Origin of the sequence: Sphingomonas adhaesiva (assembly GCF_036946305.1) — a bacterium.
In the GTDB taxonomy this organism is placed as follows: Bacteria; Pseudomonadota; Alphaproteobacteria; order Sphingomonadales; family Sphingomonadaceae; genus Sphingomonas; species Sphingomonas adhaesiva_B.
On sequence record NZ_JAQIJJ010000006.1, the window covers coordinates 169373 to 284715 of the forward strand.

The 115343-nt window shown below is 69.8% G+C and carries 102 protein-coding genes and 1 pseudogene (2 of these 103 running past the window's edge); 43 read left to right on the top strand and 60 right to left on the bottom strand.

All coding sequences use genetic code 11. The features are described 5' to 3' along the window. Positions 1–29: the 3' portion of a hypothetical protein gene (locus tag PGN14_RS11445; protein ID WP_335299641.1), read on the top strand. Its footprint begins 568 nt before the window's first position; only the last 29 of its 597 coding nucleotides appear in the window; its start codon lies off the left edge, out of view; the stop codon is at positions 27–29. Then, a complete protein-coding gene (locus PGN14_RS11450) occupies positions 17–808 on the top strand; it encodes a hydrolase 1, exosortase A system-associated (RefSeq protein WP_335299642.1) in 792 nt (263 codons plus the stop codon). Before PGN14_RS11445 ends, PGN14_RS11450 begins: the two co-directional genes overlap by 13 nt. Positions 809–829: 21 nt before the next feature. On the opposite strand, the gene trxB is transcribed toward PGN14_RS11450, so the two are convergent. Further along, a complete protein-coding gene (trxB, locus tag PGN14_RS11455) occupies positions 830–1798 on the bottom strand; it encodes a thioredoxin-disulfide reductase (protein ID WP_335299643.1) in 969 nt (322 codons plus the stop codon). Positions 1799–1876: 78 nt separating this feature from the next. Between trxB and PGN14_RS11460 the strand changes: the two genes are divergently transcribed. Continuing rightward, entirely contained in the window at positions 1877–3262 is a 1386-nt protein-coding gene (locus tag PGN14_RS11460) for a leucyl aminopeptidase family protein (RefSeq protein WP_335299644.1), read from the top strand. A 177-nt stretch (positions 3263–3439) separates the two neighbouring features. Here the strand turns inward: PGN14_RS11460 and tpiA are convergent, their stop codons facing one another. Beyond that, positions 3440–4180: a triose-phosphate isomerase gene (gene tpiA / locus PGN14_RS11465; protein WP_335299645.1), complete on the bottom strand. Its 741-nt coding sequence runs from the start codon at positions 4178–4180 to the stop codon at positions 3440–3442. Positions 4181–4288: 108 nt separating this feature from the next. Between tpiA and PGN14_RS11470 the strand changes: the two genes are divergently transcribed. Both PGN14_RS11470 and trpE read left to right on the top strand, forming a co-directional pair. Further along, positions 4289–6226: a peptidylprolyl isomerase gene (locus tag PGN14_RS11470; protein WP_335299646.1), complete on the top strand. Its 1938-nt coding sequence runs from the start codon at positions 4289–4291 to the stop codon at positions 6224–6226. After that, the gene (trpE, locus tag PGN14_RS11475; RefSeq protein ID WP_335299647.1) at positions 6210–7718 is read left to right on the top strand and encodes an anthranilate synthase component I; all 1509 of its coding nucleotides are present in this window, start codon (positions 6210–6212) and stop codon (positions 7716–7718) included. Before PGN14_RS11470 ends, trpE begins: the two co-directional genes overlap by 17 nt. A 110-nt stretch (positions 7719–7828) precedes the next feature. Here the strand turns inward: trpE and PGN14_RS11480 are convergent, their stop codons facing one another. From PGN14_RS11480 to gltX, 3 genes are read right to left on the bottom strand one after another with little or no spacing between them, the layout of a single operon-like run. Continuing rightward, positions 7829–8029 (bottom strand): hypothetical protein, encoded by a 201-nt coding sequence (locus PGN14_RS11480; protein ID WP_335299648.1) that lies wholly within the window; start codon positions 8027–8029, stop codon positions 7829–7831. A 3-nt stretch (positions 8030–8032) separates the two neighbouring features. Further along, a complete protein-coding gene (gene gltA / locus PGN14_RS11485) occupies positions 8033–9316 on the bottom strand; it encodes a citrate synthase (RefSeq protein ID WP_335299649.1) in 1284 nt (427 codons plus the stop codon). An 11-nt stretch (positions 9317–9327) separates the two neighbouring features. Continuing rightward, entirely contained in the window at positions 9328–10758 is a 1431-nt protein-coding gene (gltX, locus tag PGN14_RS11490) for a glutamate--tRNA ligase (RefSeq protein WP_335299650.1), read from the bottom strand. 30 nt (positions 10759–10788) lie between these two features. Here gltX and PGN14_RS11495 point away from each other — a divergent pair, with 30 nt between their 5' ends. Further along, positions 10789–12972: a ComEC/Rec2 family competence protein gene (locus PGN14_RS11495; RefSeq protein ID WP_335299651.1), complete on the top strand. Its 2184-nt coding sequence runs from the start codon at positions 10789–10791 to the stop codon at positions 12970–12972. 486 nt (positions 12973–13458) lie between these two features. On the opposite strand, the gene lexA is transcribed toward PGN14_RS11495, so the two are convergent. Beyond that, complete coding sequence (gene lexA / locus PGN14_RS11500) at positions 13459–14118, bottom strand: transcriptional repressor LexA (protein ID WP_335299652.1); 660 nt, start codon at positions 14116–14118, stop codon at positions 13459–13461. Between the two features lie 61 nt (positions 14119–14179). Then, on the bottom strand, positions 14180–15361 hold the full coding sequence (locus PGN14_RS11505; protein WP_335299653.1) for a molybdopterin molybdotransferase MoeA: 1182 nt from the start codon (positions 15359–15361) through the stop codon (positions 14180–14182). Positions 15362–15447: 86 nt separating this feature from the next. Between PGN14_RS11505 and PGN14_RS11510 the strand changes: the two genes are divergently transcribed. After that, positions 15448–15921, top strand: a complete 474-nt coding sequence (locus tag PGN14_RS11510) for a hypothetical protein (protein ID WP_335299654.1) — start codon at positions 15448–15450, stop codon at positions 15919–15921. Here the strand turns inward: PGN14_RS11510 and moaC are convergent. The 4 genes from moaC to PGN14_RS11530 are packed head-to-tail and all read right to left on the bottom strand — an operon-like array spanning position 15857 to position 18706. Further along, positions 15857–16330, bottom strand: a complete 474-nt coding sequence (gene moaC, locus PGN14_RS11515; protein ID WP_335299789.1) for a cyclic pyranopterin monophosphate synthase MoaC — start codon at positions 16328–16330, stop codon at positions 15857–15859. The genes PGN14_RS11510 and moaC overlap by 65 nt on opposite strands. A 17-nt stretch (positions 16331–16347) precedes the next feature. Further along, positions 16348–17133 carry an indole-3-glycerol phosphate synthase TrpC gene (gene trpC, locus PGN14_RS11520; protein ID WP_335299655.1) on the bottom strand — a complete coding sequence of 262 codons (786 nt, stop codon included), beginning with the start codon at positions 17131–17133 and terminating at the stop codon, positions 16348–16350. Beyond that, positions 17130–18125 carry an anthranilate phosphoribosyltransferase gene (gene trpD, locus PGN14_RS11525; RefSeq protein ID WP_335299656.1) on the bottom strand — a complete coding sequence of 332 codons (996 nt, stop codon included), beginning with the start codon at positions 18123–18125 and terminating at the stop codon, positions 17130–17132. Before trpD ends, trpC begins: the two co-directional genes overlap by 4 nt. Continuing rightward, positions 18122–18706 carry an anthranilate synthase component II gene (locus PGN14_RS11530; protein ID WP_335299790.1) on the bottom strand — a complete coding sequence of 195 codons (585 nt, stop codon included), beginning with the start codon at positions 18704–18706 and terminating at the stop codon, positions 18122–18124. Before PGN14_RS11530 ends, trpD begins: the two co-directional genes overlap by 4 nt. A 126-nt stretch (positions 18707–18832) precedes the next feature. Between PGN14_RS11530 and PGN14_RS11535 the strand changes: the two genes are divergently transcribed. Then, positions 18833–19270, top strand: coding sequence for a hypothetical protein (locus tag PGN14_RS11535; RefSeq protein WP_335299657.1), 438 nt, complete (start codon positions 18833–18835; stop codon positions 19268–19270). A 276-nt stretch (positions 19271–19546) separates the two neighbouring features. Here the strand turns inward: PGN14_RS11535 and PGN14_RS11540 are convergent, their stop codons facing one another. After that, a complete protein-coding gene (locus PGN14_RS11540) occupies positions 19547–20164 on the bottom strand; it encodes a YbhB/YbcL family Raf kinase inhibitor-like protein (RefSeq protein ID WP_335299658.1) in 618 nt (205 codons plus the stop codon). Between the two features lie 185 nt (positions 20165–20349). Between PGN14_RS11540 and PGN14_RS11545 the strand changes: the two genes are divergently transcribed. The 11 genes from PGN14_RS11545 (at position 20350) to PGN14_RS11595 (ending at position 30578) form a co-directional block, all read left to right on the top strand. Then, positions 20350–20544, top strand: coding sequence for a hypothetical protein (locus PGN14_RS11545; protein WP_335299659.1), 195 nt, complete (start codon positions 20350–20352; stop codon positions 20542–20544). A 57-nt stretch (positions 20545–20601) separates the two neighbouring features. Continuing rightward, on the top strand, positions 20602–21300 hold the full coding sequence (locus tag PGN14_RS11550) for an endonuclease/exonuclease/phosphatase family protein (protein WP_335299660.1): 699 nt from the start codon (positions 20602–20604) through the stop codon (positions 21298–21300). Next, a complete protein-coding gene (locus PGN14_RS11555) occupies positions 21297–23609 on the top strand; it encodes a patatin-like protein (RefSeq protein ID WP_335299661.1) in 2313 nt (770 codons plus the stop codon). Before PGN14_RS11550 ends, PGN14_RS11555 begins: the two co-directional genes overlap by 4 nt. Before the next feature lie 64 nt (positions 23610–23673). Further along, on the top strand, positions 23674–23988 hold the full coding sequence (locus PGN14_RS11560) for a hypothetical protein (RefSeq protein ID WP_335299662.1): 315 nt from the start codon (positions 23674–23676) through the stop codon (positions 23986–23988). Beyond that, positions 23989–24663 carry an orotidine-5'-phosphate decarboxylase gene (gene pyrF, locus PGN14_RS11565; protein ID WP_335299663.1) on the top strand — a complete coding sequence of 225 codons (675 nt, stop codon included), beginning with the start codon at positions 23989–23991 and terminating at the stop codon, positions 24661–24663. A 198-nt stretch (positions 24664–24861) separates the two neighbouring features. Further along, a complete protein-coding gene (locus PGN14_RS11570) occupies positions 24862–25494 on the top strand; it encodes a phosphoribosylanthranilate isomerase (protein WP_335299664.1) in 633 nt (210 codons plus the stop codon). Then, positions 25491–26735 (top strand): tryptophan synthase subunit beta, encoded by a 1245-nt coding sequence (gene trpB, locus PGN14_RS11575; RefSeq protein ID WP_335299665.1) that lies wholly within the window; start codon positions 25491–25493, stop codon positions 26733–26735. Before PGN14_RS11570 ends, trpB begins: the two co-directional genes overlap by 4 nt. 130 nt (positions 26736–26865) lie before the next feature. Further along, positions 26866–27666, top strand: coding sequence for a tryptophan synthase subunit alpha (gene trpA / locus PGN14_RS11580; protein WP_335299666.1), 801 nt, complete (start codon positions 26866–26868; stop codon positions 27664–27666). After that, positions 27663–28529: an acetyl-CoA carboxylase, carboxyltransferase subunit beta gene (gene accD / locus PGN14_RS11585; RefSeq protein WP_335299667.1), complete on the top strand. Its 867-nt coding sequence runs from the start codon at positions 27663–27665 to the stop codon at positions 28527–28529. The genes trpA and accD overlap by 4 nt, the downstream gene beginning before the upstream one ends. 193 nt (positions 28530–28722) lie before the next feature. Next, entirely contained in the window at positions 28723–30039 is a 1317-nt protein-coding gene (locus tag PGN14_RS11590; protein ID WP_335299668.1) for a bifunctional folylpolyglutamate synthase/dihydrofolate synthase, read from the top strand. A 71-nt stretch (positions 30040–30110) separates the two neighbouring features. After that, entirely contained in the window at positions 30111–30578 is a 468-nt protein-coding gene (locus PGN14_RS11595; RefSeq protein ID WP_335299669.1) for a DUF6628 family protein, read from the top strand. Between the two features lie 2 nt (positions 30579–30580). On the opposite strand, the gene PGN14_RS11600 is transcribed toward PGN14_RS11595, so the two are convergent. Both PGN14_RS11600 and PGN14_RS11605 read right to left on the bottom strand, forming a co-directional pair. Further along, a complete protein-coding gene (locus PGN14_RS11600; protein WP_443019502.1) occupies positions 30581–31885 on the bottom strand; it encodes an AmpG family muropeptide MFS transporter in 1305 nt (434 codons plus the stop codon). Positions 31886–32160: 275 nt separating this feature from the next. After that, entirely contained in the window at positions 32161–32619 is a 459-nt protein-coding gene (locus PGN14_RS11605) for a response regulator (protein ID WP_335299671.1), read from the bottom strand. Between the two features lie 99 nt (positions 32620–32718). Between PGN14_RS11605 and PGN14_RS11610 the strand changes: the two genes are divergently transcribed. After that, positions 32719–33759 carry a pseudouridine synthase gene (locus PGN14_RS11610; protein ID WP_335299672.1) on the top strand — a complete coding sequence of 347 codons (1041 nt, stop codon included), beginning with the start codon at positions 32719–32721 and terminating at the stop codon, positions 33757–33759. Next, complete coding sequence (gene rsmD, locus PGN14_RS11615) at positions 33756–34298, top strand: 16S rRNA (guanine(966)-N(2))-methyltransferase RsmD (RefSeq protein ID WP_335299673.1); 543 nt, start codon at positions 33756–33758, stop codon at positions 34296–34298. The genes PGN14_RS11610 and rsmD overlap by 4 nt, the downstream gene beginning before the upstream one ends. Before the next feature lie 118 nt (positions 34299–34416). On the opposite strand, the gene PGN14_RS11620 is transcribed toward rsmD, so the two are convergent. The 4 genes from PGN14_RS11620 to PGN14_RS11635 all read right to left on the bottom strand — a co-directional run bounded on the left by PGN14_RS11620 (position 34417) and on the right by PGN14_RS11635 (position 38605). After that, positions 34417–35715, bottom strand: a complete 1299-nt coding sequence (locus tag PGN14_RS11620; RefSeq protein ID WP_335299674.1) for an MFS transporter — start codon at positions 35713–35715, stop codon at positions 34417–34419. Positions 35716–36094: 379 nt separating this feature from the next. Further along, entirely contained in the window at positions 36095–37729 is a 1635-nt protein-coding gene (locus PGN14_RS11625) for an inorganic phosphate transporter (RefSeq protein ID WP_335299675.1), read from the bottom strand. Between the two features lie 91 nt (positions 37730–37820). Continuing rightward, complete coding sequence (locus PGN14_RS11630) at positions 37821–38204, bottom strand: nuclear transport factor 2 family protein (RefSeq protein WP_335299676.1); 384 nt, start codon at positions 38202–38204, stop codon at positions 37821–37823. Continuing rightward, complete coding sequence (locus PGN14_RS11635; RefSeq protein ID WP_335299677.1) at positions 38204–38605, bottom strand: GFA family protein; 402 nt, start codon at positions 38603–38605, stop codon at positions 38204–38206. The genes PGN14_RS11630 and PGN14_RS11635 overlap by 1 nt, the downstream gene beginning before the upstream one ends. 113 nt (positions 38606–38718) lie before the next feature. Here PGN14_RS11635 and PGN14_RS11640 point away from each other — a divergent pair, with 113 nt between their 5' ends. Both PGN14_RS11640 and PGN14_RS11645 read left to right on the top strand, forming a co-directional pair. After that, positions 38719–41028, top strand: coding sequence for an ATP-dependent helicase (locus PGN14_RS11640; RefSeq protein ID WP_335299678.1), 2310 nt, complete (start codon positions 38719–38721; stop codon positions 41026–41028). Positions 41029–41059: 31 nt separating this feature from the next. Further along, positions 41060–41551, top strand: a complete 492-nt coding sequence (locus tag PGN14_RS11645) for a DUF5872 domain-containing protein (RefSeq protein WP_335299679.1) — start codon at positions 41060–41062, stop codon at positions 41549–41551. 403 nt (positions 41552–41954) lie between these two features. Here PGN14_RS11645 and PGN14_RS11650 read toward each other — a convergent pair whose 3' ends face one another. From PGN14_RS11650 to PGN14_RS11660, 3 genes are read right to left on the bottom strand one after another with little or no spacing between them, the layout of a single operon-like run. Further along, the gene (locus PGN14_RS11650; protein ID WP_335299791.1) at positions 41955–42383 is read right to left on the bottom strand and encodes a DoxX family protein; all 429 of its coding nucleotides are present in this window, start codon (positions 42381–42383) and stop codon (positions 41955–41957) included. Continuing rightward, the gene (locus PGN14_RS11655; RefSeq protein ID WP_335299680.1) at positions 42347–42685 is read right to left on the bottom strand and encodes a hypothetical protein; all 339 of its coding nucleotides are present in this window, start codon (positions 42683–42685) and stop codon (positions 42347–42349) included. The genes PGN14_RS11650 and PGN14_RS11655 overlap by 37 nt, the downstream gene beginning before the upstream one ends. Positions 42686–42737: 52 nt before the next feature. Beyond that, positions 42738–44837, bottom strand: a complete 2100-nt coding sequence (locus PGN14_RS11660; RefSeq protein ID WP_335299681.1) for a prolyl oligopeptidase family serine peptidase — start codon at positions 44835–44837, stop codon at positions 42738–42740. Positions 44838–44918: 81 nt separating this feature from the next. Between PGN14_RS11660 and PGN14_RS11665 the strand changes: the two genes are divergently transcribed. After that, a complete protein-coding gene (locus PGN14_RS11665; protein ID WP_335299682.1) occupies positions 44919–46346 on the top strand; it encodes an MFS transporter in 1428 nt (475 codons plus the stop codon). Positions 46347–46445: 99 nt separating this feature from the next. Here PGN14_RS11665 and PGN14_RS11670 read toward each other — a convergent pair whose 3' ends face one another. The 5 genes and pseudogenes from PGN14_RS11670 to radA all read right to left on the bottom strand — a co-directional run bounded on the left by PGN14_RS11670 (position 46446) and on the right by radA (position 51275). Beyond that, positions 46446–46778 (bottom strand): DUF423 domain-containing protein, encoded by a 333-nt coding sequence (locus tag PGN14_RS11670; RefSeq protein WP_335299683.1) that lies wholly within the window; start codon positions 46776–46778, stop codon positions 46446–46448. Beyond that, positions 46775–48544 carry a cation:proton antiporter domain-containing protein gene (locus PGN14_RS11675; RefSeq protein WP_335299684.1) on the bottom strand — a complete coding sequence of 590 codons (1770 nt, stop codon included), beginning with the start codon at positions 48542–48544 and terminating at the stop codon, positions 46775–46777. Before PGN14_RS11675 ends, PGN14_RS11670 begins: the two co-directional genes overlap by 4 nt. Further along, positions 48544–48978 carry an iron-sulfur cluster assembly scaffold protein gene (locus PGN14_RS11680; protein WP_335299685.1) on the bottom strand — a complete coding sequence of 145 codons (435 nt, stop codon included), beginning with the start codon at positions 48976–48978 and terminating at the stop codon, positions 48544–48546. Before PGN14_RS11680 ends, PGN14_RS11675 begins: the two co-directional genes overlap by 1 nt. Then, positions 48975–49541 (bottom strand): CvpA family protein, encoded by a 567-nt coding sequence (locus PGN14_RS11685; RefSeq protein WP_335299686.1) that lies wholly within the window; start codon positions 49539–49541, stop codon positions 48975–48977. The genes PGN14_RS11680 and PGN14_RS11685 overlap by 4 nt, the downstream gene beginning before the upstream one ends. A gap of 359 nt (positions 49542–49900) precedes the next feature. Further along, positions 49901–51275, bottom strand: a pseudogene (radA, locus tag PGN14_RS11690) (DNA repair protein RadA). A gap of 160 nt (positions 51276–51435) precedes the next feature. On the opposite strand from radA, the gene PGN14_RS11695 reads away from it, so the two are divergent. Further along, positions 51436–52062, top strand: coding sequence for a hypothetical protein (locus PGN14_RS11695; RefSeq protein WP_335299687.1), 627 nt, complete (start codon positions 51436–51438; stop codon positions 52060–52062). Between the two features lie 188 nt (positions 52063–52250). Here the strand turns inward: PGN14_RS11695 and alaS are convergent, their stop codons facing one another. The 9 genes from alaS to PGN14_RS11740 form a co-directional block, all read right to left on the bottom strand. After that, positions 52251–54923, bottom strand: a complete 2673-nt coding sequence (gene alaS / locus PGN14_RS11700; protein WP_335299688.1) for an alanine--tRNA ligase — start codon at positions 54921–54923, stop codon at positions 52251–52253. Positions 54924–54994: 71 nt separating this feature from the next. Continuing rightward, on the bottom strand, positions 54995–55642 hold the full coding sequence (locus tag PGN14_RS11705; RefSeq protein ID WP_335299689.1) for a glutathione S-transferase family protein: 648 nt from the start codon (positions 55640–55642) through the stop codon (positions 54995–54997). Further along, positions 55639–56451, bottom strand: coding sequence for a class I SAM-dependent methyltransferase (locus PGN14_RS11710; protein ID WP_335299690.1), 813 nt, complete (start codon positions 56449–56451; stop codon positions 55639–55641). The genes PGN14_RS11705 and PGN14_RS11710 overlap by 4 nt, the downstream gene beginning before the upstream one ends. A gap of 551 nt (positions 56452–57002) precedes the next feature. Then, complete coding sequence (gene recA, locus PGN14_RS11715; protein WP_335299691.1) at positions 57003–58076, bottom strand: recombinase RecA; 1074 nt, start codon at positions 58074–58076, stop codon at positions 57003–57005. 104 nt (positions 58077–58180) lie between these two features. After that, positions 58181–58891 (bottom strand): enoyl-CoA hydratase/isomerase family protein, encoded by a 711-nt coding sequence (locus PGN14_RS11720; RefSeq protein ID WP_335299692.1) that lies wholly within the window; start codon positions 58889–58891, stop codon positions 58181–58183. Then, a complete protein-coding gene (locus tag PGN14_RS11725) occupies positions 58888–59718 on the bottom strand; it encodes a 4-(cytidine 5'-diphospho)-2-C-methyl-D-erythritol kinase (protein WP_335299693.1) in 831 nt (276 codons plus the stop codon). Before PGN14_RS11725 ends, PGN14_RS11720 begins: the two co-directional genes overlap by 4 nt. 2 nt (positions 59719–59720) lie before the next feature. Continuing rightward, positions 59721–61310 (bottom strand): tetratricopeptide repeat protein, encoded by a 1590-nt coding sequence (locus tag PGN14_RS11730; protein ID WP_335299694.1) that lies wholly within the window; start codon positions 61308–61310, stop codon positions 59721–59723. Between the two features lie 537 nt (positions 61311–61847). Continuing rightward, positions 61848–63638 carry a lytic transglycosylase domain-containing protein gene (locus PGN14_RS11735; RefSeq protein WP_335299695.1) on the bottom strand — a complete coding sequence of 597 codons (1791 nt, stop codon included), beginning with the start codon at positions 63636–63638 and terminating at the stop codon, positions 61848–61850. Beyond that, positions 63635–64366, bottom strand: coding sequence for a uracil-DNA glycosylase family protein (locus tag PGN14_RS11740; RefSeq protein ID WP_335299696.1), 732 nt, complete (start codon positions 64364–64366; stop codon positions 63635–63637). Before PGN14_RS11740 ends, PGN14_RS11735 begins: the two co-directional genes overlap by 4 nt. Before the next feature lie 116 nt (positions 64367–64482). Between PGN14_RS11740 and PGN14_RS11745 the strand changes: the two genes are divergently transcribed. Both PGN14_RS11745 and PGN14_RS11750 read left to right on the top strand, forming a co-directional pair. Continuing rightward, the gene (locus PGN14_RS11745; RefSeq protein WP_335299697.1) at positions 64483–66144 is read left to right on the top strand and encodes an electron transfer flavoprotein-ubiquinone oxidoreductase; all 1662 of its coding nucleotides are present in this window, start codon (positions 64483–64485) and stop codon (positions 66142–66144) included. A gap of 161 nt (positions 66145–66305) precedes the next feature. Further along, positions 66306–66701 (top strand): IS110 family transposase, encoded by a 396-nt coding sequence (locus PGN14_RS11750; protein ID WP_335299698.1) that lies wholly within the window; start codon positions 66306–66308, stop codon positions 66699–66701. A gap of 27 nt (positions 66702–66728) precedes the next feature. Here PGN14_RS11750 and PGN14_RS11755 read toward each other — a convergent pair whose 3' ends face one another. From PGN14_RS11755 to PGN14_RS11765, 3 genes are read right to left on the bottom strand one after another with little or no spacing between them, the layout of a single operon-like run. Beyond that, positions 66729–68087 (bottom strand): sensor histidine kinase, encoded by a 1359-nt coding sequence (locus PGN14_RS11755; protein WP_335299699.1) that lies wholly within the window; start codon positions 68085–68087, stop codon positions 66729–66731. Then, positions 68084–69169 (bottom strand): DUF2336 domain-containing protein, encoded by a 1086-nt coding sequence (locus PGN14_RS11760; RefSeq protein ID WP_335299700.1) that lies wholly within the window; start codon positions 69167–69169, stop codon positions 68084–68086. Before PGN14_RS11760 ends, PGN14_RS11755 begins: the two co-directional genes overlap by 4 nt. Positions 69170–69205: 36 nt before the next feature. Then, positions 69206–70387 (bottom strand): hypothetical protein, encoded by a 1182-nt coding sequence (locus tag PGN14_RS11765; RefSeq protein ID WP_335299701.1) that lies wholly within the window; start codon positions 70385–70387, stop codon positions 69206–69208. Between the two features lie 292 nt (positions 70388–70679). Here PGN14_RS11765 and PGN14_RS11770 point away from each other — a divergent pair, with 292 nt between their 5' ends. Beyond that, complete coding sequence (locus tag PGN14_RS11770; protein WP_335299702.1) at positions 70680–72836, top strand: hypothetical protein; 2157 nt, start codon at positions 70680–70682, stop codon at positions 72834–72836. A gap of 42 nt (positions 72837–72878) precedes the next feature. On the opposite strand, the gene PGN14_RS11775 is transcribed toward PGN14_RS11770, so the two are convergent. The 6 genes from PGN14_RS11775 to PGN14_RS11800 form a co-directional block, all read right to left on the bottom strand. Then, positions 72879–73541, bottom strand: coding sequence for a methyl-accepting chemotaxis protein (locus PGN14_RS11775; RefSeq protein WP_335299703.1), 663 nt, complete (start codon positions 73539–73541; stop codon positions 72879–72881). A 63-nt stretch (positions 73542–73604) separates the two neighbouring features. After that, a complete protein-coding gene (locus PGN14_RS11780) occupies positions 73605–74402 on the bottom strand; it encodes an SDR family NAD(P)-dependent oxidoreductase (RefSeq protein ID WP_335299704.1) in 798 nt (265 codons plus the stop codon). A gap of 144 nt (positions 74403–74546) precedes the next feature. Then, positions 74547–75311: an SDR family NAD(P)-dependent oxidoreductase gene (locus PGN14_RS11785; RefSeq protein ID WP_335299705.1), complete on the bottom strand. Its 765-nt coding sequence runs from the start codon at positions 75309–75311 to the stop codon at positions 74547–74549. A gap of 98 nt (positions 75312–75409) precedes the next feature. Next, entirely contained in the window at positions 75410–76465 is a 1056-nt protein-coding gene (locus tag PGN14_RS11790) for a phosphotransferase family protein (protein WP_335299706.1), read from the bottom strand. After that, positions 76462–77553: a Zn-dependent alcohol dehydrogenase gene (locus PGN14_RS11795; protein WP_335299792.1), complete on the bottom strand. Its 1092-nt coding sequence runs from the start codon at positions 77551–77553 to the stop codon at positions 76462–76464. The genes PGN14_RS11790 and PGN14_RS11795 overlap by 4 nt, the downstream gene beginning before the upstream one ends. A gap of 109 nt (positions 77554–77662) precedes the next feature. Next, complete coding sequence (locus PGN14_RS11800; RefSeq protein WP_335299707.1) at positions 77663–78976, bottom strand: acyl-CoA dehydrogenase family protein; 1314 nt, start codon at positions 78974–78976, stop codon at positions 77663–77665. A 155-nt stretch (positions 78977–79131) separates the two neighbouring features. Here PGN14_RS11800 and PGN14_RS11805 point away from each other — a divergent pair, with 155 nt between their 5' ends. Then, a complete protein-coding gene (locus PGN14_RS11805) occupies positions 79132–80367 on the top strand; it encodes a TetR/AcrR family transcriptional regulator (RefSeq protein ID WP_335299708.1) in 1236 nt (411 codons plus the stop codon). 4 nt (positions 80368–80371) lie between these two features. Here PGN14_RS11805 and PGN14_RS11810 read toward each other — a convergent pair whose 3' ends face one another. From PGN14_RS11810 to PGN14_RS11830, 5 genes are all read right to left on the bottom strand, one after another. Beyond that, entirely contained in the window at positions 80372–81199 is an 828-nt protein-coding gene (locus tag PGN14_RS11810) for an AraC family transcriptional regulator (protein WP_335299709.1), read from the bottom strand. A gap of 97 nt (positions 81200–81296) precedes the next feature. Next, complete coding sequence (locus tag PGN14_RS11815; RefSeq protein WP_335299710.1) at positions 81297–82604, bottom strand: spinster family MFS transporter; 1308 nt, start codon at positions 82602–82604, stop codon at positions 81297–81299. A 167-nt stretch (positions 82605–82771) separates the two neighbouring features. After that, on the bottom strand, positions 82772–85612 hold the full coding sequence (locus PGN14_RS11820; protein WP_335299711.1) for a TonB-dependent receptor: 2841 nt from the start codon (positions 85610–85612) through the stop codon (positions 82772–82774). A 609-nt stretch (positions 85613–86221) separates the two neighbouring features. Further along, on the bottom strand, positions 86222–87289 hold the full coding sequence (locus tag PGN14_RS11825; protein WP_335299712.1) for an acyl-CoA dehydrogenase family protein: 1068 nt from the start codon (positions 87287–87289) through the stop codon (positions 86222–86224). 114 nt (positions 87290–87403) lie between these two features. Then, complete coding sequence (locus PGN14_RS11830) at positions 87404–88609, bottom strand: acyl-CoA dehydrogenase family protein (RefSeq protein WP_335299713.1); 1206 nt, start codon at positions 88607–88609, stop codon at positions 87404–87406. A 126-nt stretch (positions 88610–88735) separates the two neighbouring features. Here PGN14_RS11830 and PGN14_RS11835 point away from each other — a divergent pair, with 126 nt between their 5' ends. After that, positions 88736–89959: an MFS transporter gene (locus PGN14_RS11835; RefSeq protein WP_335299714.1), complete on the top strand. Its 1224-nt coding sequence runs from the start codon at positions 88736–88738 to the stop codon at positions 89957–89959. A 187-nt stretch (positions 89960–90146) separates the two neighbouring features. Here PGN14_RS11835 and PGN14_RS11840 read toward each other — a convergent pair whose 3' ends face one another. Further along, on the bottom strand, positions 90147–90977 hold the full coding sequence (locus PGN14_RS11840; protein ID WP_335299715.1) for an SDR family NAD(P)-dependent oxidoreductase: 831 nt from the start codon (positions 90975–90977) through the stop codon (positions 90147–90149). Positions 90978–91008: 31 nt separating this feature from the next. Between PGN14_RS11840 and PGN14_RS11845 the strand changes: the two genes are divergently transcribed. The 5 genes from PGN14_RS11845 to PGN14_RS11865 all read left to right on the top strand — a co-directional run bounded on the left by PGN14_RS11845 (position 91009) and on the right by PGN14_RS11865 (position 96245). Beyond that, complete coding sequence (locus PGN14_RS11845; RefSeq protein ID WP_335299716.1) at positions 91009–92544, top strand: class I adenylate-forming enzyme family protein; 1536 nt, start codon at positions 91009–91011, stop codon at positions 92542–92544. A 106-nt stretch (positions 92545–92650) separates the two neighbouring features. Next, positions 92651–93439, top strand: a complete 789-nt coding sequence (locus PGN14_RS11850; protein ID WP_335299717.1) for a thioesterase family protein — start codon at positions 92651–92653, stop codon at positions 93437–93439. A gap of 117 nt (positions 93440–93556) precedes the next feature. Beyond that, the gene (locus PGN14_RS11855; RefSeq protein ID WP_335299718.1) at positions 93557–94009 is read left to right on the top strand and encodes a ca2+ sensor protein; all 453 of its coding nucleotides are present in this window, start codon (positions 93557–93559) and stop codon (positions 94007–94009) included. Positions 94010–94194: 185 nt separating this feature from the next. Continuing rightward, positions 94195–94917 carry a response regulator gene (locus PGN14_RS11860; protein WP_335299719.1) on the top strand — a complete coding sequence of 241 codons (723 nt, stop codon included), beginning with the start codon at positions 94195–94197 and terminating at the stop codon, positions 94915–94917. A 41-nt stretch (positions 94918–94958) separates the two neighbouring features. After that, complete coding sequence (locus tag PGN14_RS11865; protein WP_335299793.1) at positions 94959–96245, top strand: sensor histidine kinase; 1287 nt, start codon at positions 94959–94961, stop codon at positions 96243–96245. Positions 96246–96514: 269 nt separating this feature from the next. On the opposite strand, the gene PGN14_RS11870 is transcribed toward PGN14_RS11865, so the two are convergent. Beyond that, a complete protein-coding gene (locus tag PGN14_RS11870) occupies positions 96515–96985 on the bottom strand; it encodes an NUDIX domain-containing protein (protein ID WP_335299720.1) in 471 nt (156 codons plus the stop codon). Between the two features lie 71 nt (positions 96986–97056). Here PGN14_RS11870 and dcd point away from each other — a divergent pair, with 71 nt between their 5' ends. Next, positions 97057–97611, top strand: coding sequence for a dCTP deaminase (gene dcd, locus PGN14_RS11875; RefSeq protein WP_335299721.1), 555 nt, complete (start codon positions 97057–97059; stop codon positions 97609–97611). Between the two features lie 335 nt (positions 97612–97946). Here the strand turns inward: dcd and PGN14_RS11880 are convergent, their stop codons facing one another. The 5 genes from PGN14_RS11880 to PGN14_RS11900 form a co-directional block, all read right to left on the bottom strand. After that, positions 97947–98297, bottom strand: a complete 351-nt coding sequence (locus PGN14_RS11880; protein WP_335299722.1) for a tetratricopeptide repeat protein — start codon at positions 98295–98297, stop codon at positions 97947–97949. 212 nt (positions 98298–98509) lie between these two features. Beyond that, a complete protein-coding gene (locus tag PGN14_RS11885) occupies positions 98510–98938 on the bottom strand; it encodes an ExbD/TolR family protein (RefSeq protein WP_335299723.1) in 429 nt (142 codons plus the stop codon). A gap of 23 nt (positions 98939–98961) precedes the next feature. Further along, the gene (locus PGN14_RS11890) at positions 98962–99447 is read right to left on the bottom strand and encodes an ExbD/TolR family protein (RefSeq protein WP_335299724.1); all 486 of its coding nucleotides are present in this window, start codon (positions 99445–99447) and stop codon (positions 98962–98964) included. A 111-nt stretch (positions 99448–99558) separates the two neighbouring features. Beyond that, positions 99559–100359 carry a MotA/TolQ/ExbB proton channel family protein gene (locus tag PGN14_RS11895; RefSeq protein ID WP_335299725.1) on the bottom strand — a complete coding sequence of 267 codons (801 nt, stop codon included), beginning with the start codon at positions 100357–100359 and terminating at the stop codon, positions 99559–99561. Between the two features lie 61 nt (positions 100360–100420). Further along, positions 100421–101089, bottom strand: coding sequence for an energy transducer TonB (locus PGN14_RS11900; protein WP_335299726.1), 669 nt, complete (start codon positions 101087–101089; stop codon positions 100421–100423). A 225-nt stretch (positions 101090–101314) separates the two neighbouring features. Between PGN14_RS11900 and PGN14_RS11905 the strand changes: the two genes are divergently transcribed. After that, a complete protein-coding gene (locus tag PGN14_RS11905; protein ID WP_335299727.1) occupies positions 101315–102271 on the top strand; it encodes a hypothetical protein in 957 nt (318 codons plus the stop codon). On the opposite strand, the gene PGN14_RS11910 is transcribed toward PGN14_RS11905, so the two are convergent. Beyond that, entirely contained in the window at positions 102246–102620 is a 375-nt protein-coding gene (locus PGN14_RS11910; RefSeq protein ID WP_335299728.1) for a dihydroneopterin aldolase, read from the bottom strand. The genes PGN14_RS11905 and PGN14_RS11910 overlap by 26 nt on opposite strands. Continuing rightward, a complete protein-coding gene (locus PGN14_RS11915; protein ID WP_335299729.1) occupies positions 102617–103249 on the bottom strand; it encodes a glutathione S-transferase family protein in 633 nt (210 codons plus the stop codon). Before PGN14_RS11915 ends, PGN14_RS11910 begins: the two co-directional genes overlap by 4 nt. Positions 103250–103398: 149 nt before the next feature. On the opposite strand from PGN14_RS11915, the gene PGN14_RS11920 reads away from it, so the two are divergent. The 4 genes from PGN14_RS11920 to PGN14_RS11935 are packed head-to-tail and all read left to right on the top strand — an operon-like array spanning position 103399 to position 106310. Then, positions 103399–103905, top strand: coding sequence for a GNAT family N-acetyltransferase (locus PGN14_RS11920; protein WP_335299730.1), 507 nt, complete (start codon positions 103399–103401; stop codon positions 103903–103905). A gap of 52 nt (positions 103906–103957) precedes the next feature. Next, a complete protein-coding gene (locus PGN14_RS11925) occupies positions 103958–104539 on the top strand; it encodes a DUF1285 domain-containing protein (protein ID WP_335299731.1) in 582 nt (193 codons plus the stop codon). Continuing rightward, a complete protein-coding gene (locus PGN14_RS11930) occupies positions 104536–105123 on the top strand; it encodes a CoA pyrophosphatase (RefSeq protein ID WP_335299732.1) in 588 nt (195 codons plus the stop codon). Before PGN14_RS11925 ends, PGN14_RS11930 begins: the two co-directional genes overlap by 4 nt. Then, positions 105111–106310, top strand: a complete 1200-nt coding sequence (locus PGN14_RS11935; RefSeq protein ID WP_335299733.1) for a CCA tRNA nucleotidyltransferase — start codon at positions 105111–105113, stop codon at positions 106308–106310. Before PGN14_RS11930 ends, PGN14_RS11935 begins: the two co-directional genes overlap by 13 nt. Here PGN14_RS11935 and PGN14_RS11940 read toward each other — a convergent pair. Together PGN14_RS11940 and parC are read right to left on the bottom strand one after the other, a co-directional pair. Next, positions 106280–107917, bottom strand: a complete 1638-nt coding sequence (locus PGN14_RS11940) for a putative bifunctional diguanylate cyclase/phosphodiesterase (RefSeq protein ID WP_335299734.1) — start codon at positions 107915–107917, stop codon at positions 106280–106282. The two genes, PGN14_RS11935 and PGN14_RS11940, sit on opposite strands and share 31 nt — an antisense overlap. Before the next feature lie 134 nt (positions 107918–108051). After that, positions 108052–110301 (bottom strand): DNA topoisomerase IV subunit A, encoded by a 2250-nt coding sequence (parC, locus tag PGN14_RS11945; RefSeq protein WP_335299735.1) that lies wholly within the window; start codon positions 110299–110301, stop codon positions 108052–108054. Between the two features lie 81 nt (positions 110302–110382). Here parC and PGN14_RS11950 point away from each other — a divergent pair, with 81 nt between their 5' ends. Then, entirely contained in the window at positions 110383–111291 is a 909-nt protein-coding gene (locus PGN14_RS11950) for an alpha/beta hydrolase (RefSeq protein WP_335299736.1), read from the top strand. Between the two features lie 106 nt (positions 111292–111397). Beyond that, a protein-coding gene (locus PGN14_RS11955) for a hypothetical protein (protein WP_335299737.1) crosses the window boundary here: on the top strand, positions 111398–115343 show its 5' portion. It continues 1223 nt past the right edge of the window; 3946 of the gene's 5169 nt are visible here — the first part of the coding sequence; it begins with the start codon at positions 111398–111400; its stop codon lies beyond the right edge, outside the window.

The following is a 115343-nucleotide window of genomic DNA, read 5'->3' on the forward strand; positions in this document are numbered from 1 at the left end:
CGGATGATATCGCGGCATGGATCGCGTGACCCGCCGCACGATCCTGTTCCGCTGTGGCGACGCGACGCTGGTCGGTACGCTCGACGCGGCGCCGGGCACCTGCGGCGTGCTGATCGTCTCCGGCGGCAACGAGCTTCGCACCGGTGCGCACCGCGGCATGGCGATGCTCGCGGCCCGGCTGGCGGCGGCAGGCACGCCGGTGTTCCGCTACGATCGGCGCGGGATCGGCGATTCGGAGGGGGTCGACCCGGGATATGCCGGTGCCGCGCCGGACCTCGCCGCCGCGCTGGCGACCTTCCGCGCCGAGGCCGCGATCACCCGCGTCGTCGCCTTCGGCAATTGCGATGCCGCGACCCTGCTCGCGCTGGAGGGATCGGCGCTGGGCATCGACGCACTGGTGCTCGCCAACCCCTGGACCGGCGACGAACCCGATGCCCTCCCCGCACCCGCCGCGATCCGCGCCACCTATGCCGCACGGTTGCGCGATCCGGCGCAATGGTGGCGGCTGGCCCGCGGCGGCGTCGACCTGCGCAAGCTGGCGCGCGGGGTGACGAAGCTGCTGCGCCGACGCGTGCCGGTTTCCGCCCTCGCCAAACGGGTCGTGCGCGCGGTCGAGGCGAGTGGCGCGACGGTGGTGCTGGCGACAGGGGACGCCACCGCGCTGGCGTTCGAGGAGGCGGCGCGGAGATTGCAGGCGCGGATCGACCCGATCCGGCTGGACACCGACTCGCACAGCTTCGCACGGACGGGCGATCTGGACGCGGTAGAGGCAGCCATCCGCACCGCGCTGTCGTCACCCCGGGCTTGACCCGAGGCGGCGTGCGAACGGCTATTCCGCCGCCTCGCGCACCTCGTCGAACTCCGCCGCCGCGAGGAAGCGTTCCGCATCCAGCGCCGCCATGCAGCCGGTCCCGGCCGCGGTCACCGCTTGGCGATAGACCTTGTCCATCACGTCGCCACACGCGAACACGCCCGGCACGCTGGTGCGCGTCGAACCCGGCTGCACCGCGATATAACCATCCGCGTCCAGCTCCAGATGCCCGCGCAGCAGCTCGGTCGCGGGATGATGCCCGATCGCGACGAACCCGCCCGCCACGTCCAGCCGCGACCGCTGGCCGGTGACCGTATCCTCCAGCTCCAGCGCGACCAGCCCGGCGGTGCCGCCGCCGTCGACGAACTCGCGCACTTCCTTGTTCCACAGCACGGTGACGTTCGGGTGCGCGAACAGCCGCTCCTGCAGGATACGCTCGGCGCGAAGCGAATCGCGGCGATGGATCAGCGTCACGTCGTCGCTGTGGTTGGTCAGGTACAAGGCCTCCTCGACCGCGGTATTGCCGCCGCCGATCACCGCCACCTTCTTGCCGCGATAGAAGAAGCCGTCGCAGGTCGCGCAGGCGCTGACGCCCTTGCCCTTCATCGCCTCCTCGCTGTCCAGCCCCAGCCACTTGGCCTGCGCGCCGGTCGCGATCACCAGCACGTCGCCCTCGTACACGTCGCCGCCGTCGCCGGTCAGGCGGAACGGCCGCTGCGTCAGGTCGATGTCGACGATCGTGTCCCACATCAACCGCGTGCCGACATGCTCGGCCTGCTTCTGCATCTGCTCCATCAGCCACGGACCCTGGATCACCTCGGCGAAGCCGGGATAATTCTCCACGTCGGTGGTGGTGGTCAGTTGGCCACCGGGCTGGATGCCCTGGACGACGATCGGGTTCATGCCGGCGCGCGCGCCGTAGATGGCGGCGGACAGCCCGGCCGGGCCGGAGCCCAGGATCAACATGCGAGTCGAATGCGTGGTCATGCGCGCGGATGTAGGATGCGCGCGGCGACAAGGGAACCGCACGTTGCGCGTCCGCCCAAGTCCTGCTTTGGTCCGGGCATGACGGACTTCGCTACCCTGCTCCAGCCCGACCGCGGCCAGACCGCGCGCGACATCCATGTCGTCCGGCCCGAGGCCTATGACACATGGCTCGCCGCCCAGCCCGCGCGCGTCCGCACCGCGACCACCGCCAGCAAGGTGACCGGCAAGCCCGGCAATCGCGCGATCCTGCCGGGCGAGACGCCGGACGACTGGTCGATGCTGCTGGTCTGCGACGAGGCGCTGGAATCGCCCTGGCGCATCGCGTCGCTGGGCGAGGGATTGCCGGAGGGCCTGTACCGCCTCGCCGGCGGGGCGCCGCTGGGTGCCGCCGGGCTCGGCTGGTGCCTCGCGCAGCATCGCTTCGCGCGCTATCGCAAGCCCGAGGTGACGGGGCCGCGCGTGCTGCTGACCGGCGATGTCGCGGGGATCGACGAGACGGTGCGCATCGCTGCCGCCACGGCGCATCTGCGCGACCTGGTCGACACCGGCGCGTCGGATCTCGGCCCCGCAGAGCTGGAGGCGGAGGTCGATGCGCTCGCCCGTCTGCATGACGCGACCGTCACCGTCACGCGCGGCGATGCGCTGGCGACCGGCTATCCGATGATCCACGCGGTCGGCCAGGCCGCGCCCAAGGATCGCGCCCCGCGGCTGATCGAGCTGGAATGGGGCGATCCCGCGGATCCGCGCGTCGCGATCGTGGGCAAGGGCGTGTGCTTCGATTCGGGCGGGCTGGATATCAAGCCCGCCGCCGGGATGCGGCTGATGAAGAAGGATATGGGCGGTGCCGCGCATGCGCTCGCGCTCGCCACGCTGGTGATGCAGGCGCGGCTGAAGCTGCGGCTTCACCTGCTGATCCCGGCGGTGGAGAATGCGATCGCGGGCAACGCCTTTCGGCCCGGCGACGTACTGGCGACGCGCAAGGGGCTGACCGTCGAGAACACCAATACCGATGCCGAGGGGCGGCTGATCCTGGGCGATGCGTTGGCCAAGGCGGTCGAGGGCGCGCCCGACCTGATCCTGGATTTCGCGACGCTGACCGGTGCGGCGCGCGTCGCGCTCGGCCCGGACCTGCCCGCCACCTTCGTGCAGGACGAGACGCTGGCGGGCGACCTGCTCGCCGCGGCGGACGCGGTGCGCGATCCGTTGTGGCGGATGCCGCTTTGGGATGCCTATGACGACATGCTGAAATCCGACATCGCCGATATGGTCAACGCGCCCGATGGGGGCTTCGCGGGCGCGATCACCGCGGCGCTGTTCCTGCGCCGCTTCGTTCCGGCGGGTACGCCCTGGGCGCACCTCGACACCTTCGCCTGGTGCCCGACCGCCAGGCCGGGTCGACCGCGCGGTGGCGACGCCTATGGCCTGCGCGCGGCCTATGCGTTGTTGAAGGCACGGTTCGGGTAAGAGACAATGCACGTCACCCCGGCCTTGAGCCGGGGTCCCGCTTCTTCTTCAACGTTGCGGGGGAAGCGGGACCCCGGATCAAGTCCGGGGTGACGATCGAGGGCGGACATCGACGCTTCCCACACCCGTTTCTCCCCACACGACACCCCTGCCTGCGCAGGGGCGACGATGTCAGGCTTAGCCCGCCGCCTCCACGATCGGCACGAACTTCGCCGCGGTCAGGCTCGCGCCGCCCACCAGCGCGCCATCGACATCGCCCGCGTGCAGCAGCGCGCCGGCATTCTCCGCGGTCACCGACCCGCCGTACAGCAGCCGGATCGCGTCGCCGCCCTCGCCCACCAGATCGCGCAGCTTCGCGCGGATCGCGCCGTGCATCGCCGCCACGTCCTCGATCGTCGGGGTGCGCCCGGTGCCGATCGCCCACACCGGCTCATAGGCGATCGCGCACCAGTCCGCCGCAGCGCCATCGGGCAGCGATCCTTCCAGCTGCTGGGTCACCACCCGCTCCGCCTCGCCCGCGTCGCGCTGCTCCAGCGTCTCGCCGACGCACACGATCGCTTGCATCCCGGCGCGGTGCAGCGCCTCCGCCTTGGCCTTCACCAGTACGTCGCTTTCCTTCTGGTCGGCACGGCGCTCCGAATGGCCGACGATCGAGAAGCGTGCGCCCGCCTCCTTCGCCATCGCCGCCGAGATGCAGCCGGTGAACGCCCCCTTGTCGGCGGCATGGACGTCCTGCGCCCCGATGCTGAGCGCCGGCACCCGCTCCGCGGCGGGTGCGATCAGCGTCGCGGCCACCGCGATCGCCACGTCCACCCCCGGATGCGCGGCCGCCGCGGCGGCGATGCCGTCCAGCTCCGCCAGCGCGGCGCGATCGCCGTTCATCTTCCAATTGCCGGCCACCAGCTTGCGTCGCGTCATCACCATCTCCCTTTATCTCTCGCTGCGATAGCCATCGCCGCCGCTTGATGCCACCGCGCACGCGCCGTAAAGCACCGGCCTTCTCATTAGCGACGGTCTCCCGCCTCCATGCTCAGCTTCTTCCGTCGGATCATCTATTCGCGTGTCGGCGTGATCGTCACGTTCGGCATCCTGATCGTCATCGCGCTCGCCTTCGCGGCGGGGGACGTGACCGGGCTGGCGTCGTCGGGCGGCGGCCTGTTCGGCAAGCCGATCGCCAGCGTGGACGGGCAGAGCATCTCCGCCGACGACCTGCGCAAGCGCGCGCAGGACGAACTGCGCGCCGCGCGCCAGCAGCAGCCCGATCTCGACATGGCGCAGTTCGTGGCACAGGGCGGGGTGGAATCGCTGGTCACTCGCGCGCTGACCGGCCTGTCGCTCGACACGTTCGGGCACGATCAGGGCATGCGCGTCAGCCGGGCGCTGGTGGGGAGCGAGCTGCGCAACATCCCCGCCTTCGCCGGCCCCACCGGCCAGTTCGACCAGCGTGCCTATGAGCAGTTGCTGGCGCAGCGCGGGCTGACCGATGCACAGGTGCAGTCGGATATCGCGCGCGAGACGATGGCGCAGTTCCTGATGGTGCCGACCGTCGGCGCCAGCCAGGTGCCGCAGCAGGTCGCGCTGCCCTATGCCTCGCTGCTGCTGGAGCGGCGCGCGGGCCAGGTCGCGCTGATCCCCTATGCCGCGACGGCCGGCAATACCGCGCCGAGCGATGCCGAGATCCAGCAATTCTACCAGAAGAACGTCGCGCGCTATACCACGCCCGAACGGCGCGTGATGCGCTACGCGCTCGTCGGGCCGCAGCAGGTCGCGGCGGGTGCCGCGCCGTCCGATGCCGACATCGCGCAGGCCTATAACGCCGACAAGGCCACCTATGCCGCGCGCGCGCAGCGCGACGTCGCGGTCGTCACCGTGCTGGACCAGAAAGCGGCGCAGGCGCTGGCGGACAAGGTGAAGGCGGGAACGCCGATCGCTGCCGCCGCACGCGCCGCCGGGCTGGAGCCGCGCACGATCGCCAAGGCGGAGAAGGCCGCGCTGGCGACGCAGACCTCGCCCACCGTCGCCGACGCGCTGTTCGCCGCGCCGAACGGCGGCGTCGTCGGGCCGGTCCGCGGTGCGATCGGCTTCGTCGTCGCGAAGGTGGAGGGCGTGACGCAGGTGCCCGGCAAGACGCTGGCGCAGGCGCGCGAGGAGATCGCCGCGAAGCTGCGCACGCAGAAGGCGACCGACGCGATCGGGCGCATCCGCGACAAGGTCGAGGATTCGCTCGCCGACAACGCCAATATCAACGAAGTCGTCGCCGACCAGAAGCTGGCCGCGCAGACCACCGCCCCGCTGCTCTCGACCGGCGTCGACCCGGCGAAACCCGGCGTGCAGCCGGATGCGGCGCTCGCCCCGATCGTCCAGGCCGGCTTCGCCGCGGAGGAAGGCGACACCCCCACCACGGTGCCGCTCGGCAACGACGGCAGCTTCGCGATCGTCGCGCTGGACCGCATCGTGCGCGCCGCGCCGGTGCCGCTGGCGCAGGTCCGCGACAAGGTGACCGCCGATTGGCGCACCGATCGCGCGCGCATCGCGGCCCGCGCCGCCGCGCGCGCCATCGTCGCCAAGGTGAACGCGGGCACCCCGCTCGCCGCCGCGCTGGCGCAGGCGGGGATCAAGACGCCGCCGATCCAGCCGGTCGACGCCACGCGCGCGCAGATGGACCCGCGGCGCCCCAATCCGGTGCTGGCGCTGATGTTCGCGATGAAGCCGGGCACCGCGCGCACGCTCGAATCGCCCGAGGCGCAGGGCATGCTGATCGCCCGGCTGGAGCGCGTCATCCCCGGCGATGCCGCGAAACAGCCCGCCGCGGTCGCCGCCACCCGCACCGATCTGGGCCGGGTGATCGGGCGCGAGTATGCCGAACAGTTCGCGCGCGCGATCACCGCCGCGCAGGGCGGCAAGCGCAACCAGGCCGCGATCGACCAGCTGAAGAAGGATCTGGTGGGTGGCGGAGAGCAATAACGCCGGGGCGCTCGCGGCACTCGCCACCGGGCGCCCTGCGCTCGTCTGGCGGCGGCGGATCGCGGACACCGAGACGCCGGTCGCCGCCGCGCTGAAGCTGATCGAGCCCGGCCGCGGCGACTTCCTGCTCGAATCGGTCGAGGGCGGCGCGGTGCGCGGTCGCCACAGCCTGATCGGGCTGGCCCCCGATCTGGTGCTGCGCGCGCACGGCAATCGCGCCGAGATCAACGCGCGCTGGCTGGAGGATCGCGACGCCTTCGTCGCCAGCGACCTCCCCACGCTGGAGGCGCTGCGCGACCTCGTCGCCTCGTGCCGGATGGAGGTCGCGCCGGAACTGCCGCGTGCGCTCGCCTGCCTCGTCGGCTATTTCGGCTATGAGACGATCGGACTGGTCGAGGCGCTGCCGGCGCCGAAGCACGATGCGCTGGGGCTGCCCGACATGATGTTCGTGCGCCCCACCGTCATCCTCGTCTTCGACCGGCTGGCGGATGCGCTGTTCCTCGTCGCGCCGGTCTGGCCCGACGCGGCGCGCACCCCCGATGCGATCGTCGCCGCGGCGGAGGAGCGGCTCGATCTGGTCGAGGCACGGCTGGCATCGGCCGCGCTGCCGCCGCGGGCGCGCAGCGAGGCGACCGACCTGTCGCTGACCCCCGTCCTGCCGGCGGGCCGCTATGGCGAGATGGTCGCCGCGGCGAAGGAATATATCGCGGCGGGCGACATCTTTCAGGTGGTGCTGGCGCAGCGCTTCACCGCGCCCTTCCCGCTTCCGGCGTTCGAGCTGTACCGCGCGCTGCGGCGGATCAACCCGTCGCCGTTCCTCTACCATCTCGACCTGCCGGGCTTTGCGCTGACCGGGTCCAGCCCGGAGATCCTGGTGCGCGCGCGCGATGGCGAGGTGACGATCCGCCCGATCGCCGGGACGCGTCCGCGCGGGCGCAATGCGGTGGAGGATGCCGCCAACCGCGACTCGCTGCTTGCCGACCCCAAGGAGCGTGCGGAGCATCTGATGCTGCTCGATCTGGGCCGCAACGATGTCGGCCGGGTCGCGTCGCCGGGCACGGTGCAGGTCACCGACAGCTATACGATCGAATTCTACAGCCATGTCATGCACATCGTATCGAACGTCGTGGGCCGGCTGGACCCCGCGCACGATGCGATCGACGCGCTGTTCGCGGGCTTTCCCGCGGGCACCGTCAGCGGCGCGCCCAAGGTGCGCGCGTGCCAGATCATCGCCGAACTGGAGGGGGAGAAGCGCGGCGCCTATGCCGGCGGCGTCGGCTATTTCTCGCCCGACGGGTCGATGGACTCGTGCATCGTCCTGCGCACCGCGGTGGTGAAGGACGGGCATATCCATGTCCAGGCCGGCGCCGGCATCGTCGCCGACAGCGACCCCGCCTCGGAACAGCGCGAGTGCGAGGCGAAATCCGGTGCCCTCCAGGCCGCCGCGCGCGAAGCGATCGCGCAGGCGAGCGCCGCGGGGTTCGGGCAGTAAGGCAGCTTCTAACCGTCACCCCGGGCTTGACCCGGGGTCCCGCTTCTCTCCCGCGTTCGTGAGAAAGCGGGACCCCGGATCAAGTCCGGGGTGACGAAGGCCTTGGGCTGCTACCGCATCCGCCGCCCCAGCAGCACCATCAGCAACCCGGCCACCGCCAGCGCGGCGCCGTAATCCGCCCACACCCGCTGATCCAGCATGAAGCTGGACTCCGGCCAGTGGACATAGCCCAGCCCCTGCCCGATCCACAGCAGTCCGGTGAGCGCCAGCATGACGCCTACCGCGATCAGGATCGGGCGGAGCCGCCGCATCGCTTAGCGCTGCGCGACCGGCACGTAGGGGCGCTGCGTCGGGCCGGTGTACAGCTGCCGCGGGCGGCCGATCTTCTGGTCGGGATCGGTGATCATCTCGTTCCATTGCGCCACCCAGCCGACGGTGCGGGCGAGTGCGAACAGCACGGTGAACATGCTGGTCGGGAAGCCGATCGCCGACAGGATCACGCCCGAATAGAAATCGACGTTCGGGAACAGCTTCTTCTCGACGAAATACTCGTCGTTGAGCGCGATCTCCTCCAGCCGCAGCGCGGTCTCGAACAGCGGGTCGCTGACGTTCAGCGCCTCGAACACCTCGCGCACCGTCTTCTGCATCACGGTCGCGCGCGGATCGTAGTTCTTGTACACGCGATGGCCGAAGCCCATCAGGCGGAACGGATCGTTCTTGTCCTTGGCGCGCGCGATATATTCCGGGATCTTGTCGGGCGTGCCGATCTCGCGCAGCATGTTGAGCGCCGCCTCGTTGGCGCCGCCATGCGCCGGCCCCCACAGGCAGGCGATGCCCGCCGCGATGCACGCGAACGGATTGGCGCCCGACGAACCGGCGAGGCGCACGGTCGAGGTCGACGCATTCTGCTCGTGATCGGCATGCAGGATGAAGATGCGGTCCATCGCCCGCTCGACCGCCGGGTTCACCTCATATTGCTCGGCCGGGACGCCGAACGTCATGCGCAGGAAGTTGCCGGTGTAGGACAGCGAATTGTCCGGATACAGGAACGGCTGCCCGACCGAATACTTGTACGCCATCGCCGCGATCGTCGGCATCTTCGCGATCAGCCGGTGCGACGCGATCATGCGCTGCTGCGGATCGTGGATGTCGGTCGAATCGTGGTAGAAGGCGCTGAGTGCGCCGACGACGCCGCACATGATCGCCATCGGGTGCGCATCGCGGCGGAACCCGCGGAAGAACTGCGCCAGCTGCTCGTGCACCATCGTGTGGCGGCTGATCGTCCAGCTGAACTTCTCCAGCTCGTCCTTGTTCGGCAGCTCGCCGTTCAGCAGCAGGTAGCATACCTCCATGAAGCTGGACTGTTCGGCCAGCTCGCCGATCGGATAGCCGCGGTGGAGCAGCACGCCCTCGTCGCCGTCGATATAGGTCAGCGTCGACTGGCACGATGCGGTCGAGGTGAAGCCCGGATCGTAGGTGAAGGCACCCGTCTGCGCATACAGCTTGCGGATGTCGACCACGTCGGGGCCGACCGAGCCGGAGAGCACCGGATAGTCGTGCTCGTTGCCCGAAAGCGTGAACTTGGCGGCTTCGGTCATGTCGTCTCCTGTCATTCCCCGTGCGGGGGCATATGGTCGGCGATCCGTGCCAGGCTTTCCTCGCGCCCTAGAAGGACGAGTACGTCGAAGATGCCCGGCGACGTCTTGCGTCCGGTGAGCGCCACGCGGAGCGGCTGGGCGACCTGACCGAGCTTCACGCTCGCATCCTCCGCCACCTGCCGCACCGCAGCTTCGGTGTTCTCCGTATCCCAGTTGTGCACCGCGTCAAGCGCGCTGTGCAGGCGTGCGAGCAGCGCGGGGGCCTCGCCGGCCAGCAGGGGCGCGGCGGCCTCGTCCACCGCCAGCGGGCGCGTCGCGAACAGGAACGCGCTGCCATCGGCCAGTTCGTTGAGATTGGCCGCCCGCGGCTTCAGCGCGGGCATCGCCTCGCCCAGGATCGAACGCCGGGTATCGTCATGGTCGAACTCCAGCCGCGCCGCGACCAGATCGGCCAGCCGCGCATCGTCGCTGGCGCGGATATAATGGCCGTTGAGATTCTCCAGCTTCTTCAGATCGAACCGGCTCGGCGACTTGCCGACCGCGTCGAGATCGAACCAGCGAATCGCATCCTCGCGCGCGATGATCTCGTCATCGCCATGGCCCCAGCCCAGCCGCAGCAGGTAATTGCCCAGCGCCTCGGGCAGGATCCCCATCTCGTCGCGATAGGCCTCGATCCCGACCGCGCCATGCCGCTTCGACAGCTTCGCGCCGTCCGGCCCGTGGATCAGCGGGATGTGCGCATAGACCGGCTCGGGCCAGCCGTTCGCGCGATAGATCGGCAGCTGGCGGAAGGCGTTGTTGAGATGATCGTCGCCGCGGATGACATGCGTCACCCCCATGTCGTGGTCGTCGACCACCACCGCCAGCATATAGGTGGGCGTACCGTCGGAGCGCAGCAGGACCAGGTCGTCCAGCTCCGCATTCTGCACCGTCACCTCGCCCTGGACGCGATCGTGGATCGTCGTCGCGCCCTCGGTCGGCGCGCGCAGTCGGACGACATAGGGCTTGTCCGCGGGCCAGTCGGCCCGCTCTCTCCACGGCGAGCGGATACGCAGCGGCTTCTTCGCCGCCTGCGCCTCAGCCCGCATCGCCTCCAACTCCTCCTGCGTCAGGTAGCAGCGATAGGCATGCCCGCTCTCCACCATCGCGCGGGCGACCTCGGCATGGCGCTCCGCGCGCGCGAACTGATAGACTTCCTCGCCATCCCAATCGAGGCCGAGCCAGCGCATGCCGTCCAGGATCGCGTCGATCGCGGGCTGGGTCGAGCGCGCGCGATCGGTGTCCTCGATCCGCAGCAGGAACGTGCCGCCGTGGTGACGCGCGAACAGCAGGTTGAACAGCGCGGTGCGCGCGCCGCCGATGTGCAGGAAGCCAGTGGGCGACGGCGCGAAGCGCGTCACGACAGGGGCAGAAGGGGTCGAAGGATTATCGGTTGCGCTCACGCGCGCATGCTCCCAGTCTGAAGAAACGCCATGGCCAGTATCGCCGCGCCCGCCCCTAGCAAAGCCGCGCGCGTGCGACAAACGGTGTGCGGGCTGGTAACCCGCGGTCGTGACGCGATCGAACGCCGGCTGGAGGCGGAACGCGACCAGCTGGTGCTGTGGCTGCCGATCGCGGTCGCGGCGGGCGCGGCGGCGTGGTTCGTGCTTCCCGATGCGCGCCACTGGCTGGTGGCGCTGCTGCTGGCGGGCGCGACCGGCGTCGCCGCACTGGCGATCGCACGCGGCGGACGCGCCGGGGTGGCGACAGCCATGGCGGCCGCCGCCTTCGTGATCGGGCTGGCCCTGGCCTGGACCCGCGCCGAGCATGTCGCCGCGCCGGTCCTGACTCGCCCGGTCATCGTGACGCTGACGGGCCGCATCGTCCGCGTGGAGCCGCTGCCCGCGCGCGAGCTGGTGCGCGTGACGCTGGACCGATTGCGCTGGGCCGAGCCCGTCGACCCCGCGCCGGTACGCGTGCGCGTCAACCTGCCGGTGCGCGACGCCCCCGCCGGGTTGGCCGCGGAGGCGACGCTGCGGGTCCGCACGCGCCTGATGCCGCCGCCACCCCCGGCGGTACCGGGCGCCTACGACTTTGCGCGCGTCGCCTGGTTCGACCGCATCGGCGCGACCGGGCGCGGCTTCGCACCCATCGCATTGCTGTCACCCGGCACGGGCGATGACGGCATTCGCCAGCGCCTGACCGCGCATATCCAGTCGCGGCTGGCGGGCAGCGCAGGCGGTATCGCGGCCGCGCTCGCCACCGGCGACACCGGCGCGATCGCGGAGGACGATGCCGAGGCGATGCGCCGCGCCGGGCTGGCGCATCTGCTCTCGGTCAGCGGGCTGCACATCACCGCGGCGGTGGGGATCGTCATGTGGCTGGCGATGCGCCTCCTGGCATTGTCGCCGGGCCTCGCGCTCACCGGGCGGGTGCCGCTGCTCGCGGCCGGGGTCGGCGCGCTGGCCGCGATTGGCTATACCTGGCTGACCGGCGCGCAGGTGCCGACGATCCGCAGCTGCGTCGCGGCGCTGATGGTGTTCGCCGCGCTGGCACTAGGGCGCGAGGCGGTGACGCTGCGGCTGGTCGCGGTCGGCGCGCTGGTGGTGCTGCTCGCCTGGCCGGAAGCGATCGTCAGCCCCAGCTTCCAGCTGTCGTTCGCCGCGGTCACCGCGATCGTCGCGCTGCACGAACATCCGCACGTCCGCGCCGCCCTGCTGGCACGCGACGAGGCGATGACACGCAAGCTGGCGCGCGAACTGGCCTCGCTGCTGCTGACCGGCGTGGTGGTGGAGCTGGCGCTGATGCCGATCGCCGCCTTCCACTTCCACAAGGCGGGCGTGTATGGCGCGCTCGCCAATATCGTCGCGATCCCGCTCACCACCTTCGTCGTCATGCCGGCGGAGGCGAGCGCGCTGCTGCTCGACGCGCTCGGCGCGGGATGGCCGGCGTGGGTCGTCGCGGGCGCCGCGACCGACGTCCTGCTGTGGATCGCGCGCACCGTCGCCGCGCTGCCGGGCGCGGTGGCGGCGGTGCCGCAGATGGCCGCCGGCGCGTTCGCGGCGATGCTCGCCGGGGGCCTGTGGATCGCGCTGTGGCGGACGCGCTGGCGACGCCTGGGCGCGATACCGCTCGCGATCGGCGCCACCTGGGCGCTGACCACGTCCGCGCCGGACCTGATCGTGACCGGCGACGGCCGCCACCTCGCGGTGCGCGACGAGCGCGGCGGGCTCGCCATGCTGCGCGACCGGACCGGCGATTATATGCGCGACACGCTGGCGCAGGGGGGCGGCGTGGATGGCGAGCCGGCGCTGCTGTCGGAGGCGCCGGACGCGCGCTGCAACCGCGACCTGTGCTGGATCGAGCGGCGGACGGGCGGGCGGATATGGCGTGTGCTGGCGACGCGCAGCCCCTATCTGGTGCCGACGGCGCAGTTGGTCCCCTTGTGCCGCGCCGCGGATGTCGTGGTCAGCGACCGGCGCCTGCCGCGCCGCTGCCGCGCCCGCTGGCTGACGCTCGACCGCGCGATGCTGGCGCGGACCGGCGGAGTGACGGTAACGTTCGACGATGCGCGGGTGGCGACGGTGGCGATGCCGGGGGATGCGCATCCGTGGCGGGTCGCGGCACGGGGGGTGGATCGGGCGGGAGCGCGGTCGCGTCGGGCGGCCGGTCGGTGATGGGCGGCTCGGTCGGATGGGGCCGTTTCAGGTGTTGTTCTCGGTGAGACACCGGCCCCTCACCCAACCCTCTCCCCGCAGGGGAGAGGGCTAGGCCGGCTGCACCACTTCCGCCATGGCCGGCCCCGCCTTTCCCCACCGGGGAAAGGACCAGACTGGATCGCCCTCCTGCGCTCAAAGGGCGACCCCGCTGCCCCCTCCGAATTCCTGCAGAGACAAGACCTTTGTAAATCCCTTGTTCCCGGCGAAGGCGAGCCCTTTGCAAAACCCTTTACCGTCATGCCGGACTTGTTCCGGCATCCACTGTGCCGCATATTCACAGGCCGTTGATTTCCCGGAAAAGTGGACCCCGGAACAAGGCTCTCCTGAGCTTGTCGAAGGGTCCGGGGTGACGGCCTCTTTGAGGCGGACGAAGCGCCATCCGCCCCGGCGCATCATTCCTGCGGTGACGATCCCCTACACACTTCTTCCGCCACACCCTGCGTCCTAATCGTAACGGCGCAGCAATCCCGCCAGCTTGCCCTGCACCCGCACCTGCGCAGGCGCGTAGCGTTGCGGGTCGTAGGCGCGGTTGGCGGGGTCGAGGCGCACCATCGCGCCTTCGCGACGGAAATACTTGAGCGTCGCCTCGCTCTCCTCGATCAGCGCGACCACGATCTCGCCGTCGCGTGCCACGTCCTGGCGGCGAATCAGCGCATAATCGCCGTCGAAGATGCCGGCCTCGACCATCGAATCGCCCGCGACCTCCAGTGCGAAATGCTCGCCGCTGCCCAGCAGCGCGGCCGGCACCGGCAGCGTCGTCGATCCCTCGAACGCCTCGATCGGCACACCCGCCGCGATGCGGCCATGGAGCGGAATCTCGATCACGTCGTTCGCGGGCTCCGGCACCGCGCGGCGGGCCGCGGGCGGCGCGGCGCGCTTCGCCTCCGCCCGCTCGGGCGACTTCAGCACCTCCAGCGCGCGCGCGCGATTGGGCAGGCGACGCAGATAGCCGCGCTCCTCCAGTGCGCTGATGAGACGGTGGACGCCGGACTTGCTCTTCAGTTCGAGCGCATCCTTCATCTCTTCGAACGACGGCGACACGCCGCTTTCGCTCAAGCGGTCCTGAATGAAGCAGATCAGTTCGTGCTGCTTGCGTGTCAGCATGTGACTGTTCCCCTGAAGGTGCGAACGGATTGCGAACCTTTAAGGAACGATTGTGGTTGCGTCAAGCAACCATCAGGATCTCCGCCGAGTCGCCCGCGCGCGCCGCCGGGGCGCCGGCGGGACGCACGATCAGGCACGATGCGCGCGACAGCGTGCGCAGCATCGAACTGTCCTGAATGTCAGAAGCATAGGCCCGCCCGTCGCGCAAACCCGCGCGCAGATAGTCGGTGCGGTCGTTGTTGGCCGGCAGGTCCTCGCCCAGCACGGCGTGCGTCGTAACAGGGAACGGATCGCGCGCACCGGCGAGATGCGCCACCAACGGCCGAACGAACAGCAGCGCGGTGACGAAGGCGGACACCGGATTGCCCGGCAGCCCCACCACCGCCATGCCGTCGCCGCGCCGCCCCGCCAGCATCGGCTTGCCCGGTCGCAGCGCGATGCGCCAGAAGTCGAGCGTCACCCCCGCCGCCGCCAGCGCCGGGCGGACGAGGTCGTGATCCCCCACCGATGCGCCGCCGGTCGTCACCAGCACGTCGGCCGCGACATCGGCGAAAGCGCGGGTCAGCACGTCGAGTCGGTCGGGCAGGATGCCCAGGTCGACGATCTCGACGGGCAGGTCGGCCAGCATCGCGCGCAGCAGCAGGCGGTTCGATTCGGGCAGCGCCTCCCCCACCGCGCCGCCCGGCTCGACCAGTTCGTCGCCGGTAGCGGCCAGCGCCACGCGGACCGGGCGCGCAACGCTCACCTGCCCCGCGCCGCCAGTCGCCGCCACCGCCAGCCGCGCCGGGGTCAGCCGCTCGCCCGCCGCGACCAGCACGTCGCCCGTGGAGAAATCCAGCCCGCGCCGCCGCACGTTGCGCCCGACATGCGCCGGCCCCTCGCCGTCGAGCGTCACCGTATCGCCCGCGCGGCGCGCCTCCTCCTGCACCAGCACGGTGTCGGTGCCCGCGGGCAAGGCCGCGCCGGTGAAGATCCGCACCGCCTCGCCCGCCCCCACCTGCGCGGCGAACGGCGCCCCCGCCGCGCTCTCGCCGATGACGCGCAAGGGGCCGGGCAGATCGGCGAAGCGCAGCGCATAGCCATCCATCGCCGACAGGTCGCGCGCCGGCTGCGTCCGTGCCGCCACCACCGGTTCGACGACCCAGCGCCCGATCGCCGCGACCAGCGGGACCGTTTCGCACGCAACGCGGGTGCCCAGCGCGAGAACGCGGGCCTGGGCCTCGGCGACGGGAAGAAGGGACATGACGGCTCGTTCGCCTCCGGATGACGGGCACCCGCCTTGCGGCGGCAGCACGGGTGGATCAAGGGGGCGGGCACACGAGGGGCAGGATGGCAGCGGACGAGACGACCACGGCATTACCGAACGCGCGCGGCGATCGCGGCGCCGCCGTGCTTCGCGCAATCTACGCGCTCTGTTTGGCCGGGGCGACCTACAATCACTGGTCCGCGATCTATCGGCACGGCTGGCTGTGGGACTATGGCGGCTATCCGCGGGTCAGCACCACCTTCTGGACGATGCTGGGCGTCGTCGATCCGCTCGCCGTGCTGCTGCTCGTGCGTCCCAGGATCGGGGTGGTGGCGACGGTCGCGATCATCGTCACCGACGTGGTGCACAATATCGCGGTGATCGGGCATTATTTCCCGCCGCTGCTCACGGCGCTGGCGACCGTACCCTCGCTGATCGCGCAGATCGTCTTCATGGTCTTCGTACTGGCGACCTGCCGCCGCGCAGCGATGATCAGGCGGGTGCGCGCCAGTCGCCCGAGCGTCCGCCGCGCTTTTCCAGCAGGCGAACGGCGGTGATCGTCATCGCCTTGTCGATCGCCTTGGCCATGTCGTAGATGGTGAGCAGCGCCACCGACACCGCGGTCAGCGCCTCCATCTCCACCCCGGTCTTGCCATCGGTCGCCGCCAGCGCGGTGACGGTGACGCCATCGTCCTCGATCGACAGGTCCAGCGACACGCGCGTCAGTGGCAGCGGATGGCACAAGGGGATCAGGTCGCTGGTCCGCTTCGCCCCCATGATCCCGGCGATCCGCGCCACTGCGATCACATCGCCCTTCTTCACCGCACCGTCACGGATCGCGGCGATCGCGTCGCCCGACATCAGGATGCGCCCGGTCGCGACCCCCTCGCGCCGCGTCACCGCCTTGTCGCCGACGTCGACCATATGCGCCGCGCCATCGGCATCGAGATGGGTCAGCCCGGCCAACGTCATCCCACCCCCTCTCATCCCACCATCGCGCGCGTGGCGGCGGCAACATCGGCCTGCCGCATCAGCGCCTCGCCGATCAGGAAGCAGTGGACGCCATGCGCCGCCAGCTCGTCCAGGTCGGCGCGGGTCGACAGTCCGCTCTCCGCAACGAAGGTGCATCCCGCGGGCGCATGGCGCATCAGGTCGTAGGTGCGGCGGAAATCGACCTCGAACGTCTTGAGATCGCGATTGTTGACCCCGATCAGCCGCGACGACAGCCGTGCCGCGCGCGCCATCTCCGCTTCGTCGTGCACCTCGACCAGCACGTCGAGACCCTGTTCGATCGCCGCCGCCTCGCATTCGGCGAGGCAGGTGTCGTCCAGCGCGGCAACGATCAGCAGGATCGCGTCCGCCCCGATGCTGCGCGCCTCCAGCGCCTGCCACGGGTCAACGGTGAAGTCCTTGCGCAGCACGGGCAGGTCGCAGGCACCACGCGCCGCGACCAGATAGGCCTCGTCGCCCTGGAAATAGGGCGCATCGGTCAGCACCGACAGGCACGTCGCCCCCCCCTCGGCATAGGCGCGGGCGTGCGCTGGCGGATCGAAATCGGCGCGGATCAGCCCCTTGGACGGGCTGGCCTTCTTGATCTCGGCGATCAGCGCGTGGCGTCCCGCCGCTATGGTCCGGTCCAGCGCAGAGCGAAACCCCCGCGGCGGCGTCTGCGCCGCGGCGCGCGCGGCCAGATCGGCGGTGGGAACGGCGGCGCGGCGCGCGCGCACCTCGTCGCGCTTGGTGGCGCAGATCGTGTCGAGGATGGTCATGAATAAGCGATCCAGCGGTCGAGCAGACGGTCTGCCGCGCCGCTGTCCAGCGCCTCGCCGGCGCGCGCGGCGGCGTCGGTCAGCGCGGCATCGGTGCCGGCAAGCACCAGCGCCGCGGCGGCGTTGAGCACCACCGCATCGCGATAGGCGCCGCGCTCGCCGCGCAGCAGGCGGCGCAGCGCCGCGGCGTTATAGGCGGGGTCGCCGCCGCGGATCGCGATCGTCGGATGCCGCGCGACGCCCGCATCCTCCGGCACGATCCGCTCCGCCATCGCCACCGCGCCGATCGCGACCACCCGCGTCGGCCCGGCGCCGGAGATTTCGTCCAGCCCCTCCTCGCCCGCCACCACCAGCGCCGCCTCGCTGCCCAGTTGCGCCAGCGCATCGGCATAGACAGGCGCATAGTCCGGCCGCGCGATCCCGATCAGCTGACGCGTGACATGCGCCGGATTGGCGAGCGGCCCCATCAGGTTGAAGATCGTCCGCCGCCCGATATGGCGGCGGATCGGGGTGATCCGCTTCATCGCCGGATGATGATTGGCCGCGAAGAGGAAGCCGATCCCCAAGTCACGCAGCGTCGCCTCCGCCAGCGCGCCGGCCCGATCCATGTCGAGCCCCAGCGCCTCCAGCGTGTCCGCCGCGCCCGCCTTGGACGAAGCGGCGCGGTTGCCGTGCTTGGCCACCGGCACGCCGCAGGCGGCGACCACCAGGCTGACCGCGGTGGAGACGTTGAGCGTGTGTTGCCCGTCCCCGCCGGTGCCACAGACGTCGATCGCCCCGGGCGGCGCGGTCACGGAAATCACCCTCTCGCGCATCGCGCGCGCCGCCTCGGCGATCTCCACGCTGGTTTCGCCGCGTTCGGACAATGCGATCAGGAAGTCGGCGACCGCCTGTTCGCTGGTGCGCGCGTCCAGCAGGTCGGCGAACGCCTGCGCCGCCGCCTCGCGCGACAACGGCGCGCTTGCATCAGGCAGCGCGACATGCACCGTCATGTCAGGGCCTTACGCGCGATACCTGCGATCGAGAGGAAGTTGGCGATCAGGTCATGACCATGTTCGGTGGCGATGCTTTCCGGGTGGAATTGCACGCCATGGATCGGCAATTCGCGATGCCGCAGCCCCATCACCGACGCGTCGGCCGCGGTCGCATTCACCGCCAGCATGTCCGGCACGTCGGTGACGATCAGCGAATGGTAGCGCGTCGCGGTGAATGGCGACGGCAGCCCGGCGAAGACGCCGCTGCCGTCATGTTCGACGGGGCAGGTCTTGCCGTGCATCAACCCGCCGCGCACCACCTTGCCACCGAAATGCTGCCCGATCGCCTGATGCCCCAGACAGACGCCCAGCAATGGGCGGCGCGCCTCCGCGCAGGCCGCGACCAGATCCAGGCTGATCCCCGCCTCGGTCGGGGTACATGGGCCGGGCGAGATCAGGATCGCCTCCGCCCCGCTCGCCAGCGCGTCCGCCGCGGTCAGCGCATCGTTGCGTTCCACGCGCACCTCGACACCCAGCTCCATCACGTAATGGACCAGGTTCCAGGTGAAGCTGTCGTAATTGTCGACCACCAGGATCATGGCGCTGCCATAGCCGATGCGCTGCGCATCGCAACCATTGCGATTCGGCAATGAATCGTCATCTGCGGGCGACATCATGGCGGGATAAAAGCCGGAGCGTGCGCGTTCGCGCAGTTGAGGAGAAAAATGATGTTGCGTTCGGCGCTTACGGTCGTCCTTCTGCTGGCCCCGGCGGTCGCATCGGCGCAAAGCGCGCCGGCGGGCGAGACCGGGCGCACGCCGCAGCGGGTGCGCAACGTCATGCTTCAGGGCGCGGAAACCTGCCCCAAGGCGCAGGGCGACGAGATCGTCGTGTGCAGCCGGATCAACCCGGACGAACAGTTCCGCATCCCCAAGGAATTGCGCAACACCGCCGAACCGGCGGCAAAGAATCAGGCGTGGACCAACCGCGTCACGGTCGCCGATCGCGCCGGCCGCGTCGCGGCGGGTATCCCCGATACCTGCTCGCCGGTCGGCAGCGGCGGCCAGACCGGCTGCGCGCTGGCGATCAACCAGGCCTTCGCTGCCGAGAAGCGCGCCGCCGAGAAGAACGATTCGATGATCCCGGGCGGCCGCGAGCCGTAAGCTCTCTTTGTCTTCGTCATCTACTCAGTTGCGCCGCGCCTTCGTGACGTAATCTGGCGTTGGCGATTGAGCGTGCCGGGTTCGGCGAGGAGCGCGAGGAGCGCGGCGGCAGTGATGCCGATGCCGGGGATGCGGCGCAGGATGACGACGGGCGCGACGCCCTATTGCGAGACGGCCTGACTGTCCGCGCCCGGCGCCGGGCATCCCGATCATGCGGGACACACCCCTCTAACGCCATCGCCAATAGACAATTGCTCCGCTCGCAATGACGACGACCTAGGCCGGCTGCGCCGCGCCCACCGGCACGTCGGCGCCCTCGCCGCGCGAATAGGTGCCGGTCAGCAGGCCGACCGCCAGCACGCGCCCGGTGATCGCCTCCACCAGCTCGCGCCGGCCGGGATCGGGGCCGAGGTCCGGGAGTTCGCTGAGCGCGAACAGCTGGAAGACGTAATCGTGCGTGCCGTGCCCGGTCGGCGGGTCGGGCGGCAGCCAGCCTTCGCGGCGATAGCTGTTGAGGCCGACGTCGCGCCCGTCCCCCTCCCCGCCGCCGTCCGGCGACAGCGCGCCTTCCGCCAGCATCGTCTCGGTCGCGGGCAGGCCCCACAGGATCGCATGGACCAGCGGGCTGGGCGCGGGTGCGTCCGGATCCTCGACGATCAGCGCCAGCCCCGCCGCCCCCTCCGGCACGCCGCGCCAGTGGAGCGGGGGCGACACGCCCTCGCCATCGGCGGTGAAGCGCACCGGCAGCCGGTCGCCGTCGCCGAACGCCATGCTGGACAGGTCGATCTGCGCTTGCGTGGTGGTCACGCCGTCCTGCACCGCGACCAGTCGCGAGTGACCCGCACGCACGTTGCGCAACAGCCCGCCGAGCCAATGGGGGACATGTTCCAGCATGGTCGATCCTTTCCGTTCCTTCCTGTGGCAACGGGGGCGGCCCGGGTTCGGTTGCATCGCCCGCCAGGCACGGTTCGCCGCGCCGCTGCATCGCAGCAAAAACATGTCACACAGCGTTGATGGACGCGCAGGATGCGATCCCTAGCTGTGCGGCTCACGATTTCGCAGAAGAAGGACATCACGCCATGCAGCCCTCCGACAACGATCGCGGTCAGGCCGGCGGCATCCCGCAGTCGCTGCGCGCGTCGCTGATGATGCTGACGTTCGGGCTGGTGATCCTGGCCTATCTGGTGGCGATCGATCACCCCGAATGGTTCCATATCCGCCCGGTCAGCGGCGCCGCCGCGGCGATGTTCGACGCCTCCACCAACCGGGTCTGACGCCACCGTTCCACGCCGGTGCAACCCGCGGCCGGTGACGGTCGTTACGCCTCCTCCATGAGGCTCAAGGTCGCCAGCTACAACATGCGCAAGGCGATCGGCACCGATCGCCGCCGCAACCCGGAGCGCGTGCTGCAGGTATTGCGCGAGATCGATGCCGATATCGTCGCGCTGCAGGAGGCGGACCGCCGCTTCGGCACGCGCGCGGCGGTGCTGACCCCGCATCTGCTGGACGAACATAGCGACTGGCAGGCGGTCGCGGTCGCCACGCGCGCGACCAGCATGGGATGGCACGGCAACGCCATCCTGATCCGCAAATCGGCCGAGCTGGTCGCCTGCGCCCCGCTGCACCTGCCCGCGCTGGAACCGCGCGGCGCGGTGATGGCGGACGTAGCGATCGATGGTATTGTCGTGCGCGTCGTGGGGATGCACCTGGACCTGTCGGGATTGTGGCGGCGCCGACAGGCGGCGGCGGTGATGGCGCAGGCGGCGGATGGCGCGGACGGGCGACCGACCGTGATGATGGGCGACCTGAACGAATGGAGCCGGCAGTCCGGCTGCCTGCGCGATTTCGCGCACAGTTTCCACTTCGCGCCGACCGGCCCCAGCTTCCACGCGCGCCGTCCGATCGCGCGGCTCGACCGAATCATGGTGTCGCCCGGACTGGAGGTGGTGCGCTGCGGCGTCCATGCCAGCGCGGCGGCGCGGGTCGCGTCGGACCATCTGCCGATCTGGGCGGAGATCGCGCACGCATGAGCGAGGACGCCGCGCCACGGCTGCGCGAGCGCGAGCTGCGGCTGGCGCTGGTCTGCTACGGCGGGATCAGCCTGGCGGTGTATATGCACGGCATCACCAAGGAGGTGTGGCATCTGGCCCGCGCCAGCCGCGCGATGCACGATGGCGCGGAATGCGTCGGCGCGAGCGCGCGCGTCTATCGCGACCTGCTGGAGGAGATCGAGACGCACAGCCGTTGGCGGCTGCGCATCCTGCCTGACATCGTCGCGGGCGCCAGCGCAGGCGGGATCAACGGCGTGTTCCTGGCGCAGGCGATCGCCAGCGGCCAGTCGCTCGATCCCCTGACCGACCTGTGGCTGGAGGGGGCGGACGTCGAGCGGCTGATCGATCGCGACGCCGCGCCCGCGACGCGCTTTTCCAAGGTATGGGCGTTGCCGCTCGCCTGGATGGCGGCGGGGCGTAGCGCGGAGCAGCTCGATTCGCTGGACGATGACACCCGCGACGAGGTGAAGGCGAAACTGTCGCATTTCATCCGCTCGCGCTGGTTCGAACCGCCCTTCTCCGGCCGCGGCTTCACCGCGATGCTGCTCGACGCGTTCGATGCGATGGCGGCCGCGCCCCGCGGGCCGCGGCTGCTGCCCGATGGCCAGCCGCTCGACCTGTTCGTCACCGTGACCGATTTCGGCGGCCATCCCGAACGACTCCAGCTCCACTCCCCGCCCGAGGTGATGGAGACCGAACACCGGCTGGTGGTGCCGTTCAGCGACCATGGCCATATGGTGGAGACGCTGGCGGCGCCCGCCGAGCTGGCCTTCGCCGCGCGCGCCACCTCCAGCTTTCCGGGCGCCTTCCCGCCGTTCACGGTGGGCGAGCTGGATGGCGTGCTGCGCGAGCGCCGGCGCGGGTGGCCGGGACGGCGCGCGTTCCTGTCGCGTGTCCTGCCGCGCCATTTCGCCGCCCGCGCCGCCGACAAGGCGGTGCTGATCGACGGATCGGTGCTGGCCAATGCGCCGTTCCGTCCCGCGATCGACGCGCTCAACGAGCGGCCCGCACGGCGCCAGATCGACCGGCGCTTCGTCTATGTCGACCCCTCGCCCGGGCACAAGTTCGGGATCGGCGGGCATGTCGACGGCGTGCCCGGCTTCTTCCAGACGATCCTGGGCGCGATCAGCGAGCTGCCGCGTCAGCAGCCGATCCGCGACAATCTGGAGGCGCTGGCGGGCCGATCGCGCCGGATCGAGCGCATGGCGGCGATCATCGAGGCGGTGCGCGCACAGGTGGAAGGCGAGATCGAGGGGCTGTTCGGGCGCACCTTGTTCCTCGATCGCCCCACGCCCGCGCGGCTGGTGGCGTGGCGCCGCCGCGCGCAGGAAGCGGCGGCGGACCGGGCCGGATACAGCTATGCCGGCTATGGCCAGTTGAAGGCGGCGGGCGTGGCGGAGTTCGTCACCGCGCTGCTCCAGGCGATCGGCGGCGAGCCGGGCGGACAGCGCGGCAACCGCATCCGCCAGCGCATCGACGCCGCGCTCGCCGCGCGCGGGCTGGGGCCGGATGCGGTCTTCTCGGGCGGGGCGAGCGCGGCGATGATCGACTTCCTGCGCACCTTCGACCTGCCGTTCCGGGTGCGCCGGTTGCGGCTGCTCGCGCGGCGGCTGAGCGATGTGGAGGGCGACGCGGACGAGGCGACGCTGGCCCCGCTGCGCGACGCGATCTACGATTCGCTCGACGGCTATCTCGACGTGCGCCAGCCGCGTCGCCACGCCGCGCTGCATCGCGACGTGCGCGGATTGCGCGACGATGCCGGCGCGCTGCTCGATTCGCTCGGCGCCGCGCTTGACCTGCCCGCGCTGGACGCCGCGACGGACGAGCGGATGGCGGCGGCGCTGGCCGAATTGCCGCGCGAGATCCGCCGGCCGATGCTGCTCAACTATCTGGGCTTTCCCTATTTCGACGTCGCCACCATGCCGCTGCTGCAGGGCGAGGGGGTGGACGAATACGATCCGATCAAGGTCGATCGCGTCTCCCCCGACGATGCCCGCTCGATCCGCGAGGGTGGTGCGGAGGCGACGCTGAAGGGCATACAGTTCAACAGCTTCGGCGCCTTCTTCAGCCGCGCCTATCGCGAGAACGACTATCTCTGGGGGCGGCTGCACGGGGCCGAGCGGATGATCGACATCACCGTCTCCGCGCTGCCTGCGGGCGCCCGGTTGCGCGCCGGCCGGATCGCGGCGGTGAAGCGCGCCGCCTTCCTCGCCATCCTCGACGAGGAGGAGGAGAAACTGCCCACCGCCGCGGCGCTGATTTCCTCGCTGCGCGGCGAGATCGGGTAGGCGCGACAGCCGCTTGCCCGCGCGGACTGGAAAAATCCGCAGCACTTCCCTAGCCTGTCCGGCGATGCAGTTCCTGAAGATCCTGTTCTGGTGCCTGCTGGCGTTCGTCGCCGCGGTCTTCACCTTCGGCAATTGGACGACGGTGTCGATCCAGCTCTTCGGCGGATTGGTGGCGGAGGTGAACCTGCCGCTGCTGCTGCTCACCACCTTCCTGCTGGGGCTGGTGCCCACGTTCGTCTATCAGCGCTGGGTCCGCTTCCGCCTGCGCCAGCGGCTGCTGTCCGCCGAGCGCGCGCTGGAAACGGAGCGCGCGCTGGCCGCCGCCCCGCCCGTCACAACTGCCCCCGCTCCCCCCGTCATCGCGCCCGAGGTCGCGTAAATGCCCAATCGTATCTTCGTCGCGCTCGACACCCCCGATCTGGACCGTGCCCGCACCGTGGCCGAGCGCGTGCGACACCATGTCGGCGGCATCAAGCTGGGGCTGGAGTTCTTCTGCGCCAACGGCCCCGCGGGGGTGCGCGCGATGGAGGAGATCGGCCTGCCCGTCTTCCTCGACCTCAAGCTGCACGACATCCCCAATACCGTCGCCAAGGCGGTGCAGTCGCTGGCGCCGCTCGCGCCCGCGGTGCTGACCGTCCATGCCGCGGGCGGGCGCGCGATGCTGGAGGATGCCAAGGCCGCGGCGCATCCCGATACGAAGGTGGTGGCGGTGACGATGCTGACCAGCCTGGACGAGGCGGACCTGCGCGCGACCGGCGTGGGCGGCAGCGCGCACGACCATGTCCTGCGGCTGGCCGATCTGGCGCGCGAGGCAGGGCTGGACGGGATCGTCTGCTCCGGCGCGGAGGTGAAGCAAGCGCATGCGGCGTGGCGCGACGGTTTTTTCGTGGTGCCCGGCGTGCGACCGGCGGACGGCCATGCCGGCGACCAGAAGCGCGTGGTGACGCCGCGGCAGGCGCTGGACGATGGCGCATCGATCCTGGTGATCGGGCGGCCGATCACGCAGGCGCCGGACCCGGACGCCGCGGCGCGCGCGATCGAGGCGACGCTCTGACCCTCTCGTCACCCCCGGCTAAAGGCCGGAGTGACGAAGAACCGCCCACCCCGTCATCCCGGGCTTGACCCGGGATCCATCGTGCCGCCTGCGCTGACCCCGCGATGACGCGCTTCTCGGGCCGAAGCGCCAGCCGCGACATGGATGCCGGATCAAGTCCGGCATGACGGGGGGGATAATCCGCCCTATATCCCCCCCATGCCCGCCACCGCCAAGATCTGCGGTCTCTCCACCGCCCCGACGCTCGACGCCGCCATCGCAGGCGGGGCGAGCCATGTCGGGTTCAACTTCTTCGCCCCCTCGCCGCGCTATGTGACGCCGGAACGTGCGCGCGCGCTGGCGCAGCGGATGCCGGCGCATGTCCGGCGCGTGGGCGTCTATGTCGATCCCGACGACGCGCTGCTCGACGCCACCGCCGCCACGCTCGACGCGATCCAGCTCCACAAGACGCCGGTCGAACGCATCGCCGCGATCCGCGCGCGGTTAGGGCGCGAGACATGGGGCGTCGTCGCGGTGAAGACGCGCGCGGACCTGGACGGCGTGGCGCGGCTCGCGGGCGCGGCGGACCGCATCCTGTACGATGCCAAGACGCCCGATGGCGCGAAGCTGCCCGGCGGGATGGGGGTACGCTTCGACTGGTCGCTGCTCGACGCGTTCCGGCACCCGCTGCCCTGGGCGCTGTCGGGCGGGCTGGACGCGGGCAATGTCGGCGAGGCGATCGCCCGCACCCGCGCCCCGATCGTCGATGTCTCCTCCGGCGTGGAGAGCGCGCCGGGCATCAAGGATGTGGACAGGATCGCTACCTTCCTGCAACGGGTCGCCGCATCATGAACGCTCCCAATTCCTTCCGCGCGCAGCCTGATGAGCGCGGCCACTTCGGCGATTACGGCGGCCGCTACGTTGCCGAGACGCTGATGCCGCTGATCCTCGACCTGGAGCGCGAATATCGCGCCGCGAAGGAGGATCCGGCGTTCGCGGCACAGTTCGACGATCTGCTCGAACACTATGTCGGGCGCCCCAGCCCGCTCTATTATGCCGAGCGGCTGACCGAGGCGCTGCGCGACAGCGCGGCCGATGGCGCGAGTGGAGAGAAGCGCGGTGCGCAGGTGTGGTTCAAGCGCGACGAATTGAACCATACCGGCGCGCACAAGATCAACAATTGCATCGGCCAGATCCTGCTCGCGATCCGCATGGGCAAGACACGGATCATCGCGGAGACGGGCGCGGGCCAGCATGGCGTGGCGACCGCCACCGTCTGCGCGCGCTTCGGCCTGCCGTGCGTGATCTACATGGGCGCCAAGGACGTCGAGCGGCAGCAGCCCAACGTGTTCCGCATGAAGCTGCTGGGCGCGGAGGTGCGCGCGGTGGAAAGCGGCGCGCGCACGCTGAAGGATGCGATGAACGAGGCGCTGCGCGACTGGGTCGCGAACGTCCACGACACCTTCTACATCATCGGCACCGCGGCGGGGCCGCACCCCTATCCGGAGCTGGTGCGCGATTTCCAGAGCGTGATCGGGCGCGAGGCGCGCGCGCAGCTGATGGCGCGCACCGGCCGCCTGCCCAACCTGCTGGTTGCCGCGATCGGCGGCGGATCGAACGCCATCGGGCTGTTCCACCCGTTCCTGGACGACACGAGCGTCAGGATGCTGGGCGTCGAGGCGGCGGGCGAAGGGCTGGAGGGCAAGCATGCCGCCAGCCTCGCGGGCGGCTTCCCCGGCGTGCTCCACGGCAACAAGACCTATCTGTTGCAGGACGACGACGGGCAGATCGCGGAGGCGCATTCGATCTCCGCGGGCCTCGACTATCCCGGCATCGGGCCGGAACATGCGTGGCTGAAGGATGTCGGCCGCGTCGACTATACGTCGGTGACCGATACCGAGGCGCTGGACGCGTTCCAGCTGCTGTGCCGGACCGAGGGGATCATCCCCGCGCTGGAGCCGAGCCACGCCATCGCCGCGGTGGCGAAGGTGGCAAAGGAGATGCCGCGCGACGCGATCATCCTGGCCAATCTGTGCGGGCGCGGGGACAAGGACATCTTCACCGTCGCCGAGGCGCTGGGGGTGGCGATATGATGATGAAGCGACGTCGTGTTCCGGCGAACGCCGGAACCCAGAGCCAAGCAGATCAACATCCGTCGCGATCCGTCATCCTGGGCTCCTGCGTTCGCAGGAGCGCGGCAGCGTCCGTGACGGAGATCGACGCATGACCCGCCTCTCCGACGCCTTCCGCAAGGACCGCCCCGCGCTGGTCTGCTTCGTCACCGCGGGCGACCCCTCGCCCGCCGCGACGTCCGCGATCCTCGACGCGCTGGTCGCCGGTGGCGCCGACGTGATCGAGCTGGGGATGCCCTTCACCGATCCGATGGCGGACGGCCCCGCGATCCAGGCGGCCAACATCCGCTCGCTGACCATCGGCACCACCACCGCCGACATCCTGTCGATCGCCAAGGGCTTTCGCGCGCGGCACCCGGACGTGCCGCTGGTGCTGATGGGCTATGCCAATCCGATGCTGCGCCGCGGACCCGAATGGTTCGCCGCCGCGGCGCAGAACGCCGGGGTCGATGGCGTGATCTGCGTCGACGTGCCGCCGGAAGAGGACGATGCGCTCGGCCCGGCGCTGCGCGGTGCGGGGATCGCGTCGATCCGGCTCGCCACGCCGACCACCAATGCTGCGCGACTGACGGACGTGCTGTCGGGCGCGGACGGCTTCCTCTATTACGTGTCCGTCGCGGGAATCACCGGCAAGCAGCAGGCGCTCCAGACCTCGATCGAGGAGGCGGTGGCGCGGCTGAAGGCGGCGACCGATCTGCCGGTCGCGGTCGGCTTCGGCGTGCGCACCCCCGATCAGGCGCGCGCGATCGGCGCGGTCGCGGACGGCGTCGTCGTCGGCTCCGCGATCGTCGAGATCGTGGCAGAGCACGGCACCGCCGCCGCGGCGCCCGTCACCGCCTATGTCCAGTCCCTGTCGGCCGCGCTCGCCGACGCACGAAAGCAGATCGCATGAGCTGGCTCAGCAACGTCCGCAACGCGCTGTCGGGGATCGTTCCCGGCGCCAAGCAGCAGACCCCCGACAACCTGTGGCACAAGTGCAAGGGCTGCGGGACGATGGTGTTCACGCGCGAGCTGGAGGAGAACCTCTACGTCTGCCCGACATGTGAGCATCACGAGCGCATCGGGCCGAAGGAACGCTTCGCGCACCTGCTCGACGAAGGAACCGCGGAGGTGCTCGCCGCGCCCAAGGCGGCGGAAGACCCGCTGAAGTTCCGCGATTCGAAGCGCTATGCCGATCGCCTCAAGGCCGCGCGCACCGGCACCGGCGAGCAGGACGCGTTCGTCAATGCGCGTGGGACGATCCATGGCAAGCGCGTCGTGATCGGGGTGCAGGACTTCGCCTTCATGGGCGGGTCGATGGGCCAGGCGGTGGGCGAGGCGTTCATCCAGGGCGTCGAGGCCGCGATCAAGGACCGCGCGCCCTATGTCGTCTTCACCGCGTCCGGCGGGGCGCGCATGCAGGAGGGCATCCTGAGCCTGATGCAGATGCCGCGCAGCACCGTCGCGATCCAGATGCTCCACGATGCCGGGCTGCCCTATATCGTCGTGCTGACCGATCCCACCTCCGGCGGGGTGATGGCGGCCTATGCGATGCTGGGCGACGTGCAGATCGCCGAGCCGAAGGCGACGCTGGCCTTCACTGGGCGCCGCGTGATCGAGAATACGATCCGCGAGAAGCTGCCCGAGGATTTCCAGACCAGCGAATATTATCTGGAGCACGGAATGATCGACATGGTGGTCGATCGCCGCGAACTGCGCGACCGGCTGGCGACGGTGATCGGCTATCTGACCGCGGGTGAGCGCCGGGCGGCGTGAACGTGGTGGTAAAGCCCTCTCCCCTGCGGGGAGAGGGTTTGGGTGAGGGGCCGCCGCAGAAGCTGCGCTCGATGAGACACCTACCCCTCTCCCAACCAGCATCGGGTCGTCCATGCCCCCGGCATGGACTGAACAGCGCGGGGCGCTGTCCACCCGATGCTCCCCGCAGGGGAGAGGGCTTAAAGGCAGTATGATGCCCGACCACGCCACCTCTTCCGACACCGCGGTACAGGCGCAGCTCGACCGGCTGTGGGCGCTCTCCCCCGGTGCCGATATCCTCGGCCTCGACCGCATCTCCCGGCTGCTCGCGCGCCTTGGCGACCCGCACCTCGACCTGCCCCCCGTGTTCCACGTCGCCGGCACCAACGGCAAGGGATCGACCTGCGCCTATCTGCGCGCCGCGCTGGAGGCGGCGGGGTGCCGCGTCCATGCCTATACCAGCCCGCATCTGGTGCGGTTCAACGAGCGTATTCGCGTGGCCGGGCGGCTGATCGACGACGCCGCGCTCGCGCCGCTGCTGGCGGAGGTGCTCGACGCAGGCGGCGATATCGGCGCCAGCTTCTTCGAGGTGACGACCGCCGCCGCCTTCCTCGCCTTCGCGCGCACCCCCGCTGATGCCTGCGTGATCGAGGTCGGGCTGGGCGGTCGGCTGGACGCGACCAACGTCCTCGCTGCGCCGGCCGCCTGCGGGATCGCCGCGCTGGGAATCGATCATCAGGCGTTCCTGGGCGACACGCTGGAACAGATCGCGGCGGAGAAAGCGGGCATCGCCAAGCCGCACACGCCGCTGGTGACGATGCGCTACGCCGCGCCGATCGCGGCGCTGGTGGCGGACCGCGCCGCGCGCGCCGGTGCGCCCGTCCTGCCCGAAGGCAGCGCGTGGCAGGTGGCGGAGGACGCCGACGCCATCCGCTATCGCGACGCGAACGGCACGCTCGACCTGCCCCGACCCGCGCTGCCCGGCGCGCATCAGGCGGAGAATCTGGGGCTTGCGGTCGCGATGCTGCGTCACCAGCACGCGGTCGCGGTACCGGACGCCGCGCTGCGGGCGGCGGCGGTCGCGGCACGCTGGCCGGCGCGGCTGCAACGCCTGCGCCCCGGCCCGCTGGTCGCGCCGCTGGGCGACGTGCCGGTCTGGCTCGACGGCGGGCACAATGTCTCCGCGGGCGAGGCGATCGCGCGGTCGCTCGACCGGCTGCTGCCCGACGCGACGCGGCTGGCGGTCGTGATCGGGATGCTCGCCAACAAGGATCCCGCCGGGTTCCTCGCGCCCTTCGCGGATCGCATCGCGACGCTGGTGGCGATCCCCGTTCCCGGGCACGAGCATCACGCGCCGGACGATCTCGTCGCGCTGGCGGCACGGCTGGGGGTGCCGCGTACCGCCACCGCCGCCGATCCCGCCGGGGCGGTAGCGCATCTCGCCGCCGAGCCGCGCCACCCGCTGCTCATCCTCGGTTCGCTCTACCTCGCCGGACGCGTGCTGGAGGCGAACGACGAACTGCCCGACTGACGCTATAATCTGCGATTGACTTGCAATAGCGTGTCGGCAATCTTCGCGGCTCCACGAGGAGTCGCCGTTTCATGACGCACACACCCGCCCCGGCCCCCGCGCCCAACCCCGCCGGTTCGGCGTCCGCCACGCTGACCGCGCTGCCCTATGCGGTGCCGGACTGCGCCAATGCGCGCGTCGCGCTGTTCGCGATGCGCCGGATGGGCGCCCACGGGCTGAGCGATGCGCGCGCGTCGCATGCGATGTTCACCGCCTTTGGCGAGGCGTTCCGCCGCCCGCTGACGCTGCTGCGCGCGTTGATGGCGGACATGGCGGCGAATGCGGCACAGCCGATCGCGATCGCGCCGTGCTGCTGCGCGCGCATGACGCCCTCCGAACGCGCGCTGCTGTGCGTGCTGTCGCGGGTCGAAACCCGCAGCGAGAATGCGCGCCTGCTGATGCAGGATCTGCTGGGCCAGCGCCGGATCGACGGCGTGCTGGCCAGCGCCGCCGCGGTCGCGACCGCCTTCGCCGACGAAGGCCGTCCGATCACGCTATAGGTTCAGGCGGGGGCGCCGTCGCGCGCGTCCCCCGGCCCCTCGATGCCGGCGCTGCCGACCGAGCGATCGACCAGCCCGGAGCGCCCCATCCACCAGAACAGCGCGACGCCGGGGAGCGCGACCGCGGTGGTCATCAGATAATAGTTCACGAACCCCATCGCCTCCACCATCGCCCCCGCGGTCGTGCCGGTCAGCACGCGCCCGACGACGCTGGTGGAGGCGGAGATCAGCGCATATTGCGCCGCGGTGAAGCGCAGGTCGCACAGCGCCGACAGATAGGCGACGATCGTCACCCCGCCGATCCCCGAGGCGATGTTCTCGAACAGGATCGCACCCGCCAGCCCCGCGTTGCTGTGCCCCGCGGCGGCGAGCAGCGCGAAGCTGGCGTTGGACACCGCCATCAGCACCAGGCTGGCGAGCACCGACCGCTTCAGCCCCATACGCGCATACATCACGCCGCCGACGAACACGCCGACCAGATACGCCCAGAAACCGACGCCGACGTCCCACAACGCGATCTCGTCGTTGCTGAAGCGCAGGTCGTCGAGCAGCAGCCGCAGCACCAGCTGCCCCAGCGTGTCGCCGATCTTGTGGATCAGGATGAACAGCAGGATGACCACGGCGCCCGGCCGCGCAAAGAATTCGACGAAGGGACGCCAGATCGCCCCCACCGCCTGCGCCACCCCGCGCCGCTCGGTCGGCGGGCGATAGCGCGCAGGCTCGCCCAGCCATAGCGCGACCAGAATCGCGGGCAGCGCCAGCGTCGCGCAGGCGAGATAGGCCGCCTCCCACCCGACCCGCGCCGCGATCACCAGCGCCAGCGCGCCCGCACCCGCGGAGCCGATCCGCCAGCCGTACTGGTTCATCCCGGTGCCGATACCCAATTGGCGCGGCTCCAGAATTTCGATGCGATAGGCGTCGATGACGATGTCGAACGTGGCACCCGCCGCACCCACCAGGATCGCGGCGGTCGCGGTGGCGCCGATGCTCGCGACCGGATCGACCAATGCGAGGTTGGCGACCGCGGCGATCACCAGCACGCCCGCCAGCAGCATCCACGACACCCGCTGTCCCAGCCGCGACAGCAGCGGCAGGCGGATGCCGTCGACCATCCACGCCCACAGGAACTTGAGGTTGTAAACCAGGAAGGCGAGGCTGAATGCCGTCACCGTCTTCTTGTCGATCCCGCTCTGCGCCAGCCGCGTGGTCAGCGTCGCGGCGATCATCGAATAGGGAAAGCCCGACGACACCCCCAGCGCCAGTGCCGCGAGCGGCGCGCGCTCCACATACGGCCTGATGCCGTCCACCCACGTCCGGTCCCGCGCTACGCCGTCACCCAATTACCTGCTCCCGCCCTTCGATCGGGGCATCCTAGAGCGGAATGGAGGGGAACGGAACGGGATTGCGACGACGCGTCGGACGCCGGGAGAGGTCAGCCGGACGGGTTGCGATCATCCCTTTCGTCATGCCGGACTTGTTCCGGCATCCAGGGCGCCGCGCGCCTCGCCGATGCTGGGTGCGCGGAACCCTGGACCCCGGAACAAGTCCGGGGTGACGTACACATGCGGCGGCGATCGGACCGTCAACCCCGCTCCACGGCAGCACCACGATCTGGCGCCGCCGCGAACAGCTTGAACCCGTTGGGCATCCGCCGTGGCGGCTTGCCCGCGATCGCCTGTTCCACCGCCACGATCGCGTTGAGCAGGTCGCGCTGCGCATAGGGCTTGGCGAGGCAGCCGACCGCCAGCGCCTGCGCCTCCGCCGGGCAGGCGCTGGTCACGAACATCACCGGCGTGCCGCGGTCGCGCGCGGCGCGGGCGACGTCGATCCCGCTGCCGTCCGCCAGATTGACGTCGACCAGCACCAGATCGAGCGCGGCACCGTCGGACAATACCGCCACCGCATCCGCGACGCGATCGACGGTGGCGACGACCTGATATCCCTGGTCGGTCAGCAGATGCTCGGTGTCGAACGCCACCAGCGGCTCGTCCTCCACCACCAGCAGCCGCTCGATCGTCCGTTCCCTGCGCCCGAAGACCATGTCCGCCCGTCCACTTCGTTACGCGCTCATAACGCGAACAAGGGGGTTCGGTCGCAAATAATTCCTCACCAGCGCGAAGCGATCGGCTAAGTGGCGCGGATGGCCGACCAACCACCCAGATCCACGCCCGAACATCGTATCGCCAAGCTGCTCGCCCGCGCCGGTGTCGCCTCGCGCCGCGAGGTGGAGCGGATGATCGCGGAGGGGCGCGTGGCGAAGGACGGCGTGGTGCTGGACACGCCCGCGACGCTGCTCACCTCGCTCGATGGCGTCACCGTCGACGGCAATCCGGTGGCCGAGGCGGAGCCGACGCGGCTGTTCCTGTTCCACAAGCCGGTCGGCGTGCTGACCGCGGAGCGCGACCATAGCGGACGCCCGACGATCTACGATCGATTGCCCAAGGACCTGCCGCGGCTGGTCCCGGTCGGGCGGCTCGACCTGAATACCGAGGGGCTGCTGCTGCTGACCACCGACGGCGCGTTCAAGCGCCAGCTGGAGCTGCCGTCGACCGGCGTCGAGCGCAGCTATCGCGCGCGCGCTTATGGCCAGGTGACGCAGGCGCAGCTGGAGGAGTTGATCCACGGCGTGGAGATCGAGGGCGTGCGCTATGGCCAGATCGACGCCAATCTGGAGCGGCGCACCGGCGCCAACGTCTGGGTCGAGATGACCTTGCGCGAGGGCAAGAACCGCGAGGTGCGGCGCGTGCTGGAGCATCTGGGGCTGCGCGTCAGCCGGCTGATCCGCACCCGCTACGGTCCGTTCGTGCTCGGCGACCTGCCGGTGGGCGGCGTGGGGGAGGTGCGCGTCGCCGATCTGGTCGCGTTCCGCCACACGCTGAAGACCGCGCCCGCGGTGCGCGAGCGGACGCCGGACGTGGCGGTGGGGCGGCGGGTCCGCCCCGCGGCGCCGCGTCCGGCCTCCGCGCGCCCGGCGACGCCGCGTCCCCGCCCCGCCCCGCTCGACCGGCCGCGGCGCACCCCGGAGCCGGTAGCGAAGAAGCCCGTCGTCGCGAAGCAGCCGGTGGCGGCGCCGCCCGAACCGCCCGCCCCGACGCGCCCCGCGAAGATCAAGCGCCTCGCCGGCTGGGCCAAGCCGAAGCCGCGTACCGGCCCGGCGTCGCGCGGGGGCAAACGCAAGTGAGGATCATCGCCGGGCAATGGCGCGGGCGCCCGCTCGCCGCCCCCAAAGGCGACACCACGCGCCCGACCGCCGACCGCACGCGCGAGGCGTTGTTCTCGATGCTGGCGAGCCGGCTGGGCTCGTTCGACGAACTGGCGGTGGCGGACCTGTTCGCGGGATCGGGCGCGCTGGGGCTGGAGGCGCTGTCGCGCGGGGCGGCGACCTGCCTGTTCGTGGAGCAGGACAAGGCCGCGCTCGACGTGCTGCGCGCCAATATCGCGAAGCTGGGCGCGGGCGGGTGCGATGTCCGCGCCGCGTCGGCCTTGTCGCTGGGGCCGGCGCGCGCCCCGCTCGACCTCGTCATGATGGACCCGCCCTATGGCACCGGGGCGGGCGCGGTGGCGGCGGACAAGCTGGCCCGGCTCGGCTGGATCGGCCCGGCGACCTGGGTGTCGATCGAAACCGCGCGCGACGAGGCGGTCGAGGTGGCGGGGTTCGTGGTGGATGCCGACCGCGTGCATGGCCGCGCGCGGATCACATTGTTGCGGAAGGAAGATTGATTCACGCGAAGACGCAAAGAGGTCGTGCGCTGAGGCATCAGTCGGGAGACCTCTCACCGTCGATTATGTCTACCGATCAATGCCGGCTTCCAACCTCTTGGCGTCTTCGCGTGAACCATCAAGGCCCCTCCACCGGCACCACGTCGGCGACCGGCCGCACCTTCATCACCAGCAATGCGGCGAGGCTGGTGAGCGACATCGCCGCGAGATAGCCACCCACCAACGTCAGCCCGCCACGCTCCGCCAGCGCCTGCGCGGCGACGGGGGTCAGGCCGCCGCCGATGATCCCGGCCATGTTGAACGCCAGGCTCACCCCCGTATAACGCACCCGCGCCGGGAACAGCCCGGGCAGCCACGCGCCGAGCGGGCCATAGACGAACCCCATCACGAACAGCGCGAACGCCAGCGCCGCGAAGATCACCGGGATCGATCCCGACCCCAGCCCCGGCGCCAGCGCGAAGCCGGCGACCACCGCACCGACGCAGCCCCATTTCAGCACATGCGCCGCGCTGGTCCGGTCGGCCCATTCGCCCGACAGCGCGATGCCGACCGCCATGAACAGGATCGCGCCCAGTTGCAGCCCCAGCATCGTCTGGCGCCCGATCCCCAGGTTGGTGACCGCATAGCCCAGCGCGAACGCGGTCGCGAGATAATAGACCGCGAAGCACGCCACCGCGCCCAGCGTCCCGCCGATCGCGGTGCGCCAGTGATCGCGCAGCAGCTCGCCCATCGGCACCGCGGGCGGCGGGCCTTCCTCCAGCACCTGCGCGAAGGCGGGCGTCTCCGCGATCTTCAGGCGCACCCACAGGCCCAGACCGACCAGCACCACCGACAGCAGAAACGGAATGCGCCAGCCCCAGGCCATGAAGTCCGCCGGCGTCATCACGCTGCCCAATACCAGGAACAGCCCGTTGGCGGCGATGAACCCGACCGGTGCGCCCAGTTGCGGCACCATGCCATAGCGGCCGCGGCGGCCCGGTGGCGCATTCTCCACCGCCAGCAGCGCCGCCCCACCCCATTCGCCGCCCAGCCCGAATCCCTGCCCGAAGCGCAGCAGGCACAGCAGCAGCGGCGCGAGATAGCCGGCATCGGCATAGGTCGGCAGGAACGCGATCGCCAGCGTCGACCCGCCCATCAGCATCAGGCTGGCAACCAGCGTCGACTTGCGCCCGATGCGATCGCCGTAATGGCCGAACGCCCACGCCCCCACCGGCCGCGCGAAGAAGGCCACCGCCAGGCTGGCATAGGACGCGAGCAGCTGTGCCGAGGGGTTGGTGGCGGGGAAGAACAGCGGCCCGAACACAAGCGACGCCGCGGTCGCGTAGATGTAGAAATCGTAGAATTCCACCGACGTACCCACCAGGCTGGCGAGCAGGATGCGGCGATGGGATGCGGGCAGCGACGATGCGGACGACATGCCCCGGGTCATCGGCGCGCGGGGGCGATGCGGTCAAGTCGCGATCGAATGTCCGCGCGGTTACGAAAGTGTCGCCACGCGACATAATGCAGCAATGTTGCGCCGCTAACCGAGTGTCACGGCGCCCTCCCCCCTGTCGGGCGTCGTTGGTGATCGGGCGCCCCCTGCCCGGTCCTTCCCTGAACTACGGGGCGGTTCGTTTTACGGGCCGCCCCGTCTTTTCGCGGGGATCTGGATGGCGTCGCTCCTGCGCAGGCAGGTGGCCATGCCGGCTTCGTCGGTCGAGCGGAGGACATGGAGACGACAGCCCGACGTATCGGGCGACCATCAGGACGAGATAGCCATCAGCCCCTGCCTGCGCAGGGGCGACCCGCGCCGGTCAGAACCCGCCGGCGCGCACCAGCGTGAGCAGCAGCCAGTAGAGCGTGCCCGACAGCGCCATCGCCACCGGCAGCGTCATGATCCACGCCGCCGCGAGCTGGACGATGGTGCGGCGCTGGAGCCCATGCCCGCTCGCGACCGAGGCGCCCGCCACCCCCGACGACAGGATGTGCGTCGTCGACACCGGCAGGCCGAAGCGGTCCGCGGCCAGGATCGTGCCCGCCGCGACCAGTTCGGCGGAGGCGCCCATGCCATAGGTCATGTGCTGCTTGCCGATCTTCTCGCCCACGGTCACGACGATCCGTTTCCACCCGACCATCGTGCCCAGCCCCAGCGCCAGCGCCACCGCCACCTTGACCCACAAGGGAATGTAGCGCGTGCCGCGTTCCAGCCGGCCGCGATAGGCCTGCAAGGTCGCCAGTTCGGCGTCGTCGAGATGCGCCGATGGCTCCTTGGCGATCGCGCGCGTTGCCTCCAGCACCAGGTACATGTCGTTGCGGATATTGGGCGCGGCCGCCGCCGGCACGCGGCTGAACGCGCCATAGGCCGCGACCTGTCGCGCCACCTCGCCCGATACCGACACCATCGCGCCATAAGCGGCTGGCGTCGTCGTCGCACGCCGTTCCAACGCGCGCGTCAGCGTCCCGCGCGCGGTGTCGACCGGCATCGCGACCGCGCCGTGGCGGCGCAGCACGCCCGCCGCCGCATCGGCGCTGGCGACGAAGGCGGGCGTCTCGCTCGCGGGCAGCGTGCGGTTGAGCGCATAGGCGGTGGGGGCGCAGCCGATCAGGATCAGCATGATCAGGCCCATGCCCTTCTGCCCGTCGTTCGACCCGTGGCTGAACGACACCGCGGTGCAGGTGAAGATCAGCAGCGCACGGATGCCGCGCGGCGGCGGCGCATCACCCTCGGGCGAGCGCATCAATCTGGGATTGCGGGTAACGAGGCGCAGCACGACCAGCAGCAGCGCGGCGGCGCAGAAGCCGATCACGGGCGCCATCAGCAGCCCCGACAGCACCTTGGTCGCCTGACTCCAGTCGACCCCGGCGGCCCCGCCGCTGGCGCTGTTGATCAACTGGTTGGCCAACCCCACGCCCAGTACCGAACCGATCAGCGTGTGGCTGGAGCTATTGGGCAGGCCGACGTACCAGGTGGCGAGATTCCACAGCACCGCGGCCAGCAACAGCGCGAAGATCATCGCGAACCCGGCGCCCGATCCGACGTTCAGGATCAGGTTCACCGGCAGCAGCGTGACGATCGAATAGGCGACCGCGCCGGACGACAGCATGACGCCCAGGAAATTGAAGAACCCCGACCACACGACCGCGAAATGGGCGGGCATCGAATTGGTGTAGATCACGGTCGCCACCGCATTGGCGGTGTCGTGGAAGCCATTCACGAATTCGAAGCCCAGCGCGATCACCAGCGCCAGCGCGAGGAACAGGAACACCCCGCTCGCCATCTGCTCGCCGACCTGCTGGACATCGAGGATGACGCTGCCCACGGCATAGCCGAAGCCCAGCGCCACCACGAGGATGAACAGCCAGCGCGCGAGCGGATGCACCGGCGTGTCGAACCGGCGGGCGGCGGCGGACGGTTCCGAAGGGATCGCCGCAAGGACATCAGCTGTCATGATCACCGCCCATCGGCGCTGCGCATGACATTTTCATGACGCAGGTTACCGTATCGCAGCGTTCCGCGTGTCGATACGGGAAGCCGCACGATCAGCGCGCCAGCATCGCCCCCATCCGCGCGACGACGGCATTCAGCGCCTTCAGCGGGCGGATCATGACCTTGAACCGGACGATGCGACCGTCATCGTCCCAGTGGATGATGTCGACGCCCTCCACCGCCACGCCATCGTCCAGCGTACACGCGAATTCCAGCACCGCGGAGCGCTCCGCGCGCCATTCGCCGACATAACGGAACGATTCTCCGCCGAGCACCTCGGCCGCCGCGGCCAGATATTTGATCGTGATCGCCTTGCCCCGCTGCGGCGTGTGCACGGCCGGGCTCTGGAACACCACGTCGTCGGCGAGCAGCGCATCGAGCGCCGCCGTGGTGGGGGCCTGCATATAGGCATGCCACCCCGCGATCGGATCGCGCATCATTCCATCCCCGGATAGGCTGCGGATTCCGGCAGCGCCATCATCTCGCGCGCCCAGGGCAGCCGCTCCTTGACCATGATCTGCGCAGCCGGAGCATGATCCTGCGCCGCGTCGAGCGTCCCCGACTGGATGTCGACGATCCCCGGCAGCACCTGTTCGTTGCGATAGAACAGCCCGGTGCCGCACGCGCCGCAGAAATGCCGCGTCGCGCCGGGCGACGATTCGTAGGTCGCGGGCTGCCCCTCGATCGTCACGTCCGCCTCGCGGAACGCGATCCATCCCGCCAGCGGCGCGCCCGACCAGCGCCGGCAGTCGGTGCAATGGCACAGGGCATGATGTTCCGCCTCGCCCTGCGCGGTGTAGCGGATCGCCCCGCAATGGCATCGCCCGGTGATCGCCATCCCTCATCCTCCCGTTCGTTTCCGCAATGTTCTCATGAACCAATGCGCGTGGCAACCCGCCCTGCGCCATCGCGGGGTTGCCGGCGGCGCGCGCGTTCCCTACCTGTTCGGCGGTGACCGATCGTAGCGACCCGCCGTATCTCGCCAGCCTCAACTCGCCACAGCGTCAGGCGGTGGAGACCACCGATGGCCCCGTGCTGGTGCTGGCGGGCGCGGGCACCGGCAAGACCGCGGCGCTGACCGCGCGGCTGGCGCACCTGCTCTACACGCGCAAGGCGTATCCGTCGGAGATCCTGAGCGTCACCTTCACCAACAAGGCCGCGCGCGAGATGCGCGAGCGAGTCGCGCGGCTGGTCGGCGACATGGTGGAGGGGATGCCGTGGCTGGGCACCTTCCACGCGATCGGCGCCAAGATGCTGCGGCGCCATGCCGAGCTGGTCGGGCTGCAATCGAACTTCACGATCCTCGACACCGACGACCAGCTGCGGCTGCTCAAGCAATTGGTGATCGCCGCCGATATCGACGAGAAGCGCTTTCCCGCGCGCAGCCTCGCCGGGCTGATCGACGAGTGGAAGAACAAGGGGCTGACCCCGCGCGAGATCGATGCGGGCGAGAGCGAGCGCTACGCCAACGGCCGCGGCGGCGAATTGTACCAGCAATATCAGGACCGCCTCCGGTCAGTGAACGCCTGCGACTTTGGCGACCTGCTGCTCCACATGCTCACCATCCTGAAGAGCGAGCGATCGGTGCTGGAGCACTATCAGCAGCGCTTTCGCTACATCATGGTGGACGAATATCAGGATACCAATTCGGTCCAGTACCTGTGGCTGCGGTTGCTGGCGCAGGAGCGGCGCAACATCTGCTGCGTGGGCGACGACGATCAGTCGATCTATTCCTGGCGCGGTGCGCAGGTGGAGAATATCCTGAAGTTCGAGAAGGACTTCCCCGGCGCCGTGGTGATCCGGCTGGAGCAGAATTACCGTTCCACCCCGCACATCCTCGCCGCCGCCTCGGGCGTGATCGCCAACAATGGCGGGCGGCTGGGCAAGGAATTGTGGACCGAGCTGGACGCGGGCGAGAAGGTGCGCGTGCTGGGCGTGTGGGACGGCCCGGAAGAGGCGCGCCGGGTCGGCGACGAGATCGAGGCGGCGCAGCGCAGCGGCACCTCGCTCGACGACGTCGCCATCCTGGTGCGCGCGCAGCACCAGACGCGCGAGTTCGAGGACCGCTTCATCGCGATCGGGCTGCCGTACAAGATCGTCGGCGGCTTCCGCTTCTACGAACGCGCCGAGATCCGCGACGCGCTCGCCTATCTGCGCGTCGTCAATCAGCCGGCGGACGACCTCGCGTTCGAACGGATCGTCAACACCCCCAAGCGCGGGCTGGGCGACAAGGCGATCGCGCGGCTGCACCAGCTGGCGCGTGGCGAAGGGCTGCCGCTGTCGATCGCGGCGGCGCGCATCCTCGACACCGACGAACTGACCCCGCAGGCGCGCAAGTCGCTCGGCCGCTTCGTCGGCGATATCGCGCGCTGGCGCGACATGGCGCGCGACCTGCCGCATGCGGAGCTGGCGCGGCAGATCCTCGACGAGAGCGGCTATACCGCGATGTGGCAGGCCGAGAAGTCGGCCGAGGCCGCGGGGCGACTGGAGAACCTGTCCGAACTCGTCCGCGCGATGGAGGAATATGAGAGCCTCGGCGCGTTCCTGGAGCATGTCAGCCTGGTCATGGACAATGAGGCGACGCGCGAGGATCCCAAGGTGACGATCATGACGATCCACGCCGCCAAGGGGCTGGAATTCGACACCGTCTTCCTCGCCGGCTGGGAGGAAGGGCTGTTCCCGTCGCAGCGCGCGATCGACGAGGGCGGCACGCGCTCGCTGGAGGAGGAACGCCGCCTCGCCTATGTCGCGATCACGCGCGCGCGGCAGCGCGCGACGATCCTCCACGCTGCCAATCGCCGCATCTATGGCCAGTGGACCTCCTCGATCCCGTCGCGCTTCGTCGGCGAACTGCCGCCCGCGCATGTCGAGAGCGAAACCAGCATGTCGGGCGGCGAAAGCCTGTGGCGCGCCAATTGGTCCGAACATGCCGACCCCTTCGCCAATGTCGCGCGCGGCACCGGGCGCGGGCCGGGCTGGCAGCGCGCGGCGGGGACGCTGGCCGGTCTCGGGGGGGCGAAACCCGGCGGCGACTGGACCAGCCGCACCTTCACGCGGGAGCCGGCCCGCGTGGTCGAAAGCCGCGCATCGGCGGTCAGCCTGGGCAACAAGGGGCGCAGCGACCTGTCGCTGGGCCAGCGCGTGTTCCACCAGAAGTTCGGCTATGGCACGATCGCGGAGATCGAGGGCAACAAGCTGGAGATCGATTTCGAACAGGCCGGTCGCAAGCGCGTGATGGACAGTTTCGTCACCACGCCGTGAGGCGATTGGGCGAACGGCGCGTTGGCGGCGCATGTCCGAGACAGCCGAAAAGACCGATCCCGAGCTTTGGGAGACGGTGAAGGAAGAGGTCACCGCCGGCGCCAAGGGCGGGAAGAAGGGCCAATGGTCCGCGCGCAAGGCGCAGCTGGCGGTCGCCGAATACAAGAAGCGCGGCGGCGATTACGTCGGCGCGAAGGACGACGACAATTCGCTCCACCAATGGACCGAGGAGGAATGGGGCACCAAGTCCGGCAAGCAGAGCGGCAAGACCGGCGAACGCTATCTCCCGAAGAAGGCGCGCGAGGCGTTGTCCGACGACGAATATCGCCGCACCACCGCGAAGAAGCGCGCCGATACGAAGAATGGCCGGCAGTTCAGCGCGCAACCGGATGACGTCGCGAAGAAGACGCGTCCCTATCGCGACCATCGCACGAAGGCGGACCTGTATGCCGAGGCGAAGAAGCGCGACATTCCGGGGCGATCGAGGATGACGAAGGACGAATTGCTCGACGCGCTGGGGTGACGGCGGGCCTTCAGAGCGGAGAAGGCATCGCCGCACACATCGCGTCACCCCGGCCTTGTTCCAGACCTCTTCTGTTCCCCGGCGAAGGCCGGGGTCCAGTAACGATCGGCTCTTAAGATGCGGAAACCGCTCGCGACTGGACCCCGGCCTTCGCCGGGGAACAGAAGAGATGTGGACACCCAGCCGGCGTCAGGCGCGCGGAGCCATGGATGCCGGAACAAGTCCGGCGTGACGATGCGATCGGACGTCTGGCGGAGGATCAGCAACCCTGGGCTCCTGCCTGCGCAGGAACGCGGCAGTTGTGTCGACAAACCCGTCGTGTTCCGGCGAACCCGGGAACTCAGGGTCAAGCAGGGCGACGTGATGTGTAAGTCGTCATTCCGGCCTTGAGCCGGGGTCCCGTTTACCTTGCGACGTTGACCGCCCCGCTCGCCCACAGCGCCCACCAGATGATCGCCGGCTGCAACGCGAGCCGCGGTGCGTGATACCAGATCGGCAGCCCGGTGCCGTGCGTCAGGTCGATGATCGCGTGCTGCACGTTCGCGGGCCACACGCACAGCGCATAGGCGGCCAGCCCCCAACCGGCCGCGCGCCGCCAGCGCGGCAGCATCAACCCCATGGCACCCGCAAGCTCGCACGCGCCGGTCGCGATCACCACCGCATGCGGCGCGGGCACCCAGCGCGGCACGATCCGCACCACCGCGTCGACGAACACCCAATGCCCGGCCCCTGCGACGGCGTAGAATGCCGCGAGCAGCCCGCGCGCGATGCGCCTGGCGGCGGGTTCGGGCTCGATCAGGCGTCGACCGCCAGCAACGTCACGCCGGCATATTTCTCGTCGCCGGCGTCGAACAGCTCGCTCGGCTTGAACCGGCGCGGGGTGATGCGCAGCGAGGCCAGCCCCGACAGCTTGAACGCGCCGATCTTCGGCTCGCGCGGGGGTTGTCCGTCGCGCTCGATCGTCAGCGCGTCGAGATAGATCTCCCCGTGCTTCGTGTAGAGGATGTGCGGCGCCAGCGTCACCGCGCCACGATTGTACGTGGCGGCGATCGCCTGCTGCTTGACGATCGCCTCGAAGACGATCGGCACGGTGTCGGGCACGGGGGACGGCTGGCTCACAATATCATCGCTCATCGCGCGCTCCTTACTCCATCGCGCTGCGATGCAGCAAGAACGCGCGACATGCTCATTCGTCCATCAGCCGCTGCGCGAAATAGGTCATCTGCAGCGCCTGCAACCGCGCGCCCTGCGCGACGTCGGCATCGCCCGAATGGCCCCCGGCGGTATCCTCGAAGAACAGATAGGGCAGCCCATATTCCTTCATGCGCGCCGCGAACTTGCGCGCGTGCTGCGGGCCGACGCGATCGTCCTTGGTCGTGGTCCAGATGTACGTCTCCGGATAGGCCACCCCGCGCCGCAAATTGTGATAGGGCGAGATGCGCGCCAGGAACGCGCGCTCGTCGGGCACCGTCACCGACCCATATTCGTCGACCCAGGACGCGCCCGCCGCAATCCCCTCATAACGCAGCATGTCGAGCAGCGGCACCTGGATCGTCACCGCGCGCCACATATCGGGATGCTGGTTCAGCTCGACCCCCATCAGCAGCCCGCCGTTGGAGCCGCCGTAGATCCCTAGCTTCGCCGGGCTGGTCAGCCGCCGCGCGAACAGGTCCTTCGCCACCGCGGCGAAATCGTCGTAGATCACCTGCCGCTTCGTCTTGCGCCCGGCATCGTGCCACGCCGGGCCGAACTCGCCCCCGCCGCGGATATTGGCGAGCACATAGGCACCGCCGCGCTCCAGCCACAATTTGCCGGTGGTCGCGGCATAGCCGGGCAGCATCGGCACCTCGAACCCGCCATAGGCGGTCATCAGCGTGGGGGTGCGCCCGTCACGCGGCGCATCGGCGCGATGGACGACGAAATAGGGCACCTTCGTCCCATCGGTGGAGGTCGCCTCGAACTGCTCCGCAACCAGTCCCTTCGCATCGAAGCGCGCCGGCAACGCCTTCAGCGGGCGCGGCGCGGCGGTGCTGCCGGCGTCGAATTCCGCCAGCGTCGTCGGCGTCAGGAAGGCGTTGGCGACCAGATAGGCGCGGTTGTTCGCGTCCGACGTGCCGGTCACCGTGAAGATCGCATTGTCCGGCAATGCCAGCGTGCGCGTCGTCCAGCCGGCCGATCCGGGCGTCAGCACCGCGACCCGGCCGCGGACATTGTCGGTATAATCGACGATCAGGTGATCGCGCGTCGCGTCGACTCCCGACACCGCCTGCCGCGCGGTCGGCACGAACACCGCCTCCGGCTCCGGCGCGCGCGCGTCCAGCGCAGCGAGCGGCAGCGCGGCGACCGCGCCCGCGGGCACCGTGCCCCACGCCTCGCTCGTCTCGAACACCAGCCGGCCGTCGACCAGCGCGGCGGCGCGCACCCGCGCCGGGATCGCCAGCGGACGCGCCCCGGCCGGCGTCCACAGCGACTTCTCGCTGCCGAAGAAGGTCCGCTGCCGCTCGATCACCACCGCGCGATGACCCTTGGCGTCGGTGAAGCTGGTGGCATAGCTGCCCAGCTGGTCGTCCGCCGCGCCGCGGAACACCTCGGTCGCGGCGGACAGCGGCTGCCCGCGCTTCACCATCTTCACCACGAAGGGATAGCTCGACACCGTCATCGTGCCCTGCCCCCAGTCGCGGCTGACCAGCAATGTATCCTTGTCGATCCAGGTCGCGCCCTGTTTCGAGGTCGGCAGCACGAAGCCGCCGTCGACGAACCGCCCCGCGGCGACATCGAACTCGCGATAGGTGATCGCATCCTCGCCGCCCTCGGACAGCGCGACCAGGCACAGCCGCTCCTCGGGCGACAGGCAGGTGGCGCCCTTCCACACCCATTTCTTCCCCTCAGCGCGACTCAGCGCATCGAGGTCGAGCAGCGTGCGCCATTGCGGGGTGGCGGCGGCATAGTCATCGGGCGTGGTCCAGCGCCACAGGCCCTGCGCATGATCGGCATCGCGCCAGAAATTGACGATCCGCCCCATCAACTGCCCGGGCATCGGAATGCGGTCGGTCGCCGATGCGATCGCCAGCGCCTCGCGGTTGAACGCCGCATAGCGCGGATCGCTCTCCAGCCGGGCCAGCGTGCGCTTGTTCTCCGCCTCGACCCAGGCGAGCGCCTTCGCGCCGTCCTTGTCCTCCAGCCAGATATAGGGATCGTCGGCGGTCGTGTTCATCGCCGCCGTCTGCGCCCCCGCGGCCGATCCCGCAAGAAGCAGCGCCAGCGCCGCCGTCGTACCGAAACGCATTCACATCCTCCTGCTATCGGGGCATCGGTCCGGCAGAAGTCGTGCGGGAACAAGCCCGTGCGTGCCGAGTCCCTACCGTAGATGCCCCGAACCCGTCCGCTCGCCCTTCCCGCCTCCACCGATGGCCTGCCCACGCCGCGCCGCTATGCCGCGGTCGCCGCCTTATGCTTCGGCACCGCGCTGGTCATCATCGACGGCGGCGTCGCCAATGTCGCGCTGCCGACGATCGCGCGCGACCTGGGGGTCGATTCGGCCTCCGTCGTCGCGATCGTCACCGTCTATCAGTTGATGCTGGTGATGCTGATGCTGCCGTTCGCGGGGCTGGGCGAGCGCATCGGCCTGAAGCGGATGTATCAGGTCGGGCAGCTGATCTTCACCATCGCGACCCTGTTGTGCTTCTTCGCGAAGAGCCTGCCCTTCCTGCTGGTGGTGCGCGCGGCGCAGGCGGTGGGGGCGGCGGGCGCGCTGGCGGTCGCCTCCGCGCTGATCCGCCAGACCTATCCGGCGCAGCAGCTGGGACGCGGGCTGGGGATCAATTCGGTCATCGTCTCCAGTTCCGCCGCCGCCGCGCCGACGATCGGCGGGCTGGTGCTGTCGATCGCGCCTTGGCCATGGGTATTCGCCAGCGCGATTCCGTTCGCGATCGCCTCGCTGCTGCTGGGGCGCGCGCTGCCCGACACGCCGCGGCGCGACCGCCGCTTCGACGTGCTGGGTGCGGTGATGTGCGCGGCGATGTTCGGCCTCATCATCGGCGGGGCGGAAAGCGCGGTGCACGGCGACAGCCCGGTCGTCTCCGCCGCGATCGTCGCGATCGGCGTGGCGATCGGCATCGTATATGTCCGGCGCGAGCGCACCACGCCCAGCCCGATCCTGCCGGTCGACCTGCTCGGCCGACCAGTCATCGCCTTGTCGACGCTGGGCGGGTTCACCGCCTTCGTCGCGTCGATGACGCTGCTCTTGTCGACGCCGTTCCGGCTGACGCATGAGTTCGGCTTCACCGCCGCCGCGGTGGGCGCCGCGATCGCGCCATGGCCGCTGACCAACATGATCGTCGCCCCGCTGACCGGCTGGCTGTCCGATCGCATTCCGGCGGGGCTGCTGGGCGGGATCGGCATGGCGATCTCGATCACCGCACTGCTGCTGATCGCGTTCATGCCGGCGGATCCCGGCTATTTCGATATCGCGTGGCGGATGGCGCTGTGCGGCTCCGGGTTCGGCACCTTCCTGCCGCCCAATGCACGGCTCATCATCGGCTCCGCACCGCGTACCCGCGCGGCGGCGGCGGGAGGGCTGGTCAGCACGGTGCGGCTGGTGGGACAGACCACCGGCGCGACGCTGGTCGCGGCGCTGCTCGCGCTCGGCGTCGGCTCGGGCATGGCGCCGCCGCTGGTCGCCGCGGGGCTCGCGCTGGTGGCGGGATTGTGCAGCCTCGCCCGCCTGCGCCCCTCGATCCGCGAGCCCCGGGCGCGCGAGACCGACGATGCGCAACCGGCCGCATCGGTGCGGTGACACGCCCGTCACCCCGGGCTTGACCCGGGGTCCCGCTTTCTCACCACCCTGCGCAAAAAGCGGGACCCCGGGGTCAAGCCCGGGGTGACGAGGTCAAGTTCACCCACGCCACCCTAGGAACGCCCACCACAGCCACCCCACGATCAGCAGCGTCCCGCCGATCGGCGTGATCGCGCCCAGCCAGCGCGGCAGCCCCAGCGCCATCAGGTACAGCGTCCCCGCGAACACCCCGGCGCCGATCACGAACAGCCATGCCGGTCCGCGCGCCTCCATCCGCAGCGCCACCAGCGCGGCCAACACATGGATCAGCTGGTATTGCGCGCCCGTCTTCAGCCATTCGACCGCCGCGCCGCTGGCACCGTGCGCACCGAACGCACCCGCCGCGACCGCGAGCGCGCCGGACAGTGCCGCCACGATCAGGATGAGGTTCACGGCCGCTCTCCCCCGCCCCACGGCGCCTGTGCCGCGACCATCTCCCGCGCGGCGCGCAGGTCGCCCGCCTCCAGCTGGATGCGCAGCCGCTCCTTGTCACGCGCGCGGTACATGTCCTCCGCGCGGTCGATGTCGGCGCGCGATATGCCCAGGTCCGCCATCGCCAGCCGCGCCATCCGGACCGCCGATTCCAGCACCTCGCGCACGACGTAGCGCGCCGGCCCGCTCTTCAGCTTGACCAGCGCGCGGCGGTCATAGGCGCGCACGTACAGCGCGGCATTGGGGAAGGCGTCCTGGATGCTCTCGACCGTGGCGGGTTCCAGCTGGTCGCCGTCCATGCAGAACAGGATCATCTCCGCCTCCGCCGCGCCCGCCTGACGCAGCAGGTCCAGCCGCGTGCCGTCGCCGTAATACACCTTCGACCCGAACTCCCCGGCGATGTCGATCATCTCGATATCGGTGTCGATCAGTGTGACCGGAATGTCCTGCGTCATCAGCATCTGGCCGACCGTCTGCCCGAACCGGCCATAGCCGACGATGATCGCATTGGCGCCGTCCGCGGTCGGGCCGTCGCGCTCCTGCTCCGGCGTCAGCGGCTCCTCGCGAAAGGCGCGCGTGGCGGCCATCAGGAACGGCGTGGTCGCCATCGACAGCGTGATGATCGCGCCGAACAGGCTCGCCGCCTCGGGCGCGATCAGATAGGCGTTCTGCGCCTGCGCCAGCAGCACGAAGCCGAACTCGCCGCCCTGGCTCAGCAACAGCCCCAGCGCGATCGCGGGCCGCCATTCCATCCGGAACGCGCGCCCGATCAGCGCGATGACCCCCGCCTTCGTCACCACCAGCGCCGCCGCGATCGCGACCACGAACAGCGGCCGGTCGGCGATCGCCTGCAGGTTCAGCATCATGCCGACCGCGAGGAAGAACAGACCGAGCAGGATCGAGCGGAACGGTTCGACATCCGTCTCCAGCTCGTGCCGATACGGGCTGTCCGCCAGCATCACGCCCGCGACGAACGCGCCCAGCGCCGGCGACAGCCCCAGCGCCTGCATCAGCGCCGCCGCCGCGATAACGGTGAACAGCGCGGCGAACACGAACATCTCGCGCTCGCCCAGCCGCCCGATCAGCCGGAACAGCGGGCGCAGCACGAACCGCCCCGCCGCGATCAGCCCGCTGATCGCCAGCACGGTATAGATCACCAGCACCCACCCCGGCGGACCGCCCATGTCGGCCGGATTGCGGCTCATCGCGGCGATGATCGTGATCATCGGGATGATCGACAGGTCCTGAAACAGCAGGATCGAGAAGGCGCGCTCGCCGAACGGCGTGCGCAGCCGCCCGGAGGATTGCAGCATCGGCAGCACCTGCGCCGTCGACGACAGCGCCAGCGGCATCCCCACTGCCAGCGCGGCGGCGAGCGAGAAATGCGCCAGCCCGAGCAGGATCACCGAAATGGCGGCACCGCACGCCACCACCTGCACCAGCCCCAGCCCCAATATGTCCTGCTTCAGCCGCCACAATCGCGTCGGGCTCAGTTCCAGCCCGACGATAAACAGCAGCAGCGTGATGCCCAGCTCGGCAAAGCCCAGCTTGGTCTCCGCATCGCCGACCAGCCCCAGCAGGTGCGGACCGACCAGCGCGCCCGCAACGAGGAAGCCCAGCGTCGCGCCCAGCCCCAGCCGCCGGAACACCAGCACGAAGACCAGTCCCGCGCCCAGCAGGATCGTTCCGTCGCGGACCAGCGACGCCCCCTCCGCCACATGTTCCATCAGGCCGGCGCCTTCTCACGCGCACGCTCGGCCGCCTCCGCCGCCGCCTCGAACGCGAGGCGGATCGAGGGGTGACGCGCGGTCAGCTTCAGCCCCGGCGTGAAGATGTCGATCCCCGGCCACGCCGGCACCGCGCCGTTGCCCGCCAGCCATGCGGTCAGGTCGTCGCGCGCCGCCGCGATTTCCTCCGGCGAGCGTCCGACGACGTGGCGCGCCATCAGCGTCGACGATGCCTGTCCCAGCAGGCAGGCGCGCACCAGCGTCCCGACGCGCGCGACGCGCCCGTCCTCGCCCAGGTCGATGTCCACCGTCACCCGGCTGCCGCAGATTGGCGAGCGCTTCTCCGCGCTGCCCGCCGCCTCCGCCAGTCGCTCGGGAAAGGGATTGCCGGTTGCCAGCGCGCTGATCTCGGGGGTGTAGAGGTCCATGCTCATGTGTCGTGTCCATTGTCCGCCGTCGCCGACGGACGCGTGTAGCGGGGCGCGAAGACGGGTTCGCCCTTGCGGCGGCGATCGACGAAGTCCGCGATGCCCGCGCTGGTGGCGCTCAGCAGCGGATAGCTGCGCGCCTGCACCAGCCATCCCGGGCGTCGCGTCGGTCCGCCTCCCATCACATCCAGCACCAGCACGACGAAGAGATAGGCAAGGCTGGCCAGGATGACACCCTTCAGCGCGCCGAATCCGAACCCGAGCGCGCGATCGATCGGCCCCAGCACCGACGTCCGCGTGCGTCGGGAGATCGCGCCGACGACCAGCTTCCCCGCCACATAGCTGCCCCCCGCCAGCAGCACGAACGCCAGCACCGCCGCGCCCGACGCGGTGCCGACGATCCCGGCGAGCGCGCGCGCCAGCGGCAGGTGGAAGAGCTTGAGCGCGAACACCATCGCCACCCAGGCGAACAGCGCCAGCACCTCACCGACGAACCCGCGCCGCGCGCCGAACAGCGCGGTCAGCGCGACCAGCGCGAGGACGATGATGTCGAGACCGTGGAGACCCATGAGCGCATCCTTATGGCGCGCGAGCGGCGGCGGCTAGGCGGGATGTGCGCGCGGCTCGACACCTGCCCCGCACGCACTGTCACCCCGGGCTCGTTCTATGTTTATCCCCTTCGAACAAGGATTCTTTCTGCCACCCCCGGCGAAGGCCGGGGTCCAGTCGGGAAGGTCGTCGTGACGATGTACAGCGCTCGCCAACCTCTGTCCTCCGACTGGACCCCGGCCTTCGCCGGGGAGGCGTACTTGTATGAATAGGCAAGCACCGATAGAGTCCGGAGGCGACGGTGCGGCGAACCGCATAGCCGTTGGGCGCGCGGCACGGTGGACGCGGGACCAAGCCCGGCATGACGTTGCCCCCCCACTCACCCCCGGCCCAGCACATGGTCGACGAACTGCCCCAGCGTGCGGAACCCCGACACGCGCATCGCGTCGCCCTCCGCCTTGGCCGCGGCGGGCAGCAGCGCGCGCTCGAACCCCAGTTTCGACGCCTCCTTCAGTCGCAGCGGGGCATGCGCCACCGGGCGCAACTCGCCCGACAGCGCGATCTCGCCGAAGGCGACCGCATCGGCGGGGACGGGCCGTTCGCTCAGTGCCGAGACCAGCGCCGCCGCCACCGCCAGATCCGCCGCCGGGTCCTGCACGCGATATCCACCCGCCACGTTCAGATAGACCTCGCAGGTCGAGAAGCTCAGCCCACAGCGCGCCTCCAGCACCGCCAGGATCATCGCCAGCCGCGCCGAATCCCACCCGACCACCGATCGCCGCGGGGTCGCCCCGCTGGCGACGCGCACCACCAGCGCCTGAATTTCGACCAGCACCGGCCGCGTCCCCTCCAGCGCCGGGAATACGGTCGCGCCCGTCACGCCCTCGTCGCGCTGGGTCAGGAACAGCGCCGAGGGATTGGTCACCTCCACCAGCCCCTCCGCCGCCATCGAGAAGACCCCGATCTCGTCCGTCCCGCCGAAGCGGTTCTTGATCGCGCGCAGGATGCGATACTGGTGGCTGCGCTCGCCCTCGAAGCTCAGCACCGTGTCGACCATATGCTCCAGCACGCGCGGCCCCCGCGATCGTGCCGTCCTTGGTGACATGCCCCACCAGCACCACCGACGTGCCGCGCTCCTTGGCGAAGCGGATCAGTTCCTGCGCACTGGCGCGCACCTGACTGACCGTGCCCGGCGCACCCTCGATCAGGTCGGAATGCATCGTCTGGATCGAATCGATCACCAGCAGCCGAGGTGGTGTCCCCATGCTCATCGTCGTCAGGATGTCGCGCGTCGATGTCGCCGAGGCGAGCCGGACCGGCGCATCGCCCAGCCCCAGCCGCCGCGCGCGCAGCCGCACCTGATCCGCCGCCTCCTCGCCGGAGACATAGGCGACGTCATGCCCCTGCCGCGCCAGCGCCGCCGCCGCCTGCAGCAGCAAGGTCGACTTGCCGATCCCCGGATCGCCGCCGATCAGCGTCGCCGATCCGCTCACCAGCCCGCCGCCCAGCGCGCGGTCCAGCTCCGCGATCCCGAACGGCGTGCGCGGCGGCAGCGCCACCTCCGCGTCCAGCCCGATCATCGCGATCGCGCGTCCCCCGCCCTGCAGGTTGTGGCGCGCCTGAAACGGCGTCGCCGCCGCGCTCGCCTCCTCCACCAGCGTGTTCCATTCCGAACAATCGGCGCATTGCCCCTGCCAGCGATGGCTGACCGAGCCGCACGACTGGCACACGAAACGCTTCTGGATCTTCGCCATATCGCCCCCTAGCAGGACAAGAACGATAAGGGAACACGAAGCTGATGAACAGCCGGTTCATGCCTCGTGCAGATTGCAAACCGCAGTATCGGGGAACCGTGATCGTTTCTGATCCGTTGGCCAGTCCATCAGATCAACGAACGACAAAAGGAGATCCTCTGTGAAGAGTTTTGCCGTTTTCGCCCTTGCTTCCACCATTGCCTTTCCGGCGATCGCATCCGCGCAAGCCGCGGCGCCCGCACCGGCGGCACAGGCCGGCGCCGCGGTATCGACCGGCGCGACCGTCTATGACACGTCGGGCGGCGTCGTGGGCACGGTCGACACCACCGACGGCACCAATGCGGTCGTCAACACCGGCACCGTCAAGGCCGCCATCCCTTTGTCGTCGCTCGGCAAGGGTGAGAAAGGCCCGGTCCTGGCGATGACCAAGGCGCAGCTGGAGGCCGCCGCCGGCCAGCAGCAGGCGCAGGCCAGCGCCGACTTCAAGGCGAAGCTGGCGCCGGGCGCCACGGTCTATGGCACCGGTGGTACGCAGCTGGGCACGATCAAGTCGGCCGATGCCAGCTTCGTGACCGTGACGACACCGTCGGGCGACGCCAAGCTGCCGATCGCCGGGTTCGGCCCCGGACCGCAGGGGGTGACGCTGGGCATGACCGCGGCGCAGCTGCAAGCCGCAATGGGCGGTGCTGCGGCGACCGCGCCGACGGCGTCGGCCACGACAGCGACCGATGCCACGGCTACCGCGGCCACCACCGCGACGCCGCCGGCCAAGCCGAAGAAGAAGTAAGGCAACGGGGCGGGCCAGGCGGCTCGCCCCATTTTCTATTGTGCCGCAGCGGGTCAGCCATGACCGATGCCGTGCTCCTGCGGAGGCAGGAGACTAGGGTTACGGAGCGCAGCAGCCGCCACGCTCCCTCCGAGAATAGCCGATCCGTCCGACAACCTTGGGCTTCTGCCTTCGCAGGAGCACAAGGATCACGCGCTGGCCGCTACCTCTTCCAGCCCGGCACGCACCGCGTCCACCGCCGCACTAGCCTTCGTGCCGTCCGGTCCGCCGCCCTGTGCCATGTCCGGGCGACCGCCGCCGCCCTGCCCGCCCAGCGCCGCCACCGCGCGCTTGAGCAGGTCGACCGCATTGAACCGCCCGACCAGATCATCCGTCACGCCGACCGCGACCGATGCGCGCCCGTCGTTGACCGCGACCAGCATCGCCACGCCGGAACCGATCCGCGCCTTGCTATCGTCCACCGCACCGCGCAGCCCCTTGGCATCGAAGCCGTCCAGCACCTGCGCCGCGAAGGCGACCCCGGCGACCGTCTCCGGCCCCGGTGCGGCAGCGCCGCCCGCACCGCCGCCGCCGAGCGCCAGCGCCTTCCTGGCCTCGGCCAGTTCGCGCTCCAGCCGCCGACGCTCCTCGACCAGCGCCGCGACGCGCGCCGGCACGTCGTCCGGCGCGGTCTTCAGCGTCGCCGCCGCCTCGCGCAATTTCTCGTCGCGCGCGTTCAGATAGGCACGCGCCGCCTCGCCGGTCAGCGCCTCGACGCGGCGCACCCCGCTCGACACCGCACTCTCGCCGACGATCTTGAACACGCCGATATCGCCCAGCGCGGTCACATGTGTGCCGCCGCACAGCTCGATCGAATAGGTCTTGCCGTCATCTTCGCTGCCCATCGACACGACGCGCACCTCGTCGCCGTATTTCTCGCCGAACAGCGCCATCGCGCCCATCTGGATCGCATCGTCGGGGGTCATCAGCCGCGTCTCGACCGCGCCGTTGCGGCGGATCTGCGCGTTGACCGCGGCCTCGGCGACGGCCAGCTCCTCCGCCGACATCGCATTGGGATGCGACACGTCGAAGCGCAGCCGCTCCGGCGCCACCAGCGATCCCTTCTGCGCCACATGCGTTCCCAGTCGCTGGCGCAGCGCCTCGTGCAGCAGGTGCGTCGCGGAATGGTTGGCGCGGATCGCGGCACGCCGCGCGACGTCGATCGCCAGCGTCACCGTGTCGCCGACCTTGATCTCGCCCGCGGTGAGGCGCGCATGATGCACCCACAATTTGCCGAGTTGCTTGGAGGTGTCGCTCACCTCTGCCGCCAGCCCCGCCTCGCTCGCGATCGTGCCGGCATCGCCGACCTGCCCGCCGCTCTCGCCATAGAAGGGCGTCTGGTTGACGATCACGTCGACCTGCTCGCCTGCCGTGGCGGACGTCACCCGCGCGCCATCCTTGACCAGCGCCAGCACCACGCCCTGTCCGGTGTCGCTGGCATAGCCGGTGAACTCGGTCGCACCGACTTCCTCGGCCAGATCGAACCACAATTCGTCGGACGCCTTCGCCCCCGATCCCTTCCACGCCGCACGCGCCGCACGCTTCTGCTCCGTCATCGCGGCATCGAAGCCGGCGCGGTCGACGCGGAAGCCCTGCACACGCAGCGCATCCTCGGTCAGGTCATAGGGGAAGCCATAGGTGTCGTAGAGCTTGAACGCGGTTTCCCCCGCCAGCACGTCGCCGGACGTCATGCCGGTGGTCGCATCGTCGAGCAGCCGTAGCCCCTTGTCGAGCGTCTGGCGGAAGCGCGTCTCCTCCTGTTGCAGCGTCGCCTCGATCAGCGGCTGCGCACGCAGCAACTCGGGGTATGCCGCGCCCATCTCCGTCACCAGCGCGGGCACCAGCCGGTGCATCAACGGCTCTTTCGCGCCCAGGATATGCGCATGGCGCATCGCGCGCCGCATGATCCGGCGCAGCACATAGCCGCGTCCTTCGTTGGCCGGCAGCACGCCGTCCGCCACCAGAAAGCCGGCGCAGCGCAGATGGTCCGCGATCACGCGGTGGCTCGCCTGATTGGCGCCATCGGTCGCGGTATGGGTCAGCGCGCCCGACGCGGCGATCAGCGCCTTGAACGTATCCGTATCGTAATTGTCATGCACGCCCTGAAGCACCGCGGCGACGCGCTCCAGCCCCATGCCGGTGTCGATCGACGGGCGCGGCAGGTCGCCGACGATCGCATCCGCCTCCTGCACATGCTGCATGAAGACGAGGTTCCAGATCTCGACGAAGCGGTCGCCATCCTCGTCCGGGCTGCCGGGAGGGCCACCGGGGATATGGTCGCCATGGTCGTAGAAGATCTCCGAGCACGGCCCGCACGGCCCGTCCGCGCCCATCGCCCAGAAATTGTCCTTGGTCGGGATGCGGATGATGCGGTGATCGGGCAGGCCAGCGATCTTCTTCCACAAGTCGAACGCCTGATCGTCGGTGTGGAAGACGGTGGCGGTCAGCTTGTCGGCCGGCAGCCCCCATTCCTTCGTCAGCAGCGTCCACGCATGCGTGATCGCCTGCTCCTTGAAATAATCGCCGAAGCTGAAATTCCCCAGCATCTCGAAGAAGGTATGGTGCCGCGCGGTATAGCCGACATTGTCGAGATCATTGTGCTTGCCGCCCGCGCGCACGCACTTCTGCGACGAGGTCGCGGTCGAATAGGGCCGCGTCTCCAGCCCGGTGAAGACGTTCTTGAACGGCACCATGCCGGCGTTGACGAACATCAGCGTCGGGTCGTTCTGCGGCACCAGCGGGGCACTGGGCACGATGCGATGCCCGTTGCTGCCGAAGTAATCGAGGAACGAGCGCCGGATGTCGTTGGTCGAGATGGTCATGCGCTGCGACTTAGGCAAAGTCGCGGCGCGCCACAATCCGTGACGTTTCGTGTCCGCCCGCCCGACCCGTCCTACGCGTAAGCGTAGGGGCCGCCCTTCTCCAGCGCACGCTGATAGGCGGGGCGCGCATGGATCCGCTCCATCCAGCCGATCGTATTCGGGCGCGACGCGCCCAGCCCGGCGCGATGACGCGCCGCCTCCAGCGGGAAGCTCATCATCACATCCGCCGCGGAAAAGGTGTCGCCCGCAAACCACGGCCGTTCCGCCAGCGATTGTTCGACGACGTCCAGATGGCGGTCGATCATCGGCTGGATGCGCTTCGTCGCACTCCGGCCCAGCAAGGGGATGCGCCCCAGCACCAGCTTCAGCAGCAGCGGCGGCATCAGCGAACCCTCGGCATAGTGGAGCCAGAAGCGCCAGGCGAGCGCCTCCTCGCGCCGCGGCGGCGCGCCCAGCCGCCCGTCCGCCTTGTCGACCAGATATTCGACGATCGCGCCCGTCTCCGCGATGATGCGCGGGCCGGATGCGCCCTGCTCCTCATCGTCCTCGATCACCGGGGACTTGCCGAGCGGATGGACCGCGCGCAGTTCGGGCGGGGCCAGCATCGTCCTCGGATCGCGTTCGTAGCGGGTCACGCGATAGGGCAGCCCCAGTTCCTCCAGCATCCACAACACGCGCTGCGATCGCGAATTTTCCAGGTGATGGACGGTAATGGTCATGCGGGCTCCCCTGCGCGTGCGGTCCAGATCCAGATCGCAGCAGTGAACGTCACCGCGCCGCCCTGTATCCGCGTCGCCAGCATATCGGCCAGCGTGCGCTCCATCGCCGCGCGTTCCGCGGGCGCGGCGGCCGCCAGGAGCGACGCCGCCGATCCGATGCGGCGGTAGAAGCCGATCGCGTCCGCGACCGGATCCTCGCCCGCCCCGACGACATAGGGCACCGCGTGCGCCGTCGCGGTTACGTCGCGCCAGCCGGCGTCGCGCAGGATCGCGGCGGTCCGCGCCTCGTCCGCCAGCGCATAGGGGCCGGGGGCATAGCCGCTCGCCATGGGCACGACCCCGAGCGCGCGATCGACCGCATGCGACCAGTCGTTGCGGGCGCGATCCCGGAAGCAGGAGAAGACCAGCGGCGCGCCGACGCGGGTGGCGCCACGCAGCGCCGCGAACCCGGCGACCGGATCGTCGAAGAACATCACGCCATGACGCGACACCAGCAGGTCGAGCGGCGCGCGCTCTGCCGCGAGCGTCAGCGCATCCTGCACCACGAACGCGGGGCGCACTGCCGTCGGCACGGTCGCCGCCCGCTCCCGCGCCACCGCGATCAACGGCGCGGCGAGGTCCGTCCCGGTCACCTCCAGCGCCGGTCGCGCGCCCGCCAGCGCCAACGTGGTGCTGCCGACGCCACAGCCGATGTCGAGCGCGCGGCCGGTCTGCGGCGCGACCGCGGCGATCGCGGCGTCGAGGACCGCGGCGATGCCGGCGAAGGCGCGTTCGGTGCGGCGCCATTCGTCCGCCCACACCTGCCCCACCCCGCCCGGCCCAGTCCGCCGCTCCCGTCATCGCCGTCTCCCTGTCGTGCCGGACGAGCGGAACGCGCAGGGTGGCGGCGTGGTCGTCGCCTCTGCCAGCCCGCTCGGCTGCCGGCGCGGCATTGTCGCATAAGTGCCGTGGCACCACCATGCCGCTGCGTCGGCGGAGTGCGGGAGCACGGCCGACCAATCCCGCCACCCTGCCAGCATCGACGCATGGCCTGCGGCCGGTCGCCGGTCGTCATTCCCGCGACGGCTAGGTCTCCGCGAATGCCCTATTCTGTTCTCCGGCGATGGCCAGGGTCCAGTCGCGAGCGGCTTCAGCATTTTACGAGCCGATCGGTGTCGAATCCCGGTCTTCGCCGGACCTTTGCGGAAGTCACCCCTGCGCCTCGACGAGACCGTCACCCCGGGCTTCTCCCGGAATCCCCTGTTCCGCAAAATTGATAGCTTGTGAGTATGCGGGACCCCGCCTCATCCGGCTTGGAAACGAATCGACCCGCCGTCACCGGCGGGTCGCTCGTCTCCCACGTCGTGGCAGGTCTGCGGGATCAGAGATCGTCTTCCTCGCTGGGGCCGGTCATCATGCCGTCCGCAACCTGCGCGGTGCGGGCGCGGATCGCCTTCTCCAGCCGCTCGGCCATTTCCAGATTCTCGCGCAGGAACGTCTTGGCATTCTCGCGTCCCTGCCCGATCCGCACCGAGTCATAGGAGAACCACGCGCCCGACTTCTCGACCAGCCCGGCCTTCACGCCCAGATCGAGGATCTCGCCGATCTTCGAGATACCCTCGCCGTACATGATGTCGAACTCGACCTGCTTGAACGGCGGCGCGACCTTGTTCTTCACCACCTTCACGCGCGTGGCGTTGCCGGTCACCTCGTCGCGGTCCTTGATCGCGCCGGTGCGGCGGATGTCGAGGCGGACCGAGGCGTAGAATTTCAGCGCGTTGCCGCCCGTCGTCGTCTCCGGGTTGCCGTACATCACGCCGATCTTCATGCGCAGCTGGTTGATGAAGATCACCATGCAGCGCGAGCGGCTGATCGAACCGGTCAGCTTGCGCAGCGACTGCGACATCAGCCGCGCCTGCAGGCCGACATGGCTGTCGCCCATCTCGCCCTCGATCTCCGCGCGCGGCACCAGCGCGGCGACCGAGTCGACCACCAGCACGTCAATCGCGTTGGAGCGCACCAGCGTGTCGGTGATCTCCAGCGCCTGTTCGCCGGTATCGGGCTGCGACACGATCAGTTCGTCGATGTTGACGCCCAGCTTGCGCGCATAGACCGGATCGAGCGCATGCTCGGCATCGACGAACGCCGCAGTGCCGCCGTTCTTCTGCGCCTCCGCGATGACGTGGAGCGCGAGCGTCGTCTTGCCCGAGGATTCAGGGCCATAGACCTCGATCACGCGGCCGCGCGGCAGACCGCCCACGCCCAAAGCGATGTCGAGGCCGAGCGACCCGGTGGAGATCGCCTCCACCTGCATCGTCTCCTTCTGCCCCAGCCTCATCGCCGAGCCCTTGCCGAAGGCGCGGTCGATCTGCGCGAGGGCGGCGTCGAGCGCCTTCTGACGGTCTGTAGTCGCGGTTGCCATGCCGGTATCGATCACCTGAAGTTTGGCGGCCATTGCCGTGAAACCTTTCGCTAGAGCACCCGCGCGGACCAATCAACGCGTAGGCCATGTGTATTCCATTTGTTCCTTAAGAACAAGTGGGCAACATTGCGCGCGAATCAAGGGGTTTGGCGATAGCGGGCGACGCCCTGCGCAAAGGCGGGGGACGAAAACGATGCCTCGAACGCGGAATCGAGGCCGGGCGCGGCGGGGTCGCGCAGCGTTCGCTTGAGCAATCGCAGCGCATCGGCGTCGTTGCGGGCGATCCCGCGCGCCGTTTCCGCGCCATCCGCGATCAGATCGGCGAGGCCGATGCGCGCCGCTTCGTCCGCGTCGATCGGCGCGGCGGTGAACAGCAGCCGCGCCGCCTGTCCCTGCCCCACCCGCGCCGCCAGCCGCGCGACATCAGGCGCGGGATAGCCGATGCCGAGCCGCGCGGGCGGGATCGCGAAGCGCGCCGCCGGGGACGCCACGATCAGGTCGCACGCCAGCACCAGCGCGACCCCCGCGCCGAAGCAGCCGCCGTCGACCCAGGCGACCACCGGCATCGCGCGCGCGCGGATCGCCTCCATCGCGTCCGCCATCGCGAGCCGGAAGGCCGCGCGCGCGGGCACGTCGTCGACCAGCCGCGCGAGATCGGCGAGGTCCGCACCGGCGCTGAACACGCCGGGCACCGCGGAAGCGATCACCACCACGCGCGCCGCATCGGGCACGCCCGCGACCACCTCCGCCAGCTGGCGCCAGCCCGCCGTGGGCAGCGCGTTGCGCGCGGCGGGACGATCGAGCGTGACCGTCGCCACGCCGTCATCGTCGAGCGACAGCGCGATCATGCGATCGTGGTGGCGAGGCGCCACCAGTCGGGCCGGGCCGTGGCGACCGCGGCGTCGGCCGCGTCGCGGGCCACCGCATCGTCGAACAGCGCGAAGCAGGTCGCGCCCGATCCCGACATGCGCGCGCACACCACGCCGGGCTGCGCCGCGAGCAGCGCGATCAGCCCACGCACCTCGGGCGCGATCGCCTCCGCCGCGGGTTGCAGGTCGTTGCGCCCGGCCAGCCCGCGCGCCAGCGTGTCGCCGGCGCCGATGCCGCCGCGATCCACCCCGTCCCACCGCGCGAACACCGCCGCGGTCGACACCGCCACCATCGGATTCACCAGCAGCGCGGGCATGTCACCCAGCCCGTCGAGCGGCGCCAGCGCGTCACCACGACCCCGCCCGAATGCCGCACGCCCCAGCAGGCAGGCCGGCACATCGGCGCCCAGCGCCGCGGCGAGCGCGAAAAGCCGTGCATCGTCCGGCGCCACGCCGTGCAGCCGCGCCAGCGCACGCAGCGTCGCCGCCGCATCCGCCGAACCGCCGCCGATCCCCGATGCGATCGGCAACCTCTTGTCGAGCGTGATCGCGTGATGCGCCTCGACACCGAATGCGGTCGCGAAGCCGGCCGCCGCGCGCAGCACCAGATTGTCGCTCTCCGCCGCCAGACCGGCGCCGAACGGCCCGGTGATCGCGAACGACGGCGCATCGGCACGCGCCAGCGTCACCACATCGCCGTCGCGTGCGAAGACGAACAGCGTCTCCAGCTCGTGATAGCCGTCGGCGCGGCGCGCGCGGACGTGCAGCGCCAGGTTCAGCTTGGCGGGGGCGGGTTCCACCAGCATCGTCACAATCCGTCCGCGATCTTGCGGTCGAGCCGCTCCGCGAGCGCCCCCTGCGCGGCGACGCGCGCCGCGCTCCAGGCGTAGCGCGCCTCGTAGCGACGGCCGCTCCACCAATAGAGGTCGCCCAGATGCTCGCCGATCTCGGCATCGCCGGGGCTGGCGGCGGCGGCGCGCTCGATCAGCGGCAGCGCGCGCGCAGGCTGGCCACGCAGGTACAGCGACCAGCCGAGCGAATCGGTGATCGCGGCGTCATCGGGGCGCAGCGCCGCGGCGCGCTCCAGCATCGCCTGCGCCTGCGGCATCCGCTCGCGATGCTCGATCAGCGAATAGCCGAGATAGTTGAGCACCAGCGGATCCTGCGGCGCCAGCGCATAGGCACGGTCGAGCGCATCGCGCGCGTCCGGCCAGCGTCCGGCCCGGTCGAGCGCCGCGCCCAGTTGCAGCCAGTCGGTCGCGTCCGCGGCGTCGCCGGCGCGATCGATCAGCGCGCGGTACAGCGGCGCCGCGGCGGCGCCGTCCCCGGCGGAAAGATACAGATCGGCCAGCCGCCGCGCGTCCGCCGCGGTCGCGCCGGGCGCCTGCGCGACCGCGCGCGCCGCCGCCAGCGCCTCCTGCGCGCGGTCCGCCTCGGCCAGCAACTGCACCCGGCCCGCGGCCGCGGCACGCGCGTGGATACTGTCGGCGGGGATCGCCGCCAGCGTCGCGAGCGCGGCATCGGTCGCGCCGTCCTTCGCCAGCGCACCGGCCAGCAGCAAGCGCGCACGGTCGTTCGCCAGATCGGCGCGCAACGCCGCCTGCGTCAGCGCGAACGACAGCGGGCCGGGCTCGCCCAGCGCCAGATCGGACGCGACGCGCGCGAACAGATGCGATGCCCCGAATGCGAGCGAGGGCGCCGCGCCGCGTCCCTCCGGCCGGTCACGCACCGCGACGATCGCGGGCGCGTCGCCGGTCAGCAGCGTGCGCGCGGTCGCGCCGTCACCGCGCGCGATCAGCAGCCGCGCCGCGGCGAGGCGATTGTCCTGCGCCGCCTGATCATTGCCCAGCACGGCGCGCAACGCCGTCAGCCCCGCCGCGGTCCGGCCGGTCGCCAGCAGGATGAGCGCACGCGTTTCCTCCGTCAGCCGCCGTGCGACGGCATCCCCGCTGCGCACGGGCAGCGCGGCGAGCGGATCACCCTGCCCCGCCTCTACCGCGATCCAGGCGGCAAGCGGCGCGGCGAAGATCCGCAGATGCCCCTGCGCCAGCCGTGCGACGGCGGCGCGGGCGGCGGGCAGGTCGTGCGCGCGCGCCGCCCGCGCCACCGCCAGCAAGGCGGCGTCGGGCGGCGGCGTGCCGTGCACCGCCAGCGTCGCGGCGGCCCGGTCGGCCAGCACCATGTCCCCGCCGCGCACCGCCTCGCGATAGGCACGCAGCGCGATCGCACGATCGTCCGGCGCGCCGGCGAGCGCCTCGGCATAGGCATGGGTCGCCGCCGCGGCATCGCCGTCCGCCTCCGCGATGCGGGCGCGGGCATAGGCGGAGAAGGGGTCGGAGGTGCCAGCGGTCGCGGGGGTTGCGATGGCGAGCGCTAGCAACGCGAGGACGCACTTCATGCCATGAGGATCCGGCGGGAGGTCGCCGTGTCACAGTTCGTCATGCCGGACCTGTTCCGGCATCCAGGGTTCCGCACACCGATCACCAATTGGGTGCGCGATGCCCCGGGACCACGGAGCAGGCCGAGATCCCTGCGGGACCTTCTTCCGTTTCCCGGCCAAAGCGGGACCGTCGCGAAAATTTCCACCGTGCTCCTGCGCAGGCAGGAGCCCAGGGTTGTTGTTTGCATCAGACGTCGTTCTGCCCGACCCTGGGCTCCGGCCTGCGCCGGAGCACGAGGTGCTCGATGCAACGTCTCGCTACCTTTGCAAGGGTCCGGCGCAGGCCAAGGTCCGGTAACAACCGGCTCATGACATGCGGAAACCGCTCGCCACTGGTCCCCGGCCGGTGCCGGGGAACGGGAGAGGCCGGGACGTTCGCAGCGGTGTCGAGCATGCCCGGCCTGTCGGGGCGACGTGGCCGTGTCGGCGCGGGACGTCGTGGCGGGGGCGGTCATCGCCGGACCTATGCGGCAGCCTCCTGCCAGCGGCAAGACGTCAGTCGGCGGTGGCGCGGACCGGGACGGTCGCATTGGAGGCGAGCGCGGTATTGGTCGACTGGCCGGTCATCCGCACCGCACTCGCGCCCGGCAGGCCGGGGAAGCGCGGCCACATACCCTGCGCCAGCGCGACGCGGCTGGGGCTCTGCACCTTGCCGCCTTGCGCCTCGTACATCCAATAGTTGCGCAGCACCGTCACCACGTAACCGCGCGTCTCCCAATACGGGATGCTCTCGATATAGAGCAACGGGTCGCCGCCGTCGCGGACGATGCCGTTCCATTCGCCCACCGGCTTCGGCCCGGCATTGTAGGCCGCGATGACCTTGGGCAGCAGCCCGCCGGTCAGCCCCATGTCGCGCAATTTCTCGATATGCCGCTGGCCGATGTCGATGTTGGTCGACGGGCGCGTCAGCGCGGCCTGATCGACCGTCACCCCGCGCTCGCGCATGTAATCGGTCGCTGCGGCCGGCATGATCTGCATCAGGCCATAGGCACCCGCGGGGCTGCGCACCCTGGAGCGAAAGCCCGATTCCTGGAGCGTGTGCGCATAGACGAGCGCGCGATCGATCCGCCACCCGGTGTCGGGGGTCCAATTGGGCATCGGATAGCGCGTGTCGGGCGTCGCGCTGACCCCCTGCGGCATGTTGTGCGCCATCCAGACGCAGGTGGCGGGCAGGTCCAGCGTCTCGGTCAGGCGAATCAGGCTGGCATAATCGCCGGGGTCGCCGATCCGCGCCTGCTGACGCAGCACGCCATCGGCGGCGTCGTTCTCGCCGATTTCCGCCAGCGCGGCGGCGACGCGGACGTTGGGGCGGCGCTCCAGCCGCGCCCAGTCGCTGGTCACCCGCTGCGGCCGCAGCCGGTCGATCGGCAAGCCCAGCGCCTGCCGCGCGAGCAGGCCGTAGAAGGTTTCCTTATATTGCGCCGCATTCTTCAACCGCGCCTCGACGCGATCGGGCCGCCCGCACATCATGTCCGCGCGTGCCGCCCAGTATAGCGCGGTGGCGCGCAGGTCGGTGTCGGTGGCGCGCGCGGCGACATTCTCGAACCCGGGCTGCATCGCGGCGCAATCATGCTGCCGCCAGGCGGACAGCGCCGTGGTCCAGCGCGCCTGCACCGTCCAGTCGCCCGCGCCCGCCGCGGCCTTCCCCGCCATGTCGCGCGCCTGCTGGTCCAGCCCCTGCAGGAAATAGATCCAGGCGATCCGCGCCTGCCATTCGGTCTGCGCCTCCGGCGTCAGCCCCGCCGTCGCCTCCAGCAGCGCCTGCGCCTCCGCGCCCAGGTCCGCCTTGACCAGCGGCTGCATCTTGGTCGCGAGATCGGCGGCGATCAGGTCGCTCTTCGTCGCCTTCGCGCGCGCGCGCACCGGCGCCCCGTCGTTCCAGATCAATCGCTGCTGCACCGGCAGCAACGGCACGTCGGCGACGCCGCGCGCCTTCGCGACGCGGACCAGCGCCTCACCCTGCGGCAGCTCGGGTGCCTCGGCCAGCAGCTTCATCACCGCCTCGGCCTCGACCTTCGGGCTGCCCTTGGCGGTGTACAGCTCGGCACGGGCATAGGCGTGGAGCGGGCCGGGCGCCATCGTGTCGAGCCCGATCTGCGAATCCGCCCAGCGCCCGTCGCGCAACGCGGCGAAGACGGCGCGATAGCCGGTGCGCTGCTCGGGCGACAATTGCGACGGGATGCCGGAACTGGCGGCCGGCGGCGCGGGCGGTGCGGCCGGCTCGGCGAGCGCCGGCGTCGCGGTGGCGGCCAGCAACAGCGCGGCGATCGTCCAGCCCTTCGTCACGATCGATCGGTCCCCGTCAGCAACAACAAATCCTTCCACGCTTCCGCCTTGGCGGCCGGGCGATCCAGCAGGAAGCGTGGATGGTGGGTCGCCACGACCTGCGCGATTGTCGCGTTTTTATGGTTAAGTCCGTGCAAACGGCCACGCGCTTCCGCGACGTTCGTCGCCAGCAGCGCACGGGTCGCCGCATCGCCCATCGCCAGCACGCGCGTCGGCCCGGCCAGCGCGACGTGGTGCCGCGCGATCTCGCCCAGCCGCGCCTCGACCTCGCGGGGGACGCGACCCGTGGTCGGGCGCCGCGTGCAGACCGCGGCGAGCGCGACATCGGCGCGGGTCCGCCCGATCGCGGCGAGCATGCGGTCGAACAGCCGCCCGACCTCGCCCTCCATCAACGCCTCGCGATCGCCGCGCTCGGGGCAGTCGACCAGGAACAGCAGGTCCGCACCCGGCGCACCGCTCGCCGCGACCGTCACCCCGCCCCAGCGCGCCTCCGGCGCGGCGTCGCCGATGCGCCATGCGGCGAACGCCTCCCAGGTATCGGGCAGCACCTCCGGCACCGCGACCGGCGCGGCCGCCGGTGCCGCCGCCGGCCGCGCGGCGGGCACCGCGAGCCAGTCGAAGCGTTCGTCCTCCACGAGCACGTCGACCCCGGCATCCTGCCACCAGTCGAGCGCGCTTGCCGCCGCCGCGGCCCAATCGAGATTCTGGTCGGCCCCCATCGCCGGCATAGGATGCGCAGTTGACGCGCGGGTCAACTTGCTGGCACCGCGGCAAGGACAAGACGTTGCACCGACGCGACGAGCGCCCCGCCAGATGCGCTGCGCGTTCGAGAGGAGAAGACGAAGTGAGCGATCGCGAATCCATGCCCTATGACGTGGTGATCGTCGGCGCCGGCCCCGCCGGCCTGTCGGCGGCGATCCGCATCAAACAATTGGCCGCCGAGCGCGAGGCGGACATTGCCGTCTGCGTGCTGGAAAAGGGGTCGGAGGTCGGCGCCCACATCCTGTCGGGCGCGACGATCGATCCGCAGGCGCTCGACGAGCTGCTGCCGACGTGGCGCGATGACGGCTGCCCGCTGGCCGAGGTGCCGGTGACGACCAACCTCCACTGGGTGCTGACGAAGAAGGGCAAGTTCAATCTGCCGCACCTGTGGACCCCGCCGTTCCTGCACAACAAGGGCACCTATACCGGGTCGCTCGGCAACCTGTGCCGCTGGCTCGCCGGTAAGGCGGAGGAGCTGGGGGTCGAGATCTTCCCGGGCTTCGCTGCCGCCGAGATCCTCTACAACGAGGATGGCAGCGTGAAGGGCGTCGCGACCGGCGACATGGGCGTGGCGCGCGACGGCGAGCGCAAGCCCGATTACCAGCCGGGGCTGGAGCTGCACGCCAAATACACTTTCTTCTCCGAGGGCTGCCGCGGCCATCTGTCGAAGCAGATCATCCGCCAGTTCGCGCTCGACGCGGACAGCGACCCGCAGGTCTATGGCCTGGGCATCAAGGAATTGTGGGACATCGATCCCGAGTTGCATCAGCCGGGCACGGTGATCCACACCCAGGGCTGGCCGCTGAGCGAGACCGACGGCTCCAACGGCGGCGGCTGGATCTATCACCAGGCCAACGGGCAGGTGTCGATCGGATTCGTCACCTGGCTCAACTACACCAACCCCTATCTCTCCCCGTTCCAGGAGATGCAGCGGTGGAAGACGCATCCCGAGGTCGCCGCGCTGCTGAAGGGCGGCAAGCGCGTCAGCTATGGCGCGCGCGCGATCAGCGACGGCGGGTTGCAGTCGATCCCGAAGCTGGTGTTCCCCGGCGGCGCGCTGATCGGCGACAGCGCGGGCTTCCTCAACGTGCCGCGCATCAAGGGCACGCATACCGCGATGAAGAGCGGGATGATGGCCGCCGAGGCCGCGGTCGACGCGATCGTGTCGCAGCGCAGCCATGACGAGCTGGCTGCCTATCCGGCGGCGTTCGACGCATCCTGGGTGAAGAAGGAGCTGTCGATCGTCCGCAATGTCGTGCCGCTGGTGAAGAAGTTCGGCGACTTCATGGGTTCGGGCCTTGCCGGCATCACGATGTGGGCGGAATATCTCGGGCTGAAGATGCCGTTCACGCTGAAGCACCACCCGGACAATGAATCGCTGTGGCGCAAGGATCTGGTGAAGCCGATCGCCTATCCCAAGCCGGACGGCGTGCTGACCTTCGACCGCCTGTCGTCGGTGTTCCTGTCGAACACCAACCACGAGGAGGACCAGCCGGTCCACCTGACGCTGAAGGATCCCGCCGTGCCGGTCGAATACGACCTGCCGATGTACGACGAACCCGCGCAGCGCTATTGCCCCGCGGGCGTGTACGAGATCGTCGGCGAGGACACCGGCGAGCCGAAATTCGTCATCAACGCGCAGAATTGCGTCCACTGCAAGACCTGCGACATCAAGGATCCAACCCAGAACATCAACTGGGTGGTGCCGGAAGGCGGCGGCGGCCCGAACTATCCGAACATGTGAGGCGGATGCGAACACGTCTGCTGCCCCCACGTCGTCACTGCGAGCGAAACTGCACCCATCGCCTGAAGGCGCCCGGCGCCGGTCCCGTCGCCGCCGAACTGCGCGCGCTGGCCTAGGCGCACGAACGCGCCATCGCCGGCCTCGACGCGCGCATCGCCGCCTTGCTCGATGCAGCGACACCGCTGGCCCGCGCCGCCGCCACCTTGCGCCGCATCCCCGGCATCGGCACCACCACCGCCGCCGCGCTCCTCGCGCTCCTCCCCGAACTCGGCACACTCGATCGCCGCCGCATCGCCAGTCTCGCCGGCCTCGCACCCCACCCCCGCCAGAGTGGCGACACCGACGCCTATCGCCGAACCCGCGGCGGACGCCCCGAGGCCAAGCGCGCCCTCTTCATGGCCGCCCTCAGCGCCACGCGCTTCGATCCCGCCCTCAAGGCCTTCTACAAACGCCTGCGCGACAACGGCAAAAACCCATCGTCGCCCTCACCGCCGCCATGCGGAAACTCCTCACCATCGCCAATGCCATATTACGTCACGAAGGCGCGGCGCAACTGAGTCGATGACGTGTCGAGCAACGTCGTCCTATTCCCCCGCCGGCAGCGACAGGACGAACCGCGCGCCCATGCCCAGCGCGCTGTCGACGGTGAGGTCGCCGCCCATCGCGCGTGCCAGCCGGCGCGCGATATAGAGCCCCAGCCCGCTGCCGCCCTGTTCGCTGGTGTCGACGCGTTCGAACTTTTCGAAGATGCGCGCCTGATCCTCGGGCGCGATGCCCTTGCCCTGATCGGCCACGATCGCCACCGCGCGATCGCCCTCGCGCTGGAGGTGGAGCCACACGGTCGCGCCGCGCGGCGAATAGCGCAGCGCATTGCCGATCAGATTGACCAGGATCTGCAGCGTGCGGCGGAATTCGCCGATCGCAGGCAGCGGCGTATCGCATTCCGACCGGTCGATCGTCACCTTGTTGTCCGCCGCGCGCACCGCCAGCAGCCCGGCAGCGCGGCGCATCAGGTCGGCAAGATCGATCGCCTCGCGCTCGGTGACGAAATCGTCGCGCTCGATCGCCTCCAGATCGACCAGATCGTCGACCAGCCCGATCAAATGGCGCCCCGCGCTCGCGATATCGGCGGCATAATCGGTATAATGCGGGTCCAGCGGCCCGTCCGATCCCGCATTGATGCTGTCGGCATTGGCGACGATTCGCCCCAACGGCCCGCGCAGCATCCGGTCCAGCCGCGCATGGAACGCGGCGGTCATCCCCTGCTCGCGCGTCGGCGCGTCCTCCTCCGCCGGCGGCGCCGCGGCGAAGGTGCCGCCGACGAAGCCCGCGAACCCACCCGCGGCATCGACGCGCACCGTCCCGGCCAGCGTCACCCGCTCCCCACTGGTACGGATCGTGGCGGGCTGGGCGTGGAAGTCGCGCCGTTCCGCCATCGCATCCAGCAACGGCATCGCGCCGGCAGCATCCGCCTCCAGCACGAACAGCCGCGTCAGCGGCGCGGCGAGCGCCACCGTCGCGTCGAACCCGGCGCGCGCGCCATCCTCCGCCGCCACCTGCGTCACGCGCAATTCGGCGTCCACCGCCCAGGTCCAGTCCGCCCCCGGCGGCGGTGGCACCTCGGCGATCGTCGTCGCCGCCACGGGTGCGCGCCACGCCGGGCGTTCGCGCACCAGCGACACCGCCAGCGCGACGCCACCGTCGCGCGGCGCCGCCTTCACCCAGCAATCCAGGTCGATATCGCCGTCCGCGATCGTCACCGCGCGGGCGATGGGGATGCCCAGCCGCCGCGCCAGCCGCCCCAGCGTCGCGAATTGCGGCACCGCCACCGGCGCGCCGACCCGACCGCCCGCGCGATCGTTGATCGCGGCGAAGGCGGCATCCGCCTCGCGCAGCCGGTCGTCCGCGCCCAGCCCCGCGGTCAGGATCACCACCTCGCTCACGGCTGCGTCCGGGCCAGCGCGCGGATCGCGGCGCGATAGTCGCGGTCCAGCGTCAGCGGCGCCACCACCTGCGCCGCCATATCCGGCGCCAGCGCGGCGATCGGCCCCAGCACATCCGCCAGCGCCTCCGCATCGCGCCAGCCGTCCGCCTCCGACAGCAGCCAGCCGAGCTGCGCGATCTCCTCGCGCGACAGCCCGACGCCGCGCAGCGCCAGCCACAGCCGCTCGCTGTCGGTGTCCAGCACCAGCCCGCGCGCCTCGACCGGATCGATGCCCACCGCCTGCGCCAGCACCGCGACGAACAGCGCCAGCCGCCCCTCCACCAGCGTGTCGAGCAGCAGCCGCGGCAGGTCGCCGGCGTCGGGTGCGATCGCCGCGGCCAGGTTCACCGCCAGCATCGCGACGCGGTCGCAGTCCACCTGCGCGTCCAGGCTGCGCTGCGTCGCCTCTACCAGCGCGCGATCGACCGCACCGTCGGCGGCAGCTGCCAGATGCTCGCGCAGCGCCGCCGCGATCCACCACGCCAGCCGCTGGTGCAGCGCGGCGGGCAGCTCCGCGCGGCGCGCCGCGGCCGGCCCCCGGCGACGGCTGTCGGCGACCAGATAGGTGACGGCGCGGCTGCGGATCACGCCGTCGCGGCTCTCCGTCAGCCGCGCCAGCAACGTCGCGCGCGTCCCCGGCGCGCGATTCGTCACCAGCGCCTCGTCGATCAGGTCGATCCGCGCCTGCGCGATCATCTCCGCCATGATGTCGGCGTCGCGCAGCAGCCCCGCGGTGGCGAGCCGCGGCAGCGTCAGCGGATGATTCGCCGACAGCCGCTGCGCCGTCACGCCATGACCGCGCGTCGCCAGCACGCGGGCGGCGTGCCCCGCGATGTCGCGTTCCGCCGCGGCGACGGTCGCCTCGACCAGACGCGCGACCGCGGCGCGCGTGCGCTCGTCCAGCCGGTCGCGTTCGGGAAGGAAGATGTCCGCGATCGCGGTCGCCAGCCGGGCATCGACGCGCACGTCCGCCGCGGCGGCGCGCGCCAGCACGTCGGACGTGGCCGGCTCGTCGGTGGCGGGAAGAGGCGATGCGGACATGGTCGCGGCTGTAGCCCGCCGTTCGTTAATCCCGCGCTAAGCCTGGCGGCGCAGCGTCTCGACCGCCGCCACCAGCGTGACGGTGGCATAGATAGCCGCCAGCCCCAGCCCCAGCGTCGGCCAGCCGATGATCGCGGACACCGCGAGCAGCGCGAGATAGGCGGGCGCGGTGCCCCACCAGGCGCGACGCTGCACCGCGCTCGCCGCGCGTTCCGCCACGCCGCCCGCGACGATCGCACCCAGCGCCAGCAGCCGCGCGGTGGTGGTTGCCGCTTGCGCATCGACATCGTGCCCCAGCAGCAACGCGGCGACTGCGGGCAGCACCAGGACCGCGATACGGCTGCCGCGCATCAACGCAGGCTCATCGCGAAACAGCGCCAGCGCGCCCGCGATCTCGGCGGTCAGCACGCCCGCCAGCAGCGCGATCAGCCCGCTCGCGGGTGCCTCCAGCGACATCGCCAGCAACCCCGCCACCGCCGCCGCCGCCCCCGCGCCCGCCACCGCCGTCGTACCGATCGCGCGCCGCGCGATGGGCGGGATCGCCAGCTTCGCCAGCGGGCGCAGCACCAGCCGCTCGAACCAGCCCGGACGCACCGCCATGGAGGCCGACAGGACCGCACGCCCGCGCTCCTCCAGCGCCGCCGCACGCCGCTCGATACCGTGGCCCAGTTCCATGTCGTCCAGCCGCAGCGTGACATGGCGCGCGCCGGCCTGCTCCGCGGCATGGAGCAGCGTGGATTGCAGGTCGTAATCCTCCGGCATCTGCGCCGCATCGCGCAGCCGGCGCGCGTCGATTCGCGCCACTCCCGCCCAGGCGGAACCACCGCCGACGCGTTCGAAATCGGTCGAGGCCTGCGCGCCCGGCACCACCAGCAGCGCGTCGCCGCCCTCCCCGGCCAGTGCGCTGACCACGCCCTCGGTCGTGACCAGCCCGTCCGCCATCATCACCACGCGCGCCAGCGGGTGCAGCTTCGCCAGCGCCTCGCCCGCGCTGCGCACCGTATCCACCGCCACGCCGCGCCGCGCGATCCGCGCCACCGCCCCGACCAGATCGGGGGTCAGCCGCTGGACCACGACGACGATCTGCGCCGCGTCGCACGCGATCAGCAGCCGCGCCTGATATTCGATCAGCGTCGCCGCCGCGAACGGCAGCGTCGCCGCCAGCATCCCCGGGCGATCGTCCGCCTCGTGCGTTGCGAAGAGTAGCCCGGCCAGCATCGGTCCCGCGCTTACGGAATGCCCCGTGCGCGGGCAATATGTGCCGTGGCGGCGACGGAATGCGGCCAAGCGATGGAACCGCGCCGGGGAAACGACTTTCGCCGTGCGTCAAAAGTGTTAAACCCCCGCCATGAACGGGGGTCCATCGATTGTCGGGATACGCGCGGTGGACGCCGATACGGACCCGCACGTCCTCCCTCCGTCGTTCGAAAGCGACCTTCCGACGACCATGACCGACCGGCCCGTTTCCGACGATTCCACCTACCAGCTCCGCTTCGAAGAAGCCGAACCCGTGCCGGCACGCCCTCCGGTGATGGGCTGGATCGCGGTCGCGATCGCGGTCGTCTGGGTGGGGCTGCTCGCCTGGCTGGCACGCGATTCGTTCGCGACGATGCCCGCGCTCGCGCTGGCGCAGTTCGGCGCCGCCGCCGCGGCGGTTCCGGCGCTGGCGGGGATCGTGTGGCTGGTGACGCTGCGGACCAGCCATGCCGAGGCGCAGCGCTTCGGCGCGACCGCGCGCACGATGCGTGCCGAGGCGCAGTCGCTGGGCGACACCGTCGCCGCGCTGGGCGTCGCGATCGAGGAGCGTCGCGTGGCGCTGGCGGAGCAGGTCCGCCTGCTGACCGCGCTGGGCGATGCCGCGACCGCGCGGCTGGCGTCGATCGGGCGCGGGCTGTCGGAGGAGATCGACCAGGCCGACGTCCACGCCCGCGCCCTGACCAACTCCGCCGATACCGCGCGCGCACATCTCACCAACCTGCTCTCCACGCTGCCGCGCGCGCAGGAGGAAACGCAGGAACTGACCCGCACCATCGATCAGGCCGCGATCGTCGCCAGCGAGCATACCGCCGCGCTCGACGCGCAGGTGGCGGCGCTGACCGCGCGCGGGCGCGAGGCGGAGACGGTGACCAGCGGCGCCGCGGAGAAGCTCGCCGCCTACATGCAGCGGATGGAGGTGACGAGCGAGACCGCCGGCGCGCGGCTCGAATCGGTCACCTCCAGTGCCGCCGCCGCGGTCGATGCGCTGCTCGATCGTACCGCCGCCGCGATCGACGAATCGCGCAAGGGGATCGCGGCGCAGGGCGATGCGATGCTGGCGATGGTCAGCGCCAACCAGACCGCGCTCGACCAGTCCGCCCGCGAAAGCGCCGAGGCGCTGGCGGAGCGCATCTCGCTGATCGAGATCGTGATCGAGCGGATCGCCACGCGGCTCGACACGCAGCAGGCCGCCGGGCGCACCCTGTTCTCGCAGCTGGAGGACGGGCTCAACCGCGCCGACTCGCGGTTCGAGGCGCTTCACGTCAACGGGACCGAGCGAAGCCAGCAACTCGCCGCGACGGTCAGCGCGCTCCAGGTCACCACCGAGGCGCTGACGCGCGCGATGGACCTGGGCAACGACACCGCCGAGCGGACCATCGCCACGACCGAGAATCTGCTCGTCGCGCTCGACGCCGCCGCGCGCGAGATGGACGAGACGATGCCCGAGGCGATCGCACGGCTGGAAAGCCGCGTCGCCGCGACCAAGCAGGTCGTCGTCGCCGCCAAGCCCGAGCTGCTGGCGCTCGTGACCGCGGCGGAGAGCACGCATGACGCGATCGAGGCGGTGGCGCAGGTCGTCGCCGACCAGCGCCACACCGTCGAGGCGCTGACGGTCAAGCTCAACGAGGTGCTCGACAAGGGCCGCGGCCAGGCGGACCTGATCGGCAATGCGGTGGAACAGGCCGCGCGCCGTGCCGACGATTTGACCGAAGAGGCCGCGCCGCGGCTGCTGGAGGCGTTGCTGCGCGTCCGCGAAACCGCCTCGACCGCGGCGGAGCATGCGCGCGAGGCGCTGTCGCGCGTCATCCCGGATGCCGCCAAGGCGCTGGAGGTGGCCGGCGTCGCCGCGCTCAACCGCGCGGTGGAAAGCGGCGTCGCGACGCAGGTCGAGCAGGTCGCGCATGTCGCCGAGGCGGCGGTCGCCGCCGCCGGCCGCGCCAGCGAGCGGCTGGAGCAGCAATTGCAGGGGATCGAGGCGACCATTGCGCTCGTCGACCAGCGGCTGGAGGAAGCGCGCGCCGCGGCCGAGGAGAGCGAGCACGACAGCTTCGCACGCCGCGCCTCGCTGCTGATCGAGGCGCTCAATTCGGCGTCGATCGACCTCACCCGCACCTTCGCGCCGGAGATTTCCGACAGTGCCTGGGCCGCTTATCTGAAGGGCGACCGCGGCGTCTTCACCCGTCGCGCGGTGCGCCTGCTGGACGGTAGCGAGCAGCGCGACGTGGCGCGGCTGTACGACGACAATCCCGCCTTCCGCGAGCAGGTGAACCGCTACATCCACGATTTCGAGGCGATGCTGCGCACCATCCTGGCGCAGCGCGACGGTTCGCCGCTGGGCGTCACGCTGCTGTCGTCCGATATGGGCAAGCTCTACGTCGCGCTGGCGCAGGCGATCGAGCGGCTGCGCTGACGCCGCGCGGCGCGGCGGGGAGCGCGCCGCGTCCTGTACCGTTCAGGCCGCCATCATCGCCCGTGCGCGCTTGGTCGCAGCCTGGGTATCGCTGGCCAGCTTCTTGACCTCGCCCGCGACCACCGCGAAGCCGCGCCCCGCCGCGCCCGCGCGTGCCGCCTCGATCGAGGCGTTGAGCGCCAGCAAATTGGTCTGCGACGCGATATTGGCGATCGCATCCACCACCCCGCCCAGTTCCGCGAGCAGCGTCTCCATCGCCACCTGGCGGCTCGACGCCTCCTCGCGATAGCGCTGGCTTTCGTCGAGCCGCTGTTCCAGCTCGCTTTCCATCCGCACCTGCGCGGTCACGTCGCTGGCGAACTTGACGATCCGCTCCACCGCGCCGTCGGCACCGACGATCGGCGTGTAGGTGGCATGGAGCCACACCGCGTGCCCGTCACGCGCGACGCGCTGGAACCGGCCGCCCTCGAACGCGCCGAGCCGCAGCTTGCGCCAGAAGGCGACGTAGGTCGGCGAGGCGGCATAGTCACCGGCGCAGAACATGCGGTGATGCTGCCCCACCACCTCGGCGAGCGTGTAGCCCATCGCGACGAGGAAGCCGTGGTTGGCCCACAGCACCCGTCCGTCGGGATCGAATTCGATCACCAGCTGCGACTGATCGATCGCCTGCCACAACGGCCCCTCACGCACACGCACTACCTCCATGTCGGTGATAGCTATGCGGAATTCAGGTTAACACGCCGCTAAGGTGTATCGCGATATCGATCGTCAGACCGCGGTCTTGCCATATTCCTGTCGCGTGACCGGATGGCTGGACGACAGCCCGCCGTCCACCGCCAGCGCCTGCCCGTTGACGTAGCTGGCGTCGTCGCTCGCCAGGAACAGCGCGACCTTCGCCAGCTCCTCCGGCTGTGCGCCGCGGCGCAGCGGGTTGAGCCGCCCGACCTTGTCCATCTTGCCCGCGTCGCGCGCATAGTCGAATGTCGGCTTGGTCATGCCCGTCTCGGTCAGCCCGGGGCACAGCGCGTTGACGCGCACGTTGCTGCCCGCCAGCTGCTGCGCCGACACCATGGCGAGGTTGATCACGCCCGCCTTGGACGCGGAATAGGCCGGCGACCCCGCGCCCGAGCGGATGCCCGCGACGCTCGCGGTCAGCACGATCGCGCCGCCGCCCCGCTCCGCGATCCGCGGCGCGGCATGCTTCACCGCCAGATACGGCCCGATCAGGTTGACGCGCAGCACCTCGGTGATGAGCGACACGTCGGTGTCGAAGATGTTGGCCATCCCGCCCGAGATGCCCGCATTGGCGAACATCACGTCCAGCCCGCCGTGGCGCTCGCACGCCAGCGCCACCGCCTTCACGACATCCTCTTCCTTGCCGGCATCGATGCGGATCGCCTCCGCGGTGCCGCCCGCATCGCGGATCGCCTGCGCGGTCGCGTCGGCGGTGTCGTTGATGTCGGCGACCACCACCTTGCCGCCCTCGCGCGCGAACAGCGTCGCGGCGGCGCGCCCGATGCCCGAACCGGCACCGGTGACGATGATCGACTTGTCCTGAAAGCGCATCTTTCTCTCCCAATCGTTCGTGGTGAGGAGGCGCTGAGCCAAGTCGAAGCGCCGTCTCGAACCACCTGCCCTTCGAAACGGGCCTTCGCCTGCGCTCAGTCCCTCCTCAGGACGAACGGAGGGTTGGCCCGTCGCACGTCGCGATCAAATGGTCACGCCGCCGTCGATGACCATCGTCTGCCCGGTCATGAACCCGCTGGCGCGGCTGGCGAGATAGACGACCGCGCCCGCGATCTCCTCCGGCTCGCCGATGCGGCGCAACGGCGTGGTGCGGTTGCGCTCGGCGACCGCCGCCTCGTCCTCCCACAGCGCCTTGGCGAAATCGGTCTTGATGAGGCCCGGCGCGATGCAGTTCACGCGGATGCCGTGCTTGCCATATTCGTGCGCCAGATTGCGCGCGAGCTGCATGTCGGCGGCCTTGCTGATGCAATAGGCGCCGATCACGGTCGACCCGCGCAGCCCGCCGATCGAGGAGACGATGACGATCGAACCCTCCCCGCGCTTCTTCATCTCGGGCGCGACCATCTGGACCAGCCAGTGGTTGGAGATGATGTTATTGTCGAGGATCTTGCGGAACTGCTCGTCCGCAATCCCCTCCTGCGGCCCGTAATAGGGGTTGGAGGCGGCGTTGCAGACCAGCACGTCGATCCGCCCGAACGCGGCGCGTGCCGCATCGACCAGCGCCTGCAACCCCGCCTTGTCGGAGATGTTGGCGGCGACCGCCAGCGCGGTGCCCGCGCCGAAGCGTGCGTTGATCTCGCCCGCCACCGCGTCGCACGCATCCTGCTTGCGGCTGGAGATGACGACCTTCGCCCCCTGCTCCGCGCAGGCGATGGCGGACGCCTTGCCGATCCCGCGCGAGGATCCGGTGATGAGCACGACCTTGTCGGTCAGATCGAACAACGACATGATATGTGTCCTTTCGTCACCCCGGCCCTGGGCCGGGGTCCCGCGTCTTCACCCGCCGCGAAAGCGGGACCCCGGCTTAGGGCCGGGGTGACGGCAAATTACGCCCCCGCCTTCTGCGCGAAGCCCCAGGCGGCATCGGCCAGCATCGGCACGCGCGCGCTGGTCTCCTCCGCCTTGGCGTTGGACGCGGTGCCGATCAGGAAGCGCTTCTTGATTCCCTGGACGATGCTGGCGAGGCGGAACAGGTTGAACGCGAAATACCAGTCGAGATCGGGCAAGCCGTCGCGACCCGTCCGCGCGCAATAGCACGCGACCATCTCCTCCAGCGTCGGGATGCCCGTCTCCGGCCCGGTCAGCCCCATCACCCCGGAGCGTCCCTCGGGCACGGTCACCCAGCTCATCAGATAATAGGTCAGGTCCGCGGTCGGATCGCCCAGCGTGCACAGCTCCCAATCGAGCACCGCCGCCACGCGCGGCTCGGTGCCGGGCGCGAACTTCATATTGTCGACGCGATAGTCGCCATGGACGATCGCGGTCCGCGTCTGCTCCGGCAAAGTGCGCGGCAGCCACTCGATCAGCGCCTCCATCGCCGGCATATGCTCGGTCTCCGCACCGCGATACTGCTTCGTCCAGCGGCTCACCTGCCGCTCGAAGTAATTGCCCGGGCGGCCGAAATCGCCCAGGCCGATCGCCTCATGATCGGTGTTGTGCAGGTCGGCCAGCGTGTCGATCATCGCATGATAATGGTCGCGGCGCTGCCCGGGCGTCAGCTCGGGCATCGTGCCGTCCCAGATCGTGCGCCCGTCGACCATCTCCATCACGTAGAAGGCGGAGCCGATGACGCCGTCATCCTCGCACAGGCCGTATTGCCGCGGCACCGGAAAGCCGGTGGGATGCAGCGCCGCCATGACGCGATATTCGCGGTCGACCTGATGCGCGCTGGGCAGCAACTCGCCCATCGGCTTGCGCCGCAGGACATAGTTCGTGCCCGGTGTCATCAGCTTGTACGTCGGGTTGGACTGGCCACCCGCGAACTTCGCATAGGTCAGCGGGCCGTCGAACCCGGGCACGTGCTCGCGCATCCATGCGGCGAGCCGGTCGGTGTCGAGACGATCGCGCTCGGCGATCTCTTCCTGAAGGCTGGTGTCGGTCATTGGTCGAACGTGATCACGCTGCGCGTCGCGTCGCCCTTGCGGAGCTCGTCGAACGCATGGTTGATCTGGTCGAGCGGCAGCCGCTCGGCGATGATGGTGTCGAGGTCGAGCATCCCGCGCTGGTAGAAATCGACCAGCCGCGGAATATCGACCGGAAAGCGGTTGGACCCCATCAATCCGCCCTGCAGCCGCTTGCCCGACAGCAGGTCCATCGCCGACAGGCCCACCTTCTCGCTGAGCGGCATCATTCCCAGGATCGTCGCGGTGCCGCCACGACGCAGCACGGAGACGGTTGTCGCCGCCGATTGCGGCCGCCCGACCGCCTCGATCGCGTGATGGACGCCGCCCTTGGACAGTTCCACCACCTCCGCGACGACATTCTCGCCCATCGCGTCGAACGTATGGGTCGCGCCCAGCTTCTCCGCGATCGCGCGCTTCTCCGGCACCGGATCGAGCGCGATGATCTTGCCCGCGCCCGCGATCTTCGCGGCGTTGACCGCGGCGAGGCCAATCCCACCGCAGCCGACGACGCACACCGTCTCGCCCGGCGATACGTCGTTGGTGTTGAATACCGCACCCGCCCCCGTCGTCACCGCGCAACCGATCAGCGCGGCACGATCGAGCGGCATGTCGCGATCGATCGCGACGCACGCATGTTCGTGCACCAGCATCATCTCGGCATAGGCGCTGAGGTTCAGCATCTGGTTGACCACGCCGCCGTCGGCCATCGACAGCCGCGGCGCATCGTCCTTGCCGCGGCGCGTCTCCGCACTGACGCACAGGAACATGCGCCCGGTGATGCAGAATTCGCAATGGCCGCAAAAGGCGGAGAGGCAGGTGACGACATGGTCGCCCGGCTTCACGGTGCGCACCTCGCTGCCCACCGCCTCGACCACGCCCGCCGCCTCATGGCCGGGGATCGCGGGCAGCGGGTGCGGATAGGCGCCATCGACGAAGTGCAGGTCGGACCGGCACACGCCCACCGCGCGGGTGCGGATCAGCACCTCGTGCGGGCCGGGATTGGCGACGAGCACGTCGGCCACCTCCAGCGGCTTCTTGGTTTCGAACAGCACGGCGGCTTTCACGATTCCGGTTCCTCCCCTCACGGGCCGTCACCCCAGCGAAGGCTGGGGTCTTCGGCAGGCGGGGCGCTCCAGCCGCCCCAGACCCCAGCCTTCGCTGGGGTGACGTGGTAATCTAGCGGCTCACCCCGATGTCGGCGCTCGACACCTCGACCGCGGGCCCGCGGTCGTTCGACGGGCGCTCCGCCTTCCAGTCGGCATATTTGCCGAACTCGTTGCGCGCGATCGCACGGTTGTGGACCTCGTCCGGACCGTCCGCCAGCCGCAGCGTCCGCATCGCGGCCCAGGCGTGTGCCAGCCCGAAGTCCTCCGCCACGCCACCACCGCCATGCGCCTGGACCGCATCGTCAAGGATCTTCAACGCCATCGCCGGCGCCTGCACCTTGATCATCGCGATCTCCTGCTGCGCCGCCTTGTTGCCGGCGCGGTCCATCAGGTCCGCCGCCTTCAGGCAGAGGAGCCGCGTCATCTCGATATCGATACGGGCGCGGGCGATCCGCTCCTCCCACACGCTATGATCGGCGACGCGCTTGCCGAAGGCGATACGGCTAACGAGGCGCTTGGCCATCTTCTCGATCGCCACCTCGGCGACGCCGATCGTGCGCATGCAATGATGGATGCGCCCCGGCCCGAGGCGCCCCTGCGCGATCTCGAACCCGCGCCCCTCGCCCAGGATCACGTTCTCGACCGGCACGCGCACGTCGGTGAAGGTGACGTCGCCATGGCCGTGCGGCGCATGGTCATAGCCATAGACCGACAGCATCCGCTCGATCTTCACGCCCGGCGTGTCCATCGGCACCAGCACCTGGCTCTGCTGGCTGTGACGCGAGCCCTCGAAGCTGGTCTTCCCCATCAGGATGCCGATCTTGCAGCGCGGATCGCCCACCCCCGACGACCACCATTTGCGGCCGTTGATGACATAATGGTCGCCGTCGGGCTCGATCCGCGTCTCGATATTGGTCGCATCCGAGCTGGCCACCGCCGGCTCGGTCATCAGGAAGACTGAGCGGATCTCCCCGTTCATCAGCGGGCGCAGCCATTGCTCCTTCTGCGCCAGCGTACCGTAACGATGAAGCACCTCCATGTTGCCGGTGTCGGGCGCGGAACAGTTGAAGCATTCGCTCGCCCAGCCGACGCGCCCCATCTCCTCCGCGCACAGCGCATATTCGAGGTTGGTGAGCTGCGTGCCCTCGAACTCGAAGGTTTCGTCGACATGGTGCTGGCCGGAGTGCGGCGGCATGAAGAAGTTCCAAAGCCCCGCCTCGCGGGCCTTGGCCTTCACCTCCTCGATCACCGGCAGCACCTTCCACGGCTCGCCTTCGTGATGCTGGCGGTCGTATTCCGCCTGCCGCGGCGTGATATTCTGCGCGATGAACTCCCGCACGCGATCACGGAAATAGGTCTCGCGCTCGTTCAGCGTGAAGTCCATCGCAGCTCTCCCAATTCGCTCTCGCTGCATCGTCTAGGCCATACCGCTTATTCGGTAAAGCACCTGTTTCACTCCCAATCCCCAACGTCACGGCGGGCCGCGCGTAGATACGAAAGGGACTGTACCTTCAAAACGCGCGTGCTAACGTGACTCGGATGGGGGACGCACGGACCGACGAGAACACCAGCACGCGGCGTTTCCGCGAGAAGCGCGAAGCGATCCTGGCCGCCGCGGCGGAGGCGATCAACGAACAGAGCGCGAAGGGCATGACCTTCGCCGATGTCGCGCGCCGCGTCGGCCTCAATACCACCAGCGTCACTTACTATTTCAAGCGCAAGGAAGATCTCGCCGCCGCCGCATTCGAGCATACGCTCGATTACCTGCTGGCGATGCTGGAGGAAGCCGCGACCGAGGCGACGCCGGCGGAGCGGGTCGAGCGGCTGGTGACGATCAACATGGCGCGGCTGATGCGGATCGATCGCGGCGAGGAGCGTCCGATTGCGGTCCTGTCCGACCTGCGCGCGATGGACGAGCCGGTGCGCGGCCCGCTGATGGCGCGCTGGCGCGAGGTCTTCCGCCGCACCCGCGCCTTGTGGGGCGACGGACGCGGCCGCGCCGCGACCGATCTGGCCGGGGCACGCGCGCACGTCCTGCTGGAGAATCTGTTCTGGCTGCCGGTCTGGCTGCCCCGGTACGAGGCGGACCAGCATCTGCGCGCGATGGAGCGGTTGATCGACGTCTTCCACCACGGCATCGCGGGATCGGGCGCGACCTGGGCGCCGCGCGCGGTCGCGGTGCCGCATGACGATGCGGTGCCCGGGCGCGAGGCATTCCTGCTGGCGGCCACGCGGCTGATCAACGAGCTGGGCTATCGCGGCGCATCGGTGCAGCGGATCGCGTCCGAGCTGAACGTGACCAAGGGCAGCTTCTACCACCATCTGGATGCCAAGGACGATCTGGTCGCCGCCTGCTACCGCCGCAGCTTCGACACGATCGCCGCCACGCAACAGGCGGCGGACGCACGCGGCGGCACCTATTGGCAGCGATTGTCGGACACGATTGCGGCACTGCTGGAGGTGCAATTCTCCGAACGCGAATCGCTGCTGCGCACCACCGCGCTCAGCGGGCTGCCCGCGGGCGAGCGGCACCTGATGGTCGATCGCTCCAACCGCATCGCGCGGCGGTTCGCGGGCACGATGATGGACGGCATCGCGGAGGGCACGATGCGCCCGGTCGACAGCCTGGTCGCCAGCCAGGCGATGATGGCGTTCCTCAACGCCGCCTTCGACATGCGCAAATGGGCGTGGTCGATGCCGCGCGACCGCGCCGTTGCCTATTATGCCTCCACGCTGATGTTCGGCATGTTCGACGACCGCGTGCTGGAGCGCTGACCTCCTAGACCGGCGATCCCAGCGCGCCCTGCCGCGCGGTCAGCGCCATCTGGTTCAACGGCCCGCGGCGACGCTGGAAATCGCGCACCGAGCAGCCCAGGAACAGATGGCTGTCGCGCAGGAAGTGCGACCGGTCCCAATAGCCCGCCGCGTCCAGCACCTCGCTGCCGCGCGCCGGCTCGGTCAGCACCCCGCTCAACGCGCGCATGAAGCGCGTGCGGCGCAGCAGCAGCTTGGGCGTGAAGCCGAAGTTGAACCGCGTCAGCGCGGCCAGACCGCGCGGCGTCATGTCCAGCGCCTCCGCCAGTGCCTCGATCCGGGTCGTGGCGGGATCGTCGAGCAACAGGGTCAACGTCTCGATCCGCGGATCGGCGGGCGGGCGGCGATGGAGCCGCGCCGCCACCCAGCTGGCCAGCGCCTCGGGCGGCGCGACGCCGTCCTCCAGCGCGGCGCGCAGCGTGCTGCCCCCGGCATCCAGTTCGTCGAGCGCGACGACGCGATTGGCGTAGCGCGCGATGTCGCCGCCGAACAATTGCGCCCAGCCGAGCGGCTTCAACCCCACACCCACGACGCTGCCGCCATAGGTGGTGATATAGCCCGCGCTGCTGCTCGGCCCGAAGAAGGCGTCGCGCGGCACCGGATCGAACGTGCGATTGCCCAGTCGCACGCTCCAGTCGTCGTCGCTGTTGAGCGAGATGCGGATCGCCGCCCAGCTCGGAAAGAACGCGTCCCGGTATCCCCCCGGCACCATCGGCGCGCGATACCGGTGATAGCCGGTGACGTAGCGCGCCAGATCATCACCGGGCGCCCAATAGGCGATCGGTGCCCCCATTTCCCCCATGTGCCTCCCCCCCCCAAAGGCGCAACCTATCCCATTTTCTTACAGTAGCCGCCGCGGATCGCAAGCATCCGTCCCATTATGGATCAGGTTAGTCGGCAGCCATCCGCTTCATCAACACGCCCGCGCGCCAGTAGAACAGGATCGGCAGCGGCGTGATCAGCGCCACCGCCAGCATCGCATAGCGCAGCGATTCCTCCCCCAGCGACGGGGCCAGCGCATCGCTCAGCTGCCCGACCGCGAGCGGCCCCAGTCCCAGTCCAATCAGATTGACGGTCAGCAGCGTCAGCGCCGCCCACATCGCGCGCAGCCGCAGCGGCGCCAGATGCTGGATCAGCGCATAGGTCGGCCCGATGTACACCCCCGCAAAGATCAGCGAGACGAAATAGGCGGTCAGCGCCACCGCCTTGCTGTCGAAGAAGAAGAACGACACCGCGAACGGAAAGGCGATCGTCTTCATCAGCGCAATCACCCACGCCTGTGTGTGGATGCCGTGCTTCTTCGCCATGCGATCCGCGATCATCCCGCCCAGCAGCGCCGATCCGCCGCCGACGAACGCCGCGGGCAGCGCGATATAATTGGCGACCTGCAACATGGTCATGTCGAGCGACCGCTGCATATAGCTCGGCCCCCATCCGGTCAGCGCATAGCCGACCAGCGAGGTCAGCGTCATCCCCGCGACCAGATAGACCGCGGCCCGGTTGCGTACCATCGCTAGGAAGCCCTGCCACATGCTGGGCATCGCTTCCTTATGCTCCTCCTCGGCGACGCGCTGGACGTCGGACAGGCCGCGGCGCGGCTCGGCCACGAACAGCCATACGATCACCGCCAGGATCACGCCCGGGATGCCCACGACCATCATCGCCGCGCGCCAGCCATAGGCGTGCGCGACATTGCCGCCGATCATGATCCCCAGCCCGCCGCCCAGCAGCACACCCAGCGAATAGATCGCCATCGCGCTGGCGCGTCGCTCGGGCGGATAGAGATCGGCGATGATCGACTGGCTCGGCGGGCCGGACCCGGCCTCGCCGACGCCGACGCCGATCCGAGCGAGCAGCAGATGGGTGAAATTCTGCGCCACGCCGCACAACGCGGTCATGACGCTCCAGATCGCGAGGCTCGCCGCGATGATGTTGCGCCGGCTGGTGCGATCGGCCAGTCGCGCGATCGGCAGCCCCAGCGTGGCATAGAAGATCGCGAACACCAGACCGGACAGCAATCCCAGTTCGGTATCGGTCAGGTGCAGGTCCGCCTTGATCGGCTCCAGCAGGATGGCCAGGATCTGGCGGTCCATGAAGCTGAAGAAATAGGTCAGCGTCAGCAGCCCCAGCGTGAGCCCGCGCCGCTTGAGGACAAGCGTATCGGCGATCTCCGGCCGGTCGGTGAGCGTGGCACCCATCCGCTCCATCTCCTTCAATTATGTCTTTTCGTGTCGAAGGTTAGCGGCCTTTCGCGGGCAGCGCCATAACAACACTTACGCGGCCATCTTTCGTCACGAACCGGCGCCGCGATGGAAAGGGCGGGGCGCGCCGATGCCCGCACCCCGCCCCTCGCCCTATGCAGCGCCTAGAACCGGCCGCGCAGCGTGATGCCGTAGGTGCGCGGCTCAGCCAGGAACATCGACATCAGCTGCCGCCCGCCCGGATATTGCGGATCCTGGAACGCCGGAGTGTTCGACCCGGCCTGGAACGGCGAGTTGAACGCGACCTGCGCATAATCCTGATCGAGCAGATTCTGTGCCCACAGCTCGATCGACCAGCGTTCGTCGCGTCCGCGCAGGCCGACGCGCGCATTGACCACCGCGAACCCGTCCTGCTCCTTCTGCGGGAACAGGTCGGACCCGGTATTATAGTCGCTGCTGACGCGGGTATCGACGTAGAACAGCGCCGACAGTCCGCTGTCGCCGATCGCCGGCGTCCATGCCGCCGACCCGGTCACCACCAGTTCGGGCGCGTTGGACAGATTGTCGCCGGGCAGCTTGCGCAGCGCCGGGCTCAGCGGATCGCCGTTGCCGTTGCCGACCAGGTTCTGGCGGTATTTGGTCGACGCATAGGTCAGGCCCCAAGACACGCGCACGTCGCGCACCGGCACCAGCGACGCCTCCGCCTCGAACCCCTGCGAGATCACGCCATAGCCGACCTTGTCGGTGGCGCAGCGGGCGGTCGCGGCGGCGGCCGCATTATAGTTGGGCGCGCTGGGGAAGGTGCTCTGGTCGCGGTCGCCCGCGCCCAGCCCGGCTTCGCAGCCGTTGATGTTCTGCACCAGAAAGACGGTGCCGTCGAAGGTGTTCAGCTGGAAGCTGCTGAACTCCTGCCGGAACCCGGCGACCGACAGGCTGAACGGCCCGGTCGAATATTTCGCGCCGATCTCGAACGCGTTCACCGTCTCCGGATCGAACTGCAGGTTGCGGACCAGCGCCTGCGCGCCGCCCAGCGCGGCGAAGGTGGTGGTCGGCTGGCCCGCGGCATTGAGCTGGATCGGCGCCTTCAGCGCGGAGCGATCGAAGTTGAACCCGCCCGCCTTGTAGCCGCGCGAGAAGCTGCCATAGACCAGCAGGTCGTCGATCGGCTTCCACGACAGGATCGCGGTGCCGGTGAACTTGTCCTCGCGCCGCACGTCGGAGATGCTGACGCCGTTCAGCTCCGCGGTCGAATTGCCCTGACACCCCAGCCCGATCAGCCCCGCGGCCAGCGCCCGCGCGGTCGCATTGGCGCTGGTCAGGTCATCGGTCAGCGTCGATTGCAGCGTGGTGCATGCGGTATTGTCGTTGCCGAACGTGGCGAAGAACCGTTTGCGCTCGTTGGTGTAGCGCACGCCCAGCGTCAGGTCGACGGTCGGCAGCAGGTGAATGATGTTGTGCGTGAACAGCGCCCAGCTGCGGCTGTTCTGGTTATAGCGGTCGACGGTCGATCCGCGATCGTTGAGCCCGTCGAGCGTCAGGAAGCCGTTGGCCACGTCCGCCCCCGCCGCACCGCGCAGCGCCGCCAGCCCGGTGGCGGTGAGGCACCCGGCGCTCGCCGGATCGTAGAAGGCGGAGAAGGCGCCGCCCGACACCACACGGCAGGTGGCGAAGCGGCCATATTGCGTGCCGAAGCGCAGGTTGCTGCGCCCGCGGAACTTCTCGTCGGCATAGAAGCCGCCGATCAGCCAGTCGAGCTTGTCGTCGAACAGGCTGCCCTGCAACCGCAGCTCCTGCGTGAAGGTGCGGAACTGGCGGCGCGCATTGCCGTCGTCGGCGGTGTAGAGGATGTCGACCGAGCCGTAATCGACGTCGCCGGCCTGCTCGTTGTAATAATCGCGATAGGCGGTGATCGAAGTGACGTTGACGCCGCCCACACGCCAGTCGATCTGCCCCGACACGCCCCAGTCCTGCGTATGCCCCTGGAACGTGCGGCCGCGCGTCACCGACACGTCGCGGCTGAACCCGCGGTTGAACGCATTCAGGTCCTGGCCCAGATCGCGCAGCACGTTGATGATGTTGTTGCCGCTGTCATTGGTGCGCGCCGGCGTGGCGCCGGGTTGCAGGAACGGGGTCGCCGGATTGTTGAGGTTGCCGATGAACGGATTGACCGAATTGTCGATATAGACCGCGGCGCAGCACTTTTCGTCGCGCTTGCTGTAATCGCCGATCAGCCGGACGCTGAAATCGGTGGTCGGCTCGAACAGCAATTGCCCGCGCACGAAATAGCGATCGCGATCGTTGATCGTCGTGTCGTTGGCGCGATCGTAGTAGAAGCCGTCGCGCTTCACGTACACGCCGTCCAGCCGCGCGGCGAGCTTCTCGCTGATCGGCCCGGTGATGCTGCCCGCCAGCCGCACGAAATCGTAATTGCCATAGGTCGCCTCGGCGGTGCCGCCGAAGGTGAAGCTGGGCTTCTTGCTGACGATGCTGATGAGACCCGCGGACGAATTGCGCCCGCCCAGCGTGCCCTGCGGTCCGCGCAGCACCTCGATCCGGTCGATCTCGCCCAGTTCGTTGAGGCCGATGCCCGAACGCGAGCGATACACGCCGTCGATGAAGACGACGACCGAGCTTTCCAGCCCCGGATTGTCGCCGACCGTGCCGATGCCGCGGATACGCGGCGAGCCATTGGCTTCCGAGCCGGTCGAGGACACCAGCAGCGACGGCGCGAGCTGGTTCAGCTGGCGGATGTCGTTGGCGCCCGACAGCGCCAGGCTCTCCGAATTGACCGCAGAGATGGCGACCGGCACGTCCGCCAGCGCCTGCGCACGGCCCTGTGCGGTGACGACGATGTCGGACGTATCGAGGTCGGCAGCCGCGCCCGGCGTCTGGCCCGTGGGCGTCGTTTGCGTGGTGTTGGCATCCGTCGTGGCCTGTGCCTGGGCACCGCCATTGATGATGAAGCAGGCCGCGGCGCACGCGGTCATCAGCATGGATCTGGTCATCGCTCTCCCCTGCGGCCAGACTTTTGGCTCCGTCCGTACCGCAGCTTCGATGAGACTATGCAGGCGGCGGGATTGCAAGTCAGAAAGGCTGATATAATCCGCTTCGCGGACCAAACCGTGCTTTCTATGTCACGGACGATTGATCTGAAGCAAACGCAGCAACGGCGCCGCCCCGGTTGTCGGAGCGACGCCGCAGAATGCACCATCGTCACGCCGGGTTTGATCGAGACCTTTGCATGCTCCCCGGCGAAGCGGGACCTTTGCAAAAGTCGCTTCGCCCGTCTCAAAAAAACCGTCACCCCGGACTTGTTCGTTGCTTATCCGCTTCAGACAAGTACGCCACCCCGGCGAAGGCCGGGATCCAGTCGGGGGACAGGGGTAGGCGAGCGCTGTGCGTCGTCACCGCGACCTTCCCGACTGGACCCCGGCCTTCGCCGGGGTGGCAGGAAAAATGCTTGTTCAAAGGGGACAAGCACCGACCTGTTTCGGGGTCCACCGGTCCGCGACATCAACGGCTTGTGAATACGCGGCACATTGGATGCCGGAACAAGTCCGGCATGACGGTGAAGGGTTTTGGCGTGCCGCGTCAGGCCCGGCGCGACCATCGCCTCAATAGCCGTTCAGCCGCGCGAACCGGTCGCGATGCCATGACGTATTGCCCCACATCACCTCCAGCACCGCCGACCGCTTCAGATACAGCCCGGCGTCATATTCGTCGGTCATCCCGACGCCGCCGTGCAGCTGCACCATCTCGCGGCTGACCAGGCGCAGCGTCTCGCCCGCGGTCGCCTTGGCGAGGCTCACCGCCTGATCGACGTCGGAGCGCCCGGCGTCGATCGCCTCCAGCGCGCCCTCCACCGCGGAACGCATCAGCTGCAATTCGGTGAACTGCTTGGCCATGCGATGCTGGAGCGCCTGGAAGGTCGACAGCAGCTGCCCGAACTGGACGCGCTGCTTCAGATAGTCGTTGGTCTGCGCGAACGCGCTCTCCGCCATCCCCAGCATCTCGGCGCAGGTGATCGCCGCCGCCCGGTCGAGGATCGCGGCGGTCAGCTCCGGCCCGCCCAGCTTCTCGGCCGGCGCGTCCTGGAACGCGACATGCGCGTGGCTGCGCTCGTCCGCCATCGCGCGATGGCTGACGGTCACGCCCTCGCCCTTGGCGACCAGATACAGGCCGTCCTCCGCCGCCACGACGAAGACATCGGCGGCATCGCCCTCGGCGACGAACGGCTTGGTGCCGGTCAGCTTGCCGTTGCCCGCCTTCGATCCGGAGAAAGTGCGGTCGTGGTTCGGCCCCTCGTCGATCGCCAGCGTCGCGATCGCCTCTCCCGAGGCCAGCTTCGCCAGCCAGTCGGACTTGGCCTTGTCGGACTCGCCCATCACGATCGCGCTCGCCGCCACCGCGGTGGACGACAGCGGCGAGGCGGACAGGTTGCGTCCCAGCTGCTCGACCACCAGCCCCAGTGACAGATAGCCGAACGCCGATCCGCCGAATTCCTCCGGAATGACCACCCCGGCCCAGCCCATCTGCCCGATCGCGCCCCATGCGTCGCGATCGAAGCCCTCCGCCGGCGCCGCGGCGCGCAGCTTGCGAAAGGCGGTGACCGGGCTCTCGTTGTCGGCCCATTCGCGCGCCATGTCGCGCAGCATCACCTGTTCGTCGTTCAATACCGCCATGATCGTCCCTCTTCGTCCCGCAGGTACACCGGGGAGGAGGGGAACATGCCCCTCCTCGACCCGGCCCTCTCCTGACGCGGCGGTCCATCGCCGCCGCGCCTAGCCGCCATATCGTTACTGGTGGTCCAGCATCCCCAGGATGCGCTTGGCGATGACGTTGTTCTGGATCTCGGTCGAACCGCCGTAGATCGACACCGCCTTGCCCCACAGCCAGCTGCGGGTCTGTGCCAGTTCCGCCTCGCTGAAGCCCTCGCCGTCCCAGCCGAGCCCCTGCATCCCCATGATCTCGATGTTCAGTTCCGCGCGATCCTGCGTGATGCGCGCGCCGACGTTCTTCATGATGCTGGTCGCGGTCGACGGCCCGGCATTGCCCTTCGCCTCCAGCGCGGCACGGCGCAGCGTCAGCGCAAAGGCGCGCTGGTCCATCTCGTGCTTGATGATCCGCGTGCGCAGGTCGGCGTCGGCGATCCGGCCCTCGCCATCGGTGCCGCGATACTTTTTCGCGATCTCCGGCACGCTGGTCCCGGCATTCATCCGCCCGGCCGACCCGCCGCCGCCCGACAGCGAGTTGCGCTCGTGCTGGAGCAGGCGGGTGCCGATCTCCCAGCCCTGCCCCTCGCGCCCGACCAGATTTTCCTTGGGCACCTTCACATTGGTGAAGAACGTCTCGCAAAACGGCGATTGCCCGCTGATCAGGCGGATCGGGCGCGTCTCCACGCCCTCCGACGTCATGTCGATCAGCAGGAAGCTGATTCCGGCATGCTTCTGCGACTTGTCGGTGCGGACCAGCGCGAAGCATTTGTCCGCCCATTGCCCGCCGCTGGTCCAGGTCTTCTGCCCGTTGACGAGGTAATGGTCGCCCTTATCCTCCGCGAAGGTCTGCAGCGAGGCGAGGTCGGACCCCGCGCCCGGCTCCGAATAGCCCTGGCACCAGCGCACCTCACCGCGGACGATGCCGGGAATATGCTGCTTCTTCTGCTCGTCATTGCCATATTCCAGCAGCGTCGGGCCGAACATCATCACGCCCATCCCGCCGATCGGGTTCCACGCGCCGATCCGCGCCATTTCCTCTTGCAGGATGCGCGCCTCCGCGCGGTCCAGCCCGCCGCCGCCGAGTTCCTTCGGCCAGGTCGGCACGCCCCAGCCCTTGTCCCCCATCGCCGTGCGCCACTTCTTCTGCTCGGGCGTCTCCTCGGTCGGGCCGTCGACCGCGGACATGGCATTGTCCTTGCCGCGCAGCGAGGGATCGAAGTTCGCCTCCAGCCACGCACGGGCCTCCTGACGGAAGGGATGATCAGTATCGGCGGCGGCGGTCGCCATGCGCTTTTCTCCGCGTAAGATGATTTCCGAAGATCGGGTATGCCGTTGTGTCATCGCACACTTGTCACGCGATGCAAAGGGACAAGCGCGCGCCCAGCGGCTAGGATGGCGCGAAAGGGGAAGACCATGCGGTTCGATCATCGCGCGGTGCCGATCGTGCTGGCCGCGGTCGTCGTCGACGTCATCGGCTTCGGGATCGTCATGCCGGTGCTGCCGGGGCTGATCGTCCAGCTCGGCGCGCCGAACCTGCCCGCGGCCACGCGGATCGCCGGCTGGATGCTCGCCGCCTTCGCGGTCGCGCAATTCTTCGCCGGGCCGGTGCTCGGCAATCTGGGCGATCGCTTCGGGCGGCGCGCGGTGCTGATCGTCGCGATGGTGGCCTATGCGATCGACTATGCGCTGATGGCGTGGGCGCCGACGCTCGCCTGGCTGTTCCTGGGCCGCATCGTCGCGGGCGTGGCGGGCGCCAGCTTCGGCCCCGCCGGCGCGGTGATCGCGGATGTCACCCCGCCTGAGCGGCGCGCGGCCAGCTTCGGCCTGCTGGGCGCGGCGTTCGGCATCGGCTTCATCGTCGGGCCGGCGATCGGCGGACTGGTCTCCGGCTGGGGATCGCGCGCGCCGTTCGCGGTCGCGGCCGGGCTGGCGGCGTGCAACGCGCTGGCGATGATGCTCTTCCTGCCCGAGACACTGAAGCCGGAGAACCGCCGCGCCTTCCGCTGGCGCGATGCGCATGTGATCGGCGCGTTCAAGCCGCTGTTCGCCGCGGGCAATGCCGGCACGCTGCTGGTCGCGTGGTTCCTGTGGCAGGTGGCGGGCGTGGTCTATCCCACCGTCTGGAGCTTCTGGGCGACGATCCGCTTCCAATGGTCCGCGCGCGAGATCGGGTTCAGCCTCGCCTGGGTCGGGCTGCTCCAGCTGCTGGTGCAGGTGTTCCTGACCGCGCGGACCGTCCAGCGGCTGGGTGAGCGCGCCACCGCGGTCATCGGGCTGACCTGCGGCGCGGCGACGCTGATCGCCTATGCCTTCGTCACGCAGGGGTGGCAGGTCTATGCCTTCTTCCTGGTCGGCGCGTTCGGCGCGCTGGCGTGGCCGGCGATGCAGGGGCTACTGACGCGGCTGGTCGATGCGACACGGCAGGGCGCGTTGCAGGGCGGACTGGGCAGCATGAACTCGATCGCGGCGATCGTCGGCCCGCTGCTGGCGTCGCAGTCGCTGGCCTGGGGCGCGGCGCGCGGGGTGGACGGTCTCGCCTTCGCGATCGCAGGCGCGCTGATGGCAGCCGCGGCGGTGATCGTCGCGCTGCTGGTGCCGGTGTTGCGGGATGCGGGCGATCAGGGCGCGGACGGGTAGCCCGGCGCCTCGTAGGGGCTGTCGATGCCGGTGAAGGGGCGATCGGCACGCGGGCGTGTAGCCCTCTCCCCCGCGGGGAGAGGGTTGGGTGAGGGGCGGCCGCGCACGATCCGCGTTGTTGCTATGACGCCTTCCCTCACAACCCCTCACCCCGGCCCTCTCCCCGCAGTGGAGAGGGAGGTGTCGCTCACCCCTCCCGGCCCGGGCGGCGGCTGAGGCCGATGTCGAGGTGGGCGCCGGCGTCCAGCAACAGCACCTCGCCCGTCATCACGCGACTGGCGGGGTCGAGCAGCATCTCGATCGGCCCGGCGATCTCGTCCGGCCCCGCCGCCATCGCCATCGGCGTCGCGCCCGCGATCTTCGCGTTCAGCTTCGCGAACCCCTCCTCGCCCAGCCGTTTCTCGAACCAGCCGGTGCCGACATAGCCCGGCGCCACCGCATTCACCCGGATCGCGGGCGCCAGCACGCGCGCCAGGCTCTTCGTCATGGTGAGGAGCGCGCCCTTCGACGCGGCATAGGCGACCGACGAGCCGATCCCGAACACGCCCGCCACGCTGGCGACGTTGACCACCGCGCCCATGTCGCTCTGCCGCAGGTGCGGGGCACAGGCGCGGATCATCTGGAACGGCGCGATCGTGTTCAGGCGATAGATGTGGACGAAATCCTCGGCCTCCAGTGCGTCCAGATCCTCGTGCGCGGCGAATTTCGTGCGACCGGCGTTGTTGACCAGGAAGTCGATGCGCCCGAACGCGTCGACCGCCGCCTGCGCCAGCGCGCGGCATTGCGCATCCTCCGCAATGTCCGCCTGCACCGCGATCGCGCCGTTGCCGACCTCCGCCGCCAGCGCCTCCGCATCGTCGCGGCTGGAGGCATAGTTGATGACGCAGCGCACGCCCCGCGCGGCCAGCCGGCGCACCACCGCGGCGCCGATGCCGGTGCCGCCTCCCGTCACGATCGCCACCGCATCCTTCATCGCCACGCTCTCCCGTTTCACCTTTTCGAAGATCGCGTATGGCATTCGCGATCCGCTTCGCCTAGCCGTAGCCGCCATGACGACCGCCCCCTCACCCCACCCCAGCGATCCGTTCGGGACGCTGCCGGACCTCATCCGCGCCCATGCCCGCCGCGCACCGGACGCGCTGGCGATCGCGGATGACGACACGCGGGTGGATTACCGCACGCTCGACCGCCTGATGGATCGCGTCGCAGCGGCGCTGCAACGTGACGGCACGCGCCAGCGGCAGGCGGTGGCGTCGGTGTCCTATCCCTGCGTGGCGCAGGCGGTAACGTTCCTGGGCACGCTGCGCGCCGGCTCGATCGCCGCGCCGATCCAGCCGTCCGCCACCCCGGAGCAGATCGCCGGGATGATCGCGGACAGCGGCGCCGATATCGTCTTCCTCGACGCCGCCAATGCCGAGGCGCTGCGCGGACAGACGATCGCGGCGCGTGTCGTCATGCTGGAGGAACTGGAGGCGTGGCTCGCGCCCGACGGCGCCACGCCCGCCCCGGTCGAGATCGCGCCCGAGGACGGGTTCAACATCATCTATTCGTCGGGCACCACCGGCGTGCCCAAGGGCATCGTCCAGAGCCACCAGATGCGCTGGCAGCATCTGTCGCGCAATACGGCCGCCGGGTTCGACACCGCGGTGACGCTGTTGGCGACCCCGCTCTATTCGAACACGACGTTGGTCAGCTTCCTGCCGACGCTCGCCTGGGGCGGCGCGGTGGTGCTGATGAAGAAGTTCGACGCGCACCGCTATCTGGAGCTGGCGGAGCGATATCGCGCCACCCACACCATGCTGGTCCCGGTCCAATATCAGCGCATCATGGCACTGCCCGACTTCGACCGCTTCGACCTGTCGGCGTTTCGCTTCAAGACCTGCACCTCCGCGCCGTTCAAGGCCGCCTTGAAGGCGGACGTGGTCGCGCGCTGGCCCGGGCTGCTGGTCGAATATTACGGCATGACCGAGGGCGGCGGCAGCTGCGCGCTCAACGCCACCGAGTTTCCCGACAAGCTTCACACCGTCGGCCGGCCGCTGCCGGACCACGACATCCGCCTGATCGACGACGACGGCAAGGAGGTGGCGCCGGGCGAAACGGGCGAGATCGTCGGCCGCTCGGCGGCGATGATGAACGGCTATCACGGCCGGGCGCAGGCGACCGCGGACGCGACGTGGCATTCGCCCGAGGGCGAGCGCTTCATCCGCCACGGCGATGTCGGCCGCTTCGACGAGGATGGCTTCCTGATCCTGATGGATCGCAAGAAGGACATGATCATCTCGGGCGGGTTCAACATCTACCCGTCCGATCTGGAGGCGGTGCTCGCTCAGCACCCCGATGTCGCGGATTGCACCGTCGTCGGCGTGGCAAGCGAGGAATGGGGCGAGACGCCGGTCGGCTTCTACGTCCCCCGCCCCGGCGCCGCGGCGGAGGCGGAGGCGATCCGCGCCGAAACGAACGCGAAACTGGGCAAGACGCAGCGGCTCGCCGCGCTCTACGTCGCGGACGAGCTGCCGCGCAGCGCGATCGGCAAGGTGCTGAAACGCGAGCTGCGCGACCGGCTGGCTGCGGGGGAGTTCGCGTAACTCCCGTCACCCCGGCCTTGAGCCGGGGTCCCGCTTACTCTCCACCCGCGCAGAAAAGCGGGATCCCGGCTCAGTCCGGGGTGACGATCAGATCGAAGGGGCCAAGATGACCACCAGCCTGAAGCAAATCCTCGACGCGATGACCCGGCAGCCGGACGGCGCCGGCTGGACGGGCCATATCCCCGACGACTGGTTGCAGGGCCGCACCTCCTATGGCGGCCTGTCCGCCGCGATCGCGCTCCACGCCGCGATGCAGTCGGAGCCGGACCTGCCGCCCTTGCGCTCCGCGCAGGTCAGCTTCGTCGGCCCGCTCGCCGGCCCGGTCACGGTGAAGACCGAACGACTGCGGCGCGGCAAGAACGCCGCCTTCATCCAGGCCGATGTGGTCGGCGAGAACGGGCTGGGCACCCGCGCCACCTTCGTCTTCATGCGCGCGATCGACAGCGAGATCGACCGCGAGGACACGCCCGCCCCGGACTTTCCCAAGCCCGGTCCCGACGACAAGACGTTCCTGGGCAACCCGCACGTCGCCTTCACCCAGCGGTTCGAGTTCCTCGACCGTCGCGAGGGGCCGAACCTGAAGCCCGCCGAGTGGCTGCGCTGGACCCGGCTCAACGATCGCGACGGACTGGACCCGATGGTGGAGCTGGTCGCGGTGGCCGACTGCCTGCCGCCCGCGGCGCTGCGCATTCTGGGGCGCAACGTGCCGATGAGCTCGCTCACCTGGATCCTCAACGTGCTGGGGCCGGAGCCGGCGACCACCGACGGCTGGTGGCTGCTGCGGTCCGACGCCGATTATGCGCGCGCGGGCAGTTCCTCGCAGGTGATGGGGGTATGGAATGCGGACGGCGTGAAGGTGGCGGAGCAGATGCAGTCGGTCGCGATCTTCGGCTGATACGTTTCGCGACAATTGCGGGCGCGCGGCGACACATGCCCGCGACAGTCGATCAGTAGAAGCGGCGTCATGCGGCGGGGCCGACCCGCCGCGCTCCCTTTGAAGGACCGTCACGCCATGAAGACCCCGATCCTCGCCGCCGCTCTGGGCGCGCTGTTGCTCTCCGGCGCCGCTGCTGCACAGACCCCGCCCCCGCCCCGCCCCGACGCCGACCGCATCGTCACGCGGCAGGACGCCGCGGCGGAGGCCGATCGCCGCTTTGCCGAGATGGACACCAATCGCGACGGCAAGATTTCGTCCGACGAGCGTCGCGCCTTCCACGACGCGCGCCGCGCCGAGCGCGAGGCGCGTCGCGGTCACCGCGGCGGCAAGGATCGCGAATGGACGCAGGCGCAATTTCGCGAGCGTGCGATGAAGCGCTTCGACCGCATCGACACCAACCACGACGGCCGCATCGACGCGCAGGAGCGCGAAGCCGCGCGGATGCTGATGCGGGCGCGCCGCGTGGGTCACAACGGCGACGGGCCGATGGCCCCGATGCCGCCGGCCCCGGCTGACGCGAAACGGTAAGCGAGACGAGGGCAACCGACCCTGCCCCGTCCACACCGTCACCCCGGACCTGTTCCGGGGTCCAGGGTTCCGCGCGCCTCGCCATCGTTGGGTGCGCGGAACCCTGGATGCCGGGACAAGCCCGGCATGACGGCGAAAGACAGCCCCCTTCACCACAGGCCGAAGCTATGCCAAGCCACGACGATATGGGCGATATCCCCCACCTGCTGCTGGTCGACGACGAACGCTCGATCCGCGAGCCGCTCGCCGCCTATCTGACGCGACAGGGCTTTCGCGTGACGCAGGCGGCGGATGCCGAATCGGCGCGGACGCGGATGGCGGCCTATGCGATCGACCTCGTCGTCCTCGACATCATGATGCCGGGTGAGGACGGGCTGTCGCTGTGCCGCCACATCCGCGCGCATGGCGACACCCCCGTCATCCTGCTGACCGCGAAGAGCGAGGAAACCGACCGGATCGTCGGGTTGGAGATGGGCGCGGACGATTATGTCGTGAAGCCTTTCTCCCCGCGAGAGCTGGCGGCGCGGATCAAGACCGTGCTGCGCCGTGCGAGCGGCCCTGGCGGGGTGCGCCACCATGCGCCCGACAGCGGCTCCTATGCCTTTGCCGGCTGGGTATTGAAGACGGGCGAGCGCGCGCTGGTCGATCGCGGCGGCGTGTCGGTGCCGCTCTCGACGGGCGAGTATAATCTGCTGCTGGCGCTGGTGCAGCGGCCGCGACAGGTGCTGACCCGCGACCAGCTGCTCGACCTGACGCAGGGGCGCGAGGCGGCGGCGTTCGACCGCGCGATCGACAATCAGGTCAGCCGCCTGCGCCGCAAGATCGAGGCCGATCCCAAGACCCCGGAGATCATCAAGACGGTGTGGGGCGGCGGCTATGCGCTGTCGACCGACGTGACCCGCTTGTGAGGTCGCGTCGCCTGCCCTGGCCGCGCAGCCTGGCGGGGCAGATGGCGCTGCTGGTCGCGCTGGCGCTGTTCGCCGCGCAGGCGATCAACCTGGGGCTGATCCTGCGCGATCGTGCCGCCTTTCGCGTTGCGCAGGCGACCCGTCCGGTCGCGGTGCGGATCGCGGATGCGCTGGACCGCGAACAGGCCGGGCGCCCGCTGCTGCCCGATCACGGCCGCGTCCGCGCGCTGTCGGTCAGCCCGATCACCGCACGGATGCAGGCGCGCCCCGATCTGGCGGCCGAACTCGCCACGCAACTCGACGAACAGGGCGTGGCGCAGCGCCGTGTCCAGGTCGCGATCGCGCGGATCGACCAATGGCCCGGGCGACTCGGCCGCCGTCGCGCGCGCGGCGTCGATGAGGTGATCGTCACCGCGGTCCAGCAACCGGACGGCCGCTGGCTGGTGATGACCGCGCCCTGGGCGCGCAGCGATGTGCGGCTGTTCTGGCGGCTGCTGGCGCAGACGCTGATCCTTTATGGCGTCGTGCTGCTGCCGGTGCTGTGGGTGGCGCGGCGTATCTCGCGCCCGCTGCGCGAGCTGGCCGGCGCGGCGCGTGACTATGCCCCCGGCGATGCTACGGCGCCTCTGCCGCTGCACGGGCCGCCTGATGTGCAGGACGTCACCGCCGCGTTCAACGCGCTGCGGCTGCGCGTCGGTGCGATGCTGGAGGAGAAGGATCGCATGCTCGGCGCGATCGGGCACGATCTGCGCACCCCGCTGGCGGCGCTGCGCGTGCGGATCGAATCGGTCGAGGACGAGCATGACCGCGCGCGCATGGCGGACACGATCGGCGAGATGAACCGCACGCTCGACGACATCCTGTCGCTCGCGCGGCTGGGACGGCCGAGCGAGCCCGCGACCGACGTCGACGTCGCGGCGCTGGTCGATGCGGTGGTGGAGGATTTCCGCGATCTGGGCGCGGACGTGCGCTTCGATGAAACGGCACGGCTGACGATGCGGCTGCGCCCGTCGCTGACCCGGCGCGCGGTGCGGAACCTGATCGAGAATGCGGTGAAATACGCCGGCAGCGCGGAGGTGTCGGTCACGCCGCTGGACCGGGCGGTGGCGATCACGGTCGCCGATCGCGGCCCGGGCATCCCGACCGAGCGACTCGACGACGTGTTCGATCCCTTCACCCGGCTGGAGACGTCGCGCAACCGCGATACCGGCGGGATCGGCCTCGGCCTCGCGCTGGCCCGCGCGATCGTGCGCGAGGCGCGCGGCGACATCACCCTCGCCGCGCGCGAGGGCGGCGGGCTGGAGGCGATGATCGTGCTGCCGCGATAGCGCGCGAATGTGTGCGCCGGTATGTCGCGCGTCGAATCATCGGCTCTGCCTGTTAGGGTGAACAGCCAGTCGACATCGGGTTCCTCCCTCGTTCCCGACTGCGAGACCTCTGCAAAACATGCCCTTGTTCCCCGGCGGAGGCCGGGGTCCAGTCGCGAGCGGTGGCAGCATCTTGCGAGCCGATCGTTACTGGACCCTGGCCTCCGCCGGGAAACAGAAGGGATTTGGACGCTTGCCGCGGTTTCGCCTGCGCGGACATCACGCACGGCCTACCAGGCCGTGGAGCGCACCCGTTCCCCGCGCCACTCCTCGATCCGCCGACGCGTCGCCACCGAGGTGGAATCGGGCAGCGCTTCCGGCGCGACGAAGCGCGCCTCGATGATCTCGCGCGCATCGGGCATGGGCGTGTCGGCGGTGCGCGCGGTGAAGAGGTGGACGGTATCGCGCCGTCCCTCGCTGCGTGACTCGTAGCAGGCGACCGCCGTCACCTGCTCCAGCCGGCACGCCACCTCCTCCGCCAGTTCCCGGATCGCGGCATCGTGCGGCGTCTCGCCGCGCCCCACGCCCCCACCGGGCAGCATGAACAGGTCGCTCCGCCCATAGCCGTGGCGCACCAGCAGCACGCGCCCGGCGGCATCGAACACCATCACCTTCACCCCGCGCGTCCGCCAGCGCAGCAGCGCCATCGCGTGACTCCGCAGCGGGTGGATCAGCGACAGGATCGGACGCGGGATCGCCATGCCGCCATGCTAACGCTTGCGCCCCGCCGCGTCGCGCGCGAAAGCGGCGGCGACGTCCAGGGGGTGCCGCCATGTCCATTCTGTCCGATCGCTGGATTCGCGAGCGCGCGCGTGCCGATGCGATGATCGAGCCGTTCGTCGAGGCGCAACGCCGCGACGGCTGCATCAGCTACGGCCTGTCCAGCTACGGATATGACGCACGCGTCGCCGACGAGTTCAAGATCTTCACCAATGTCGACAATGCGCTGGTCGATCCGAAGGATTTCGCCGCCAACAGCTTCGTCGACCGCAAGACCGACGTGTGCATCATCCCGCCCAACAGCTTCGCGCTGGCGCGGACGGTCGAATATTTCCGCGTGCCGCGCGACGTGCTGGTGATCTGCCTGGGCAAGTCGACCTATGCGCGCTGCGGGATCATCGTCAACGTCACCCCGCTGGAACCCGGCTGGGAAGGACATGTGACGCTGGAATTCTCCAACACCACCCCGCTCCCCGCCAAAATCTATGCCAACGAAGGCGCCTGCCAGTTCCTGTTCCTCCAGGGCAACGAGCCCTGCGAGGTCAGCTATTCGGATCGCGCGGGGAAGTATATGGGCCAGCTAGGGGTGACACTGCCGCGGCTGTAATCACGACATGCCGAGTCGGGGACACGCCGTCCCCGCCACGCATCGCCTGAACTAGAGACTGGATCCACCCGGTTCGGCAGACGATGGTCAGCCGTGACCGGCATGCGTCACGGGAAATTACGTTCGCCACATTCGAGGACGAACGACACCGCCCAAGACACGGGTTTCGCCGCACACCTCTGCTTACTATTCACGAGGCTCGGCAGCTACGTCGGCCTGCATCCCGACGGCATGGCCCGCCGCCCGCAATAGAACGCGACACCACCGACCTTCATGCACCGTAACAGCGAACCGGAGGCAACGACGTCACAGTCGTTGCCCATCCATCACACCGGTCAGCGCGATGCCATCGTCGCCGCCAGCCGTGCCATGCCGCGCTGCGCGACCGTGTGCGACGAGGCGACGCTGCCGTCTGGAAGGTCCAGCGCGACCGGCTGGCGCGCCATCACCTCGCCGTAGAGCACGCGCGCCTCGGCGGCGCGGCCGGTCCGGGCGAACACCGCCGCCTGGTTCAGCATCAATTCGGGGCGGTCGGGGAAGATCGCGCGCTCCTGCGCCAGCGTCGCCTGCGCCTGGGCGAAGTCGCCGGCGGCGATCGCACGATAGCCGGTACGATCCTTGGCCGCCGCGGGGACCGCGACCATCGCCGCTGCCGCCACCATCGCCGTCGCGATCATCGTCCGCATCCCATCCTCCTGTCGTCAACCTCCGCCCAACGCATCGGTTACGGTTTTGTGACATGAAGGTGTCACTTTTGCGACATCGGAGCAAGCGCGAACATGTCATCGAACTGAAACATCTCGCGCATCGCGGGCACGAAAAAGGGCGGCCCCGAAAGACCGCCCGTTCGTTCTTCCGTCACCCGCAGCGCCGGCGTTCCCCGCCGGCGATGCGCGGCTTAGAAGTCGCGGTAATATTGCTCGTTGCCGACGAAGCCGAGCTTGGTCACGTTGGACCGCTTGATCTCCGCCAGCGTCTGGTCGACCACCTCGTAGCGGGTCGCCGGATCGGGCTGGAACTGCAGTTCCGGCTCCGGGTTCATCGCCGCCGACTGGTCCAGATACTGGCGCAGCAGCGTCGGGTTCACCGGCGTACCGTTCCAGGTGACGTTCCCCGCCACGTCGATCGCGATCTTGTTCTTGATCGGGTCGACCGGCGGCTTCACCGCGTTCGGGTCGTTGACCGGCAGGTCCACCTTCACCGCGTGCGTCTGGATCGGGATGGTGATGATGAACATGATGAGCAGCACGAGCATGACGTCGATCAGCGGCGTCGTGTTCATGTCCATCATCGGCTCGCCGTCGTCGCGGCCTGCACTCATTGCCATGTCAGAATACTCCTAGATGGCCGTCAGAGACGGGTCGCGTCTTCGCCGGGGGGCGGTTCGGAGATGAAGCCGACCTTGGCGAAGCCTGCCATCTGCATGTTGTAGATCGCACCCGCGACGCAGCGCCACGGTACGTTCACGTCCGCGCGCACATGCGCCTCGGGCAGTTCCAGGTCCGGATTGCCCACGCCGCCCTGGCGCTCGATCTCGGTCTTCAGCTTGGCGACCGCACGGTCCAGCAATTCCTGGTGCGTCACCTTGGTGAGGCCCCAGTACACCTGGCAGGTGCCGTCGGACGCCGCGTTGATCGAGAGCGAGACGTTCTCGGGTTTCGTCGTGGTCGGGTCGAAGCGCACGCTCGGCAGCTTCAGCTTCACCGTCTGCACCACGACCGGCACCGCGATCAGGAAGATGATGAGGAGCACCAGCATGACGTCCACGAGGGGCGTCGTGTTGATGTCCGACATCGGTTTTTCGTCAGTGGCGTCGCCGCCAACGCTCATCGCCATGGATCAGGCTTTCCTATTCCTTCGTCCCGCCGCCGTGCCCCGTTGTGGGGGCGTGAGCGGCGGCAGGGTGATCGACGGGGCGGCCGCCGCGGCCGCCCCGCATGACCCGGATTACGAGCGGGTCTGGACGCCGCCCGTCTGGCCCGCGGTGGTGGTCGCCGCCGCCGGCTTCACCGGCGCCTTCGGTGCCGCGCCGCCCGCGATCGTCGGCTTCACCGCACCGTTCGAGGCGAGGAAGCCCAGCACGTCGTTGGAGAAGGCCGACAGGTCCTCGGCGATCGCCTTGTTGCGACGCTGCAGCCAGTTGTAGGCCAGCACCGCCGGAACGGCGACGACCAGGCCGAGCGCGGTCATGATGAGCGCCTCACCGACCGGACCGGCGACCGCGTCGATCGACGCCTGACCCGCCGCGCCGATCTTGATGAGCGCGCGGTAGATGCCGATAACCGTACCGAACAGGCCGATGAACGGCGAGGTCGCGCCCACCGTCGCCAGGAAGGCGAGACCGCCGCCCAGCTTCGAGTTGATCGCGGCTTCCGACCGCGCCAGCGAGCCGTGCAGCCAGTCATGTGCCTCGACCGGATCGGTCAGCTTCGAATGCTGCTCCTGCGCCGCCAGGCCATCGTCGACCAGCTGCTTGTACGCCGAGTTCTTCTCCAGCTTCGCCGAGCCTTCGCGCAGCGAGGTGCTGTTCCAGAAGTTGGCGCGGACGCGCTTCGCCTGGTTGATGATCTTCTGCTGCTCGAACAGCTTCGAGAACAGGATGTAGAAGCTGATGATCGACATCAGCACCAGGATCCCGAACACGGTCTGCGAGATCAGGCCGCCCTCGCGGAGCGCCGGGATCAGGCCATACGGATTGTCGCCCTTGGCCGCGGCCGGCGCCGCTGCGGCGAGAATGGTGGTGAGCATTAGGGTCTAGTCCTCTGACTGGATAAGTTGGTTCGTATCGTTCGATTCAGGTACGCAGCGATCAGTTCTGCGGCAGCTTCCAGACCACGCGGCGCGACTGCGTCGTGGCGATCGGATTGCCTGCCGCATCGACTGCCGGCGAGTAGCGCGCCCGGCGCTGGAGCGCCCGGCAGGCTGCCTGGTCGAGAGCGGACGAACCACTCGACGACGTCACGCGGCAATTTTCGACGCGACCCTGGGTATTGATGGTCCAGGTGATCGCGGTGGTGCCTTCCTCTTCCGCACGGATCGAGCTGGGCGGATAATCGTCCTGCGTGATCCAGTCGGCCGGGTTGCCCTTCGCACCCGCAGCCTTGCTGACCACCGGCGGAGCCGGGGGAGCGGGAGGCGGCGCGGGCGGTGCGACGACGGGCGACGGCACGAAGACCGGCGGCGGCGTCGGCACCGTGGCGATCACCACGGGCGGCGGGTTCGGGTTCTGCACGATCGGCGGCGGCGACACGACCGGCGGCGGCGTCATCGGGACGTCCGGCGGCGGGGGCGGCGGCTCATCGGGCGGCGGGGGCGGCGGCTCTTCCACGTCGAACGTGTTCAGCTTCTCGACCTGCTTCTTGACGAAGTTGGTCGCGAGGCCGGTCACGAAGGCATAGCCGAGAGCGACGTGGATCAGCGCGACGATCACCAGCGCGCCGATCTTGCCTCCGCTCATCTTCTGGTCAGAATAGGCCATTCAGCAACGAAACTCCCTCATCCTGCGGCCCTTGGGGTGGTCGGATCGAAAACCCGACCGGGTTGTTTACCTTTCCGTAGCGCCCATCGGGTAGGCCACAGACCGGCGAGTCCTATCGCGCACCCTTTGGCGACGCAAACGCTTTGTCGGGCGCAACAAACGTACAATCGAACAGCGACAGATTTATTTCTGTATCGTTCATCACCGTTGACGTAGGCGACCGCCATGACCTCACTCGGCTTTCCGACCGCGATGCGTTTTTTCTCGCTGCCCGCACGGGGCTTGCTTCCCGCCGCCCTGCTGGCCGTCACGCCGCTTCCCGTTTCGGCACAACGGGCGCCGGCGGTTCCCGCCGCCGCGATCGCCGCGCCGGACTATGCCGAGGTCGCCGACCTGGTGCTGCAAAGCCCGATGGTGGTGGATGCCACGATCCGCTCTGCCGCGCGGATCAAGGGCGCTGAAGCTGCCGGGGTCGCGCCCGGCCACACGCGCTTCTATGTCGAGGGCGACGTGATCGCGCTGGTACGCGGCACCGGCGCGATTCCCGCCCGGGTCGGCTGGCTGGTCGACGTGCCCCCCGACTGGCGCGGGCGCACCCCCAATCTGAAGAAGCAGCGCGTGCTCGCCTTCGCCCGCCCCGTGGCGGGGCGCCCCGACCAGCTCCAGCTGGTCACTCCCGAGGCGCAGCGCAGCTGGTCCCCGCCGCTCGAATCGCTCGCGCGCCGCATCGCGCAGGAGGCCGCCGCGCCCGACGCGCCGCCGGTCGTCACCGGCGTGCGCAACGCCTTCCACGTCCCCGGCGCGCTGCCCGGCGAAGGCGAGACGCAGATCTTCCTGACGACCGAGGGCGACCGCCCCGCCGCCTTGTCGATCCTGCGCCGCCCGGGCGAGCAGCCGCGCTGGTCGGTGGCGCTGAGCGAGATCATCGACGACAGCGCCGCCGCGCCCGCGCGCGACACGTTGCTATGGTATCGACTCGCCTGCGCGCTCCCCCCTGCCCTGCCCGAGCGGAGCACCGCCGCGCTGTCGCCCGAGGATGCGCAGGTCGCCCGCGAGGATTATGGCGTGGTCATGGCGGCACTGGGATCGTGCCGAAACGGGACAGATGCCGCCGTCCCGCCCGCACTTTCTGGCAACGGTGTCAGCGCGGGCAGCGTCAGCGGCGGTGGCGCACCAATGTGATCCCGATCGCCTCGCCCTCTTCGGCGATGGCGAGCTTGACGATCTTCACCTTGACCCGGCGCACGCGGCGGTCCTGCAGGAACAGCGTCTCGGCGATGTGATCGCCCACCGCCTCGATCAGCGTGAAATGCCCCGCGGTCGCCAGCGCCGCAGTCGCGGCATGTTTCAGGTCGAGATAATTCTTGGACGCGGACAAGGGCGTGTCCGGCGCGAACCGCGCGGGCGCCTCCAGCAGCACCGTGAGCGAGATGCGCAGCGGCTGCGGCAGGTGCGTCTCCTCCGAATAGATGCCGGTGAGCACCTGGACGACGAGGTCGTGGACCTCCAGCTCCAGCGTATCCGCGCTCATGCCTGCGCACTCGGGCGCGCGCTGGCCGCGGCATGCCAGCGGCGCAGATGCGCCGCCTCGTCCGGCACCGTCAGCTTGGCCGCGCGCGCGAAGTCGATCGTGGTCAGCGCCATGATGTCGGCAAAGGAATAGCGATCGTCCGCCAGCCACTCGCTGCCCGCGAGTCGCGCGTCCAGCATGTCGACGAACCCCGCCCAACGGGTGTGGGCGCGCTCCGCCAGCGCGGGGATCTGCGCGATCGCGGGACCGGCGCCGGGCAGGCCGCGGTCGGCGAAGGCGGGGCTGGCGTTGCGCAGCGCCTCGACCGCGGCGGCATAGCCCGTTTCCTCGACGCGACGCGTCCATTCCTCCACCCGCGCGATCTCCACCGGGCGCGTGCCGAACAGCGGCGGATCCGGATGCAGCGCCTCGAAGAAGCGACAGATCGCGACCGATTCGGTCAGCACCTCGCCATCGTCGAGCATCAGGGCGGGCACCACCCCGCGCGGGACGATCGCGAGATAGTCCGCCTCCAGATGCTCGCCGCGCCGCAGGTCGATGGAGACGCGCGCCACGTCGATGCGCTTCTCGGCGAGAAAGATGCGCACCCGCCGCGGGCTGGGCGCCCAGGCGGCATCGTACAATTTCATGACGGTCGTTCCGGTCGATTGCGGGTTCCTCCAGCTAGGCGCGCCGCACGATGCTGGCAACCGTGGCACGCGCGCCATTGTCAGCCCTGGTCGCTGCCCCTAAAGCGCGCGCGCCCCGGCGCGGTCGCTCGCGGGCGCCGGGGGATGCAATGGACGGATTGGTGCCGATCGACACGGTGGCGCACGACGCGGTGGAGCGGCTGCTCGACCGTGCCTTCGGCCCCGATCGGCACGCGCGCACCGCCTATCGTCTGCGCGAGGGGACGGTGGCGATCCCCGCGCTCAGCTTCGCCGCGGTCGAGGAGCGGCGGCTGCTGGGGACGATCCAGTGCTGGCCGGTGCGCTTCGCCGGCGACGACGGGCGCACGGTCCCGCTGGTGATGGTCGGCCCGGTCGCGGTGGAGCCGGACCGGCAGCAGGGCGGGCTGGGCCGGCGGCTGACCGCGGCGACGCTGGCAGCGGCCGATGCGCAGGGACTGTCGCTGATGCTGATCGGCGATCCGGAATATTACGGCCGCTTCTTCGGCTTCACCGGCGAGGCGACCGCGCTGTGGCGCCTGCCCGGTCCGGTCGAGCGGCACCGCCTGCTCGCGCGCGGCCCCGCGGTGCCACAAGGCGCGGGGGCGATCGAGCCGCGGGTGACGGCGACCGCCTGACCCCGGCCTGCCATCCCTTTACCTGCCGGCATCGCCTCCCTAACTGGCGGACATGCCGATGGCGCCGCCCCCCGATTTCGACACGCTGACCGTCGCGGACATCGCGCGGCTGGCCGACAGCGACCGCCTGCCCCCGGTCGAGCGCTGGCACCCCGATCATTGCGGCGACAGCGAGATGCGGATCGCGCGCGACGGCACCTGGTTCCACCAGGGGTCGCCGATCGGCCGCGCCGCGATGGTGCGCGCGTTCAGCCGCATCCTGCGGCGCGAACCCGATGGCGGCTATGTCCTGGTCACCCCGGTCGAGAAGCTGGACATCGTGGTAGAGGACGCCCCCTTCGTCGCGGTGGAGATGAAGGTTGAGGGCGAAGGGCGCGACGCCACCCTCGCCTTCCGCCTCAACACCGGCGAGATGGTGACCGCCTCGGCTGACCATCCGCTGCGGTTCGCGGAGCATGACGACGGCCCGCACCCCTATGTCCATGTCCGCGGCGGGCTGGAGGCGCTGGTGACGCGCGCGCTCTATTACGAACTGGCCGAGCGCGCGCTGGCGGACGCAGGCGAGTCGACCGCATCCGGGCCGCCGGGGGTGTGGAGCGCGGGCACCTTCTTCCCGCTCGCCCCTGCCGAATGACGCTGGCGGAGCGGCTGGCCGCCGCGCTGGTATCGCAGCACGAAACCGCGCTGCTGACCGGCGACAACGACTTCCTTCCCCCCCACGAAACGCTGGCCGCCGCCGCGGTGCTGGTGCCGATCACCGATCGCGCGCGCCCCGGCGTGATCCTGACCCAGCGTACCGAGACGCTGCGCAAGCACGCCGGGCAGGTCGCCTTCCCCGGTGGGCGGATCGATCCCGGCGAGGATGCGGTCGCCGCCGCCCTGCGCGAGGCGGACGAGGAGATCGCGCTGCCCCCTTCCGCGGTGGAGGTGATCGGCGCGTCGGACCGCTATCGAACCGGCACGGGGTTCAGCATCACACCGATCGTCGGGGTCGTGCCGCCCGATCTGGTGCTGCGCCCCAGCGAGGCGGAGGTGGCCAGCGTGTTCGAGGTGCCGCTCGACTTCCTGCTCGACAGCGCCAACCACCGCCGCGCCTCCGCGATGTGGCAGGGGCAGGAACGCTTCTATTACGAGATGCTGTGGGAGGATCGCCGCATCTGGGGCGCGACCGCGGGGATGATCGTCAACCTGTCGCGGCGGCTGCGATGGGCGGCGTGACGACGCTGCCCGCGGCGGCGTGGCGCGATCGTCCGGGGCTGGCGCGGCTGGCGGCGGCGCTGGATGCGGCGGGCGGGCATGCGCGCTACGTCGGCGGTGCGGTGCGCGACACCTTCCTACAACTGGACGTCGCCGACATCGACATCGCCACCACGCACCGCCCCGAAGAGGTCGTGCGCCGGCTGGCGGCGGCGGGGATCAAGGCGATCCCGACCGGCATCGCGCACGGCACCGTCACCGCGGTGAGCGAGGGCACGGTGGTCGAGGTCACCACGCTGCGCCGCGACGTCGAGACCGACGGGCGGCACGCCATCGTCGCCTTCACCGACGAATGGCGCGAGGATGCCGCGCGGCGCGATTTCACGATGAACGCGCTCTATGCGGATCCGGTCACGGGCGAGGTCTTCGACTATTTCGACGGACTGGCCGACCTGCACGCGGGGCGCGTCCGCTTCATCGGCGATCCCTATCGCCGGATCGCGGAAGATCACCTGCGTATCCTGCGCTTCTTCCGCTTCCATGCGCGCTTCGGCGCGGCGATCGATGCCGAGGGGCTGGCGGCGTGCATCGCGCGCGCCAACGACCTGATGGCGCTCAGCCGCGAACGGATCGCGGCGGAACTGCTCAAGCTGCTGGTGGCGCGTGAGGCGGTCGCGGTGGTCCGGTTGATGCACGACAACGGGCTGTTCCGCCCCGTCCTGCCGGAGGTGGAGGCCGCCGGCGTCGCCCGGCTGGCGGCGCTGGCGACGCGCGAGGCCGCGGCAGGCGTGGCACCGGACGCGATCCGCCGTCTCGCGGCACTGGTCGCGCCGGGCACCGCGGAGGCGGTCGGCGCGCGGCTGAAATTGTCCAACGCCGACCGCAAGCGGCTGGCGCAGGCGGATGCCGGGGCTGGCGGCGAGGGTGCGCGCGCGCTCGCCTATCGCGTCGGCGCGATGGTGGCGCTCGATCGATTGCTGCTGGCGGGTGCGGATCCCGCCCCCATCCTCGGCTGGACGCCGCCGGCACTGCCGATCGGCGGCGGCGCGCTGGTCGCGCGCGGTATCGCCAAGGGGCCGGATGTCGCGCGCACGCTGCGCCGGATCGAGGATCGCTGGATCGCGGAGGGTTTCCCCGATGCCGCCCGTGTGGAACGAATCGCGGACGAGGAAGCGGATCAGCTGTTGCGTTCGACCAGGAACGCATAGGCCGCCTCGGCATCGAGCGGCCGGGCATAGGCATAGCCCTGCCCGTAGTTGCACCCCAGCGCCGCCAGCGTCTGGCCGACGTCGAGTGCCTCGATCCCCTCGGCGACGGTCTCCATCCCCAGCGCCTGCGCGAGGCTGAGGATCGCGCGGACGATCGCCACCTTGTCGCGGTCCTGCAACAGCCCGGTGACGAAGCTGCGGTCGATCTTCAGGATGTCGATCGGCAGCCGCTGGAGCGAGGCGAGGTTGGAGAAGCCGGTGCCGAAATCGTCCATCGCGATCGACGCGCCCAGTTCCTTCAGCCCCATCAGCACGCGCGTGACGCGATCGGGATCGGCGATGATCGCGCTTTCGGTCAGTTCCAGCTTCAGTCGCTCGCCCGGCAGATCGGCGGCGTCGAGCGCATGACGCACCGCCTGCGGGATGTTGTCGCGCTGGAGCTGGATCGCCGACAGGTTGACCGCCACGGTCACGCCCTGCCCCTGATTACCGAAACGGGCATCCCATTGCGCCAGCGTTCGCGTCGCGGTGTCGAGCGCCCAGCGCCCCAGCGGCACGATCAGCCCCGATTCCTCGGCCACCTGGATGAATCGCGCGGGATCGTGCCGCCGGCCGCTTTCGTCGGTCCAGCGCGACAGCGCCTCGAACCCGCTCACCCGTCCCGTCGCCAGATTACAGATCGGCTGGAAGACCAGCGACAATTGGTCGTTCTCGATCGCGCGGCGCAGCGCGGTTTCCATCGCAAATTCCTCGCGCGCCGAATCGAGCGAGTGGATGTGATATGCCTCCGCGACCTTGGAGGATTTCGACTTCTTCATCGCCACCTGCGCGTGGCGGATCACGTCCTCGGCATCCTCGACCGATTCGTCGCCGAAGGCGATGCCGATCGCGCAGGAGATGCGGATCTCGTAGTCGCTGAGTCGGAACGGCGTCGACAGTACGTCGCGGATGCGACGCGCGACCTGGTCGGCTTCCTGCGATTCCTGATCGATCGACAGCAACACGCCGAATTCGTCACCGCCGGTGCGCGCCAGCACGTCGCGCATGCGCAGCGCGCCCTTGATCCGTCGCGCCACGGTAATGAGCAATTCGTCGCCCGCCAGCGACCCGAGGCAGGCGTTGAAGCGGCTGAACCGCTCCAGATCGATCATCAGCACCGCCCAGCGACACGCGCCCTGCGCGATCATCGCCTCCAGCGAATCGGTGAAGCCACCGCGATTGGGCAGGCCGGTCAGGCTGTCGGTCGCCATTTCGCGGCGCAGCGTGTCCTCGGTGCGGACCTCGGCGGTCTGGTCCACGAAAGACACCATGCAGGTGGGTTCGCTGCGGTGGACCATCCGGCTGAACACGACGCGATAATGCCGTCGCTCGACCGCGGCGCCCGCCTGCCAGTCACGCTCCAGCCGCGTCTCGCCCGAACGCAGGAAGGCGAGCGCGGCATCCGCCAGCCCGGCCTCGCCCTCCAGCGCGGCCAGCGCGAAGGGGCGGTTGGCGACTTCCCACACCAGCCGACCGGCAATGCAGCGTGCGATCGCCAGCGGAATGGGGATGAGTTCGAGCGCCCCCTCGCTGGCGGACAGCCCCGGTGCGACCACGATCGGTCGCATGGGGCGTGCCGCCCGTACTGTCGATCCGGTCCTCATGCCCGGCCGGTTCTACGGCGCAAGCGTTAAGAGCGCCTTACGCAAACCTTTTCGACCTCGTACAGAAGCGCGCCCGGGAGTAAGAAATCGCGCCCCGGCTAGAAGCGGTTGTCGCGCGGGAAACCGGTCGGCGGCATCCGCCCCGCGGCACCGCGCGCGGTGCGCCACGGCGTCAGATCGGCCTCCACGCGCGTGCGTCCACTGCCCCCGCCCATTGCCCAGCTGAGCCCGTCTGCGAACACCAGCGTGCGCGCATCCGCCAGCCCGCCGTCGCGATAGCGCTGCAACTGCACCCCCTGCCCGCGCGTCATCTCGGGTAGTTCCGCCAGCGGGAAGATCGCCAGCTTGCGATTGTCGCCGATCACCGCGACATAATCGTCGCCCGGCGCGACCGCGCGCACGACGGTCAGCTTCGCGCCCGTGCGCGGGGTCATCACCGTCTTGCCCTTGCGCGTTTCCGCCAGCACCTCCGCGGTCGGCACGATGAAGCCGCGCCCGTCGCTCGCCGCGACCAGCAGCTTGTCCGCCGCACCGGCGCGCAGCAGCGCCACCACGCCGGTGCCGCCGTCCAGATCGATCGTCGCGCCCACCGGCTCGCCGAACCCGCGCCCGCCCGGCAATTTGTCCGCCGCCAGCGTATAGAAGCGCCCGTTGGCGGCGGCGAGCAACAGCTTGTCGGTGGTATGCGCGTGGAAGGCGAAGGCGGGGCCGTCGCCCTCCTTGAACTTCAGCGTTTCCTGCGCTGAAAGATCGACATGCCCCTTCATCGCGCGGATCCAGCCGCGCTGCGACAGGATGACGGTGACCGGCTCGCGCTCGATCATCGCCTCCAGCGGGATGTCGCGCGCCGCCGCGCGCTCCTCGATCCGCGTGCGCCGCGCGCCCAGCGCGGTTTCGGCACCGTAGCGGTCGCGGACTTTGGCGAAATCCTTCTTCAGCCGCGTGCGCTGCTTCTGCTCGGAGGCCAGCAGCGCGGTCAGCGTCGCCTGCTCCTTCTCCAGCGCGTCGCGCTCGCGCGTCAGCTCCATCTCCTCCAGCTTGCGCAGGGAGCGCAGCCGCATGTTGAGGATCGCTTCGGCCTGACGATCGGTCAGCTGGAACTCGGCGATCATCACCGCCTTGGGTTCGTCCTCGGTCCGGATGATCTCGATCACGCGATCGAGATTGAGGAAGGCGATGATGTACCCGCCGACCAATTCCAGCCGGTCCGCGATCTTGCCCAGCCGGTGCTCGGTACGGCGGCGCAGCACCACGAACTGGTGCGCGACCCAGGCCGACAGCGCCTCGTGCAGCGACATGACGCGCGGCGTGCGGTCCTTGTCGAGCACGTTGAGGTTCAGCGGCACGCGCGTTTCGAGGTCCGACAGGCGGAACAGCCCGTCCATCAGCACGCCGGCATCGACCGTGCGGCTGCGCGGCTCCAGCACGATGCGGATCTTCTCATCCGATTCGTCGCGCACGTCGGCCAGAATGGGGAGCTTCTTGTCCTCGATCAGCGCGGCGAGCTGCTCGATCAGCTTCCCCTTGGCGACGCCATAGGGGATTTCGCTGACGATCAGGTGCCACCCGCCGCCCTTCTCGCTCACCTTCTCGATCGCGGCGCGCACGCGAAACGCGCCGCGCCCGGTCGTATAGGCCTCGCGGATGATCGCGGGCGCATCCACCACCATCCCGCCGGTGGGGAAATCCGGCCCCTTCACATAGGCGAGCGGGTCCGCCGCGGGATCATCCACCAGCGCGATCGCGGCGTCGAGCAGCTCGGCGGCATTGTGCGGCGGCACGCTGGTCGCCATGCCGACCGCGATCCCGCTCGCACCATTGGCCAGCAGGTTGGGGAAGGCGCCCGGAAACAGCTCCGGCTCCTGCTCCTCGCCATTGTAGGTGGGGCGGAACTCGGTCGCATCCTCGTCCAGCCCGTCCATCAGGTCGATCGCGACCTGCGTCAGCCGTGCCTCGGTATAGCGATAGGCGGCGGCATTATCGCCGTCGATATTGCCGAAATTGCCCTGCCCGTCGACCAGCGGGTAGCGCAGCGAAAACGTCTGCGCCAACCGCACCATCGCGTCATAGACCGACTGGTCGCCATGCGGATGATATTTGCCGATCACGTCGCCGACGACGCGCGCGCATTTCTTGTAGCCCTGCGACGGATCCAGCCGCAGCAGCCGCATCGCCCAGAGCAGCCGGCGATGCACCGGCTTCAGCCCGTCGCGCACGTCGGGCAGCGACCGCGCAGTGATCGTCGAGAGCGCATAGACGAGGTAGCGCTCGCTCAACGCACTGTCGAACGGCGCATCGAACACGCCCACGGGCGGGTTGTCGGGAAAGTCGGTCAGGTCGGTGGCCATGATGTTCCCCGTGCGTACCAGCCGCGACGGGGTTCGTTAAGGGGGTGTGGTGCGGATCGCATCATGCTTATGGCATCGGGCATGACGTCGCTTCCTGTTCGCCTCGCGATCGCGCTTGCCGCAACGCTGATCCCCGCCGCATCCTGCGCCACCATGACCGCCTCTCCGCTGATGACCTGGCCCGATCTGACCAGGCGCCCGCATCCCGAACCCGACGCCACGATCGCCTATGGCACCGACCCGATGCAGAAGGTCGACCTGTGGCTGCCCAAGGGCCGCGGACCGCATCACGTGGTGGTGATGGTGCATGGCGGCTGCTGGCAGACGGAGATCGCCGACCGCCGCCTGATGGACTGGATCGCCGACGACCTGCGCCGGCACGGCGTCGCGGTGTGGAACATCGACTATCGCGGCGTGGATCGCGCCGGCGGCGGCTATCCCGGCACGTTCCACGACGTCGCGCGCGCGGCGGACCAGCTGCTGGTGTCGGCCAAACGCTATCATCTCGACACGCGCCACGTCGCCGCGGTGGGGCATTCCGCGGGCGGTCATCTCGCGCTCTGGCTGGCGGCGCGCGCGAGGCTGCCGGCGGACAGCCCGCTGCGCACCCCGCGCCCGTTGCGGATCGATCATGTGGTCAGCCTGGGCGGGCTACCCGATCTGGAGGCGACCGCCGCCAGTCCCGACAATGGCTGCGGCACCGCGGTGGTCGCGCGGCTGGTCGGCACCGGCCGTACCGATCCCTATGCCGATACGTCGGTGCCGCGGCTGCTGCCGCTCGGCGTGCCGCAGGCGCTGGTCAACGGGCGCGAGGATCATATCATCCCCTATCGCATGGCGACCGACTATGTCGCCCGCGCCACTGCCATGGGTGACAAGGCGACGCTCCACACCGTGCCCGCCACCGGCCATGTCGAACTGATCGCGCCCGAGAGCCCCGCCTGGGCCACGGCCCGGGCGCTGCTGCTGGCCGGACCGCCGCGCCAGTGATGCGACGACGCCCGACTGAGCGAAAGTCCTAAACTTCCCCGCTTCCCGTCTGATGGTTGGTCAAGGCGGGGGGTTCCGCCCCGTTTGATACGGACAGGTGGCGGTCATGGTGGCGATTTTCACGGGCGCGGGATACGGGCTGGGCCGCGGATCGGGATCGGTCCTCGGCGGCGCGGGTCTTCTCGGCAATGCGAGCCAGGGGCGCTCCGGCGACGCCGTCTCGGTCAATGCGGCGTCGGGCAATCTGCTCATCCAGCGGGAGGACGAATTCCTGGTCGGTCGCGGCCCGGACGCCTCGGTGGCGCGCACCTACAACAGCCTCACCTATCTGGCGGACGACAATAACGACAAATGGCGCCAGAGCACGGACCGCCGCGTCTATGGCCTCAGCGGCACGCTGAACACCGCCGGCAGCACCGTCACCCGCGTGTCGGGGGACGGCACCAACATCGCCTATTCATGGGACGCGGGCCGTTCGGCCTATGTCACCAAGGCCGGCGGCGGCGCTTACGACACGATCGTCAAGAGCGGCAGCGAATGGGTGTGGACCGATGGCGATACGCGCTCGGTCGAACGCTATTTCGACGACGCTACGGGCCGGATCAAGAGCGTTGCCGACAATGTCGGGACGGCGATGACCTTCGCCTATGACGGCAGCGGGCGCCTGACCACGCTCACCACCAACGACGGCTCCTGGATCCGCTACGACTGGATCGGTTCGAGCAACAATATCGCGCAGATCGTCACCGGCTATACCGACCTGCCGAGCGGCACCGCCAATACCCTGACGCGCACGCGCTACGGCTATGACGGCCTCAACCGCCTGACCACGGTCACGGTCGATCTCTCGCCGCAGGACAATACGATCGCGGACGGCAAGACCTACGTCAACACCTACGGCTATGACACCGGGAACCGGGTGAACAGCATCACCCAGTCGGACGGCTCGGCGATGTCGGTCGTGTACGACGGCTCCGGTCGCGTCACCACGCTCGTTCAGACCGTGGCGTCGGGGGTCACGCGCAGCACCGGCCTCGCTTACGGCACGGGCTATACCACGGTCACGGATGCGAGCGGACAGGTCACCCGGCTCGACTATGACGCCGGCGGCAACCTGACCAAGATTACCGCGCCGCCGGCGTACAGCGGCGCCGCGGAGCAGGTGACGCAATTCGCGTACAACAGCGTCGGCGATGTCACCAGCACGACCGATCCGCTGGGACGGGTGACGAGCTACGCCAATTTCACCGCGAACGGGCTCGCCCAGACGATCACCGATCGCGCCGGCAACGTCACCAGCCGCACGTTCGATGCGACCAACCATGTGTTGAGCGAGACATGGAACGGCATCGACTCCACCGGCGCCTCCGTCGCCCAGACGATCCGTTACGCCTATAACGCCGCGGGCGACCTGCGATTCGCGATCAGCCCCGAGGGGCGCGTCACCGAATATGTGCGCGACGCCTATGGGGCGGTGACGGCCGAGATCCATTATGCCGAAGCGGCGTACACGACCGCCGGCACCCCCAGCGAGACGACGATGTCCAACTGGACGGCGTCGCTGTCGAACAAGGGATGGGTGCAGCGCGTCGACTATACCTATGATGCGCGCCTCGCGCGGACGAAGTCGACCGGCTACGGCATCGCAGCGACCACGGGCGCGGGCAGCAGCAGCCAGGGCACCGGCGAGGTCAGCTACGTTTACGACCAGCACGGTGACCTGCGCTCCACCTTCGTCGGCGGACAATGGGACACCAAGTTTGGCTATGACGGGCTGGGTCGCCTGATCGCCAGCGTCGATGCCGCGGGCAACCGGACGACGATCACCTTCGACGACGCCAACACGACCACCACGATCACCGCCAGCAACGGCCAGACGATCGTCAAGACCTACAACAAGGCCGGCGATCTCATCCAGCAAAGCGAGAGCGGTAGCGACGCGGTCACGACGACCGCATCCTATGCGGTCGACCGGCTGGGGCGGACGCGGGTCACTACCTTCGCCAACGTCGCCGACCGGATCTACGACCTCTACGACGGCGCCGGGCGGCATGTCGCGACCATCGACGGCGCGGGGCGCATCACCGAATATAGCTATGACGGCAACGACCGGCTGGTCGGGACGACCAGCTACCGCAACACCATCGCCAGCAGCTATTTCGCGACGCTCGACGATCCGAACAACACGCTCGCGCTATCGACGATCCGGCCAGCGGCGCACGCACAGGATGTGTCGAGCTGGACCGTCTATGACAATGAAGGCCGCGTGCTGCAGACGATCGCGGGCGACGGATCGACGGTGATGTCCACCTACGACACCGCCGGTCGGCTGCAGATGACGACCGGCTACGTCAACAAGGTCGCCGCCGCGACCGTCGCCGGGTTCGTCAGCGCGCCGCCCACGTCGGTCGTCACGCCCACGAGCAGCGCCGGCGACCTCACGAAACGCTGGTTCTACGACCGCGACGGCCGCGTCATCGGCACGATCGACGGCGAGAAGCGGGTGGTGCGCAACAGCTACGACCAGGCCGGTCAGCTCGTCGCGACCACCGCCTATGCCAATGCGACGACGACGGCGAACCCGGCGACCGCCAGCCTCGACGCGATCGTCGCCGGTATCACGGTATCGGCGCAGGATCGCACCAATCGCCTCGTCTATGATGGCCGCGGCCAGGTTCGCTTCACCATCGACGGATTGGGCAACACCACCCGCTTCGACTATAATTCCGCCGGCCAGAACAACCGCACCATCGTCTATGCGGCGCCGCTGGCGACGACGCTGTCCGATTATACGTTCGACAATGTCATGGCGCTGCTGGCGAACCAGGGGGCGGACACGCCCCGGCGCATCAGCTACGCGATCTACGACGTCGCCGGACGCCTCGCCTACCGCCTCGATCCCGTCGGTGCGGCGAACGACACCGCCGTCACCGCCTATGTCTATGATGCCGCCGGCAATCTGCTGCGCACCACCGCTTATGCCACCACCCGCGACACGACCGGCCTGCCCGGCAAGGCGACGATGGACAGCTGGGTCGCCTCGACCGGCGGCAGTGCCGATCGCGTCACGCGCATGTGGTACAACGGTCGCAACCAGCTCGCCTATCGCGTCGACGCGGAAGGTTACGTCACGAAATTCGCCTATGACGCGCGCGGCCGCAGCATATCGCAGACGGCCTGGGACAATCCGATCCCGGTCGACAACAGCACGACCTTCGCACAGGTCGCCGCCGCGGCGACCGGCACCAGCTATACCAGCAGCCAGACCTACGATGCGCTCGATCGCGTCGTGCGCGATTACGACGCGTCCGGCAGCTACACCGAATATGCCTATCTCGGCGCGACCGGCTTGGTGTCGAGCAGCACGCGCGCGGCCGGCGGCACCGCGCAGGAACAGTCGACGCACACCAACGTCTATGACGGTGCCGGTCGCGTGGTTCAGGCGACCGACGCCACCGGAACCGCCGAAGCGGCAACGGTCGGCTACAATTACGACGGTCGCGGCACCCTCACCTCCACCGTCGATGCGCGGTCGAAGCCCATCAGCTACACCTACGACCTGAACGGCCGCGTCAAGACCGTCACCGACGCCAATGCCAGCGTCAGCACCTACGACTATAATGCGTTCGGCGAGGCGTGGAAGGTCACCGATCCGACCGGAGCCGCCCGCTACAGCTGGTACGATCAGGCCGGTCGCGTCACCGCCACGCGCGACGCCGAGAATTTCCTGACGACGACGTCCTACAATGCGTTCGGCCAGACCGTCGCGGTGAAGCGCTGGGCGAATCCGGTGTCCGGCACTGCGGCGATCGGCACCGAACCCGCGGGATCCGGCCCCGTCGCGACGACGCAGTTCAGCTATGACAAGGCCGGCCGCGTCATCGCCAGTATCGATGCGCTCAACCAGACCGAGAGCTACGGCTACAACGCGCTCGGCGACCGCACGACCGTCACCAACCGCCTCGGCGCGGTGACCAGCTACACGTTCAACCGCCTGGGCAAGGTGACGCGCGAAAGCGTCGGCGCCGCGACCGCCAACATCGACGCCGCGG

Coding starts and splice junctions, on each gene's coding strand:
- PGN14_RS11895 (WP_335299725.1), bottom strand. CDS start 100,359: ATGCTCACCACCATTCTCGCCGCAGCGGCGCCGGCCGCGGCCAAGGGC.
- PGN14_RS11705 (WP_335299689.1), bottom strand. CDS start 55,642: ATGACCATTACCGTCCATCACCTGGAAAATTCGCGATCGCAGCGCGTG.
- PGN14_RS11510 (WP_335299654.1), top strand. CDS start 15,448: ATGGCAGCGGACGAGACGACCACGGCATTACCGAACGCGCGCGGCGAT.
- PGN14_RS11550 (WP_335299660.1), top strand. CDS start 20,602: ATGAGGCTCAAGGTCGCCAGCTACAACATGCGCAAGGCGATCGGCACC.
- PGN14_RS11720 (WP_335299692.1), bottom strand. CDS start 58,891: ATGATCGCGCTGTCGCTCGACGATGACGGCGTGGCGACGGTCACGCTC.
- parC (WP_335299735.1), bottom strand. CDS start 110,301: ATGGCCACCGACCTGACCGACTTTCCCGACAACCCGCCCGTGGGCGTG.
- PGN14_RS11900 (WP_335299726.1), bottom strand. CDS start 101,089: ATGGCCTATTCTGACCAGAAGATGAGCGGAGGCAAGATCGGCGCGCTG.
- gltA (WP_335299649.1), bottom strand. CDS start 9,316: ATGACCGAAGCCGCCAAGTTCACGCTTTCGGGCAACGAGCACGACTAT.
- PGN14_RS11785 (WP_335299705.1), bottom strand. CDS start 75,311: ATGTCGTTGTTCGATCTGACCGACAAGGTCGTGCTCATCACCGGATCC.
- PGN14_RS11835 (WP_335299714.1), top strand. CDS start 88,736: ATGCGGTTCGATCATCGCGCGGTGCCGATCGTGCTGGCCGCGGTCGTC.
- PGN14_RS11790 (WP_335299706.1), bottom strand. CDS start 76,465: ATGACCGACACCAGCCTTCAGGAAGAGATCGCCGAGCGCGATCGTCTC.
- PGN14_RS11810 (WP_335299709.1), bottom strand. CDS start 81,199: ATGGGGGCACCGATCGCCTATTGGGCGCCCGGTGATGATCTGGCGCGC.
- PGN14_RS11775 (WP_335299703.1), bottom strand. CDS start 73,541: ATGGAGGTAGTGCGTGTGCGTGAGGGGCCGTTGTGGCAGGCGATCGAT.
- PGN14_RS11825 (WP_335299712.1), bottom strand. CDS start 87,289: ATGGCGGTATTGAACGACGAACAGGTGATGCTGCGCGACATGGCGCGC.
- trpC (WP_335299655.1), bottom strand. CDS start 17,133: ATGACCATCCTCGACACGATCTGCGCCACCAAGCGCGACGAGGTGCGC.
- PGN14_RS11665 (WP_335299682.1), top strand. CDS start 44,919: ATGCCCCGAACCCGTCCGCTCGCCCTTCCCGCCTCCACCGATGGCCTG.
- PGN14_RS11915 (WP_335299729.1), bottom strand. CDS start 103,249: ATGAAATTGTACGATGCCGCCTGGGCGCCCAGCCCGCGGCGGGTGCGC.
- PGN14_RS11850 (WP_335299717.1), top strand. CDS start 92,651: ATGACCACCAGCCTGAAGCAAATCCTCGACGCGATGACCCGGCAGCCG.
- PGN14_RS11530 (WP_335299790.1), bottom strand. CDS start 18,706: ATGATCCTGGTGGTCGACAATTACGACAGCTTCACCTGGAACCTGGTC.
- PGN14_RS11830 (WP_335299713.1), bottom strand. CDS start 88,609: ATGGCGACCGCCGCCGCCGATACTGATCATCCCTTCCGTCAGGAGGCC.
- PGN14_RS11655 (WP_335299680.1), bottom strand. CDS start 42,685: ATGAGCGATGATATTGTGAGCCAGCCGTCCCCCGTGCCCGACACCGTG.
- PGN14_RS11685 (WP_335299686.1), bottom strand. CDS start 49,541: ATGGGTCTCCACGGTCTCGACATCATCGTCCTCGCGCTGGTCGCGCTG.
- PGN14_RS11450 (WP_335299642.1), top strand. CDS start 17: ATGGATCGCGTGACCCGCCGCACGATCCTGTTCCGCTGTGGCGACGCG.
- PGN14_RS11610 (WP_335299672.1), top strand. CDS start 32,719: ATGGCCGACCAACCACCCAGATCCACGCCCGAACATCGTATCGCCAAG.
- trpA (WP_335299666.1), top strand. CDS start 26,866: ATGACCCGCCTCTCCGACGCCTTCCGCAAGGACCGCCCCGCGCTGGTC.
- lexA (WP_335299652.1), bottom strand. CDS start 14,118: ATGCTGACACGCAAGCAGCACGAACTGATCTGCTTCATTCAGGACCGC.
- PGN14_RS11780 (WP_335299704.1), bottom strand. CDS start 74,402: ATGCGCTTTCAGGACAAGTCGATCATCGTCACCGGTGCCGGTTCGGGC.
- PGN14_RS11675 (WP_335299684.1), bottom strand. CDS start 48,544: ATGGAACATGTGGCGGAGGGGGCGTCGCTGGTCCGCGACGGAACGATC.
- PGN14_RS11470 (WP_335299646.1), top strand. CDS start 4,289: ATGCTCAGCTTCTTCCGTCGGATCATCTATTCGCGTGTCGGCGTGATC.
- trpB (WP_335299665.1), top strand. CDS start 25,491: ATGAACGCTCCCAATTCCTTCCGCGCGCAGCCTGATGAGCGCGGCCAC.
- PGN14_RS11800 (WP_335299707.1), bottom strand. CDS start 78,976: ATGGACTTCACGCTGAACGAGCGCGAGACCTATTTCCGTGATCGCGTG.
- PGN14_RS11595 (WP_335299669.1), top strand. CDS start 30,111: ATGACGCACACACCCGCCCCGGCCCCCGCGCCCAACCCCGCCGGTTCG.
- PGN14_RS11680 (WP_335299685.1), bottom strand. CDS start 48,978: ATGAGCATGGACCTCTACACCCCCGAGATCAGCGCGCTGGCAACCGGC.
- PGN14_RS11920 (WP_335299730.1), top strand. CDS start 103,399: ATGGACGGATTGGTGCCGATCGACACGGTGGCGCACGACGCGGTGGAG.
- PGN14_RS11905 (WP_335299727.1), top strand. CDS start 101,315: ATGACCTCACTCGGCTTTCCGACCGCGATGCGTTTTTTCTCGCTGCCC.
- PGN14_RS11855 (WP_335299718.1), top strand. CDS start 93,557: ATGAAGACCCCGATCCTCGCCGCCGCTCTGGGCGCGCTGTTGCTCTCC.
- PGN14_RS11865 (WP_335299793.1), top strand. CDS start 94,959: ATGGCGCTGCTGGTCGCGCTGGCGCTGTTCGCCGCGCAGGCGATCAAC.
- PGN14_RS11845 (WP_335299716.1), top strand. CDS start 91,009: ATGACGACCGCCCCCTCACCCCACCCCAGCGATCCGTTCGGGACGCTG.
- PGN14_RS11460 (WP_335299644.1), top strand. CDS start 1,877: ATGACGGACTTCGCTACCCTGCTCCAGCCCGACCGCGGCCAGACCGCG.
- PGN14_RS11950 (WP_335299736.1), top strand. CDS start 110,383: ATGACGTCGCTTCCTGTTCGCCTCGCGATCGCGCTTGCCGCAACGCTG.
- PGN14_RS11885 (WP_335299723.1), bottom strand. CDS start 98,938: ATGGCAATGAGTGCAGGCCGCGACGACGGCGAGCCGATGATGGACATG.
- trpD (WP_335299656.1), bottom strand. CDS start 18,125: ATGACGGTGCATGTCGCGCTGCCTGATGCAAGCGCGCCGTTGTCGCGC.
- PGN14_RS11590 (WP_335299668.1), top strand. CDS start 28,723: ATGCCCGACCACGCCACCTCTTCCGACACCGCGGTACAGGCGCAGCTC.
- PGN14_RS11860 (WP_335299719.1), top strand. CDS start 94,195: ATGGGCGATATCCCCCACCTGCTGCTGGTCGACGACGAACGCTCGATC.
- PGN14_RS11815 (WP_335299710.1), bottom strand. CDS start 82,604: ATGGGTGCCACGCTCACCGACCGGCCGGAGATCGCCGATACGCTTGTC.
- PGN14_RS11535 (WP_335299657.1), top strand. CDS start 18,833: ATGATGTTGCGTTCGGCGCTTACGGTCGTCCTTCTGCTGGCCCCGGCG.
- alaS (WP_335299688.1), bottom strand. CDS start 54,923: ATGACCATCTCGACCAACGACATCCGGCGCTCGTTCCTCGATTACTTC.
- PGN14_RS11805 (WP_335299708.1), top strand. CDS start 79,132: ATGGGGGACGCACGGACCGACGAGAACACCAGCACGCGGCGTTTCCGC.
- PGN14_RS11765 (WP_335299701.1), bottom strand. CDS start 70,387: ATGCTGGCCGGGCTACTCTTCGCAACGCACGAGGCGGACGATCGCCCG.
- trxB (WP_335299643.1), bottom strand. CDS start 1,798: ATGACCACGCATTCGACTCGCATGTTGATCCTGGGCTCCGGCCCGGCC.
- PGN14_RS11725 (WP_335299693.1), bottom strand. CDS start 59,718: ATGCTGGTGGAACCCGCCCCCGCCAAGCTGAACCTGGCGCTGCACGTC.
- PGN14_RS11660 (WP_335299681.1), bottom strand. CDS start 44,837: ATGCGTTTCGGTACGACGGCGGCGCTGGCGCTGCTTCTTGCGGGATCG.
- PGN14_RS11820 (WP_335299711.1), bottom strand. CDS start 85,612: ATGACCAGATCCATGCTGATGACCGCGTGCGCCGCGGCCTGCTTCATC.
- PGN14_RS11495 (WP_335299651.1), top strand. CDS start 10,789: ATGGCCAGTATCGCCGCGCCCGCCCCTAGCAAAGCCGCGCGCGTGCGA.
- PGN14_RS11925 (WP_335299731.1), top strand. CDS start 103,958: ATGCCGATGGCGCCGCCCCCCGATTTCGACACGCTGACCGTCGCGGAC.
- PGN14_RS11880 (WP_335299722.1), bottom strand. CDS start 98,297: ATGCGGACGATGATCGCGACGGCGATGGTGGCGGCAGCGGCGATGGTC.
- PGN14_RS11645 (WP_335299679.1), top strand. CDS start 41,060: ATGTCCGAGACAGCCGAAAAGACCGATCCCGAGCTTTGGGAGACGGTG.
- PGN14_RS11635 (WP_335299677.1), bottom strand. CDS start 38,605: ATGGCGATCACCGGGCGATGCCATTGCGGGGCGATCCGCTACACCGCG.
- PGN14_RS11935 (WP_335299733.1), top strand. CDS start 105,111: ATGGGCGGCGTGACGACGCTGCCCGCGGCGGCGTGGCGCGATCGTCCG.
- PGN14_RS11480 (WP_335299648.1), bottom strand. CDS start 8,029: ATGCGGCGGCTCCGCCCGATCCTGATCGCGGTAGGCGTCATGCTGGCG.
- PGN14_RS11870 (WP_335299720.1), bottom strand. CDS start 96,985: ATGGCGATCCCGCGTCCGATCCTGTCGCTGATCCACCCGCTGCGGAGT.
- PGN14_RS11730 (WP_335299694.1), bottom strand. CDS start 61,310: ATGAAGTGCGTCCTCGCGTTGCTAGCGCTCGCCATCGCAACCCCCGCG.
- PGN14_RS11570 (WP_335299664.1), top strand. CDS start 24,862: ATGCCCGCCACCGCCAAGATCTGCGGTCTCTCCACCGCCCCGACGCTC.
- accD (WP_335299667.1), top strand. CDS start 27,663: ATGAGCTGGCTCAGCAACGTCCGCAACGCGCTGTCGGGGATCGTTCCC.
- PGN14_RS11540 (WP_335299658.1), bottom strand. CDS start 20,164: ATGCTGGAACATGTCCCCCATTGGCTCGGCGGGCTGTTGCGCAACGTG.
- PGN14_RS11545 (WP_335299659.1), top strand. CDS start 20,350: ATGCAGCCCTCCGACAACGATCGCGGTCAGGCCGGCGGCATCCCGCAG.
- PGN14_RS11605 (WP_335299671.1), bottom strand. CDS start 32,619: ATGGTCTTCGGGCGCAGGGAACGGACGATCGAGCGGCTGCTGGTGGTG.
- PGN14_RS11505 (WP_335299653.1), bottom strand. CDS start 15,361: ATGTCCCTTCTTCCCGTCGCCGAGGCCCAGGCCCGCGTTCTCGCGCTG.
- pyrF (WP_335299663.1), top strand. CDS start 23,989: ATGCCCAATCGTATCTTCGTCGCGCTCGACACCCCCGATCTGGACCGT.
- tpiA (WP_335299645.1), bottom strand. CDS start 4,180: ATGACGCGACGCAAGCTGGTGGCCGGCAATTGGAAGATGAACGGCGAT.
- PGN14_RS11930 (WP_335299732.1), top strand. CDS start 104,536: ATGACGCTGGCGGAGCGGCTGGCCGCCGCGCTGGTATCGCAGCACGAA.
- PGN14_RS11560 (WP_335299662.1), top strand. CDS start 23,674: ATGCAGTTCCTGAAGATCCTGTTCTGGTGCCTGCTGGCGTTCGTCGCC.
- PGN14_RS11630 (WP_335299676.1), bottom strand. CDS start 38,204: ATGCGCGATCCGATCGCGGGGTGGCATGCCTATATGCAGGCCCCCACC.
- dcd (WP_335299721.1), top strand. CDS start 97,057: ATGTCCATTCTGTCCGATCGCTGGATTCGCGAGCGCGCGCGTGCCGAT.
- PGN14_RS11940 (WP_335299734.1), bottom strand. CDS start 107,917: ATGCGACCGATCGTGGTCGCACCGGGGCTGTCCGCCAGCGAGGGGGCG.
- recA (WP_335299691.1), bottom strand. CDS start 58,076: ATGGCCGCCAAACTTCAGGTGATCGATACCGGCATGGCAACCGCGACT.
- PGN14_RS11840 (WP_335299715.1), bottom strand. CDS start 90,977: ATGCCATACGCGATCTTCGAAAAGGTGAAACGGGAGAGCGTGGCGATG.
- PGN14_RS11760 (WP_335299700.1), bottom strand. CDS start 69,169: ATGTCCGCATCGCCTCTTCCCGCCACCGACGAGCCGGCCACGTCCGAC.
- PGN14_RS11740 (WP_335299696.1), bottom strand. CDS start 64,366: ATGCCGGCGATGGGGGCCGACCAGAATCTCGATTGGGCCGCGGCGGCG.
- PGN14_RS11625 (WP_335299675.1), bottom strand. CDS start 37,729: ATGACAGCTGATGTCCTTGCGGCGATCCCTTCGGAACCGTCCGCCGCC.
- PGN14_RS11890 (WP_335299724.1), bottom strand. CDS start 99,447: ATGGCGATGAGCGTTGGCGGCGACGCCACTGACGAAAAACCGATGTCG.
- PGN14_RS11620 (WP_335299674.1), bottom strand. CDS start 35,715: ATGTCGTCCGCATCGTCGCTGCCCGCATCCCATCGCCGCATCCTGCTC.
- PGN14_RS11555 (WP_335299661.1), top strand. CDS start 21,297: ATGAGCGAGGACGCCGCGCCACGGCTGCGCGAGCGCGAGCTGCGGCTG.
- PGN14_RS11910 (WP_335299728.1), bottom strand. CDS start 102,620: ATGAGCGCGGATACGCTGGAGCTGGAGGTCCACGACCTCGTCGTCCAG.